A 110,588-nucleotide genomic window follows, 5' to 3' on the forward strand; every position below is an offset into this window, starting at 1 on the left:
CCTGCAGATCCACGGCGGCAACGGCTTCGCGCTCGAGTATCCGATCAGCCGCGTGCTGTGCGACTCGCGCATCCTGAACATCTTCGAGGGTGCGGCCGAGATCCAGGCGCAGGTGATCGCGCGAAGGCTATTGGAGGGAGCTAACTAGGATGCCTGCCTGCGGCGGACCCGAGCCTGCGATCATTCTTTCGACTTGCGGCGCAGCAGAGCCGCGAAGTGCCCGAGTTCTGATCCGTTAAGGTCGGAGATTGCCTGATAGGAGAGGCCGCCAGAGACCCATTGGATTACGTTGTATCCATTGTGGACACTGCGCCTTGTGGCGTTGACCCATGTCTCGTCGGCCGGCGCTTCGAACACGGTGATCTTGTGATTGCGTCGCGTATACTCGAGCGCGGCCTGATAGCGGCCATCCACGTAATCGACTCGGGCGCCGAGCAGTGGAAATCCGTCCTGCTCAAGATTCACGACCTCAGGTGAGAAATCGAGCTTTCCGGCGAACCAAGGGCGGACCGTGTGTTGGTCGCCCGATGTCAGGGCGAGGCGCCGTTCATCCAGCAACGAGCGAACGTGTGCGGCGACGACTTCGCGGGTCGCGGAGCCGTGCCGCAGATAGTCACTCGTCGCTACGTAGACGATTAAGCCGCCTCCGATAATCATGGCGGCGTGGCTCGCCACGAGGGCACTCAGGGTGCGCCAGCGCCAGCCCCGGGCGAAACCTGCGTCTCGATGCCGTAGAGTCCTGATGATGCGGGCGCGCAATTCTGCAGGTGTCACGAAACGCCCGGCTTTTGCGATTACGGGGCGCAAGACCTCCAGGTCCCTCAGGGCGCGGGCGCAGCCGGAGCACCCCTGAACATGCTCGACCACCGCGGCACGGGTTTCCGGCACGAGTTCATTGTCGTGAAGTGCTTCGAGCAGTTCGCGGACTTCTTCACACTTCATTCTTGTGTTCTCCGCGATCCGCCTCGATCAAGAGCGATCGCATTAGCGAGCGGGCACGCGCGAGTCTCGACATGACCGTACCGATCGGGACCCCGACGACGTCGGCGATCTCCTTGTAGGTGAGCTCTTCAAACTCTCGCAGCACCAGAACTTCGCGAAAGCTAGTCGGCAACCGGCCAAGCGCGCGATGCACCTCGTTCCGCTCTGCCCTGGCTATGCTCGCAGTCTCGGGGTCAGCGGCTGCCTTAGCGGAAGAACTCTCCGCGACGGCCTGCTCGACCTGGCCCAAAACATCCTCGATCATCACCACATTGGCGGATTGCCGGCTGCGCCTGAGACGCATGAGGCAGACATTGCGTACGATGGTCAGCAACCAGGCTTTCTCACCCCTACCTTGATAGGTGTCGAAATGCTCGAGGGCGCGGACATAGGCGTCTTGCACGGCGTCCTCGGCCTCGTGGGGGTGGCGAAGCATCCAACGGGCGAGTCCATAGGCTGAATCGAGGTGAGGTAGCATTAGCTCCTCGAATCGAGCGTGCCGGTTCTCCTCCCCAAATGCAGGCAACTCATCCACTCCGTGCGCGAGCAGCCCTTCCAAATCCGACGCAGACGTCGAACCGCGATCTCGTCCTGACAATAGGACTCTGCTCGGACCTATTTTATTCCCGTGTCCTGTTTACCGGGAATAATCCGCGGTTCGCCGGCATCTCTGTTTGCGCAGACCACGTGAATGCGCCGGTCCGCGCAGCCACCTGCCGTCATCGATGGACACGGGAGACAGTCATGCAAGGTACGAGAGCGTTTTTTGCCAGCCTACTCGCCGCCAGCCTGGTCGGATGGCCGTTGATAGCACCCGTTCAGGCTGAAGAGATGCGGGAATTCTACATCAAGACCGTACACGTGGATGGCAAGACATCCACCCACGGCGATGCCGACCACAAGCCAGAGGCCTTCCCCGAGGCCGCTCTGCCCGAAGGCCGAGGTCTTGTGCTGAAGAGGCCCGACGAGGAGGGGAAATGGAGTGTGCGAGCGTTCGCCTTCGAGCCCTCGCAGATCGTTATCAACGCCGGCGAGCCTGTCCGGCTGCACTTTATCGGCATACACGGCATGTCGCATTCAATTCATCTGGAAGGCGGAGGCGTCGACGAGCGGTTCACGTTGACGCGGGGGCGGATGCATACCGTCGAACTCACCCCCAAGACGCCCGGTGTCATCGAAATCGAATGCTATGACCACCAGCCATCCATGCGCGGTGAGATCGTCGTCTTGTCGCGATGATGGGCGAAAATGTGGGTGATGCGACGGCGAAGTCGAGGTCGACGACAGCGTCCATGGCGATGGCCTGCAGGTAAAAATCCCGTCGGCTCTACTTTGGGAGCAGGTGGGGCTCGGCTGAGACGCCGAGCTCCAGTGTTTGCGGGGCTCCTGCGAAGACTTCTTCAGTCAATTTTAAGCGAACTCGCCACTCGTTAGATCGATCAGTGGACTGTTTTAACCCCTGATTGGCTAACTGGTCTTTTCATGTGGCGAGCCGGATGCCCGGAGCGAACAGTCGCGTCGGACGGACCGTTGCTCGCACGAGAGTGCGCGAGTATCCGAATGTCCGTTCATCCGACACCGAACCCGACGACGGAGGACGCCGACGCCGTCCATGCCGAGAGTCAAGCTCCCGAGCATGGCGCGGTTGCGCGCCTGAAGCGGCTCGACGAAGAGCTGCGCGACCGGCTGCGCCATCCCGACGAAAGACCTCACGAGTATCCGCTCAAAGAGCCGCACGCACCGCCGCCGCCGGTCGCCCCGCCGCGCGAGCCCGGGTTCTTCGACAGGTTCAAGGGCCGGCAGGGTGTTAAATCGCTCATCGCTATCGCGGTCGCGCTGGCGCTCGGCTGGTTTCCCCTGCAGCGGTTGCTGGCAACGACCAGCGCCGAGGCGACGGTCAACGCCCGCCTCATCAACCTGCGCGCTCCCATCGACGGCAACGTCTCGCTCGTCGCGCCGACGCTCGCCGTCGGCACCGAGGTCGAGCCCAACGAGGCGCTGCTCTACATCGCCAACACTCGCGCCGACCGCGGCCGCCTCGACGACCTGCGCCGCACGATCAACGGTTTGACTACAGACATGCACGCGGCGGAGAAGCGCGTCGCGCAGCTCAAGGGCATCGAGGCGAACCTGGTGGCGCAGCGCAACGCTTTCCAAGAAGGCCGCATCCTCCAGCTCGAGGCGCGCGCCAACGAGCTCAAGGTGCAGATCACCTCGGCCGAAGCGACGCACGAAGATGCTCATCAGGCCATGGAGCGGTCGAAGAAGCTGCGCGCGACGGGTTCGCAGACGATCGCCACGCTGCTGCACGCCGAACGCGATTTCAAAACTTCCGGGCTGGCCATCCAGGCCGCCAAGATCCGCCTCGAAGGCAACAAGATCGAACTCGATGCGGCGAAGAAGGGCCTGTTCGTCGGCGACAGCTACAACGACCTGCCGCGCTCGGCGCAGCGCCTCGACGAGGTTCGCCAGCAGCTTCTCGACGGCAGCGCCCGCGTCGAGGAGAACAAGGGACGCATCGCCTACCTCGAGAACGAGCTAGCCGCCGAGAAGCAGCAGCTCGCCGTGCACTCGCATGCCGACATCAAGGCCACGGTGCGCGGTCGCATCTGGGAGGTCTTGACGGCCAACGGCGAGGAAGTGCGCGTCGGGCAGAGCCTGCTGCGCGTCCTCGACTGCGCCGGCGCGGTGGTGACGGCCACGGTTAGCGAGAGCGTGTACAACAAGCTGTTCATCGGCCAGCCGACACACTTCCGCCTGCGCGGCGAAAGCACCGAGTATGCCGGCACCGTCGTCGGCCTCACGGGTCTCGCCGCAGCTGGCTCCAACTTGGCCATCGAGCAGACGGCGCTGACGCGCGAACCCTACCATGTGACGATTGCCGTGCCCGGGCTCGCCGAGCGGCGCGAATGCAACGTCGGGCGCACGGGGCAGGTCACTTTCGATACATCGACGGCCGCGTCGCCGGAAACGGTCAAGACCGCCGACGCACTGAACTAGGGCGACCGCAATGTACGTTGCCTCGGGTATCAGCTACTGGGATGCCATCGCACCCGGCCTCGTCATGGGGCTCCTCGCGATCGGCATTCTGCCGTGGCTCGACCGTAACAATACGCTCGCGCGCACCATTGCCATCGGCGTCTGCCTATTTCTCGGCTGGCGCTATATGCTGTGGCGCATCACCGACACGCTGCCGCCGCTCTCCGAACCCGTCGACTTCGCGATAGGCGCGGTCTTCACGTTCGTCGAGATGCTGTCGATGCTGGGTACGACCGTGGCGCTGTTCTTCCTGACGCGCACCAAGGATCGGACACCCGAAGCGGACGCCGACGTCAAATGGCTCAAGGCGCTCCCCGCGCAGCCGCTCGTCGATGTGCTGGTCTGCACCTATAACGAGGAAGAGGCGATCCTGGAGCGCACCATCATCGGCGCGCTCGGCATCAACTATCCGCGCTACCGCCTGTGGGTCTGCGACGACGGCAAGCGCCCGTGGTTGAAGGCGATGTGCGAGCGGCACAGCTGCGGCTACATCACCCGGCCCGACAACCGCCATGCCAAGGCCGGCAACATCAACAACGCGCTGAAGCATCTGGCGGCCCTGACCGAGCAGCCCGAGTTCGTCTCCATCCTCGATGCCGATTTCGTTGCCAAGTCCGAGTTCCTGACGCGAACCGTGGCGCTGATGCGCGAGCCCGACGTCGGCGTCGTGCAGACACCGCAGCACTTCTTCAATCCCGACCCGATCCAGATCAACCTCAACTTGGTGCGCGTCTGGCCGGACGAGCAGCGCTTCTTCTTCGACGTGGTGATGCCGGCGAAGGACGCCTGGGGCGGCGCCTTCTGCTGCGGCACGTCATCCGTGCTGCGCTATGCCCCGCTCATGCGTATCGGCGGCTTCCCGACGGATTCGGTGACGGAAGACTATCTCGCGTCGCTGCGTTTGAAGGAGATCGGCTACCGCACGATCTATCTCAACGAGGCGCTGTCGCTCGGCCTCGCGCCGGAAGGGCTGAAGGAATACGTGTCGCAGCGGGCACGGTGGGCGCTCGGCTTCATGCAGATCTGCCGCGGCCCGAACGGGCCGCTGTCGGACCAGGTGGCGATGTCGCTGCTCGATCGCGTCATGCTCAGCGAGACGTTCCTGCACTGGTCGGCGACGCACATCTTTCGTCTCATGGCGCTCGTCGTGCCGCCGCTCTACCTGCTCTTCAATATTCAGGCGGTGTACGCCGGGGTACCCGACGCGATCTCGCATCTCTTGCCGTTCTTCGTCGTCCAGGTGGCGATGATTACCTGGCTGACGCGCGGCCGCGTGCTGCCCCTCATGGCCGATCTCAGCCAGCTGCTCGGGGCCACCGACATCGCGCGCTCGGTGTTCATCGGCCTCTTCCGGCCGCAGGGCCACAAGTTCGACGTTACGGCGAAGGGCGGCGACCGTACCAAGGGCTTCATACAATGGCGGATGCTGCGCATCTTCATCGCCTACCTGGCATTCAACGTGGCCGGCATCCTCTGGGCGTTCGTGCTCGACGACTCTCGCTCGCTCGCCGACGCCAGCATCATCGCCTACATCTGGACTTGGTATAACATCGTCATCCTGACGATGGCCTGCTTCGTTTGCGTCGAAGCCTCGCAGGCGCGCCGCGGCGACCGGTTCCACGCGAGCGGCATGGCGACCATCACCATCGGCGGCGCGAACCAAAGCAGGCCAATCGACAACATCTCGGTGAGCGGCATGCGTCTGCGCGGGGCGGCGCCGGGTCCGGTCGGCACGGAAGTCCGCGTCCAGTTCGACGCCATCGACGTCATGGCGACGATCATGCGTGCCGATCCAGCCAGCTTCGCCGTGCAGTTCGCGCCGTCACAGGAAATGCACGCGAGCCTGGTGCGCCACGTCTACGGCGGCAACTATGGCGGTACCCTTCCCGACATCAGCGCGGGCAAGGTCGCGGGCGCCATTGTTGAGCGGGTGTTCCGCTAGATCCGGCTGAGCGTTTCGTCCGGCTCGCGCGCGACCTTCAGCGTCGCCAGCACGACTATGAACATCATGGCCAGCAGCGCGACGAGCGCCGACGTCTCATAGACGTCGCCGCTGCGCCAAGTCATGCCCGTGGCGTCGGTCACCTGCTCGCTGCCTTTTACGAGATAGCTCGCGACGAAGTCGAGGGCGACGACGGCGTACATGGCGATCGCCTGCAGATAGTAGCCCTTCGGCTGCGGCGCGGTCTCTTCGGGGCCGTACCTGCGTAGGTAGATCGCGAAGATCAGCATGAAAGCGAAGACCGTGAGGTACCAGCCGAGGAAGTTCTGCAGCGGCACACCGAAGTAACCGCCCCCCTGGTGCCAGATCCACCACTGGGCGAGCGTCGAGGCCATGGGGTCCATGGCAAAGTCCCACATCACCATGATGAAGGCGCCGATGACCGGCGTGGCGAGGACCTGCCAGCCGTCGGAGCGGCGGCTCACGTCGCCGATGAGGACGCCGGCCAGCACCCACGACAGGTATCCTACCCCGAGGTAGGCGGGGCCGATCATCAGCGGCACGTAGCCGAGCTTCGGGCCTAGGGCGTCCGTGTAATGGTAGGGACCGAACGGAAAGCCGGTGGCGACGCCTAGGTTCTCGAGGAGATTGCTGACCACGAGGCAAATGACGGCAAAGGCGATGATGCCGCGGGTCCCGTAGCGCAGGGCGCCGTGCACGAAGGCGAACGACAGGAGTATCGTAAGGTGCAGGACCGTGAGCGGAACGGTACGGTAGAACTCGCCGATCAGGCTCTCGATGGCGAGGAGCAGGACGAGCAGCCAGAGGAGATTGCGTGCCTGCATGTATTGGCTCGCTGAAAGGCGCGTGAAACGGGGCTGAACGCCGAATCAACCAATACCCGTGCGAACATAGCACGCGGCTGGGTCCTGGGCCGATCGGACCCCATGTGTTGTTGTCAGTCACAGCGGATCTGAGGCGAGAAATGGCGAACCAGACGATTATCGAGACGCGCCGGCATCAGATGTTTCCGGTGCTCGCACCCGAGGAGATCGAGCGCGTCCGCCGTTTCGGTGAGATTCGCAAGTTCGCCTCCGGCGAAGCGCTGGCCCGCGTCGGCGACATGTCGCCGGGGCTGATGATCGTCCTGTCCGGGCACGTCGACGTTTTTCAGCAGCAGGCCGGTCACCGATCGTTGATCGTCACGCACGGTCCGGGCGGCTTCATGGGCGAGCTCGCCCAGCTCGGCGGCCGCCCGGCGCTGGTCGACGCGATCGCGAGCGAGCCCGGCGAGGCGATCGTCATTCCAACGGTGCAGTTGCGCGCCCTGCTCGTCGGCGAGGCGGAGCTGGGCGAGAGCATCATGCGGGCGCTCATCCTGCGGCGCATGGGGCTGATCGAGTCGGGCGGCGGCGGGCCGGTGATCGTCGGCGGCGTGGGCGATGGCAATGTGTTGCGCCTGGAGGGCTTCCTGCGCCGCAATGGCCATCCCTATCACCGCCTCGACCCCGAGGCCGATTCTTGCGGCAAGGTGCTAGTCGAGCGGTTCCAGGTCGCGCCGAGCGAACTGCCCATCGTCGTCTGTCCCAACGGGCAGGTTCTGCGCAATCCGACCGAGGCGGATCTCGCCCGCTGCCTCGGCCTCATTTCGACGCTCGACCCCGACCACCTCTACGATGTCGCCATCATCGGCGGCGGTCCCGCCGGCTTGGCGACGGCCGTCTACGCCGCTTCCGAGGGCCTTTCGGTCGCCGTCCTCGACTGCCGTGCGTTCGGCGGCCAGGCGGGCGCCTCGGCGCGCATCGAAAACTACTTGGGCTTCCCGACCGGCATCTCAGGCATGGCCCTGATGGGACGCGCCTACAATCAGGCGCTGAAGTTCGGCGCCGACATCGTCATCCCCTGCGAGGCGAAACATCTCGAATGTCAGGGTTGGGGATACGTCCTGCATCTCGAAGGCGACCAGCGCATCAGGGCGCGCACGGTCGTGCTCGCCTGCGGGGCACGCTACCGGCGCCTCGAGGTCGACAACCTGCACGAGTTCGAGATGACGAGCGTGCACTTCTGGGCGTCGCCGCTCGAAGGCAACTTGTGCGCCAACCAGGAGGTGGCGCTGGTCGGTGCCGGCAATTCCGCCGGGCAGGCGACGGTCTATCTTGCCAGCCGGGCGAAGAAGGTATGGCTGCTCGCCCGCGGCGGCAGCATCGAGGCGACGATGTCGCGCTATCTCGTCGACCGCATCAGCAATCTGCCTAACGTCGAGGTTCTGACCAACGCCGAGGTGACAGGGCTCGAAGGCAAGGACGGCCGGCTCGAGGCGATCCGCTGGCGGCATCAGGGGCGCGAGCAACACTGCGCCATCCAGCACCTGTTCCTGTTCATCGGCGCCGACCCGAACACCGCCTGGCTGCGGGACTCGGGCGTGAAGCTCGATGGTAAAGGCTTCGTGCTCACCGGCAGCGACTTGTCCGGCTCCAACGGCAAGCCTCTGGAAACCAGCCGTCATGGAATCTTCGCCATCGGCGACGTACGCGCGGGCTCGGTGAAGCGCGTCGCCGCCTCGGTGGGTGAAGGTGCGCAGGTCGTCGCCGCGCTGCATACCTTCCTCGCCGATGCGCTCGCCGCGGCGTCCGATGAGCTCCCGGCGGTCGCGGCAGCGCTTGCATCCGGCGGCTCACGGTGAGATCACGGCCCATGGGAAAAGATCAGAAGCACCCGCGCGTCGTCTCGCTCATTGCCAGCTCCACCGAGATCCTGCACGCGCTGGGCGCCGGCGATCTACAGGTCGCCCGCTCGCACGAGTGCGACTGGCCGCCGTCGGTCAAGAGCCTGCCGGCGATCACGCGGCCGAAATTCGACGTGCACGGCTCGAGCGGCGAGATCGACAAGCGCGTCCGATCGCTCGTCGAGAAGGGGCTCTCGGTCTACGAGGTCGACGCCGATGCGCTCGAGGCTTTAAAGCCCGACGTCATCCTGACCCAGGACCAGTGCCAGGTGTGCGCCGTGTCGCTCGCCGACGTCGAGCGCGCCGTGTGCCAGACCGTGCACGGCGACCCGCACATTGTCTCGCTGCACCCGCATTCGCTCACCGACATCTACGCCGACATCGGCAAGGTGGCGGACGCCATCGGCCGGCCGGCCGCCGGCGCCAAGCTCATCGCCTCGATGCAGGATCGCCTCGCGGCGATCCGCGACAAGGTCGCGGCGCTGCCGAAGAAGCGCTTGGTCTTCATCGAATGGGTCGATCCGCCGATGTCGGGTGGCCACTGGATGCCGGAGCTGATCGACATTGCCGGCGGCGTCAGCCCCTTCGGCGTGACGGGTGAGTCCTCGCCGTGGATCACCTGGAAGGAAGTCGCCGCCGCTGATCCCGACGTGGTCGTGGTCTCGCCGTGCGGATATGACATCGAGACGACGGAGCGCGAGGTGCGACCGCTCGCCCGCTACGCGATCTGGCAACAGCTGCGCGCGGTGCGGAACCACCAGGTATTCCTCGCCGACGGCAACGCCTACTTCAACCGGCCGGGCCCGCGCCTCGTCGAAAGCGCCGAGATCCTTGCCGAGATCATGCACCCGGAGGCCTGCGACTTCGGCATGCGCGGCCAGGGCTACGTCGACTACAAGATGATCCCCGCCGGTATCATCACCAAAACCGCCAGCTAAACCGCGGCCACCACTGTCATCCTCGGGCGACAGCGCAGAGCTGCCTTCGGTCCGACGACGCGGTCGCTCTCTCCCCACCAACGTCATTCCCGCGTCATGGCGCAGCCATGCTCCGCATGGACGGCGGGAACCCAGTTCACTTCAAAGCTAGGGGACGTTGGCGATACCGCGCCTCGCCTCGAACCCCACCGCACGTCGCGTCGGCCGAAACGTGTCTAGGTTCCCGCCTTCGCGGGAATGACGGAGAAGGATGGGCGTCGTCGCCGCATTTAGGAGTGGGGGCGCTAAAGGCTTTCGTTCATGCGGCGCAGGCGGCGCGACAGCCGCCGCAGGAGGTCGAGAGCGAAGGCCGGGTTGCGCTCGACCAGGTAGTTAAAAGCGCGCTCGTCGATGACCGCCACCTCGGTCGGCTCCCGGGCGATAGCGGTGGCGCCGCGCGGCGAGCCGTCGATCAGCGTCAGCTCGCCGAATGTCTCGCCTGGCCCCACCGTCTCGAGCACGGCCCCCGCCGACACGATCGAGACGGCACCCGAGCGCACCGCGTACATGGCGTTGCCCTCGTCGCCGTCGACAAAAATACGCTCGCCCTCGGCGAACTGCTGCAGCGGATAGCCCGCCCGCACTAATCCTTCGAAATCAAATCCTTCGCCTGCCATGCTTCACCTCGGAGGGACGCGCTGCAGTGCGAAAAGAGTATGCCCCGCGGAAAGTCCCGACAACTACCTCGTGTTCGCTGCGTTATGCGTGGCGCCGCCGATACGCTCAGCCGCTCGTGGCACGCCGAGCCCCGGCAAACGGCGCGACAAGCCGCCGATTTTCCTATATCGGCCTATACAAGGTGGATGACTTGGACGGGGGACTGACATGGCCGTGACGCAGGATGGGCGCTCGCTCTGGGGCCGCGCGACCGATTATCTGCTGGGCCGTAACACGCTGATCGGCATCGCCTCGATCATGCTGCTGCTCATCGCCGGCTTCGCCACCTGGCACGGCATGCGCGACTTCATCATCGGCGTATCGACCTCGCCGACGGGCAACTCGCAGGAGCTGCCGGGCGGCTTGTCGTTCTCCAACGATTTCCTCGTCATCATCGTCGTCTTCGCGCTCACCTTCTTGATGTGGCTGATGCTGCGCGAGTCCTTCGCGCAGGGGCGCCGGTGGACCGAGCGCCTGGTCACCTTCCCGCTCTATGTATTCCTCGCCATCTGGTCTATCGGCTTCGGCTACGGCTTCTGGTGGAGCCTCATCGCCGGCGAGGAGGCGACCCGCACCGGGCTTTCCGGGCTGCAGCAGGACGCGGGCGACGCGGCGAGTGCCGTCGCGGCCCGGCTCGACGCGGTCAAGGTCGGCCTTGACGGCGTCGTCACCTGGTCGGATACGCAGATGGCGCGCGAGGAAACCAGTGGCGGCTCGTGCGGCACCTCCTCGGGAGCCGGTCGCGGCCCCCTCTATGCCGCCCGCGTCGGTGTGCGCGACCAAGTCACGTCGCTGCGCGATGGCGTGCAGAATTCGTGGATCGCGCCGGTGCAGGCCGACATCGCCTCGCTGCAACAGAGCGTCGCCCAGCTGCAAGGCTCCACCGTCGCCGAGCGGCAGCAGAGCTTCAACGCGATGGCGACCAACATCCGCTCGCGCGCCCGCGACATCGCCGCCCGGTCCAATGAGCTCGGCAAGTCGACGGCGACCGAGATGCGCGCCATCGCCGCCGCCGTGTCCGTGGCGCCGGGACAAAGCGGCTTCTCCTGCTACGACCCGACCCTGGCGCAACGCCTGACGCAGGCGGCGGTGCAGGCGGATCAGCCGGCGACGCTCAACTTGCGCGAGGCGGCGTTCAACGAGGGTCCGGCCGGCGTCGCCAACGCCATCAAGCGCCTGTGGGAGAACATCGGCGCCTACCTGTCGAGCCTCATCGGCTGGCTCGCCGGAGCGACGCCCGACGGCTCAACCAAGACCGGCGAGCCGATCACCGGCCGCGATATGATCGCGCTGCTTGCCACCATCGGCATCGACCTCGGCCTGCTGGCGCTGGCGATCCTCAATCCGCCGCCGCCGGAGAGCAAGCGGCCGTCGTCGGCGGTGGTCCGCCAGATCCGCGCGGCGATCAATACGGCTGTCCAGCGGGCGCCGGGGGCCAACATCGAATGGGTGCGCCGCCACTTCATCTATCACCGCGGCGGGTCCTATCTCGTCATTCCCAATCTCTACAGTTGTGACCCGAAGAACGAGGACGAATGCGCCAAGGGACTGGCCATGAACCAGCTCGCCGGTGTGCTCGACGACATGGATCTGGTGCGCTGGCCGCATCGCCCGCGCTGGTGGAGCTTCCGCAAAGGCGAGCTCGACAAGCTCAAGGCCGAGGAGAGTGCTGCGAGCGATACCGACCTGAGCGACATCCGCAAGAAATGGCTCAAGGACCATCCGAAGCCCGACGACCAGAAGACCCCGCAGGACGAACTATTCGAGAAGGCGCAGCCGATCCGCAACCACGGCCTGTTCTCCAAGGCGGAAAGCGCGCTCACGATTGCCGGCTGGAGCGAGCGGGCGCGGCGCGATATCGAGATCTTCCCGCTGGAAGACATCGAGGGCCTGACGCCGATCCTCATGGTGCTCGCCGACGACGGCAGCCTGGAAAAGGCGGAGGCCCAGGAGGCCGCCGCCAAGAGCAGGAAGGGCTGGTGGCCCTTCGGTCGCGGAGGCGAGGCGAAGACCGCTTAGCTCAGCGGCCCTGCCAGAGGTAGATCGTCAGCGCCGCGCCGCCGACGGCGAGGATGTACGCCAGGAGCTCCGAGCCGATCCCGAGAATGCTGGCGATGTGGTAGCCCATGAACGAGCCGGCGATGCCGACCAGCGCGTAGGTGATCTCGCCGCCGGTCGTGGCGCCGGCCACCTGTCGGCCGATCCAGTTATGGCCGTAGCGGATCATGGCGAACCCAACCGCAGCACCGAACAAGACGAGCAGAAGAAACGTGCCTAGAGCGCCCATTGTCGACCTCGTGGTGTTTGACCCGAATCACTGCCCGCCATTGTAACGGACTTGCCGTCAATGCGGCGAGCCGCTCCGTCAGGCGCGGTGATAGGGGTGGCCGGAGAGGATCGTTGCGGCGCGGTAAAGCTGCTCGATGAGCACGGCGCGCGCCATCCCGTGCGGCAGCGTCATCGGCCCGAGCGACAGTTTGAGCGCGGCGCCGTCGAGGGCCGCGGGACCGTGGCCGTCCGGGCCGCCGATCAAAAAGGCGAGGCCCTTAGCGCCGCCATCCCGCCGCTGCGCGATCCACTTGGCGAAGGCTTCGCTCGACAGCGCCTTGCCGCCCTCGTCGAGCACGACGCGCACGTCGGCAGTGCCAGCCGCCTTCATCAGGCGCGCCGCCTCGTCGGCCTTGCGCGCATCCGCGCCGGCCGCGCGGCTTTCGCTAAGTTCGGTGATTGTTAGGGGACCGAGGCAGAGGCTGCGCCCCGCCGCATCGAAGCGCTTACTATAGCGCTCGCACAGCTCGCGCTCGGCGTCCTTCAGGCGGCCGACGGCGGCAACGACGAGGCGCATGCAGGCTTCTCCCGCGGAAGCGCGGGACCATTACGTCGGCCGCCGTCGCCCTAGATCAGTGGGCGGTCGTCGGCTCGACGGGGCGCTCAGCCGACCACATCTTCTCGAGGTTATAGAACTCACGCACCTCGTCGCGGAAGACGTGGACGATGATGTCGCCGGTGTCGATCAGGACCCAGTCACAGGCTTCCATGCCCTCGATGCGCACGCGACCGAGGCCCTGGTCCTTGAGCTTGCGTCCGACCTGTTCGGCAATTGCGCCAACGTGCCGGTCCGACCGGCCGGTGGCGACGACCATGAAGTCACCGATGGAAGACTTACCTGCCAGATCGATCGTCACGATCTCCTCGGCTTTCGCCTCGTCGAGCCAATGGACGATGTCCTTGAGCAGGGCTGCCGGCTTCTGTCCGTCTGACAAAAGTTCGGCGTGAGGCGCGCCCCTACGGGCACCCTCAAGTGCGGTTCGCATCGTGTGCTGGTTGTCCCTTCCTCATGCACCCCTTGGGGCCTGCGCCACGGCGCTACGCGCAATTCCACGCCGTCGACGCTCGTCAGCGGACGGCACTCGCCGGTCCACCGAACCGAAACATAAGGCCTCTCCGGCCCCATCAGCAATAGTTAATGCGTGACAAACCCGTGAAACGGCCATGAGTCCCTGTCAAAAAACGTCTATATTTTATAGCTTTACCGGTTTGCCGCGCGGCGGAGGGCCGTTGAGGACGCCTCCGACAGCCGGGTGCTGAGCAAGGCCCAAGCCGGTGGGTGCATGACCGGTAGGCGCCCGGCCAGGCTCTCGGCGACGCGGTAGCGGGCGAGGCTCGTGGCCGCCGGCGAGGCAAGCGCCCGCAACCTCCAGCCCGGCCGGTCGACCACGGCGATGGGCACCAGGCGAGCGATGTCGCGCCAATGCTGCCAGCGGTCGAAGCCGGCGAGGTTGTCGGCGCCCATGACCCAGACGAAGTGCACGCCCGGCAGCCGCCGCATGACAAAGCGGAGGGTGTCGTAGGTGTAGCGGCTACCGAGCGCCGCCTCGAACCCCGTCACCTTGATGCGCGGGTCGGCGGCGAACTTGCGGCTCGCCTCGATGCGCTCCGCCAGCGGCGGCAGTCCGTCGCCGCTCTTCAGCGGATTGCCGGGCGTCACCATCCACCAGAGTTGGTCGAGACGCAGCCGGCGGATGGCGGTCGAGGCGCAGGTCGCGTGTCCCGCGTGCGGCGGGTTGAACGTTCCGCCCATCAGGCCGATGCGCTGCCCGGCGAATGCCAGGGGCATCGCGGCGCTGAGTTCGGCGGAGCTCGGGCTGGCGGAAGGGCGGGACATGGCTCTTTGCCGGACGACGTTCGTTTCGATTGTAGGCGATAACAGATTGAATACGCATACCGTCCAAATCCGACATGCAACCTGAGTAACGCGCCGGTCATTATTGGTCTGTCATTGCTGATGCAGCCGGCCGACTTGGCCAGGAGGCAAGATGCGCAGACGGCAATTTCTCGCTTCGGCTGCAGTGCTCGCGGGGGTAGCCGCCGTGCGCGCCCCGGCGTTCGCTGCCGACGACGGCGGCAAGTCGCACGCCATTCCGCATCTCCTCGACGGTTTTTTGAAGTTGCCCGGTCAGAAGGGCGTGCAGGTCGACGTCGACGTGCCGACGAGCCCGTGGCGCGTGACGTCCAATCCGGACGATGCGCTGTTCTGCGGCAGCTGTTTCAAAACCTTCGTGCTCAGCGCGTACCTGCAGGAGGTTGAGGCCGGGCGTCTTGACGAGCTCGAGCAGCTTGTCGTCGACGACGGCGTGCGCTCGTTCAGCAGCCTCGTGCTCGAGAACCTCACCGGCAAGACGCCGGCGAAGTGCGCGCTCGAGGCGATGATCACGCATAGCGACAACACCGCGACCGACATGGCGTTGAAGCGGGTCACGCCGGCGCGCGTGCGCCAGTTCATCGCCGATGCGGGCCTGAAGAAAGCGCGCATCCCGAATTCGACGCGGCAGTTCTTCTCCTACGTCGCCGGCGCCCCACAGGGCACTGATATCGGCTGGAAAGCGATGCGGGCGATCATCGCCGACGATAAGCCCGACACGTCGAAGTACCGCCCCGCGCTCAACGACGTCGAGACGATGGCCGCGCCGGCTTCCGAGTTCGTCGCCTATTACAAGCGCGCGCTGACGGGCGGATACTTCCAGAAGCCCGAGACGCTCACCGAATTCAAGCGCATCCAGGCCATGGCGGACGCCATCGCCATGGTCGTACCGGCCGACACCCCCGCCTACATGAAGGGCGGCTCGATCGACTGGAACGGCTTCCATTGCCTGGCGATCGCCGGACAGATGATCGTGCGCGATACGCCGGTCACCGTCGCGTTCCTGCACAACTGGACCGACGCCGATGGCGATCAGAAGCAGACGACGGCCGCCTTCAAGGACGCCGTCGCCGAGGTGCTCGGCAAAGTCCACAAGCGGGTGCTCGAGGTTCGCGCATAGAGGCCATGCCCAGCGACAACATCCTGCTGTCGACCGTATTGGCGCTGCTAGTCGCTGCCGCGCCCGCGACCTCTGCGGTTGCAGAAAGCGCCGAGGACACGATCCGCGCCACGCTGGTGCAGTGGACCAAGGACTTCAACGCCGGCAACGCCGACAAGGTGTGCGCTCTGTTCTCGCCCGAGTTGCGCTACGATTTCCGCGGGTATCCGGAGCGGGACTACGACGACGTCTGTACGCGCCTCAAGAGGTCATTGAGCGACAAGAGCAAACGCTACGAATACGGCCTCGACATCCGCGAAATCATCCCCGCCGGCGACATCGCTATCGTGCGGCTGACTTGGACTCTCACTGTTGCACTGCCGAACGGACAGACAGTTTCGAGCGTTGAGCCGGGCATGGACATTTTTCGCAAGTCCCCGGACGGACAATGGAAAATCATCCGATACCTAGCTTACGAGGCGCCGCAGCGCCCAATAAGCAGCGGGGAGTAGAACCCGCGGGCCACTGAAAGAGTTGTTGTGGATGTGTGTTCGTAAAGGCCGACCCCAAGGAGGAGTCAAAATGAAAGTCCGTTACAGTCTGATCGCCGCATTTGCGGTGATGTCCGCCCCCGTGTTCGCTCAGGATGCGCCGGCGCCTTCGACGCAGGAGTCTTCGCCGCCCGCGCAGACCGAGCCGATGGCACCCGCAACTCCGCCGGCCGCCACCACCCCGTCGGCGGCCGATCCGGCGCCCGCGCCGGCGCCTGCTCCGGCTGCTCCCGATAAGGAAGCCGCCGCTCCTGCTCCCAGCACGTCCACCACCATGGCCTCCGGCGACCTGAAGGAGTCCGAGGACGACGCCAAGATGGTCCCGTCGCTGAACGCGACCGTCGACAAGGTCGAGGAAATGGACATCTTCGACGGCAACGGCAAGAAGATCGCCGAGGTCGATGCCGTCCTCGAGGACTCGGCCGGTGAAGTGAAGGGCGTCGCCATCGAGTACGGCGGCTTCCTCGGCTTCGGCGAGAGTGGCGCGATCCTGACCTTCGACCAGGTCAAGGCGCAGGACGGCAAGTTGATCACGACCCTCAGCGAGGATGAGCTGAAGACGCTTCCGGCCTGGGACAAGTAAGCCCCGACCTATCAATGCAGCGCGCGACGCTTCGGCACCGCGCGCTGCATTTGCGCGTCTGAAAGAAACGCATCGTTAGGCATAGCCGGAACTGGCTCATCTTTGAGCACGCGCGCCTTCGGCACGGGCAACGGCCTATTGCTGCAGCACGATCGCCCGCTGCAGGGGCCGCGTAGACGGCGTCCCCGCATCAACGCTGCCCAACAACCAAGCGCGACGAGTGCGGATCGAATTTGCCGCAGTAGACCGCAAAATCGTTTGTTAGCCTCTGGCAGGCAGCTTGGGCACGCATTGCCAGGGGCGGAGCCATGTTCGACAAGCCGACAACCAACACGCGCGACACCCGCCTCGGGCGCGCTCGCACCTTCGTTCGTCGCGCCGGCGAGCGCGCTGCCGGTTTCGGCGCTGCGCTGTGGGAAGCGCTCGACGGCAGCGGCAAGGAAGTGAGAAGCGCGCGCGCCGTTGCCGACGCCGCCGTCGCCACCGCCGCCACCGCGCATGCACGCCTGCGCGAAGCTCTCGAGATCCTGCCGCAGGGCATCGTCTTCCTCGACAACGAGGGGCGCTACATCCTGTGGAACCAGAAGTACGCCGACATCTACAAGCGCAGCGCCGACCTGTTCAAAGTCGGGGCACGGCTCGAGGACACTCTGCGGGTCGGCGTCGCCCGCGGCGACTATCCCTCCGCTAACGGCCGCGAAGAAGCGTGGATCAAGGAGCGCCTCAATCTTCTCTACGAGCCCGGTTCCCAGCACGAGCAGGTTCTCGCCGACGGCCGCTGCATCCTCATCGAGGAACGCAAGACCGGCGACGGCGGCATCATCGGCCTGCGCATGGACATCACCGGCTTGAAGCAGCGCGAGGCCTCCTTCCGGCTGCTGTTCGACGAGAATCCTGTGCCGATGTTCGTCTTGCGCCGCGATACGCAGGGCTTCCTCGCCGCCAACGCCGCCGCCGTCTCGCACTACGGGTTCAGCCGCGAGGAGCTTCTCTGCATGCGCCTGCCCGACCTGCAGGTGGCAGACGACGCGCCGGAAGATGATAGCGCCGCGCCGTTCGAGACCAGCGTTACGACCTCCACGCACCGCGCGCGTGACGGCCGTGCCATGGAGGTGGTCTCCTTCTCCCGCCAGCTCGACTACGAGGGTACGCCGGCGCTGCTCATCGCCGTCATCGACGTCACCGAGCGCAAGGAGGCCGAGGCGCGCATCGCCTACATGGCGCACCACGATTCCCTCACCGATCTCCCCAACCGCGTGCTGTTCCGCCAACATCTGTCGGACGCGCTGGCAAAGCGCTCACGCACCGGCGGCTGCGTCGGCGCACTGTGCATCGACCTCGACAACTTCAAGCTGGTGAACGACACGCTCGGTCATCCGGTCGGCGACCGGCTCTTGCAGGATGTGGCCGAGCGCATAAAGCGCGTCACCCGCGACCGCGAGACGGCCGCGCGGCTCGGCGGCGACGAGTTCGCGATGCTGGTGCCCGATGTGAAATCTCCGCAGGATCTGGCGGTGCTGGCGCAGCGGCTCATCGACGTCATCAGCGAGCCCTACATCACCGATGGCCACGTCCTGACTGTTGGCACGACCATCGGCATCGCCGTCGCGCCCACCGACGGCGACGATGCCGACCGCCTGTTGCGCAACGCTGACCTCGCCCTCTACCGCGCCAAGGCCGACGGCAAATCCACCTTCCGCTTCTTCGAGCCGGAGATGGATGCCCAGGCGCAGGCCCGCCGCCAGCTCGAGATCGATCTCCGGTCGGCGCTCGCCGCCGAGGAGCTGGAGGTCCACTACCAGCCGCTCGTCGACCTCGAAACGCACGACGTCGTCGGCTTCGAGGCTCTGCTGCGCTGGCCGCACGCGTCGCGCGGCTACATCCCGCCGTCCGAGTTCATTCCCCTCGCCGAGGAGACCGGTCTCATCACCCCGCTCGGCAACTTCGCGCTGCGCCGGGCTTGCGCCGACGCGACCGAATGGCCGGAGCACGTCAAGCTTGCCGTGAACCTCTCGCCGATGCAGTTCCGCGTCGGCAATATCTTCGTCACCGTCAGCGAGGCGTTGCGCGAAAGCGGGCTGGCTCCGGAGCGGCTCGACCTGGAGATCACCGAGAGCGTGCTTCTGGATCGCACCGACCAGGTCATCGCTCACCTGCACGCGCTGCGCGCCCTCGGCGTGCGCATCTCGATGGACGACTTCGGCACCGGCTACTCGTCACTGAGCTACCTGCGCGCCTTCCCGTTCGACAAGATCAAGATCGACCGCTCGTTCGTGCGCGGCCTGCAGGGCAACCCGCAGACTTTGGCGATCGTGCGCGCGATCCTCGGCCTCGCCGAGGGTCTCGACATGCGCGTGGTCGCCGAAGGCATCGAGACGCAGGCGGATCTCGCCTGCCTTGCGGCGGAAGGCTGCAAGGAGGGGCAGGGCTTCTACTTCAGCGAAGCGCGTCCGCAGGGCGAAGTTCTGAAGCTGCTGCGTGAGGCACCGCGCCGCCAAGTCGCCTGATCAGCGCTTGCGCTTCTCGCGGTCGAGCAGCGCCTGTTTGCGCTCCACGCCCCAGCGATAGCCGGTGAGCTTGCCCGTGCTGCCCACCACGCGATGGCAGGGGATCGCCACGGCAATGCGATTCGCCGCGCAGGCGGTGCCGACGGCGCGCACCGCCTCTGGCTTGCCGATGCGCCGCGCGATGTCGCCGTAGGTGACGGTCTCGCCGGGCGGGATCTCACGCAGCGCCGTCCACACCCGATGCTGGAAGGCCGTGCCCTGCACGTCGAGCGGCAGGTCGAGCGCCTTCTGCGGCTGCTCGACGTAGGCGACGACCTTGGCGACCAGGTCCTTGAACGCGCGGTCGCCCTTGGTCAGCTTGGCGCGCGGCAATCGATCGCGCAGCTCCCGCTCCAGCTCGGCAGGGTCGTCGCCAAAGAACAGGGCGCATATCCCCTTGTCGGTCGCGGCGACGAGCATCTTGCCGAGCGTGCATTTGGCGATGGCGTGACGGATCTCCGTATCGGCGCCGCCGGCGCGATAGGCGCGGGGCTTCATGCCCAGCGACGGCGTCGCATCGGCGTAGAAGCGGCCGGGGGAGTTGAACCCCGCTTCATAGATCGCTTCGGTCACGGACTTGTCTCCTTTCAGCGCGTCACGCACCCGCTTGTTGCGGTGGGCGACGGCGTAGGCTTTCGGCGTCAGACCGGTCGCCGCCTTGAACACGCGATGGAAGTGGTAGGAGCTGAGGCCAGCGGAAGCGGCGAGGGTTTCGAGGTTCGGTGCCGTTTCCGCCGTCTCGATCATCCGGCAGGCGACCGCGATTTTCTCGGCCTGCGCATTGTTGCCGCTCGCCATCTTGGGCTTGCAGCGCTTGCAGGCACGAAAGCCCGCGGCCTCGGCCTCGGCGCAAGTGGCGTAGAAGCTCACGTTCTTGCGCAGCGGTTTGCGCGCCGGACACGACGGCTTGCAGTAGATGCCCGTCGTCTTGACGCCCAAGACGAAGGAGCCGTCGGCCGCCTTGTCGCGCGCCAGCACCGATGCCCAGCGGCGATCGTCGGCCGCGGCGGCTTTGCCGGTGGTCTGGGAGGTAGAGCGGGACATGGGACCTATTCTGGCGTGTTCCATGCGCCATACATAGGGGCGTGCGCTGCGCTCCGCACTCCGATCCTTGCGGTCGAATTCGAAAGCGGCCGATCAGGGGCTCGGAGCAGGTGCGGCGCCGCTCTCGGCGACCGTCTTCAGCTTGGCGAGGCCCTTGTCCATCTCGTCGCCGATCATCTTCTTGCCGTTGAATACGATGCACATCGCCTTCTCGATGAAGTTCTGCTTGCCGCCCATGCTCCAGGTGACGACGGTCTGATTGGCCTCCGGCTTGAACTCGAACGTCGAGCTGCTCGTGTTCTCGAACGGCTTGGTGAAGTCGACCTTGAGATCGACCAGCTCGTTGGGGCGGCTGTCGACGACGGTCATCTTGCCCTCGCCGATCTGATCGTTGCCCGACCAGGTGAACACCGCGTCCTTGCCGGCGGCCGGGCCCTCGAAGCCCACCTTGGCGTTCGGGTCCATCTTCGCCCACGGCGACCAGGCGTCCCACTTCTTCAGATCGTTGACGTTGTCGAAGACGGCGGCGGGCGGGGCGGCGATGGTCGCCTGGCGCTGGATGTGCAGGTCGTCCGGCTGCATGGCGACGTAGCCGGCGAACGCGGCGATGAGCACGACGAGCACGAGAAGGATCTTCTTGAGCATGGCTTCGCTCCCGTTGTTTTGTTTGGGCGCACGCCGCCACGTCAATCGGGCGACTTCGCGGCGCTGCGATCACATTTTCTAGGGAAAGGCCCTTAGCGGCCGAGGCGCCGCGCCTCGGCGCGGTCAAACGCCAGCTGCTCGGCGGGGGTGCACCACGGGTTGCCGTAGTAGCCCCAGCGGCCGTTGAAGCGCGTGCAGTCCTTCACCGGCGGCGGCGCGCTACGCACGCCTTTGCGGCTGCCGGCTTCCGACGACGCCCCATGTGCTGCCGTCAAAGCCATGGTGAGCGCGAAGAGGCTTATGAATCGCAGCATGATCTACCTGACCTCGTCAGTGCTCCCCTCTATCTAAGCTGGGAGGGGTCGATCTCAAAGGGGTTCTTTTGCTCGCGCGACATCGTCGAAGCCTTGATCTTCATTGTTTCCAGTAGCTCGCCATTGGTGCGGTCTAGAGAGAAGAGGTTGCCGGCCGCATCGAGGTAGTCGACCACCTTGCGCTTCCCACCCTTCACGCTCTTCTCCGACAAGGTTAGCTCAGCGCTGCCGGCCTCGTCCCATTCGCTCGACGCGGGGAGCCTGTAGATCCATTTCGCCTCGCCGGTATCGATCGCGCGCGCAAATATTGTCCGCGATGCTAGCGGTGAGCGGGCCTGGGGTTGGAACGGCGCGCTTTCGCTAGCGACATAATACATGAGCTTCAGCGCCGGATCGAAGACGGCCTTGCTCAGCTGCTTGCCGCCACTGATCTTCCACTGATCGCCGGTCCACGTCTTGAGGCTAGAATCCCTTCCGACCGGCTTGCCCTCCGCCATGGTCGTCTCCGGATTGAAGAGGATTTGGTCATCCGGGCCCCTCGAGTACGCGCGCCAATTTTGCTTGCCTGTCTTCACGTCGAGGGAGGTCATATAGTCGCGCGTGCCAAACTCAGCGCCCGACACGCTGACCATAACCTGATCATCGACGACGTAGGGCAGGCGGTCTCCGACCTGACCTTTCTGGGGATCGCCGGTGCGGGTCTTCCACAGCTCCTTGCCGGTCTTGGCGTCGAGCGCGATGAGCGTCGTGTCGGACTCGTACTTGATGACCTTGCCGTCGGCGTAGGCGAGCCGTCCGCTGTTGGGCTCGTCGCAGCACATGACCGGAATGACGGTGGGGTCCTGTTGCGCCACGTGGGTCCAGGCGACCGATGGGCTTTGATCGAGGTTCACCGCGACGACCTTGTTGGTGAGCGGCATGCTGACAATAACCTTATCGTCGACCTGCAACGGCGCGAAGGCATCGCCGCCCGTCATCGGACCCGCCAGTGCCACCAGCGTGTTGCGGCCCTCGTTGAGTTTGCGTGCTTCAATAGACGCTAGCGCGCCGCTCTCGGCAGCATCGATGCGGGTTGCCGGCTCAAGCCCCTTCATGCTGGCCACAAGTTCCACCTTCGCCGCTTTGTCGTCGGCGGGGGGCGCAATAGTAGCTTGAGCGAGCAGGGTCTTTACGTCGACACCCTGCCGCTCCCTGATCTCATCGTTGACTGGGCAGCCAGAAAATTCCGGACCTTTCCCCGATTCGAAAGTCTTCAGCCGGCAGTCGAGGTAGACGTTGGCGCTGGCCAGGGTTTGCAACACTGCGTCCTTTTCCGACGCGTGGCTGTCGAGATATGCCGTCGCGGCGTCTGCCTGGGCGCGCTTGGCGATAGTGATCACGTCACGGATGTAGGTAGCGAAGGCGGTGCAGTTGAGTAGCGAGGAATGGGAGATACGGCACTCGTGACGCTCGGTCGCGTCGCCGTCCTCGAGTTGAGTGAAGCCGCGCGCCAGCGCGTTTCTGCCGACGAACATGGGCACCGTTCCATCACCCTCGGTCCATGGCGGTCGGGCGACGTCCTCGATCACCCAGACCGGCGTGCTCCATGGCAACCACCCCCACCAAGTCGATTTCTTCGTGATCTCGAAGGAAGCATCAGTCTTCTCCGAGTTGCTCGCGAAGTACTTCACCTTCACGTTGGCAGGGAACTTGTACTGCGCCAGCCGGCAGAGAAATGCCCGCGCTTTGGGGAGTGTCTCGGCCAGGAAGCCATAGAACTCTTTTGTCGTGCGGGATGGCGGCTTCGTCGCTGGCCAACCCATCTCCTCCCATGCCTTCGCGTCGAAGATCGAGAACTTGTCGCCGCTTCCCCCGATATCGGCGATGTGCGGCGGCCAGTCGTCGGGCGGCATGGTGTAGTGACTCATGCAATCCGCGGTGTGTTCGTGATAGATCGGAAGCAGTTGATAGACGCTCGGGAACAACGCCCCGTAGTCGTTCAGCGCCTTGGCCACAGTTCCCTTGTCGAGCCTGTCCTTCAGCAGGCCCAGCATCCCGCCGAAGCTCTTGGCCATGAGTGTGAAACCGCTTGCCAGCGATTTGATCGCCTTGGGCGCGCCGAAGTGCGGCGTGCCGAGGAAGATCACTTCCTTGATGTTGAGCGGCTTGGGCTGCGGTGCATTCGCACCCTCGACGCGACAACTGGGCATGCCCCCATAGCGCCGGAACCATTCCTTGACGACGAGACCGCCCATGCTGTGGGCAATGAAGCGGATCTCGCGGTCCTTGAATTGATCGTACTGCTTGGTGTCGCACAGCCAGTCGTTCAGTTTCTCCGCTGTGCGCCCGTTGTCCTGGCGCCAATCATAGGGAAAGTACGCGAGCAGATCGACGCCGAGCTGCGCGTTCTTGATCTCCTGGATTCCGCTGGCATAGGCATCGACCTCGTGCACGTTGCCGAGTTTGAAGTCGTAAAGGATTGTCGCACGCACGGCGCCGTCGTCGCCGTCGAGGATCGATAGGTCCGGTGTCGACGTATCGTAGAGTCCCCACAAGACATTGCTACCGTTCGGTGTGGTTCGCTCGAGCCGCGATCCGATTATGCCCGGTACGAAGATGAAGAGTGGATAGTTCGCACGGACAGCGTTCTTCTGCGCCGCGAGGAACCCGGGCAAAACGGTGCCGAGTTGCTGCTGAACTTCCGGCTTCGCAGTATTGAGAAGCGCAAAGTCGTCCGCCTGGGCCAGCGGCAGGGTGGCAAAGAGCCAAAGCCCGGCGAAGCTCAACCGCCTATGCGATCTGAAATGCATTTTGCGCCTCGTGCGCTGAAACGATCGGTCGGAAAAACTCACCGGCACGAGCACGTGCCAGTACGAACGGAAGAATAGAAGAAAGCGCACGACTTAAGCGTGCATTGTGCCGCGCGCGGGCGCGGAAGGCAATCCGCTCACGTGACAAACTTGATCGATGGGTGGCTTGCTTTGCCTATTTCGGCCGGATTTGTCCGTCGCCGCGGACCACGTACTTGAAGCTCGTCAGCTGCTCGACGCCGACGGGCCCGCGCGCGTGCAGCTTGCCGGTGGCGATGCCGATCTCGCCACCGAAGCCGAACTCGCCGCCGTCGGCGAACTGAGTCGAGGCGTTGTGCAGCACGATGGCGCTGTCGACCTCGCGCATGAAGCGCTCCGCCGTCGCCGTGTTGGCGGTGATGATGGCGTCGGTGTGCTGCGTGCTGTGCCCGGCGATGTGGGCGATGGCGCCGGCGACGCCGTCGACCGTCTTTACCGAGATGATGGCGTCGAGATATTCCGTTGTCCAGTCGGTGTCGGCGGCCGGCTTCACGCGCGCGTCGGCCTTCTGCGTCGCCGCGTCGCCGCGCACCTCGCAGCCGTCGTCGAGCAGCGCCTTGACGAGCGCGGGAAGAACGGCGGCCGGCGCCGCCTTGTCGACGAGTAGCGTTTCGGTGGCGCCGCACACGCCGGTACGCCGCATCTTGGCATTGAGCACGACCTCGACTGCCATGCCCAGGTCGGCATCCTTGTCGACGTAGGTGTGGCACAGCCCTTCGAGGTGGGCGAATACCGGCACGCGCGCTTCCTTCTGCACGCGCTCCACCAGGCTCTTGCCGCCGCGCGGCACAATCACGTCGATCGAGCCGTCGAGACCCGCGAGCATGTGGCCGACCGCGGCGCGATCGGCGATCGGCACGAGCTGGATCGCCGCCTCGGGCAGCCCGGCGCTCTTCAATCCGGAGGCCATCGCCGCGTGGATGGCGAGCGAGGAGTTGAGGCTTTCGGAGCCTGCGCGCAGGATAGCGGCGTTGCCGGCCTTCACAGCGAGCGCGCCGGCATCCGCCGTCACGTTCGGGCGGCTTTCGTAGATGATGCCGATGACGCCGAGCGGCACGCGCACGCGCTGGAACTTCAGCCCGTTGGGTCGCGACCATTCGGCCAGCACGGTGCCGACGGGATCGGGCAGCTCGGCGATCTCCTCGACGCCCGTCGCCATGGCGGCGATGCGCGCCCCGTTGAGCAGCAGGCGGTCGATGAATGCGGCCGGGCGTCCCGCCGTGCGCGCCGCCTCGATGTCCTTGGTGTTGGCGGCGAGGATTTGCGGCGTCGCCTCGCGCAGCGCCTTGGCGGCGGCGCGCAGTGCCTTGGTCTTGGCTTCCGGTGTGGCGAGCGCGAGAGCGTGCGCGGCTTCGCGTGCCCGCCGGCCGATGGCGAGCATCGCTCCCTCGGTCGCGGTGTCGATGCGCTCGGGCTTGTTCATGTCACTTCCGCTGCAGGGCCATGTCGTCGCGATGGATCAGCTCATCGCAGCGCGACACCCCCAATATAGTGGCTATTTCGGCACTTTTCTTGCCGATGATGCGCTCCGCGTCGAAACGGGCGTAGGCGACGAGCCCGCGCCCCAGTTCACGGCCGTCCGGGCCGCGGATGATCACCGCGTCGCCGCGGTCGAAGTTGCCCTCGATGCGCGCCACTCCGGCCGGCAACAGGCTCTTGCCCGCGGCCAGTGCCTTCTCGGCGCCGGCATCGACGTGCACCTGGCCCTTGGGCTCGAGCTGCCCGGCGATCCAGCGCTTGCGCGCCGTCATCGGGTCGGAATGCGCAAGGAACCAGGTGCAAGGCGCGCCCTCACCGATGGAGCGCAGCGGGTGCATGACCTTGCCGCTGGCGATCACCATGTGCGTGCCGCCGCCGAGCGCAACTTTGGCGGCCTCGATCTTGGTCTTCATGCCGCCCTTCGACAGCTCGGTGCCGACATCGCCCGCCATCGCCTCGATCTCCGGCGTGATGGCAGTGACGACGTCGAGCCGCGTCGCATTGACGTTGGCGTTGGGCGGCGCCGTGTAGAGGCCGTCGATGTCGGACAGCAGCACCAGGCAGTCGGCCGTCACCATCGAGGCGACGCGCGCCGACAGCCGGTCGTTGTCGCCGTAGCGGATCTCGGTGGTCGCTACCGTGTCGTTCTCGTTGACGACCGGCACGGCGTTGAGCTCCAAGAGCGTGCTGATCGTGTGGCGGGCGTTGAGGTAGCGGCGGCGCTCCTCGGTGTCGCCGAGCGTCAAAAGAATCTGCGCGGCGACGAGCCCACGGGCGCCGCACATCTCCTGGTAGGCGTGCGCCAGGCTGATCTGGCCGACGGCAGCAGCCGCCTGGCTCTGCTCCAGCTCCAGCGGCCCCTTCGGCAGCTTCAGCGTGTGGCGGCCGAGCGCGATCGCGCCCGACGACACCAGCACAACCTGCTTGCCCGCGCGGATGAGCGCCGCGACGTCATCGAGCAGCGAGGCGAGCCACTCGGCCTTGAGCGTGCCCGTCGCCCGGTCGGTGAGCAGCGCCGAGCCGATCTTGACGACGATGCGCCGGGCGTTGGTCCACTCGGGGCGCACGGCGCTCGCCAGGGCTGTTTTTGCTTCGGTGGTCATGGTTTGCGCTTCGGCGCTTAGCTCAGGGAAAAAGTTCTCGGGCCAGCCTGATAGCCCAGGCGCGGCAAAAGCGGTAGCCTTGGCGGAAAACAAGGGGGCCGCAGGTCCCTCATAGCGCGGCGCACATAAACAGGCGGTTGCCTCCGGTCCGAGGGGCGGCCCCGCGCACGCTTGAGGGAGCCCCATGATCAGCAGCCGGCGCCGACTTGCGCTCGTCACACCGCTTCTCGCGCTCATCGCCTTCATCGCCCCCGGTCTGTCGGCGGGCACGATGGCGCCCGACGCGCCGCAGCCGATCCTTGTCCTCAAGGGCCACACCCGCGACCTCGCCAACGCCGCGTTCAGTCCCGACGGCAAGAGGGTCGTCACCGCGTCGAGCGACGGCACCGCACGGGTATGGGATGCCGCCACCGGCGCGGTTCTCGCCACGCTCAGCGGCCACGAGGAAGCGGTGCGCAGCGCCGCGTTCAGTCCGGACGGGACGCGCGTCGTCACCGCCTCGCGTGACGGGAGCGCACGTATCTGGGACGCGGCGACCGGCGTCGAACAGGTGAAGCTCGCCGGGCACGCGGGCATGCTGGAATACGCGGCGTGGAGCCCCGACGGAACGCGCGTCGTCACCGCCTCACGCGACAAGCGCGGGACGGTCTGGGACGCCGCGACTGGAAAGGTGATCGCCGAATTGGAGGGTCACAAGAGCCCGGTGATGCGCGCCGCGTTCAGCCCCGACGGCAGCCGTATCGTCACCGCCTCGACCGACAAGACGGCGCGCGTCTGGGACGCTGCCACGGGGGCTCCCGTCGCCACTCTCGAAGGCCACCAGCGCATGGTGCTCGGCGCCACGTTCAGCCCCGACGGAACGAGGGTCGCCACCGCCGGCAGCGACGAGACGGCGGCCATCTGGGACGCCAAGACGGGCACGCGGCTGGCGACGCTCACCGGCCACGAGCGCGGCGTTCTTCACATCGTGTTCTCGCCTGATGGCAGCACGATCCTCACCACCTCGAGCGACCGTACCGGCCGCATCTGGGACGCCAAGACGGGCGCTCTGCTGCACACGCTGCCGGGGCACGGGCGGCCGGTGATGAGCGGCGCCTTCAGCCCGGACGGCAAGCTCGCCGTCACCGCGTCGCACGACAAGAACGCGCGCATCTGGAACGTGGCGACGGGGGCGCTGCTGGCGACGCTGCCGACGGACGGCAGCGAGGTGCAGACGGCGGTGTTCAGCCCGGACGGCACGCGGCTCCTCACGGCAACCTTTGACGGGGTCGCGCGCATCTGGGATGTCAGCGCTTATAAACCGCGCTGAACGGGGCCGCATGTCGGAAGTCGTGCACATCTACGAGGCGAATGCCGCCGCCTTCGATCGCGACCGCGGCCGCCAGCTGATGGAGGCTGGTTACCTCGACGCGATCCTGAGCCGCCTGCCGAGTGAAAGCCGGTCCGTACTCGACCTCGGCTGCGGCGCCGGCGAGCCGATCGCCCGCTACCTGATCGACAACGACTGCCGCGTGACCGGCGTCGATGCGGCCCCGGCGATGATCGACCTGTGCAAGGCGCGCTTTCCGGATATGACCTGGATGGTCGGTGACATGCGCAGCCTGGCGCTGGGTCAGCGCTTCGGTGCGGTCATCGCCTGGGACAGCTTCTTCCACCTCGCGGCCGATGCGCAGCGCGGGATGTTCCCGATCTTCCGCGAGCATGTCGCGCCGTGCGGGCTCCTGCTGTTCACCTCCGGCCCTGAGCACGGCGAGGCGATCGGCGAGCTGTACGGGAAGCCACTCTATCACGCGAGCCTCGCCGCCGACGAATACCGGTGCTTGCTGGGACGGAACGGTTTCGAGGTCGTGCAGCACGCCGTCGAGGATCCGGCGTGCGGCGGACACACGGTGTGGCTGGCGCAGTCGATCTGAAGGTTCAGGCGGTCGCGCGCCGCACGTCCAGTGCCAGCAGCGTCAGGCTGACGCCCTGCAGCAGCAGCGCCGCGCCGACGATCGTGCCGAGCGTCCAACCGGCCGAGGACGGCAGGTCGAACAGGATCAGCAGGCCGGCGACGATCGAGATCACTGCCGAAAGGATCAGCCAGCGGCGGCTGCCCGCATCGCCGACGCCGCCGCCGATCATCAGCGAGGTGACGCCCTGGGCGACGAGCGTCGCGGCGATGATCATGGTCAGCGATACGAGGCCGAACGTCGGATAGAGGAAGATCAGGATGCCGCCGACGATGGAGGCGATGCCGCCGAACATCTGCCACGACGCGTGGCTCCAGTCGGAGGCGCGGATGCCGTGCATCAGCTGCAGCACGCCGGCCGCGACCAGCGCGGCGGCGATCCACATCTCGGTGGTCAGCGAGGCGGTGACCACGCCCATCGGCGTGCTCAGAATGAGGAAGCCGAAGAGGATGAGCACCACGCCGAGGGCCAATAGCCAGCCCCAGCTTTGATGCAGCTTGCCGCGCAGTCCCGTCGTCTCGGCCATTGTCCGCTCCCGCGAAGCTGTTCGTGGGGCCGGACTAGCATGCGATCTGCCTATTTTTTGCTAACCGGCATGGCGGCGAGCGCCTGTCGGGCGGCTATGGCCCCGCCGAGGATGGCGCCCGTGTAGCCGCCGCTCCCGGCGTAAGCGGAAGCGAGGAACAGCCGGTCGATGGGCGTGCGCGGCGAACGGCCGGTGCCCTTCCAGATCGGTCCCGCCGGCGGGGTGGGGGCAAACCCGTAGACGGCGCCCGCCGGTGCGTCGAGGTAGCTGTTCATCGAGCTCGCGGTGCTCATCACCGACGTCACCACGTTTTCGGCGAAGCCCGGATAGGCGCCATCGAGCGCCGCGACGAGCGCTTTCATCCAGGCGTCGCGCTTGGCGGCGTAGGCAGCGGCATCCATGCCCTGCCAATTGGCGAGCCGGTCGGCGCCGACGGCGGAGACGGGATACGGCGGTCCACCGAGCCCGCTATCGATCGCCGCATAGTTGACGACGGCGACGGGCGGCATCGCTTCGCCGGGGGCTTCGGCAAGCAGCGCCGCGCCGCGCTTGTAGTCGGCGAGCGTGCGCATCCACTCGGGCAACAGCATCGTCGAATAAGAGCTGAGCCCCAGCTCCTGCGGGCGCCGCGTCAAACCGAAAGTGGCCGAGAACAGCGATATCGACAGCGGCTGACCGATATACGGCTCCGCGAAGGTCTCGCGCCGGTCGGGCGGCAGCATCTCGGCCATCATGCTCGGCGCGGCGTTGCTGACGACCACGCGGGCGCGCACTTCGACGCGCTCGCCGTCCTTCTTGCCGACGTGCGCCACACCCACCGGCAGGCCGTGCGCGTCGAGCAAAATCTCGGTGACGCGGCGATGCAGGACAATCTCCCCGCCGGCGGCGCGGAACGCGCGGGCGATGGCGCTGCTCAGGCGTTGCGATCCACCCTGGACGAAGCAGCCGCCCGAGCCGATGTAGCCGCCTTGTGCCAACGCGAACAGGATCCACCACAACTGATCGGGATCGTCGTGCCAGTAGAGCATGTTGGCGGCGAGCGCAGCTTTGGCGCCCTCGTCGTCGCCAAATGCACGCTGCAGCCGCTGCGCCAGTGAGTGGCGCCAGCCGGTCACCACCGGCGCGAGCTTCAACAGCGCGGAGAGCCCCGCCAGAGGATCATCGAAGGCCGCGCGACCCTGGCTCAGCACTCCGAGCCCGGCGGTAATCCGTTCCATGTCGGCGAGCAATTCACCGATGCCGACACGCAGCGCCGGAAAGCGATCGATGAACGCCGCGCGTGCCTCGCCGAAGCCGTCCGGCAGCACGAATGGTACGGGGCCGAGCGGACCACCGCGCGCCTCGTAGACACTGCCCGCCGGCACCCACGTCACCTTGTCGAGCACGCCGAGGCCGCGAAGGATGTGGTGCTTGGGCTCGAGCGGGTCATGCGGGTTCGCGGTTTCGTGCAGCGAGCCTTCGACGACCATCTCGCCGGATTTGTAGGTCGAGGCGGCGCCACCGACGCTGTAGTTGCGCTCGATGAGCAGCGTCTTGCAGCCCCGCTGCGCGAGCGTGGCAGCGGCCGTCAAGCCACCCAGGCCTGCGCCGATGACGATGGCGTCGTATTGCGTGTCCATGCCGTGGAGTACTGGTGCCCGACTGATTTCGCTGCCGGTGTTTAGGCTAGAGAGCCGGCGAGGAATAGTCGCGCAATTACCTGCTTGCAACCGCGACGAGGTCAGCTGGCCACTGCCGACGCGATCTGGCGGGAGGCGATGAACTCGGTCATCTGCGCAACGGGGAGCGGGCGCGAGAAGAGGTAGCCCTGCAACTGGTCGCAGCCGGCGGCCTGCAGCCACCGCTGCTGCTCGCGCGTCTCCACGCCCTCGGCGACGATGGTCAGATCGAGATCCTGGCCGAGCCTGATGATCGAGGCCAGGATGACCGAACTCTCGGGCGGCTCGCCGGCACCGTCGAGGAAGCTGCGGTCGATCTTCAGCTTGTCGAAGCCAAAGCGGCGCAGGTACTGCAGGCTGGAATAGCCGGTACCGAAGTCGTCGAGCGCCACCTTGACGCCAAGCGCCTGCAGGCCGCGCATCTGCTCGTTGGCGCGCTTTTCGTCGGCGAGCAGCACGCTCTCGGTGATCTCGATTTCGAGACGCTCGGCGGGGAACTGGCTTGCCTCGAGCGCCTGGCGCACGACCTCGACTACGTCGCCGTGATGGATCTGCGAGGCCGAGACGTTGACCGCGACACTGATCCCCGACCACGCCTTGGCGTCCCGGATCGCGCGATCCAGCACGTGCTCGCCGATGCTCTGGATGAGACCGGTTTCCTCGGCGAGCGGAATGAAGATGTCGGGCGAGATCGGTCCCAACGTGGCATCGGTCCACCGCGCCAGCGCCTCGACGCCCAGCACCCGCTTGCCGCTCACGTCCACCAGCGGTTGATAGAAGACATCGATCGCGCCCCCGGCGATGGCATCGCGCAGCGCCATCTCGAGCATATGCCGGTAGGTGATCTCGGCGTCCATCTCCGGTGCAAACGCGACGGCCGTCTCCGTGATCGCGCCTTTCGCCTTGTCCACCGCGAGCTCGGCGCGGCGCAGAAGCTCATCTCCCGTCGCCCCATCGCGCGGGCCGATCGCGTAGCCGACGGATACGGCGACGATTACGCTCGCGCCGCCGACGTCGAACGGCTCGGCGAGCGCCGTCATGATATCGCTTGCCAGCTCGCTGGTGGCGGCCTCGGTGAGGCGCGGCGCCAGCATGACGAAGCTGTCGCCGTCGCTACGGGCGACGATGCCGCCCGGCGGGAGCAGGTTCCGCAGCCGCTTCGCCGTCCCGATGAGCACGGCATCGCCGGTCGCCGCGCCGAAGGCGTCGTTGATTGCCTTGAACTGGTCGATGTCGACCATGATGAGGCTCACCGGCACCGGCCTTTGCCGATCCTCCAAGAGGCCGGCAATCTCCTCGTGCAGTCCGGTGCGGTTGGGCAGGTCGGTGAGCTGGTCGGTGCGAGCGGCGGTCGTCGCGTGCTCCTCGCTCTGCAGAATCTGCCGCGCCTTGCGCTTGCCCCACACGACGAGGAACCAGGTCAGCGCCCCGATCAGCAGCAGGGCGGCGCCGAGGCCGGGCGCGACGTGGCGGATGAATTGCAGCCCCGGCTGATCCTTGCGCCAGACGAGCGTGCCCACCGGCGCGCCGTCGTCGGACTTGACCGCCTCGCTGGAATCCCCGGCAGGGGTCCCGGTCGCTACCCAATGCAGCTCGCGAAAGCCGAAGTTCTCGCCCAGCCGCTTCGTGAAGCCCTTGTCGATGTCCTCCACTGCAACGAGCAGCATCGGCGGATCGGGCGTGGCGATGGGTTTGCCTGCGTCCGGCACGATCGTCGACACGATGACGGTGGCGGGCTTGCCGTCGATCGACCGCGCGTCGGCAACGGCCACGTGATGCTGCACCGTGCCGTCGGGCATCGCGATGTCGGTGACGACGACATCGTAGTGCGGCTTGAGGTGCGGATGGCGAACCGCCTGCAGCAGGTCCGTCAGGCCCGCGCCGATGGCCCCATAGTCCGAATCCGCTCGGGCCGCCGCCGCATAGCCGAACACCGGCGCATCATTGCCGGCAAGCACGTAGATTTGGTCGTAGCCGAGGAGATCGCTGAGATACTTGCCATAGAAGGTTCGCATCCAGCCGGTGTCTTTGTGGCGCGTCTGCTCAAACGCTTCCGACCACACGGTCTGTACGCGCAACTCGCGGGCCAGCGACAACCCATGCTGATCGATGGCGTGCTCGATCGTGTCCCGCTGCCGCTGAAGCGCAGTATCGTCGGCCTCGCGCGCGCCGATCAGCAATGAAATCAAGACAGCGAGGATCGACGCGGCGCCGAGCGCCACGATCGGAAACGTCACAAAAGCGGTGGTCCGCTTGGGCAATCATCCACCCCGCGTGTCGTGCCCTCTAGTCCTCGCTGCCGCCGACCTACGCAGAGGCGGCTGAACAAGCAGTAATTTAGGGCGGTCGACGTCGGGGTGCGGTGAGCGCTTCGTTAACGAGATAGCAAACTCGCGTCCAAACGGGACAACGGTCGCCGCGAAGTCCGCAACTGCAAGCGCTACGGGCGCCAGCGCTCCTTGGGCGCGTGCGCCTGTGCCGCATCCTGGGCTTTGCCGCGGCCGATCTCGCGTGCCAGGGCGAATAGTGCTTCGCGCACGCCTTCGCCCGATACGGCCGACAGCAGCAGAGGCTTCTTCTTCGCGGCCTTCTTGAGCGCTTCGGCGCGCGCTTCGAGCGTTTCCTTGTCGAGCGCGTCGCACTTCGAGAGCGCGACCAGCTCCTTCTTCTTGTCGAGGTCGGCCCCATAGGCCTTGAGCTCGCGGCGCACCGTGCGATAGGCCGTCGCCACGTCCTCCTCGGTGGCATCAACGAGATGCAGCAGCACCTTGGTGCGCTCGACGTGGCCGAGAAAGCGCGTGCCGATGCCGGCGCCTTCGCTGGCACCTTCGATCAGACCGGGGATGTCGGCGAGCACGAAGTCCTTGTCGTCCGCGCGCACGACGCCGAGGTTCGGGTGCAGAGTGGTGAAAGGGTAAGCGGCGATCTTCGGCTTCGCTGCGCTCACCGCGGCGAGAAACGTCGACTTACCGGCGTTGGGCATGCCGACGATGCCGGCATCGGCGATCAGCTTCAGGCGCAGCCAGATCGTCAGCTCCTCGGCGGGTAGGCCGGGATTGACGCGGCGCGGCGCCTGGTTGGTCGACGACTTGAAATGGGCATTGCCGAAGCCGCCGTTGCCTCCCTTGGCGAGTAGCGCGCGGTCGCCCACCTTCGACAGGTCGGCGAGCAGCGTCTCCTGGTCCTCGGCGTAGATCTGCGTGCCGGGCGGCACCTTGATGATGCAGTCGTCGCCGTTGGCGCCCGCGCGGTTCTTACCCGCGCCATTGCCACCCTTCTTCGCCTTGAAGTGCTGCTGGTAGCGGTAGTCGATAAGCGTGTTGAGATTGTCGACGCACTCGGCCCAAACGTCGCCGCCCTTGCCGCCGTCGCCGCCGTCGGGGCCACCGAACTCGATGAACTTCTCGCGCCGGAACGACAGGGAGCCGTCGCCGCCGGCGCCCGAGGCAATGTAGATCTTCGCAGAATCGAGAAATTTCATCGCGTACCACTCCGCCAGGCGCCGAGCAGCGGACGCCGTCGCGCATACTTTACCGTCCGCACCTCACTGCGCCGCGCCTCGCACCATTGCGCCCCGGCGCCGATGCGGCGAAAGCCGAGCTTGGCGATGACGCGGGCCGAGGCGGGGTTGTCCACGAAGTGACCACAGGTGAGGCGCTTGAAGTTCATTTCGCCGAAGCAATGGTTCATGAGGGTGCCGGCCGCTTCCGTCGCATAGCCGTTTCCCCACCAGGGCTTGCCGATCCAGTAGCCGATCTCGGCCTGCCCCGGGTCGCCGTTGATGTAGCCGACCGCGCCGATCAACTCGCCGTCGCGCTCGACGCCGCGCACGAACTCGTCATCGCCGATGGAGGCGATCCACAAGTCGGCATCGACGAGCGAGTAGGGATGGGGAATGCGCGACGTCATGCGCGCGATGTCCCAGTCGCCGGCAAGCGCGGCGATGCGGCCCGCGTCGCGGGCGTCGATGGGCCGATAGCTCAAACGTGGCGAGCGCATATGCACCGCGCTCCGATCTCGTGCCGGCAAACGAAGGCGGCCGGCTATGAAAAAGGGGGACGCCGCGCATCCCCCTTGCAATCGCTAAAGGTGGATGGCGCCGATTATTCGGCGGTCTTGTCTTCGCGCACCGACACGTAAACGCGGCCGTTGCGCTTGGTGTTGAATTCGACGGCGCCCTCGACCACCGCGAAGATGGTGTGGTCGGAGCCCATGCCGACGCCGTTGCCCGGGTGCCACTGGGTACCGCGCTGGCGGACCAGGATGTTGCCGGGGATGACCTGCTCGCCGCCGAAGCGCTTAACGCCGAGGCGCTTTGAGTGCGAGTCGCGGCCGTTACGCGTTGAGCCGCCAGCTTTCTTTTGTGCCATGGATCAGTTCCTTCGAAACTCGGGCTGCCGCTTAGGCGCCGACGATGCTCTTGATACGGACCGTGACGAGGTCCTGGCGATGGCCGCGCTTGCGGCGCGAATTCTTGCGGCGGCGCTTCTTGAAGGAGATGACCTTCGGGCCGCGGGTGGCCTCGACGAACTCGCCGACGACCTTGGCGCCGGAGACGAGCGGGCTGCCGAATTTGGGCTTGTCGCCGCCGATCATGAGGACTTCGGCGAACTCGACCTTGGAGCCGGCTTCGCCGGCGATCTTTTCGATGGTGATGACGTCGTCAGCAGCAACACGGTACTGCTTGCCGCCCGTCTTGATGACAGCGTACATAGCTATTCCTTCAACGTTATCCGCGCCCTATGGCGCCGCAGGCGAGCTGCGGACTTTATGAGATCGCCTCTTCGGGAAGGGCGACCAGGCCTCGGGCAGCGCATTGCGCGCCCCGATTTCCGGGGCGCGGGAAGGCGGGTTTATCCTCGAAGCCCCGGAAATTGTCAATCCGGCCCAGTATTTCCGGGGTTTCCGGGCGGGACGCCTATCGGCCAGCCGCCGGCAGCGCCAAGAGAATGTCGCTGCCGCTGCGCCAGCGCTCCCTATAACCGGCCTCAAGCAGTCCGGCGAGGCAGTCCTCCTGCCATCGGGGCGCGTGGTCGACCTCCATGAAGATGCGGGCTGGCCAGAGCTGCCGCGGGGCGGAGCGAATGAACGGCATGAGCGCCCGGTCCTCGAATCCTTCGATGTCGATCTTCAAGGCGTCGATCCGCTGGAGTCCGGTGCTTTCGATGATCGCGTGCAGCGGTGTCACCGGCACCATCAGCTCCTCGCCCTCCGTTCCGACCAGGCTCGCGTGCCCGTACTGTTTCATGCTGACATGGATGGTCGCCTCGCCCGGTTGCGCGCCGACGGCCGTCGGGCACACGGTCACGTTGGAGAAGCCGTTGGCGGCAACGTTGAAGCGGAGGCGCGCCAGCATGGCCGGCAGCGGCTCGATGGCGATCACGCGTCCTGCTGGTCCGACCTTGCGTGCGGCAAAGACTGCGAACAGACCGCAGTTGGCGCCGACGTCGACGAACACGTCGCCGGGCTTCAGGTCGGTGGTGATGACGTCGATGGCGATGCGGTTGGTGTGCCCGTTGCGCTCCAATGCCATCTGCTCGGTGTAGTTGTCGTTGACCCGGCAGCGCAGCTTCAGGCCGTCGACCTCGACGTCGTACTCGGTGCCGATGCGCGCAAGCAGTCTGCGCACCGGTCCCTTGACCGCTCCGCGCGCGATGCGCTGGCGCAATGCCGCGATGCAGAGTGCCGCGGGGAAAGTGGGCCGGTAGTAGCCCCATTGGTCAATCGCGAGCGGCGAGGAAAAAGTGGGCAAAGTATTCATCATGGAAAAGATCTCGAAGCTGGAATCAGTGGGCTGACAAGCAGTGCACCGCCGATCTTCGGCAGCAAAGCGGGGGCACGTAATTGGACGTTGGAAACTTGCCGCCTGTGGCGGCGACAACGCGAAAGTGTCGGACTACTGTTCAATTCCTTGGCGCGGGCCCACATTGTGCTGACGGAGTTGTCCACTCGCTGAAACGGAAACGATGCAATCCCTCGAGCCCATACCCGTCCACGATGTGGGCGCCGCCTACCCGCTGGAAACTTTGGAGCTGGAGGAGGCACGCGCGCATGCGCTGATCGACGGCGCGACCGCGCACGTGCCGCGCGCCGCGCTTCGCACTCTCGACGCCGTCTCCCGCCGCTGGCTCGCCAAGCAGGACAGCGTGCATCTCGACGAGATCGACGCCATCGCCGCGCGTCTCGGCCGCCCCGGCGCCTACTTCCTGTCCGTCAACTACGAGTGGGGATGCACCTGCCGCGTCGCGCCGTCGCCGGAAGGCAAAACCGCGCGGCTGGTGCGCGTCCTCGACTGGGTGACGGAAGGTCTCGGCCGCTACGTCATCGCCGCGCGCGTCGCCAGCGACGCCGGTCCGTTCGTGACGCTGACCTGGCCAGGCTACACGGGCGTGCTGCAGGGCATGGCGCCCGGCCGCTTCTCGGCGGCCTTGAACCAGGCGCCGATGCGCCCGGTCTGGGGCCAGTTCCACCTCGACTGGGCGGTCAACCGTGGCCGCATCTGGCGCATGAAGCATCTGACGCCGGCGCATTTGTTGCGTGAGGTTTTCGAGACGGCCGCGTCATTCGGCGAAGCGAAGCGCATGCTCACCGAACGTCCGATCTCCACGCCGGCCATCTTCACGCTCGCCGGACTGAAGCCGTCCGAGACGGCGGTCATCGAGCGCACCGAAACGGAAGCCCGCGTACACGAGGGCTGCAACGCCGCCGCCAATCACTGGCAGGCGCCCGGCTGGTCGGGATATTCGCGGGGTTTAGATAGCGCCGGGCGTGCTTGCCTCATGCACCAGGTATCGACGGCGCTCGATCCGAGCTTTGCGTGGCTCAAGCCGCCGATCCGCAATTGGAACACGCGGCTCGTCATGGTCGCCGATGCATCGGAAGGCCGTCTCGTCGCGCAGGGCTACGAGGTGGACGGCCGCACCACCGCGCCGGCGACGGCACCGCTCGAGCTGACGGCCTGAGCGGCACCGCCGCGCTTACGCGCCCAGCACCTCCTTGGTCACGTCGAGCGCATGCTTGATCTCCTCGGGCGTGAACTCGCAGGTGAGGAAGAAGCGCAGGCGCGCGGCGTTCACCGGAACACCCGGCGACATGATGAGCGAGGTATTGATGCCGCGCTCCAGAACTTTCGACACGGCCTTGGCGGCGCGCGTGGTGGCGCCCACCATCACCGGCAGCATGCCGATGCCGATGGAGCGGCCGGTGTTCAAGCCGCGTGCCTTGGCTTCGCGCAGGAACAACTGACCGTTGGCGTGCAGGCGGGCGACGCGATGCGGCTCGCGCTTGACGACGCGGAGCGCGGCGAGGGCGGCGGCCGTCATGCTCGGCGGCAGGCCGACCGAGAACACGAAGCCCGGCGCCGAGTAGCGCAGCGCATCGATCAGCTCGCGGTTGCCGGCGATGTAGCCGCCGCACGAGGCGTAAGCCTTGCTCAGCGTGCCCATCCAAATGTCGACCTTGTTGCCGGGAACGCCGGTGTGCTCGGCGAGGCCGGCGCCGGTGTTGCCGAGGACGCCGCAACCGTGCGCGTCGTCGACCATCAGCCAGGCGCCGTAGCGCTCCTTCAGCTCGACCACGCGGGCGAGATCGGGGATGTCGCCCTCGGTCGAGTAGAGGCCTTCGATGACGACGAGGCAGTTCTTGTACTTGGCGCGCTCCTCGCGCAGCACCTGCTCCAAGAGGTCGAGCTTGTTGTGCCTGAAGGTCATGGTCTTGGCGCCCGACAGGCGCATGCCGACCACGGCGCTGTTGTGCACGAACTCGTCGTGGATGATGAGGTCGTCGGCGGTCATGATCGTGCCGATCGTCGACACGTTGGCGGCATGTCCGGAGACGAACACCAGCGCGCCTTCGACGCCGATCGTGTCGGCGATTTCCTGCTCCAGCTCGCGGTGGAGAGGCGTGTCGCCCGACACCATGCGGCTCGCCGAAACGGACGTGCCGTAGGCGTCGATGGCGGCCTTCGAGGCATTGATCAGGTCAGGATGCTTGCTGAGGCCGAGGTAGTCGCACCAGGCAAAGTTCAGAACCGGCTTGCCGTCGATCAGCGTATGCCGGCCCTGCGGGCCCTCGGTCGAGCGGAAGAACGGGTTCGCGATGCCAAGCATCTTGCCGAGCCCCTGGTGGTAGGTAATCGACTTGTATTCAGGGAGCGACGAGAAGGGGGCCGCGACGAGGTCGCGGTCCAGCTTCGCGCGCAGCTTGTTCAGCGTCTGGGGCATGATGCTCATGGTAGGTGCTCCTGGCTACGCACGACGTCACCGCCGCGCTTTACGGTTCAAAATCGCGAGTAAACTCCGAGGTGGAAGTCGAAGCCGCCGGCGTCGTCGAAGGCCGGGGCGAAGGCGCTGGCCTTGCTCGGGCTCTTGGGTCGAGCGGCAGGAAATGGCTCATCGAAGATGGCGCTGTCGTCGCGCACGAGGCCACCGAAGGGATGGCCGGGGAAGGGAGCCTGCTCCTCGAAGGCGTTGGGCTCGTAGGACGGACTCATGAAACCTCTCCTTGCGTTCGCGCGCCCGTGGAACTGGAGCGCCGCGTGGAGAGGTTTTAGGAAAATGATCGGCCAATGCGCTGTTCCGGCCGGAACACGCGTGTGCTGAAAAAAATTTGCGTCGGGCTATCAGCGAGCGGCGGCGATCCGAGAGGTTGTCGGGCTGCTGCCGCGACGCTCGCCTCCTCTCACGTCATCCCCACGAAGGTGGGGACCCAGCCACGTTTCAACCAGCGCGGCGATCGTCGTTAGGCATGGTGCCCTGGGTTCCCGCCGTCCATGCGGAGCATGGCTTCGCCATGACGCGGGAATGACGGGGTGATTTGGGGGCGCGTGACGGTCCGCTCAGCTAGCGGGGCGCTTTTGCCCCGACCAATCGACGTTGAGCGTCGCGAACATCACGACCGCCAGCATCACGAACCCGGCGATGGCACCGGCGAGCAAGGCGTAGTCCTCCAGCTGCAGGATCAGGTACAAGAGCCCGTACAGCAGGAACAGCACGCCCGCCATGATGAGCCCCTTGTTGAGGCTCTGCTGCACCCGCGCGACGTAGAGCGACAGGAGCCCGCCCGTGGCGACCGCGGCGATGAGGTAGGCGCTAAGACAACCGATCTGCTCGGCGAACGACAACAGCAGCACGTAGAAGAAGATCATCGACAAGCCGACGAACAGGTACTGCACCGGGTGCACCTGCCGGGCCGAGCGGGTCTCCAGCACGAACACGGCCATGAACGCAGTGGCAAGGAACATCATCGCGTATTTCGCGGCGCGACTGACGATCTGATAGAAATCCACCGGCACGATGAAGCGCACGCCGAAGGCATAGGGGGACATGCGCTCCAGGTCTTGATCGGCGAGCGACCAGGATTGCGGCACGCTGCGTGCCAGGTGCGGGATCTGCCACTTCGCGGAGAACGATGTCGGCTCGACCGTGCGGTCGTTCGGCAGGAAGGCGCCGGTGAAGCTCGGGTCGCTCCAATCGGACGAGAGCGCGACGGTCGTCTCCTGCGCAACCGGCGCGAAGGTCAGCTCGGACGAGCCGTTGAGCGCCAGCGCGAACTTGAAATCGAAGCCGTTGATGCCGGTCGGCGCCGCGTCGGTGACGCCTTGCGTGGCGAACAGCGTCGCAGCGGGCGCGAGGCGCACGTGAATGCCGCCGCCGCGCATGGCCGGCACGCCGATGCTCGGCTCGAACGCCAATGCCTGGCCGCCGTCGATTGTCACCGATGCGGCTTCCTTCAGGCCCGACACGTCGCTGATTGCCACCGCCAGCACGGCATCGCGCCAGCGCACCGACTGTGCGTCGGCGACCACCTCGGCGATGTCGGGAGCGGCGAAGCTGCCGGAAAAATCGAGTAGCCCGGTGTAGACGGCGACGTCGTAGATGGAGCGGTGCAGGACCTTGGTCGTCGCCTTGCCGCTCACCTTGAGCGACTTCGGGAGAAATACGGCACGCCGCTCGACCACCTCCTCGACGCGCTTGTCACCCTCGCCGGTCACGCGCTTCACGGTGTAAGGCACGATCAGCAGCGGACCATCGATGTACTGGCTGGCGCCCCACTCCTGCGCCACCGTCTGGCGCACGCCTTCGGCGCGCTGCTCGCGCTCGCTGATCAAACCCCACACGAGCAAGAGCGGAATGGTCAGGATCAGTATCAGGCCGCAGATGAGGAGGAATTTGAACCCGGGGCTGTTCAGCAGCCGCGCAATGGCGGCGGTCAGGCTTTCCACTCAATTTCTCCACGGCAAGCAATATCGCCGTGGAGGGAACAGCAGCGGGGTGGCGCGAACAAGTCAGCAAATTGGCGGGATTTCCGGCAACTTCGGAATTTCCGCGGCGGGATCAGGCGCTCGCCTTGCGCACGTCGGGGACCACCTCGTCAGCCCATACTTTGAAGGTCTTCAAGGTGTGCGGGCCGAACGTGTTGATCAGCGGCACGTCGGTGGCATCGCGGCCGCGCGCCACGACGATCCGGCCGACGCGCCGCTTGTTATGGCGCGCGTCGAACGTGTACCAGCGGTTATCGAGGTACACCTCCGTCCAGGCGCTGAAGTCCATCGGTGCCGGATCGGCTGGAACCCCGATGTCGCCGAGGTAGCCGTTGACGTAGCGCGCCGGGATGTTGAGGCAGCGGCAGAAGGTGATCATCAGGTGGGCGAAGTCGCGGCAGACACCCTTCTTCTCCGCAAAGGCGTCTAGCGCGGTGCGCGTAGCGCTAGCGTGCGGATAGCCGAACGTCAGATGATCGTGCACGTAGTCGCAGATTGCCTGCACCCGCGTCCAGCCAGGCTTGACGCCGCCGAACATATCCCACGCCACTTGGCTCAACCGGTCGGTCTCGCAGTAGCGGCTGCCGAGCAGGAAGGTGAGCAGGTAGTGCGGCAGGAGGTCGACCTGCACCTCGCGCGCATCGGGCGCGATATCGTCCGGCCTGCCGCTGTCGATGATCGTGCCGTCGAGGCGCAGCGTGATGTCGCCGGCCGGCGCCATCAGCCGGCGGCACTGATTGCCGAAGCTGTCGAAGTACATCATCGCCTGCGTTGGAGGCGCGGTGGCGAACGGGGCTTCGGTGTTGATGTCCTTGCGGCGCTCGGGGTGCACGTCGAGCAAAGAGATCAGCGGAGTGGCCCGGGGGACCGTGATGCCGATCTCGCAACCGTAGTTGATGAGCATGGGGAAAATTCCTGACTGGCGCGGCACTAACGTGCGCCGCTGAGCGCGGTTCCCGGAATTTCGTGCGTGACTAAAGTTTAGGCCGTTGGTCTGGCGCGCAAATCTGCGACGCCGATGGATTGAGCCGCGCGTGCAATGCCGCGCTCGCGCTTGCAATCTTATGCCCATCGGCTTGCCGGCGCCTGCCCAATAAGGCGGCAGCGCGCGACGCAAATACCGCCAGTTGCGCTTGACGGCGGGGCGTTTGTGTCGCTAATTTCGGTCATGACAGAAATTAGCGTACATACCGACCTGTTGCCCGGCGCCGTCGAGCGCTTCGTCGTCCATTGGGGCGAGATGGGCACCACCTGGGGCGTGAACCGCTCGGTGGCGCAGATCCATGCGCTTCTCTATCTGAGCGAGGTTCCGCTGACGGCCGAGGACATCGCCGAGCGCCTCGGTATGGCACGCTCCAACGTGTCGACCAGCCTGCGCGAGCTCCTGGGCTGGAGCCTCATCCGCCGCGTGCACGTCATGAGCGACCGGCGCGACTACTACGAAGCCGAAGCCGACATGTTCGAGATGGTTCGGCGCATCGCCCTGGTTCGCAAGGCGCGGGAGATCGATCCGGCGCTCGCCGTGCTGCGCAGCTGTGCCACCGAGGCCAAGGGCGACGCGGGCGTTTCGCCGGCCGTGCGCAAGCGGCTCTCCGCAATGCTCGAGTTTACCGAGACGGTCGACCGCAGCTTCGGCGAGATCATGCGGCTGCCGGCGCCGACGCTGATGGCGCTCATCCGCATGGGCGGCACGATCGCTCGCTTCGTCGGCCGCAAGAGTAGCAAGAAGCCGCCACGCTGAAGTGGGCGGAGAACGGGGAGGTGTGATGTGTCGGTCCTCGACAAACGCAATGTCGCCCTGCAACCGCAGCCGCTGCACCACGCAGCGCCGGCCGCCGTTCCCATCGCCGCTCCCACCGTGCTGGCGCCGATCGAGGACCTCCGGTTTCGCGCTCTCGTCGGCGAGCGGGCCTGGGGGGAGCTGCCTGACGCCGTCCGCCGGCGCTTCTCCAAATGCCTCGGGCCGAGCGAAGCGCTCGTCTACCAGGGCCTGGTGACGGCGACGCGCTTGTCGCCAGCCGGGCGCGTGCTTTCGTTCCTCGCTAGGGCCATCGGCTCGCCGCTGCCGCTGACGGACGGCGCGACCGGGCCGGCGGTGGTGATCGTCACCGAGGACGCGGGTCTCGGCGGCCAGAGCTGGCTCAGAATCTATGCCCGCCCAGGTCGCTTTCCACAGGCGATCCACTCGGCCAAGCGCTTCAGCGGGCCGACGGGCCTCGAGGAGTACGTCGGCTGCGGCATCGGCATGGCGTTGCGGGTCAGCGTCGAGGAGGGGGCGCTCGCCTTTCGGTCGGTCGGGTTTTTCGTGCAGATCGCCCGCTGGCGCCTTTCCATCCCGCGGCTGCTCCATCCCGGCCAAATGCAGATCGTGCACCGCGACCTCGGCGCCGGCAGTTTCGAGTTCGCGCTCAGTCTGACGCATCGGGTGTTCGGCCGGCTCGTGCACCAAGCTGCGGTGTTCCACGATGCGTGAGCACGCTCGCGCTCCGCGGCGACGCGAGCTATGATCGGCACATGACACGCCGCGCCGTACGAACGATCTGGGTCCTGACCGGGCTGTGCCTCGTGGCCGGCGTGGTGGTCAGCGCGTCCCTGTGGGTGGGTGCGCCGGACCGTCCCTGGCAGCACGCGATGAAGGAGCTCTCCACCCTGCTCGACGTGGTGGCGCTGCTCCTGTGGATGGGCATTTTCGCCATCTACTGGGCGCGGCGACGGCCCCGCCCCTGACGCCACCTCAAAACTGTCGCCCCTAAAAACGCAGCGCGCCGGGACACCCCGCGGGCCCCGGCGCGCTTCTCAAGTCGCAATCCCGAGTGACGGGAGGATTGCGATTAATTCTTGTGTTCACTGCAATGGCAGCGAGACCGCGTAATTCTGCAACGGGGACTCGGGCTCCGTCTGCGAGCGGACCTTCTGCGAATAGTCGACCTCGCACATCTCGACCATGCCCTCATCGTCGGCAGATTTGGCGGCGTCGGTGGCGCCCCAGATCCACGGCATGGAAGCGTTGGTGAGCGGCTCTTGTTCCGGCTCGATCGCTTCGACGATACAACGCAGGCGCAGGTCGTAGCGGATACGCTGGACCTTGGCGCCCTTGCTGTTGGCATCGGCCACGAGGCGTCGGGTCTCGGCGCGCATTTGCGCCAGCGCGGCTCGCGCTGGAGCGTCCTTCTTGGGGCGGGCCACGGCGTCGACCGCGCGGCCCCCGGTGGTGGTGTGCAGCGGAGCGCCGTTGTCATCAACGACGGTCCATTGGTAGCTGCCTGGTTGTGCCAACTCGGACGCGTTACTTACCTGCGGCAATTCTTGGGCAGTGGCCGGGAGCGTTCCCAGCAGAAGTGCAAAAGCAAGACAAAACGCTTTCAATTTACCACCTCTTTTACATGCGAGCGGCGATGTCCATTTAGTATCACGCCAGGGGTGGTTGACCAACGCACTACAACCCGTTTTGCACGCAATGCACATGCTCCGCAAAACTGTGCATTCTCGCGCCATTTGTCATCTAGCGGCGCATCTGCATCTCGAGAAGCGCGTTTGCGACCCCAGACAAATCATGTATTTGCAGTATCTTAACCGTGTTCGGCTGAGACTTTGATGCGCAAGGTCTCTAGGGGATGAGAAAATGACCGAAGCACTCAAGCTGGTCGCTTCCGAATATGCGTCGGTGTGCATCGACAAGGTAGAAAGCGTTGCGCGCTCGCATGATCGCCATTGGTGGGCGGGCGTCGGACTTTATCTTTGGACCGCTTTCCTATTCGGAAATGTCGTAGGCGAGATGTGGAGGCTTTTCGGCACGCCAATGGCGTGAGCCGGATTGCCCCGTTTCAAAAATGAAAAGCGCGGCGTCCCCGGGGGGAAGGCCGCGCAACTGCCTGTTGTCTCTAAAGAGAGGCGCAAAGCCGGGGCGCTAGTTGGCGCGCCCGCGCAGCCGCGTGTTTATGGCGTCGATCTCGCCGGCGAGCTCCTGCAGCCGCGCCCGGTTGTCGAGGTAGGCCCCGCGGCGATTGTCGCGCTCTGCCGCCGTGGGCTCGCGCTGGAGATGCTCGAAGCTGCCGAGAATGCTCTCGCACTGCTTCTCGACCACCATCACCTCGTCCTTGAGACGCTCGCAGGCCATGAGCCATTCGAGCGATTGCCTATCCAGCATGAGAATGCCCTCCACTCTTACTGACTGAGGCATTCTGTGGGCGGGTACGGCTGGGCGGCCAGTTGCGGGTATGTCTTATCCCCGTAATCCCCTGGGTTGCCGCAATTGCGCTCCGCGGGTCGTGTTCCGCGCGGAACATCGCGGCGGCGCAGGGGCGCCTATGGTCCGGGGCATCGAAACCCCTGGAGGCAAGCCAATGTTCACCGAAATCGTTCAGCTGCTCAGCAACCCCGACAACCTGCTCGTCAAGGTGCAAGACGGGGAAATCTACCTCATGCCGGCCGAGTAGGCACCGCCGCGCCTCGCCGCCATGCCACCCACGCAACGTGGGCCGAACTGCCGCCCTTGAGGCTTGTCAGGCCCGCGCGTTTCTCTTAAGAGCACCGTTCCTAACGTCCCGGCCTGTCAGCCCTGCGCATATGCTCGGCGCGTTGACAGCCCGTGTGGTGGGTTTGGAGAGGTGGCTGAGTGGCTGAAAGCACCGCACTCGAAATGCGGCATACTCGCAAGGGTATCGTGGGTTCAAATCCCACCCTCTCCGCCACAACCGCGAGCTAAAACCACCCGACCAAATCAGCGAAGCACCTTGGCGATCCTCTCGCGCGACGGAAGCGCCGGGCTGTAGTCGCGGTTGCGATGCGCATTGTCGGCAACTTCGTCGCCGCCATGCTCGTCGTGCTGGTTCGGCTGTTGCTCCGGGCCCGACGCGCCTTTGCCGTCGCCGGCGCTGCCGCCGTATCCGTGGCTCAGGCCTTCGCCGCCCTGGCCCTTCCGTCCAGGCACCCAACTCTTATTTTTGATCTTGCCTTCGCCGCGGGTCTTGCCGACCTTCGGCCGCAGACGTTTGCGCGCAAGCATGGCGTCACTCCTTGCGGGTGGTGACGGGTATCGTCCAGAAGCTCGAGGCGCTGGCCATCACGAGCTGCGAATACAGATAGGGCAGAAGAAAAAGGGGCATTTCGTCTCTCCTTTTCTCGTGTTGGCTAGATAACCGCCGGCGGGTTCGGCGCGTTCCCTGCTGCTGCCGTGGGGTGCCGATGCGCGCCAATTCGCGCGCGGAACCCTCGTCAGCCCCACCCGTTAGCCCTGCATGGAACGGATAATTCTAGCCCCCGTATGCCGATCCGCCGGCGGCCACGCGGCGGCGTCTTTCCCGATTGCGCGGACGCCTGGCAGCGTTGCGCCGGCGGCGGCAAAATCTGAAGGTTCCAAGCGGCGCCCTAGAGACCCGTCACCCAAGCCCAAGCGGCAGGTGGCCGCGGCGACGTCGCGCTAACGATTGGAGGGAGCCATGGCGCTTCCCGTCGACTATGCGAACGACCCAGAGCTGCAATACCACTACCGGACGTATCGGAGCTTCGTCCGCTGGGCGTTTGTGGCTGCCGCCCATGTGCTGCTGATCCTTGCCTTGCTGGAATGGTATCTTGGTTGACGCTCAGATCGTCGCGTAAAGCGAGTGAGTTGCCGTCGTCGGCATAGTGCGATAGCGAGTACTTCGCACGTCCATGCCGCCTTCTCACACCCATCCATCTGCGAGCGACCCATCCATGAAGCTTGTGCGTTTTGGCCAGCCCGGCGCGGAAAAGCCGGGGCTTGTCGATAAGCAAGGCGCTATCCGCGACCTCTCCGTTCACATTTCCGATTTCACCGGCGCCAACCTGTCGCCTGCCTCGCTCGACCGCCTGCGTGCCATCGAGCCGGAGTCGCTGCCGCTCGCGCCCGCGGGCGTGCGCCTGGGTGCGCCCGTCGCCGGCACGCGCAACTTCGTCGCCATCGGCCTCAACTACGCCGACCACGCCAAGGAGACGGGGCAGGAGATTCCGGCGGAGCCGATCCTCTTCAACAAGGCGCCGACCTGCATCTGCGGGCCCAACGACGACATCATGTACCCGAAGAACTCGGACCGCATGGATTGGGAGGTCGAGATCGCCTTCGTCGTCGGCACGCGCTCCCGCTATGTCGAGGAAAAGGATGCGCTGGCGCACATCGCCGGCTACTGCCTGTGCAACGACGTCTCCGAGCGCCGCTTCCAGGTGAAGCGCGCCGGCCAGTGGGTGAAGGGCAAGTCGGCCGAGACGTTCGGTCCGCTGGGGCCGTTCCTGGTGACGCCGGACGAGATCCCCGACGTGCAGAACCTCGCCATGGCGCTCGACGTCAACGGCGATCGCAAGCAGACGGGCTCGACGTCGACGATGATCTTCTCGATCCCGTTCCTGCTCGCCTACGTCACCCAGTTCATGGTGCTGGAGCCGGGCGACGTGGTGACGACCGGTACGCCGCCGGGCGTCGGCTCGGCGAAGACGCCGCCTGAGTACCTGAAGGCCGGTGACGAGCTCGTCCTGCGCGTCGAGGGTCTCGGGGAGCAGCGCGCCAAGGTCGTCCCCTTCAAGCTTTAGGTTCAGCTGTGCCCGCAGAAGGCCGCGACGGCGCGGCGCGTTTCCCCGTGCCGTCGATCAGAACCTGTAGGAGCTGGCACACCCCCGGCAGGCGCATGAACCAGCCGAGGAAGGCGCACGCCAGGTTCACGTGGTCGAGGCACGACGCGATCGCGTAGACGCCGTGCACCTCGCTGCCGTCGGGATAGCGATAGGTCACGCGCGCGAGCGCTTCCGGATGCTCGGACGCATCCTTGATGTCGAGCCCGACGGGGCGAAGCCGCTCGATCCAGTGCTGCGTATCGCGGCATATCTCGCAATAGCCCGCGAAGTACACTGTCGACGGCTTGCCGATCCAGGGCCGCCAGCGCGGCAACCAGTTGCGCACATGGCTGCGGTAGGTGCGCCACGCCGCGCCGAAGCGCGGCTGCAGGTCGATCGCATGATGCCAACGCACGATACCGAGCGCGTAGACCACCGCGACGCCGGCAGCCGCTGCCAATAGCCAGCTTTGAAAAGCCATCCCCAGCATCAGCAGACTCCCCACGACCGAGATCTGCATCGGGTTGGCGACGTAGGCATACGGCCCGGTGACGACGAGGCGCTTGGGCGGATCGAAGGGGATAGGCGTGCCGCGCCCGCGCTCGGCGAATTCCTGGCTGCCCGCGAGGCCGAGAACCACGGGGATCAGCAGCGCGTTGAAGACGAGTGACAGCTGCCACGCCGGCCACAGCATCGCCTCCCACACGCTGCGGCCGGAATGTTCGAGGATCACCGCCGGCAGCATGACGAACATCAAGATGCCGGTGATGACTGCCTGCGCCGTGGCCCGGCAGCCGACGTGCACATCGCGCGCCGTAAAGCTCGCGATCAGCCATCCCGGCAGGAAGCACGCCGCGAGCACCAGCGCTTCGCCCCACAGCCAATCGTTGCCGAGTTGAACCAGCGGCGTCAGGCGCGGCATGGCGACGACGTCGATCCATAGCGCGGTGAGCAGTGCCAGCAGCACGTACCGGCCGCCGAAGAGCAGGAACAGTGCCGCGCCCCACCACACCGCCCAGCCGAGCAGCACGTCGAACGGCACCCCCAGCAGCAGGCCGCCGGTGGCGTTGAACGTCCACCAGCCCATGTGTAGCGCCACGAGGTTCGCCAGCACGAGCGTGGTCAAGTTCCAGAGGCTGGCAATGAATACGCCCGCGAGCGCGCGCTTGCCGGGCTGCGCCACGAGGATGGCGGCACCGGCGATCAGGAACGGCACGAGCAGCACCGCTGCCCGCTGCTCGCCGACGCTAAGTTCGAGGAGTGGCGGCATGGTCGATCAGCTCCTCGGCGACGAGGCCAACCGCGTACTTCTGCAGTGTGCCGAAGTACCAGTAGGGATCGTACTTGCGGTGAAACGACAGGCGCCAGGTGACGAGCGTGTCGCCATTGGTCGTCGGCGTCAGCTCCACCTCCGAGCGCTTCCAGCCGAGGTAATGCGCGACGTAAGACGTGTCGCTCGCAAGCTCGAACGCGATCTTGCGTTCGTTCGCCTCGACGACCTTGAAGACGGCCGTGCCTTCGATGCGATTCCAGAAGATGTGCTTGTAGGCGACGAACGTCGCGCTCCGCGTATCGCCCACGCCAAGGCCGTCACCCTGCAAGTCGACGGGATAGGGGAAGATGCGCAGGAAGAACGGCTTGTCCTCACCCAGGACCGGCGGCTGGGCCAGCGCCGCCCGCACGGCCTCCACGGGCGCCGAAACGATTTTGCTGACGACGACCTCGTGCTCGCGCGGGAAAGACGTCTCGGGCGTGACGCCCTCCATGGCCATCAGCGCGATGGCAGTCGCTATGATGGCACTTTGCAGATTGCCCTTCTTGGCGCGGCGCTTGCGCCCCCAATCAATTGCCGCGGCGATGATCAGGCCGACGGCAAAGAACAGCGGCGAGGCGAACAGGATGCAGATATAGCCTTCCTGGAAGACGGGCGCGGCGAGGAGCAGCGCAATCGCCATGCCCTTCATGGTCGCGCCGGTCGCCGATTTGTCTGGCGGCGTCAGCGACAGGCCGAGGGCCAGCAGCAGCGGCAGCCCCAGGTAGAGCGCTGCCGACTCGTCCAACCCCTTGCGCCGCAGATATCCGTAGATGAGACCGGCGCAGCCGATCACCAGCACCGCGGAGAACAGCTTCCACTGCCCGGGGCCGATCTTGTAGCCGGTGTCCTTGGGTTTGATTTCGTCTTGTGTCGGGTCTGGCTGCATTGATGGTCGCCCCGCGTCCGCTGCCTAGGCTTGGCGGGAGCGGCGGCGGCGCGCAACAGCAAAGATTCCGACGCCGGGTTCGTGCGCGACTGGAGATACAAAAAGGCGGCGCCGGGATGCAGCCCCAACGCCGCCGTACCGTGCCCTCGTCGTTCCTCAGTAAGCCTGCTGGACCTTGGCCCTATGCTGGTCCTGGCGCATCAGCTTGCGGGTGCGGTCCCAGGCATCGCCGTCGAGGCTGCTCGCCGCCTCGCGGCTCTTGTTCTCGAGATCGGTGAGCGCGCCGACGGAAGCGCTGGGGGCCGGGGCGGCGCCGGCCGTGTAGAGGTCGCGCGAGCGCTTGATGTAGTCGGCGTTCTTCTCGAGCACCTTGCGCGCGCCGGCGATGTCGCCCTTGTCGCGCAACTCCACCGCCTGCTCGCTGTTCTCGGTGGCGATCTGCCGGGTCACCTGGCTCATCACCGGCTTGTTGAGGCCGTCCTCGATGTCCTTGGCGTTGGCGGAGAAGCGCACGCTCGGCTTGGCCTCGGCGCGGGCAGCCTTGCCGCCGTCGTCGAGGTCGACATAGGTGACGGAGATGTCGGCCACGTCGGCGGCACCTTCGCTGCGCCCTTCCGGCGCCTGCAGCTCGACGACGACATAGCGCTCGTTCTGGGCCTGCAACTGGTTGAGCTTCAGCGTGACCTTGCCGCCGTCGATGCTGCCGTCGCGGCCGAGGATGCGCTTCGGCGTAAAGCCGGCCCTGCACTCGATGATGATGGTGATGTCGCGCGCCGAGACGGACAGCGCGTCGCCGAACTCGCGGTCGAAGATCTCGGCGAGATCGCTGGGCCGCTCGACGAACACGTGGTTGCCGTCGGAGGCGGCGGCCAGGCGCTGCATCAGGTCCTCGTTGTATTCCAGCCCGAGGCCGATGGTCGACACGGAGATGCCCTTCGATGCGAGCTTGCGGCCGAGCTCGGCCAGCTCGCCCGGCGTCGACGGGCCGACGTTGGCGAGGCCGTCCGACAGGAGGATGACGCGGTTGACGTTGTTGCCGGAGACGAACTCCTCGATCTGCTTGCCGCCCTCCTTGACGCCGGCATAGAGGCCGGTGGTGCCGTTGGCTTCCAGCTTGTCGATCGCCTCGATGAGTTTCTCGCGCGAGGCGCGCAGCGGCGCGGCTGGGCTGAGCACCTCGACATCGTGATTGTAGGAGATGAGCGCGACCGTATCGTCCGACGACAGGCGCTTCAGCGCGACGCGGGCGCCTTCCTTGGCGGCTTCGATGCGGTCACCCTGCATGGAGCCGGAGCGGTCGATGACGATCGCCGCGTTGATAGGCGGGCGGCGCTCGCGGTTGGAGGCGGCGAGGCTCTTCAGGTTGAGGCGCAGGTAGACGTTCCCCGGCTTGGCCGTCGACAGCACGCTCTGGCCGAGATCGGCTTCGAGCTTCAGCCCGGCGGCGTGGGCAGGGACGTGCAGCGAGAACGGTGCGGCAAGGGCAATAGCGAACGCCGCGTAGCGGATCATCGACATCGCAATATCTCCTCGAACGAAATGTGCGAGGACGCTAGTGCGCGGCCGCGGTGGCGCGATGGCGGAACGGCGTCGGCGCAATGGCTTAAAAAAGAGAACGTCCCGCGTTGCTGGCGAGCAACGCGGGACGTTGGCAACGTGAACTGAACGTAAGCTAGTTGAGCGTCGGGCGGCCGTTGTCGGAGGCGACACGCGTCTCGCTGTGCTGCGCCTGATCGAAGCTTGCCTCCAGACGGCGCCATGCGGTCTCGTTCGAGCGCGCATTGGCCTTGAAGGCGTCGAGCAGCTTGCGCGCCAGGTTATAGAGCGCCTGTTGGTCGTTGGAGAGGCGCCCGTCGCCGGCATCCGGCTCGAGCCGCTCGACGACCTCGTGCACGACCGCCTCGAACGGTCCGTTGGGGAGCAGCATCAGCACGTGCCAGTGCTGGTCGAGCTCCAGATAGGCCTCGTCGAGCAGCTGCCGGTCCCAGGAGGCCTGCGGCTTCAGCCGGTGCTTCAGCAGGGTGTACATCTCGTCGAACGCCAGGCGGGCATCGTCCTCGTGCTTGCGCAGGAAGCCGTCGAGCAGCGCGTTGAGCCGCCGCGTGCGGGTGAAAGCCTCGTTGGCGGCGATCGCAGCCGCATGCGCGCCGCCCGACACCCGCTCCCAGCTCGGCGCGTCGATGTTGAGCGCCGATAAAAGCTGCGTGACGAACCCGGTGCGAATCTCGCTCGTCGTCTCTTCCTCGATCGCCGGCTTGTGCTCGATCGCCTTGGTGCGCTCGGTGAGCGAGCCGCCAAAGTTCTGCCGTTGCGCCGGCGACTGGCCGATGCGCGGACGGCCATAGTCGGCCATCAGCGTGCGCGCACGGATGCGGGCCAGCGTCTTATACAAGTCGCGGTGGATCCAGAATTCGTTGGCGGTCTTGCCGCGCCGCTGGACGCGGCCGAGCGTGGCGCCGGCATTCAGCGTCGAGCGCACGACTCGTTTGTGATCGGGCTCCACCTCGGCGAGGTTGATCTCGGCGGTGAAGCCGCGGTCCTCGTCGATCGGGTGCATATAGTGCAGCACCGTCTCGGCGTTCTGGTTGATGTCGGGCAGCAGAGCCACGCCGACGATCTTCTCCAGCTCGGCGAGGTCGATGTTCGCCTTGTCGGCCTCGAACGAGCGCTTGGCGACGATCGACAGGAACTCGTAGAGCTCGGCCCGCACGAGATAGCGGTTCTGCTGCTCGTCGTAGTCGACCGCGCTGATGGTCGAGCCGGCGTTGAGGACGCCGATCACCTGCCGCTCGGTGTGCGGGTCGAGCATCTCCGGGCGCACCTCGGCCATGAAACCCGACGCATTGGTGATCGGCCGCATGGTGTTGAGCGTGGCGCGGGCGTTGTCGAGCGTGTCCGGCAGCAGCGCGTTCTCGATGATCGCCTCGAGCTGCTGCGAGTTGCGGCCCTTGGACGACGGCACGTCGGCCAGCGGCGAGCGCACGGCGTTAGCGCCGAACAGGCCGGTCATGAAGATCAGCGAGTCGATGCCGATGGCGATGGCGAGTGCCAGGTAGGCCAAGCGGTTGCCGTCCTGGAAGGCGTTCCACGAGACGACGAAGCGGTGCGCCTTGTCGTCACGATTCATCTCGGCGAAGGCGACTTTGCCGCGCAACTCGTCGGTCTGCTGGCTGGGGAGCTGGCTGTCGGACAGGCACTTCACGGCAAAGCCGAACAGCGCGTCGGTGGAGCGCTGGGCGGCAAGCTTGTCGCCGCCGACGCAGTTGGCGTTGAACGCCTTGGTGCCGGCCTGCAGCGTGAACAGCGTCGATGCCGCCTCGCTCGCCTGCTTGGGATCGCAGTCGATGCCCGAAACTTTCGGCTTGGTCACGTCAGCGGCGAACATGGCGCTGTAGAGCTGCGAGCAGCGCTGCTGCACCTCGGCGAGGCGGTCGGCGCTGGGATGCTGGCGGAACTCGGCGCGCGCCGTCTCGAAGGCGGGCAGCACCCGGCCCGGATCGACACGCTGCTCGGCGTCCTGCCCGGCGATGTTCTCCTGCGCCATGCGAATGCGCTCGCCGGCGGTGGCTTCCTCGCCCTTGTACTTGGCGAGCTCGCCGTCGATCGACGCCAGCTCGCGCTTGATCTGCGCGATGCGGGTTTCGGCCGTGTCGAGACGCTTCTTGGCGTCCTTCACGCGGTCGTCCTGGATCTTGACGGCGGCCTGCATCTTGCCGAGGTCGCCCATGATCTGGCGATACACCGGCCCGCGGCCCTCTTTGAGCGTGCCTTCGACGCCCTTGCTCTCGGCCATGGCCTCGACGCGCTTGGCGTCGATCGCCTTGGAGCGCGAGTCGAGCTCCGTCTTGGTTGCCGCGTAGTCGGCGGCGAGCGTCGCGCGGTCGCCCTCGAGGCGTGCCAGCTCGTCGGTGAGCGTTGTCTTCTTGCCGGCGATGCCGGCCTGGCCGCTCTGCGCGGTGGTGATGCGCTCCTGCTGCTCCTTGATGCCGCGATTGCGCGCTTCGATCTGGTCGTTGAAGTACTTCTCGATCTCTCCCGTCGAGCCTTGCGCGGCGGAGGCGAGGCGGTCGAGCTGATCCTCGTAGGTGTGCCAGCCCTCGCTCTGGAACAAGGACGACGTCTGGGTCAGTTGTTGGTCGGCGATGGTCTTGCCGATGTCGGCGATGATGGCCGAGACCTGATTGGTGGCGCGCAGCTCCGACACGCGCTGGCGCTGCTCCTGCGGGAAGACGACGTTGAAGCGGCTGTCGAACGAGAAGAAGACCGACGTTGACATGCAGGCGAGGAACATCACCCACAGCATCGAGTTCTTGGCCATGATGCGCAGGGCCTGGGCATAGGGCGATATCACGTCGGTGCGCGCGAATATCGTGAGCAGGCCGAGGAGGCCGAACAACAGGCCGGCGGCCACGAGGCCCTGGATCACGTAATCGGTATTGATGCCGTAATGGTACTGGTAGACGGCGAAGCCGGCGGCGAGCAGCGCGCCGCCGACGAGCAGCACGACGATGAGCGGGGCGGTGACGCGGGTGATGCCGGCGCGCGGCACGGTACTCATGCCGGTAGCGAAGCTCTCGCCGATCAGCCAGGCGACGATCAGCATCACGCCGTGGATGCCGAAGGTGAACATGAGCGACAGCACCGGCTCGCCGGTGAAGTTCGTCATGCCGTCCCAGGTGGTCCAGCCGCCGGCGAGGGAGAGGACGATGGCAGCGGTGCCGAGCATGGCGAGCTGCCAGTTGCTGAAGAAGACTTCCTCGACCACCCGCCACAACCGCGGGCCGACCTTGAACAGTGCGATGAGGGCGGCAATCACTAGGACGGTGAGGAGAATGCTGCGTGCGTACGCAGCCGGGTTCGCCATCACCGCATCAAAGGCCTGCTTCACGTCCATCTGCATTTCCCGCTAAACCGGCCGGGGCCGGATAATCCGTCGCCGCGTCCAATGCGGCGCAATAGCAACGCACGATGCAAGATGACCACAGCTCCTGTCCACTTCGGGGCAGGATTGCGGCGATCCCATGCACTAGGAGTTGGAATATGGATTCCGAGTGGGCCGGGAAAATCCAGCGCGCGCGCCCCGGCAGAATTGGGGATCAGGCAGTTGGAATGCAAGCACAACCAAATTGCGCGCGTTTGCGCGCGCATTGCACCAACGCTGCAACAGAGTGCATTAGACGGCTTCGAACAACGCCGCGAGACCCATGCCACCGGCGACGCCCATCGTGGCGAGACCGAGTGAGCGGCCTTTGCTCTCGCCGCGCGCCATGCGGGTGAAAAGACGCGTGACGAGCACCGAGCCCGCCGCGCCGAACGGATGGCCGCGGGCGAGCGCGCCACCGTCGGGGTTCACCAGCTCCTCGTCGAGTTCGAGCGCGCGGATGACGGCGATCGCCTGTGCCGCCGAGCTTTCGCTCATCTCGATGTGCCCGATGTCGGAATCCTTGTAACCCTTGAAGCGGGCTTTCAAATTCCGCATCGCCTCGATCGGCGCCGACGCTTCCTCGTCGGGCGCGACGCCGCGCGCCGCATGCGCCACGAGACGCAGACCGCGCGGTTTGCCGAGCGAGCTCCACACGTCGTGGGAGACCACCACCGACACGGCGGCGCCGTCGTGCAGGCTCGAGGTGTTGCCCGGCGTGAGCGTCCCGTCCGGCGCCATATAGGGGGCGAGTTGCGCCAGATCCTTGAAGTCGGGGGCAACGCTGCTCTGGTCGCGCGCTTCCTCGGGGTTGGCGCGCAGGGGAGCGATCTCGCCGACGAAGCGCTTGTGCTCGCGCGCCTGCTCGGCCTTGAGGAGGGACCGCAGGGCGTAGGCGTCCTGCTCGGCCCGGCCGATCCCGAGGCGCGCCGCCAACACCTCGGCGGATTCCACATGTGCGGGGACGTCGCGCTCCTCGCCCGCACCCGGCTCATAGCCGAGGAAGCGCGGAAGCTGCTGCAGGCTGCGAGGCTTGGCGACGCGCCAAGGCGCCATCGAGATCGCCTCGGCACCGCCCGCGACAACAGCGTGCGCATCGCCCAGCTTGATGGCGCGCGCGGCGGCGAGAATGGCATCGAGGCCCGAGCCGCACTGCCGGTCGATACTGGCCGCTGGCGTCGTTTCGGGCAGCCCCGCAGCAAGTGCGATGAGGCGCGCCGGGTTGCCGCCTTGCGTGGCGTTGCCGACGATCAGTTCGTCGATCCGAGCGGGCTCGAGGCCGCTGTCCTGCAACGCAACAGTGACGAGCGGAGCGCACAGCTCCTCGATGCGCCGACTTTTATGCAGGCCGCCGACACGACCGATAGCGGTCCGCCGTGCCGCGACGATGTACGCGGATTGAGAAGGCATAATTGCTGCTTGGGCTCTCGAAAATTGATACGCGAGAGAGCTTGAACCTGGCGCCGACGGGCGGCGCCCGCTCCCGACTTCCATTGTCCGGTGGCCCGTAGCAACCATATGATGGTGGCGGAAAAGGGATGAATTGCAGGTAGGTTTACGATCCCTTTCCGGCAGCGCCTATGCCGCGATCCTGCGGTGGTATACAGTCACGGAAACAGAAACGCCTGGGATGAGACGATGACCGAGGCCACCGCCAAGCAGCAGAACGCGCCGTCGTTGACCCAGTCGGAGCGCAAACTGGCGAAAGCCGTCGATAGAGCCAGCCAGGCGTTTACCGAAAAGAACCTCCGGTTCACCAAACTTCGCCAGGACGTATTCGAAGAGATCGCCGCCACCCACGCTTCGATCGGTGCCTACGACATCCTCGCCAAGCTGGCCGAGAAGGGAACGCGGCTGGCGCCCATCTCGGTCTACCGCGCCATCGACGCCCTGCTCGAAGCCGGCGTCATCCACCGGCTGGAAAGCAAGAACGCCTTCTTCGCCTGCCGGCGCATGGATCATCGCACCGGCCGCCGTCCGATCTTCCTCTCCTGCGAGCGGTGCAACGCCGTGCAGGAGGTGGATTCGGAAGGTATTTTCGACACCATCGATCGCTTGGCGCGCGGGGCGTCGTTCCAGCCGCGGGTGAAGTTCGTCGAGGTGTCCGGACTGTGCCGCGCCTGCCAGTCTAAGAAGGACTGAAGCACTCATGGCGGAGAGCGATGGAGTGGTCCAGGCGGCTCCTAAGCCGTGCGGCCACGGTCCCGGTCATGCCTGTACTCACGCGCACGTGCACGACGGGGAAATCCCGGCGTTCGACCCGGCGGCGCTGATCTCGGCACGCGGCGTCAGCGTGATCCGCAACGGCCGCGACCAGCTCGTCAACGTCAATCTCGACATCCACGAGCGCGAGATCGTTACGCTCATCGGCCCCAACGGCGCCGGCAAGACGACGCTGGTGCGCGTGCTGCTCGGGCTCGAGAAGCCGGATCGCGGCTCGGTGCACCGGCGCCGCGACCTGCGCATCGGCTACGTTCCGCAGCGCTTCGACAGCGACGCCGTCATACCCATGACGGTCGAGCGCTTCCTGACGCTCGGCAGCAATGAAAGCATCGACCGAATTGGAAGCATGCTGAAAAGCGTCGACGCCACGTCGGTGCGCCATCAGCAACTCGGCGAGCTCTCGGGCGGCGAGCTGCAACGCGTGGTCCTCGCCCGCGCCCTCCTGCGCCGTCCCAATCTGCTCGTGCTCGACGAGCCGGTGCAGGGCGTCGACTACAGCGGCGAGGCCGACCTCTATAACCTGATCGCCAAGCTGCGCGACGAGGCGGGCTTCGGCGTCCTGCTCGTGTCGCACGACCTGCATTTCGTCATGGGGCGCTCAGACCGGGTGATCTGCCTCAACCGTCACGTCTGCTGCTCAGGCGTGCCGGAAGCGGTGGCGCAGCATCCGGCGTACGGACGCCTCTTCGGCGCAGAGGCGGCGCGCGCCTTTGCCGTCTATCGGCATCATCACGACCACAGCCACGACCTCGCCGGCCATCCGCATCCGGCGCCGGCGAGCGACGAGCCACCGCGCGGAGACCGCTAGTGTGATGATCGAAAAATTCGCCAGCACAAGCGGCACGGGATCGAGCGAATTTCTCGATCTGAATCACACTAGCAAACCTATGATTCTAGTGTCCCTCTTAATTCCGAAGTTCGCTCGGGACACTAGCCTTGAGTTCTGGCGAACTTCGGAATTGGGACACTAGTGCTCGAGCCGTTCCTCATCCGTGCCCTCGTCGCCAGCCTCGGGCTCGCCGCCGTCGCTGCCCCGCTCGGCTGCTTCGTTGTCTGGCAACGGCTCGCTTACTTCGGCGAGACGGTCGCCCAGGCGGGGCTGATCGGCGTGGCGCTCGGTCTGGCGCTGCAGATGGACGTGACGTGGGGCGTGCTCGTCGTCGCGCTCGCAGTGGCGGCTCTCCTGCTCTGGTTTAGCCGTCAGAAGCTCGTGGCGCTCGATTCCATCCTCGGGCTCCTGCATCACGCCGCACTTGCTGCGGGCGTCATTGCCACCTCGATGATCAAAGGTGCACCGGTCGATCTCACCGGCTTCCTGTTCGGCGACGTGTTCGCCGTGACCAGCACCGACGTCGCCATCATCTTTGTCGGTGGCGCGGCCGTGCTCGCCACGGTTGCGTGGCTGTGGCAGCCGCTGCTGCGGCTGGCCGTGCACGAGGAGCTTGCCGCCGCCGAGGGCGTCGACCGCGAGACGGTGCGTACCGTGTTCATCGTCCTGCTCGCCGTGACCATCGCCGTTGCCATGAAGATCGTCGGCATCCTCCTGGTCATGGCCTTCCTGGTCGTACCGGCGGTGGCCGCCCGCCCCTTGAGCCGGACGCCCGAGCGGATGGTGCTGCTGACCGGGCTGATCGCCATGGGCAGTGTCATCGCCGGACTGTGGCTGTCGGCCGCGGTCGATAGCCCGGGAGGGCCGTCGATCGTCATCGTCATGTCGGTTTTGGCCGGGCTGTCCCTCAGTTGGGCCACCTACGGGCGCCCTGGCGCCTCCGCCAGGTAGGGGATCGAGCGCCGCCCTCTGGCCAAGTTGTGGGCGCTGGATTAGTTAGACGCTTGGTGCCAATGGCGGAAATGGGAGCCATGCAGGCTTCGGCAACCGAACTGATAGCTCCGCGGCGGCAAACGCATTCCGTCCGCGTTGCCGGCGTTGTCGTCGGCGGCGGTGCGCCCGTCGTCGTCCAGTCGATGACCAATACAGACACCGCCGACATCGACTCGACGGTTGCCCAGGTCGCGGCCCTCGCCCGCTCCGGTTCCGAGCTCGTGCGCATCACCGTCGACCGCGACGAGGCGGCAAAAGCCGTCCCCCACATCCGCGATCGGCTCTTGGCGCGCGGCGTCTCCGTGCCGCTGGTCGGCGACTTCCACTACAACGGCCACACGCTGCTGGCGGACAACCCGGGCGCCGCCGAGGCGCTCGACAAGTACCGTATCAATCCCGGCAACGTCGGCTTCAAGGACAAGAAGGACCGGCAGTTCGCCGCCATCGTCGACACCGCGCTGCGCTGGAAGAAGCCGGTGCGCATCGGCGTCAACTGGGGCTCGCTCGACCAGGAGCTGCTGACGCGGCTGATGGACGAGAACGCTCGCGCACCCGAGCCGAAGGACGCGCGCGCCGTGATGCACGAGGCGATCGTGCAATCGGCGCTCATCTCTGCGCAGCGCGCCGAAGAACTCGGCATGACGGCGAACGACATCATCCTCTCGGCCAAAGTCTCCGCCGTGCAGGATCTGGTCAGCGTCTACACAATGCTGGCAGGGCGCAGTGAATATGCGCTGCACGTCGGGCTGACCGAAGCCGGCATGGGCTCGAAAGGCATCGTGGCGTCGACTGCCGGCATCGGTCTGCTGCTGCAATCCGGCATCGGCGACACCATCCGCGTGTCGCTCACGCCGGAGCCGGGTGGCGACCGCGCGCTCGAGGTGATGGTGGCGCAGCAGATCCTGCAGTCGATGGGCCTGCGCTCCTTCATGCCCGTCGTCACCGCCTGCCCCGGCTGCGGGCGGACGACGTCGACCGTGTTCCAGGAGCTCGCCAAGCGCGTGCAGGACATGATCAGCGAGCGCATGCCGGAGTGGCGCCGCCGCTATCCCGGCGTCGAGACGCTGAACTTCGCGGTCATGGGCTGCATCGTGAACGGCCCTGGCGAATCGAAGCAGGCCGACATCGGCATTTCGCTGCCTGGGACCGGCGAGGCACCGGCGGCACCGGTGTTCATCGACGGAAAGAAGATGACAACTCTGCGCGGCCCGAACATTGCCGCTGAATTCCAGAAGATCGTGGAGGACTATATCGAGCGTCGATTCGGCGGGGCGGCGCCGGTCGACAGCCCGCAAGCGAGACAGACGGCCTGAGGCGCGGCCCAGCCCTTTGGGGGAACGACAATGACAATAAGATCAAAAAGCTTCTCCGTTCACGAGGTCGGCAGGATTGCGGCGCTCGGAGTCCTCCTCGCCGTCGCCGGCTGCTCCGGCTCTTCGATCCCCGATACGGATCGCGTGTTCCTGTCCGCGGCCGGAGGCTGGGATCGCAACCGCGACGGCGTCGTCACCTGCGATGAGTGGAAGGCCTACGCGGCGGAGCTGTTCGACGCCGCCGACGCCGACCGCGATGGGACCATCGATCGCACCGAATATTCGAAGATCATCGTGACCGATCGCATGTTCGAAACGGTCGACTTCAAATACTACGACGCCAACGGCGACGGCAAAGTCGCGCGCACCGAGTTCGTCGACAAGCCGAACCGCGCCTTCGCACTGCTCGACAAGTCGAACGAGTGCAAGCTGACGTCGAGCCAGGTTGCCGGCGCGCGCGCCAACACCGAGCAGATCTTCGACACCAAGAAAGCGGAGTCGGGCGATCCGCGCGAGAAGCAGAAGGGCGGCCCCGGCGTCGGCGGCATGTAGCGTCTCTATTTGGCCCGATATGGGGCCAAGGCGCCTATCAATCGCCCCGCTCAGGCCATTGGCGATTCGTATCTTTTTGGCGACACCCCGGACTCGGTCCGGGGAACTCCGGCGCTGTGCCCGACGTTTGGGGCTCAGTCATTCGACGAACGGGGACAATCGCCATGAAGAAGATTTTGCTGGCCGGCATCGCTGCCGGCGCTTGCGCGAGCAACGCGCTGGCGGCCGACCTCGGACCTTACCGTCCGCCGCCGCCCGTCGAGCCGATCTACGAGCCTGTCCGCAGCGGACCCTACAACTGGCAGGGCCTCTATCTCGGCGTGAACGCCGGCTACGGCTGGGGCAACGACAACGGTGCTTCCTACAACGGATTTGGCGGCGGCTCCGGTGCGCTGAATGCCGACGGTTGGTTCGGCGGCGGCCAGATCGGCTACAACGCGCAGTTCAACGCGCTGGTGCTCGGTCTGGAAGCCGACTTGCAGGGCGCCGACATCAGCGACACCACGGCGCTGAGCGGCGGCCTTAGCCAGGTGACTACCGACATCGAGTATTTCTCGACCTTGCGCGGCCGCGTCGGCTTCGCGGCTGGACCGGCGCTTCTCTATGTGACGGGCGGTTGGGCATTCGCCGATCTCAGCCAGAGCCTCACTGCGCCGGGCGCTTCGTTTAGCAGCAGCGACTGGGAGAGCGGCTACACCGTCGGCGGCGGTATCGAGTGGGCGTTCGCGCCGAACTGGTCGTTGAAGTCGGAATACCTCTACGTCGACCTGGGTGAGCAGACGTATTCCAGCCCGGCCGGCACCTACACGACGCAGACGGATTTCCACACGGCGCGCGTCGGCCTCAACTACCGCTTCTAAGCGTCTTTACAGATTTTCGATGGGCGTCGCAGGCAAAGCCTGGCGGCGCCCATTTCGTTTGCGCGGCTGCGTCAGTGGGCGCGGCTGGCGGCAAAGGCCGCGGCCTCGACCAGCGTGCGGGCTTTGTCGCCGAAGCGCTGCAACTCGCCCTCGGCGCGGCGCACGGTTTCGGCAAGTTGAGCGCGCGCTTCCGCAACGCCAATGAGGGAGACGAGCGTCGCCTTGCCCGCGGCGCTGTCCTTGCCGGCGGCCTTGCCCATCGCCGCGGGGTCGCCTTCCGCATCGAGCAGGTCGTCGGCGATCTGGAAGGCGAGGCCGAGCAGATCGCCATAGCACCGCAGCGCCGCGCGTTCATCCGCGGTCGCCTTTGCCAGCACCGCGCCCGCTTCGCACGATGCGGCGATCAACGCGCCGGTCTTCAAGGCTTGCAGCCGGCGGACATGGGCGACCGTCCATTGCTGCGGCTCGCCGCGCTTCTCCGCTTCGAGATCGAGCATCTGGCCGAGCACCATGCCGCGTGCGCCAGCGGCGTGCGCGAGCACCTGAGCAAGCGTGGCGCGCACGTCCGGGTCGGCATGCGTCTCAGGCCGCGCGACGATTTCGAAGGCGAGCGTGAGCAGCGCATCGCCGGCAAGGATCGCCGTCCACTCGTCGAAGGCCTTGTGCACGGTCGGTAGTCCGCGCCGCACATCGTCGTTGTCCATGCACGGCAGGTCGTCGTGGGCCAGCGAATAGCAGTGCACGCACTCGAAGGCGGCAGCCGCGTCGCGCGCCGCGGATGCCTCGACGCCGAAAAGCGCCGCGCTCTCGATGACCAGAAACGGCCGGAAGCGCTTGCCGCCGCCCAAGAGTGCGTGGCGCATGGCGGCGGCGAGCCGGCTGCCTTTATCCGGCCCGCATTCTGCGAGCAATTCGGCGAGGCGCCCCTCGATTGAACCCGCGGCCGCGCCGAGCCTTTGCACGAACGTCATTTCGGACTACCTACTAGCGTCGGGCCAGCCCTACGCCGTCAGGCCGCGGGCAATAAGCGCTGCGGATATAGCACCGGGGCGATGCAAGAACAGTATGGAAAGGTCCGATTCACCTCGGCCGCCCGCCGCCGATCCGGCTGCGGAAAAAGCAGAGCAGCCTAAACGGGCGGCTACGGGCGAACCTGCGTCCGGCGACGAGCCTCTGGCCGTCGACACCGCCGCGCCGCGCGCGGCCGATCCCTTCGTCGAAGCCGAGCCCGAGGCAACCGAGCGCGGGCACTTCGAGACGATCGAGCGCGAGACCACGCAGCCCGTACGCCGCTACTTCGAGCCGCGCAACAGTGCGCCCCCGGTGAAGCGCGCCGGCATCGCCGAGGCGGTGAGCTACACGCCGCCCCACGCCGACGACGAGCGGCCCGCGTACCTCGATGCGCTGTCGGAAGCGATGCGCGCGCACGAAATGCCCGAGCCGATGGAGGACGAGCAGCTCGCGGAGCCGGCGTTCGAGCCGTGGCCCGATCCCTTGTCGACGACGCAGCCGGGAGCGCGTGCGCAACAGCGGGCCGAACCAGTTGCTGCGCCGGAGCCCGAGGCCGCGACCGAGCCGCCGCGCGCGGCCGATCCCGATCCCGCCGCCGAGCCCCCGCAAGATCCGCCGGCGCCTCCTGCTCCGTCGTTCGAGCCGTCGCCGTTTCAAGTGATGCGGCCGCTTCCCGCCCGGGGACCATTGTCGGCGCTGGCGGACGCAGCGCGCGCCAGGCAGGCAGCCGCCCCCGAGGCAAAACAGGAAGCGCCGGCAGAGACGGCCGCTTGCGAGCCGGATGTCGTTGAACCCGTGCCGCCCCAGCGGGAGGTGGCGCCCGAGCCGCCCGTGCAAGAGGCGGCCGCACCACCCGCGCCGCCCTCATCGCCCGAGATCGCTCGCGATGCGCCGCCCGCGCCAGCGGAGCCGCCGCCGATGGCGCCGCCACCACCTGCGCCGCCGAAGTCAATCGCTGCCGCGCCGCCGCCGGTACGGCAGGACTACTCGTCACCGCGTCCGTCGCCGCCGTCGCAGTTCGCGCCACCCTTCACGCGCGCCGAACCGGCAATGCGTCCCACCGAGCCGGCGATGCGTCCCAAAGATCCGGCGCCACGACGGCCGGTACCGCCGCCGCCATCACCAGCGCCGCGTGCACCGACGCTGCAGCACGACGTCGCCGCCGCCTGGGCGCCACCGCAGCGGCGCGAGCCTTCCTTCTATCGCGACGCTCCGCAGCAACCAGCGGCGGAAGCGACGGCGGTGGCCGCACCGGAAAGCCGCGATTGGCGCGACCTCATTCGCCGCGCCGCCAACGTCGCCTTCCTCGTCTTCGTCGGATGGTTCGTCGCCGTCCTTCTGCTCATCGGCGTCTACCGCTTCGTCAATCCGCCGTTCTCGATGCTCATGATGCAGCAGGCGCTCACCGGTACGCCGATCGACAAGCAGTGGGTGCCGATCGAGCGCATCTCGCCCAACCTGTCGCGCGCCGTGATCGTCGCCGAGGACGGCCGCTTCTGCGAGCACTGGGGCATCGACTTCATCGAAATGGCGCATGCGGTCCGCCGCGCCTCCGACGGCTATCCGCGCGGCGCCAGCACCATCACCATGCAGGTGGCGAAGAACCTCTTCCTCGTCCCCACCAAGAGCTACCTGCGCAAGATCGTCGAGGTGCCGCTCACCTTCGCCATCGAGCTCGCCTGGCCGAAGTGGCGCATCCTCGAGATCTACCTGAACATCGTGGAATGGGGTCCGGGGGTCTTCGGCGCCGAGGCGGCCTCCCGCGCCCATTTCGGACGCCCCGCCTCGAGCTTGAGCGCCCGCCAGGCCGCCCAGCTGGCCGTGGTTCTGCCCAACCCGATCGTGCGCGACGCCGGCTCCCCCGGCCCCCGCACCTCCCGCCGGGCCTCCACCATTCAGGCGCGGGCGGCCGGCAACCGGACGGCGTCCTCCTGCGTCGACGGGCGCCGCTAAGGGCCCGCCAAGGGTCTGGCACTCCCCGTGGAATATGCGTATAAGGCGCCCCACCAGCGCCCGGGTGCGGGATTACCCTCCAGGGCGCTTACAGGAAAAGAGCTTCCCACAGCCGGGGTTTTGACGGGCTTGCAAAGGCCCGAGCGCGGTGCATTTAGCCCGCAAGAGCCCTGTCTCAGCACGGAGTTAGGACTATGGCAGTTCCGCGGAAGAAAGTTTCTCGCATGAAGCGAGGCATGCGCCGCTCGCATGACGCGCTCGGCAATCCAACCTACATCGAGGACAAGGACTCCGGCGAGCGCCGCCGTCCGCACCACATCGACCTGAAGACCGGCAAATACCGCGGCCGGCAGATCCTCGAGCCCAAGGCCGACGCCTAAAGCCGATACGGCGGCGCCTCGGCGCCGCCCCGGCTTCACGCCGGTGCCCCTTTGGCCGTTGCAGCGGCAAGGTCCGCATGGCAGAAACGGGGCTGCCAGGGCAGGGCTTGCCCGGCCCAACAGGGGGAATGCGCTATGTCGCTCAGGTCAATTCCGTCCATTGTCCTCGCGTTCATTCTCTACAACGCGATCGTCTTCGTCTCCGGCACCACGGAAGTCCTGAACAACGCGCTGTTCGAGCTGCCGATGCTCAGCGGCGGCACCTGGCGCTTTGAAGTCGGCGACCTGATCATCCTGGTCACGCTATTCCTGCTCTTCGCCGAGCTCATCAAGGCGACGTACACGTCGACCTCGTCGCTCGTCGATCACGGGCTGTCGATGGTCGTATTCGTCGCCTGCCTCGTGGAGTTCCTGCTTGCCCCGCTGGCGGCGACGTCCACGTTCTTCCTCGTCATGGTGGCAACCGCCATCGACGTCGTGGCCGGCTTCACGATCGGCATCCGCGTGGCGCGCCGCGATCTCGCGATCGGCGGCGGCATCGACTGAGCGGACTGCAGCAACCGAAATCAAAAAAGGCGATCGCCCGGAAGCGATCGCCTTTTTTGTTTCTTCGCAGCGAAGCGTAAAGCTTAGTCGCGGTCTTGCGTCAGCTTGTCGATCTTCTGCTGCATATTGGCGAGCTGCGTCTTGAGCTCGCTGATCTCGTTGGTATCGCCGGCCTTGGCTTCAAGCGCCGGGCCCTTGTCGGCGCCGGGCTTCCCATCGGGGCGCTTACCACCCGGCACGCCGGTGAAGGGGCTCCACATCGACAGCGCCTGCTCGAACATCTGCATGTTCTTGCGCGCCTGGTCTTGGTAGACCTCGAAGGCGGCGGCGGGGTTGGAGAACGCGGTCGCGAACTGGGCGCGGATCTTCTCCTGCTCCTTGACGAGGTTCTCCAGGCTGAACTGGAGGTAGCCCGGCACCATGCGGCCGATGCTGTCGTCGTAGAAGCGGATGAGCTGGCGCAGGAACGGCACGGGGAGCAGCGTCTGCCCGCCGACGCGGTTTTCCTGCTCGACAATGATCTGCGTGAGGACCGAATGCGTGAGATCGTCGCCGGTCTTGGCGTCGTAGACGACGAAGTCCCTATCGCCCCGCACCATCGTCGCCAGATCTTCTAGCGTCACGTAGGTGCTGGTCTCGGTGTTATAGAGCCGGCGGTTGGCATACTTCTTTATGACAACCGCTTCTTTTTTGTCGGCAGAAGCGTCGGGTTTGTTCAACATCGCAGGGCCGCCAGGGGAGTTTTTTGCACTGCGGCAGCGTAACACACCCCTCCCCATGGGTGCCAGCCGTTTGTGTTGACCGCTGCAGCCAGATAGCGCATTAGCTGGCAGCAAGCCTAAGCTTCGGTAACACGTGGTTTACAAGCGGCCGGCCGGGCCCCCAGGTCGGGGCGCGCTGCCGTGTGGCCACCCAACAAAACCAATGCGCTCGAGGAGGCGCCACCGCGGATGAGCGACGACAATACCATCGTGATTGCCAGCGCAGCGCGCACGCCGGTCGGCTCGTTCAACGGGTCGTTGTCGAGCCTGCCTGGTCACGAGCTCGGCAAGATCGCCATCAAGGCGGCCATCGAGCGCGCCGGCGTCCAGCCGGGCGAGGTATCCGAGGTTATCCTCGGTCAGGTGCTCACTGGCGGCCAGGGCCAGAATCCGGCCCGCCAGGCATCCATCGCCGCCGGCATCCCCGTCGACAGCCCCGCCTGGGGCATCAATCAGGTGTGCGGCTCGGGCCTCCGCGCCGTGGCGCTCGCCGCCCAGCAGATCCAGTCGGGCGCAGCCAGCATCGTCGTCGCCGGCGGTCAGGAGAGCATGAGCCAGTCGGTGCACGCCGCGCACCTGCGCAACGGCACCAAGATGGGCAGCCTCGACTTCGTCGACACCATGATCAAGGACGGCCTGTGGGACGCCTTCAACGGCTACCACATGGGCACCACGGCGGAGAACGTCGCGCGCCAGTGGCAGATCACGCGCGAGGATCAGGACAAGTTCGCCGTGGCCTCGCAGAACAAGGCCGAGGCCGCCAAGAAGGCCGGCAAGTTCAAGGACGAGATCGTCGCCGTCACCATCAAGGGCAAGAAGGGCGACACCGTCGTCTCCGAGGATGAGTACATCCGCGACGGGGCGACGCTCGATAGCCTCACCAAGCTGCGCCCCGCCTTCGACAAGGCCGGCACCGTCACCGCCGGCAACGCCTCGGGCATCAACGACGGCGCTGCGGCGCTGGTGCTGATGACTGCCGCCGAAGCCAAGAAGCGTGGCATCGAGCCGCTCGCCCGCATCGTCTCGTGGGCGCAGGCGGGCGTCGATCCCTCGATCATGGGCACCGGTCCGATCCCCGCCTCGAAGAAGGCGCTGGAGAAGGCCGGCTGGCAGGCGAAGGACCTCGATCTCGTCGAGGCCAACGAGGCCTTTGCCGCACAGGCCTGCGCCGTGAACAAGGGCGTGGGCTGGGATACCGACAAGGTCAACGTCAACGGCGGCGCCATCGCCATCGGCCATCCGATCGGCGCGTCCGGCGCGCGCGTGCTGACGACGCTGGTCCACGAGATGAAGCGCCGCGGCGCCAAGAAGGGCCTCGCCACGCTATGCATCGGCGGCGGCATGGGCATCGCCATGTGCGTCGAGCGCGACTGAACGAAAAGTAACCACAGGTTCGCCCCGGCCTTGCGAAAGGGCCGGGGGTACCCGCCACACAACCGCATTCAATCAACAAAAGACAATCCGAGGGAGGCTACTTCATGGCTCGTGTCGCGCTGGTGACGGGAGGGACGCGTGGCATCGGTCACGCAATCTCGACTGCGCTCAAGAATGCGGGCTACCGCGTCGCCGCTAACTACGCGGGTAACGACGCCGCTGCGCAGCAGTTCCAGGTCGAGACGGGCATCCCGGTCTTCAAGTGGAACGTCGGCGACTACGCCGCCTGCGAAGCCGGCTGCGCCCAGGTGGCGAAGGAGGTCGGCCCGGTCGACGTCCTCGTCAACAACGCCGGCATCACGCGTGACGCCATGCTCCACCGCATGACCCTCGAGCAGTGGAAAGAGGTGATCTCCACCGACCTCGATTCCGTCTTCAACATGACGCGTCAGGTGATCGACGGCATGCGTGCCCGCAACTTCGGCCGCGTCATCAACGTCTCGTCGATCAACGGCCGCAAGGGCCAGATGGGGCAGACGAACTACTCCGCCGCCAAGGCCGGCATGCACGGCTTCACCAAGGCGCTGGCCTTCGAGGGCGCGGCCAAGGGCATCACCGCCAACACCATCGCGCCCGGCTACATCGCCACCGAGATGGTGCGCGCCGTGCCGAAGGAAGTGCTCGACACCAAGATCATCCCGCAGATCCCGGTCGGCCGCCTCGGCGAGTCGGAGGAGATCGCGCGTGCCGTGGTGTTCCTCGCTGCCGATAGCGCCGGCTTCATCAACGGCGCGTGCTTCGACATCAACGGCGGCCACTACATGGCCACCTGAGCGATCGACGCCAAGCCCGACGACGGGGCACTACCAAATGCAAAGGCCGGGCTCGCGCCCGGCCTTTTTGTTGTCTGCGCCTGATCGGTGCGGGCTTAGCCGCGCAGCCGCGTGCGGATGATGCGGGGGAATTCGTCGCCGGTGCCGGTGGACTGCTGCTCGGCGCCCGGCTGGCGGCCGTCGTCGAAGCTCCACCACCGATCGCCGCCCGCGGCCTGGCCGGGCTCGCCCCCCATGCCCTGCTGCGGCTGCCGGGCCGGGGCGTAGCCGCCCTGCGCCGCGGCACCGCCATTGCGCTGGGCGATCGGCGCCGCGAACCACGCTTCGATCAGATCGAGCTCGTCGGCCGACAGATTGAGGCCCTGGCTACGGCAGCGCGCGACCACGAAGTTGCGGAAGCGCGAAGCGAACAGGTTCGGCGAGGCGCCCTGGTCGAACCACGGATCGGGCTCGCTGACGACGTCGAGCACAAAGCGCACGTCGTCGCGGCGGATCTCGATGCCCATGCTCTCGGCACGCTTCACGATGTTGCTGAGCGTCTGCTGGCCGGAGAGGCCGTTGGCGGCGATCTCCTGCGCCATCACGTCGAACAGCGTGCGGTAGTCCTGCGGCGACAGCGTCGGAGCCTGGCTCGCCTCGTGGATGCGGGCGATCGACTGCTGTATGGCCGCGGCGCCCTGGGCCGTGCGCTGCGCGCCCGGAGCCTGCTGGCGGGATTGCCCCGGCTGGCCCGAGAGGGTGTCGGACTGTGCCGGGGCCAGCGGACCGCGCTGCATCGGAGCGGGGGCCCCGATCGGCGCAGCGTCGGCTCGCTGAGCGGGTTGACCACCGAACAGCGGCGCGAGCGCGCGCTGCATGATGGGCTGCTCGGAGCGGATTGGCTCGGAGCGGACGATCTCGTTGCGGATGGGCTCGGCGCGCGTCTCGATGCGCGGCGCGTCGGTCTGCACGGCACGCTTGGCGTCGTAGACGAAGTAGGGCGCATTGCCGGTGAGGCGGATGTCCTCCGGCAAGCCGCGGGCGAGAAGGTCGCGGAAGCTGCCTGTGCCGCCCCAGGCGGAGCCGGCGGTCTTGTCGTGACCGAGAATGCGCACGCAGCGGTCGGCCAGCGCCTCGAGCGGCATCGGCTGATCGGCGGCGCGCACGGCGTTGGCGACCTCGGCGAGGATCTCTCGGCGCACCGACTCGATCGACGCGGCGCTCGGCAGCGCCTGCTGCTCCGCGCGGCCTTCGCTCTGGTTGGTCAGCTGGCCGTCGACCAGCAGCGACAGGAAGCTCGCCTCGCGGATCTCCGCGTCGCAGATCGCCGTATAGGGGGCGGCGGTGTGATCGTTCGAGTAGATCACCGTGCGGCGCGCGTGCGAGCGGAGGCGGTGCAGCACCGGCGTGAAGTCGGCGTCGGCCGAAAGGATGACGAACTCGTCGAAGTAGGTGTCGTGCGTGAGCAGGTCGCGCACGTCCATCACCATGCGGATGTCGGCGGAGTTCTTCATCTGCGCGGTGAGCGGCGGGCAGTCGACGACCTCGAAGCCGGCGCGCAGGAAGTGGTGGCGCACGAACGGGAACGAGCTCATGTCGGTGGAATTATCGCCCTGGTTACGGCGGGGGACAGGATTACCGTAGCAGCGGTTGATGACGATGCGGCGGTCGGCTTGCAGTGCCGGCGAGTTGGTCGCCGTCATCAGCGCTCCCGACGCGATCTCCTTGAGCCAGGTGCCAGCGTCCTTGGAGAAACGCTTGGCCGCCTCCTCGTTCTTGCGCTTCAGCGACAAGTAGACGTTGTCGTAGTCGACGAACACCGCCGTTAGAATTTGCCCAGACGACTCGCGCTTCATAAGCGGCATCCCCCCGCGTGGCCGTAAAATGTCGATTGCGAGGACTTTTTGGTGAGTCGGCCTTCAGCGGCAACCAGAGTCGACTCGCGATACGGGGAAAACTGTTCAATGCTCGGCGCTTAGTTGACGTGGCACGCACCAACAAACAGTGGAAAACCCGATTGTGAGGTTTGCGGGCAACAAAGTGGTCGCTGCTCGTGGCAACACTTCACGCACGCGGCGGGGAAAATCCGTTCTCCGCCAACTCGAAATGCTCGAACAGAAAACCCGGGGCCACGGTGCAGCCGACGAGCGTCCAATCGCCGAGGCTCTGCGCACTCTGCCAGTGGCCCGGCGGCACGACGCCCTGCGGGCGCTCGCCGGCCACGAGGTCGGCGCCGAGACGCAGTTCGGTCTGCGGCCCATCCGGCGGCGCGATCGACAGAAGCAGCGGCGCGCCCGCGTGCCAGTGCCACACTTCGGCAGCGTCGACGCGGTGCCAGCGGGAGATTTCGCCGGCGGCGAGCAGGAAATATATGGCGGTAGACGCGGCGCGCTTCCCGTCGCCGCGGTCGTCGCGGAACGTCTCGCGGTAGTGGCCGCCTTCCGGATGCGGCTGCAAATCGAGGAGTTGGATGATCTCGGCCGCGGTGCGCTCGGACATGCTTCAGCTCTTGTTCTTGCGCTCGCGGATAGCGGCGAACACGTGCCAGTCGGGCGCGTACAGCATGCCGAGCTTGGCGCGGATGGCGGTGACGTGCGGGCGCAGGAAGGGGTTGGTCTCGAGCTCGCGGTCGAGGCGCGTCGGCAGCGTCGGCTTGTTGTCCTTGCGCAGCTGGTCGACCTCCTTGGCGCGATTGACCAGCGCCTGGTTGTCGGGCTCCAGCGTCAGCGCGAAGGCTGCGTTCGACTGCGTGTACTCGTGGCCGCAGTAGATTTCCGTGTCGCGCGGCAACCGGCTGAGCTTCTGCAGCGACTTCCACATCATCTCGGCATTGCCTTCGAAGATGCGGCCGGCGCCCATCGCGAACATCGTGTCGCCGACGAACGCGACCTTGGCGGCCGGTATGAAGTAGGCCACGTGACCCAGCGTGTGCCCGGGCGTCTCGATGACCTTAATCTCGAAGGTGCCGAACTTGATCGTGTCGCCTTCCGCCACGTCCACGTCGATGCCGGGTATGCGCTCGGCCTCGCCCTTGGGGCCGATGATGGTGCAACCCGTCGCCTCCTTGAGTTGCAGGTTGCCGCCGGTGTGATCGCTGTGATGGTGGGTGACGAGGAGGTGCGTCAGCTTCCAGCCCTTCGCCTCCAGCCGCGCGAGGATCGCCTTGGCGTCGGGCGCATCGATGGACGCCGTGACGCCCGCCTCGGGGTCGTGGATCAGCACACCGTAGTTGTCGGAAAGGCAAGCAAACTGCTCGATTTCGAGCTTCGGCATCAGAACCGGCTCACTTTCTTGGCAAGCGTCGACGAAGCGCGAGCGTAGCGGCGCGCCGATCCGATGACAACGCGGGCTTGAAATGCCGCGCGAAGCGGTCAGATTGGCGGGCGACGCAAAAGGACTGCGACCATCATGCAGCTCGACGTCGAGGAACTAAGGGAGTTCTACGCCGCGCCGCTCGGGCAGACGGTGCGCCGGCTGCTGACGCACCGCATCCGCGCGCGCTGGCGCGGCCTGCACCGCTCGACGCTCATCGGCCTCGGCTACTCCGCGCCCTATCTCGGCGCGTTCCGCGGCGAGGCGCAGCACCTCGGCGCGCTCATGCCCGACAGCCAGGGCGCGGTACGCTGGCCGCGCGATGGCGCGTCGCAGAGCGTTCTCGTCGACGACGACCGCCTGCCGCTCGCCGACGGGTCGGTCGATCGCCTGCTTGCCGTGCACTGCCTCGAGGTCGCCGAGCACACGCGGCACCTGCTGCGCGAGATGTGGCGCATCCTGGCGCCCGAAGGTCGCATCATCCTCGTCGTGCCCAACCGCCGCGGCGTGTGGGCGCGATTGGACAATACGCCGTTCGGCTTCGGGCGCCCCTACAGCCGCCGGCAGCTCGAGCAGCTTCTGGTCGGCGCGATGTTTACTCCGGTCGATTGGGGTGGCGCTCTCTATTTCCCGCCGCTCGGCCGGGCGGTGCTGCTGCGCTCGTCGACTGCGTGGGAGCGCGTCGGCGAGTCGGTATCGCCGGCGTTTTGTGGGGTGATGATCGTCGAGGCGCGCAAGGAGCTGGTGGCGCCGATCGGCAAGCCGGCCAAGGCGCGGCGCCTGCCGCAGCTGGTGCCGTCGGCCACGTCCGCCCGCCGCGACCGCAGCTGACGAGTTGACTCAGCCGGCTTCGCGGAAGCTCTGCGCGGTTTGCAGGTCGACCGAAACGAGCTGCGAGATGCCCTTCTCCGCCATGGTGACGCCGAACAGGCGGCTCATGCGCGACATGGTCATTGGGTGGTGGGTGATGACCAGGAAGCGCGTCGCGGTCTCCGCCGCCATCGACTCGAGCAGGCGGCAGAAGCGATCGACGTTGGCATCGTCGAGCGGTGCGTCCACCTCGTCGAGCACGCAGATCGGCGAGGGGTTGGTGAGGAACACGGCGAAGATCAGCGACAGGGCGGTGAGCGACTGTTCGCCGCCCGACAACAGCGACAGCGTCACCGGCTTCTTGCCCGGAGGCTTGGCGATGATCTCCAGCCCGCCTTCCAGCGGATCCTCGCCCTCGATCATTTCGAGCCGCGCCTCGCCGCCGCCGAACAGCGTCATGAACAGCTTGCCGAAGTGGGCGTTGACCGCCTCGAACGCCTCCTGCAGCCGCTTGTGCGCCTCGCGGTTGAGCTGGCCGATGGCGGCGCGCAGCTTGGCGATGGCGCTCTCCACGTCGGTCTTCTCGGTGTCGAGGTTGGCCGCCTGGATGCTGAGCTGCTGCAGCTCGTCGTCGGCGGCGAGATTGACGCCGCCCAAACGCTCGCGGTCGGCCTTGAGGCCGGTCAGCTTGCGCTCGACGTCGGCGAGTGGCGGCATGTAGGCGCCGGGCTGAAGCTCGGAGACCGCCAAGCAGCCTTCCGGCGCGATGCCGAGTTGCTCGCGGATCTGCCGCGAAACGTCTTGCCGGCGGGTGCGGGCGCCCTCGAGCCGTGCCTCGGTGCGGGCGCGGCCCTCGCGCGCTTCCGTCACGGTGCCCTGCGCCGCGCGCAGCGCCTGCACGCCGGCGCGCAACGCCGTGTCGGCCGTGGCCAGCGCGTCGGCGGCTACCTGTCGCTCGCGCTCCGCCGCGGCGAGCGCGCTCATCAGCTTGTCGCGCTTCTCCTCGATCATCGCCGGGACATCGGCGAGCCCGTCCAACTCGCGCTCGGTGTCGACGAGGCGTGTCTTCAGAGTTTCAATCTGCTGCTCGGCGCCGCCCGAACGCGTCGTCCAGCGCTCGCGCTCAACTTCGATAGCTGTGCCGCGATCGGCGCGGGCACGCCGCTCGCGCTCGATATCGCTCACGGCGGCGCGCGCTTCGGCCACGGCCATGCGGCGCGCTTCCGCCTCGGTCTTCGCCGCGGCGAGCACCGGCTCCAAGTCCTCGGCGGCGGCAAAGGCTGCGGCTGCCTCCTCCGCCTCGCCCAGCAAGTCCTTGGCGACGACAAGCTCTTCTTCGGCGCGCGCCCGCGCGCCCGAGACGGCGGCGAGCTTGCTTTCCGTGTCGCGCGCCGCGCGCTCGATGGTCGTGAGGCTGTCCCGCGTCTTCGCCAGCATGCCCTGCGCCTCGCGGCCGAGCTGGCGCAGGCGCTGCTCCTCGGCGCGTGCGGCGGTGAGTGCCTCGACGGCCTGGCGCTCTTCGTCCGCGGCCGACGCGGCGGCGGTGTGGGCTTCGGCTTCCTCGATTTCAAGCGACGACAGCCGGTTCCGCTCGGCGAGGCGCTGGGCGGCGGGCGTCGCGCCTTCAGCGGCGGCCGTGAAGCCGTCCCACCGCCACAGATCGCCGGCGCGGCTGACGAGGCGCTGGCCCGGCTTCAACGCCGGCTGCAGCTTATGGCCCTGGGTGCGATCGGCGACGATGCCCGTCTGGCGCAGGCGGCGGTCGAGCTCCGGCGGCGCCTGCACGTGGGTGGAAAGCGGGTCGACGCCGGCGGGCAGCACCGGATCGTGCCGCGGCACCTCGACGTGGCGCCAGTGGACGGCGGCTTCTAGCTCGGCGGGCGCCTCGAGATCGTCGCCGAGTGCCGCGCCGAGCGCTGCCTCGTAGCCGTGCGCCACGCGGAGACGTTCGAGGATGGGCGGGAAATCCGTGTGCCGCGCGCCAATCAGCAATTTTACGAGGGTCTCGCGCTCGGCGCGCATCGCCGCGAGGCCTAGGCGCGCCTTGTTGCTCACCTCGCGCGCCGCGTCGGCGATGGCGGCGATGGTGCGGGCGTTTTCCTCGGCGGCGAGCGCCTGCGTCTCGCACTTGACGATCTGGTCGGAGAGCGTCTGTCCCGCCTCGGTGATCTGCTGCAGCTTTTCCGCGTCGGGCGCGCGCCCGGCAATCTCGCGCGTCTGCGCCTGCAACTCGGCGAGCTGGCGGCTGAGCTTGGCGATCACCGCCTGGCGCTCGGCGAGATTGGCTTCGACGCTGTGCTTGCGGGCGCGATGCTCGGCGACCTTGGTGGTCAACTCGGCGAGCTGGCCTTCGGCGTCGCGCAAAGCTTCCTGCGCCGCCTCGAGCCGTGTGCGGGCGCCGCGCTCGCTGTCGCCTGCCTCGGCCTCCGCCGCGGCGAGCTTTTCGGTCTCGGTTCCGAGGTCGGCGAGGATCTGGCGGGCCTCGCCGATCAGCGCTTCCTCACGTGCGGTGTCGTTGCTGAGCTGCTCGGCCCGAGCGCGCAATTCGCGCTCGCGCTCCGCGGCGCGCGCCGCCTCCCGCTCGAAATTCTCCTGCTCGACGCGCAGCCGCCCGAGGACGCCGGCGCGCTTGCCTTCCTCCTCGCGCAGCGGGTCCATCTGCTCGGCGAGACGCACCTCCTCGGTGAGCGCCTGCGATTCCGTTTCCGTCGCCGTGGCGAGCACTGACAGCGCGTCGCGCAGCCTGCCCTCCTCGCCGTCGACTTGCGCCTGCGCGTCGGTCCACGCGAGATGCATGACGAGCGCTTCCTGGCGGCGGATCTCGTCGGAGATTTCCTTGTAGCGCCGCGCCGCGCGCGCCTGCCGCTTTAGGCTCTCGACCTGGCTGTTGAGCTGGCCGAGCACGTCGCTCAGCCGCGCCAGGTTCGACTCCGCTGCCTTGAGGCGCAACTCCGCCTCGTGGCGGCGGCTGTGCAATCCGGCGATGCCGGCCGCGTCCTCGAGTATGCGGCGGCGCTGCTCGGGCTTGGCGTTGACGATCTCGCCGATCTGCCCCTGGCGCACCAGCGCCGGCGAGCGGGCGCCGGTCGCGGCGTCCTCGAACAGGATCTTGATGTCGCGGGCACGCGCCTCGCGGCTGTTGATGCGATAGGCGCTGCCCGCCTCGCGCTCGATGCGCCGGGTGATCTCGACCTGGTCGCTGTCGTTGAACTCGGCCGGCGCCTTGCGTTCGTGGTTGTCGAGGAAGATCGTCACTTCCGCCGAGTTGCGGGCCGGACGCGAGTTGGTGCCGGAGAAGATCACGTCGTCCATGGCGGCGGCGCGCATGCTCTTGTGCGAGGTCTCGCCCATGACCCAGCGAAGCGCTTCCAGGAGATTGGATTTGCCGCAGCCGTTCGGCCCCACGACGCCGGTGAGTCCCGGCTCGATGACCAGCTCGGTCGGCTCGACGAACGACTTGAATCCCAAAAGCCTTAGGCGAGTGATCTTCATCGCGGTCCCTGCGCGCAGCAAATAGCGCCGCTCAGCATAGCGGATGCAGCCGGATCAGTTCGGCGCCCCAGCCGACGCGGTAGCCGGGCCCGCCAGCAGCGGATCGACCATCGCGCGGATGTCCTCCAACGTGAGCTCCTTCTTTACGAGCTTGCCCGCAACGAAGAAGTTGGGAGTGCCCATGACACCGAGCTTGCGCCCGCGGTCTTTCACCCACTTGAGCCCATCGATCATGGCTTGATTCTCGCGACAGGCGTCGAACTGCTGGCGCGTCATCCCCACCTGCGCGGCGACCTTGAATACGGGGTCGAGGCGCACCTCCTGGGAGACCCAGGCCGATTGCTGCTCCATGAATTTCCCATAGAGCGTCAGATACTTGTCAGGATTCGCGCAACGCAGCGCGACGGTCGCGGCACCCGACGTCTTGCCGATCGGGAACTCGCGCATGATGAAGCGCACCTTGCCCGTGTCGATGTACTGCTTCTTGAGCTGCGGGAAGGTGGTGAGGTGGAAGTTGCGGCAGTGCGGGCAGGAGAGCGACGCGTATTCGACGATGGTGACGGGGGCGTCGGGGCGGCCCAACGCGAATTCCGGCAGCGTGCCGGTCACCATGATGTCGGCGGGCGTCGGGTTCTCGATCACCTCGCGGCCGCCCGCGGGCTTCTCGCTCGGATCGGCGAAGGGATTGAATCGCTCCGGGCCTGTCGACGCTGTGTCCTCGGCGCTCGGATAGGCGCCGCCGGTGTCCGGCGCCTTGTCGGGCGTCAACTCAGTGGTCGGCGGCAACAGGGTATTGCCGCCGCACCCCGCCAGCAGGGCCGGGAGCATGAGCAGCGCAGCAAGGACGCTTATCCGGCTCACGATCCTATGGCTCAGCTCTTGGCCAGCAGCGGCTCGATCATGGCGTCGAACTTGTCCAGCGTCGGACCGCCGTCGAGCTTCTTGCCGTTGATGTAGAAGGTCGGCGTCGACTGCACGCCGAACACGTCGGAGGCGCGCGTGCGGCCGGCGGTGATGTCGTCGAGCAGCTTCTGATCGGTCAGGCACTTGTCGAACGACTCCTGCGTGAAGCCGGCCTGCTTGGCGATCTCGAACAGCCGCGGCACGGGGTTGCCTTCGCCGAACGCCCACTCCTGCTGCTTCTCGAACATCACCTCGATCAGCGGGAAGGCTTTGTCGCCCCCGGCGCAGCGCGCCAGCATCGAGGCGGCGGCGGCGAGGTTGTCGAGCGGGAACTCGCGGAAAATGTAGCGCACCTTGCCGGTGTCGACGTACTTCTTCTTGAACTCGGGCCACACATCCTTGGTGAAGTGAGCGCAGTGGCCGCAGGTCATCGACGCGTACTCGACGACCGTCACCTTGGCGTCCGTGGGGCCGACCGCCAGGTCCGGCAAGCCGACCGGCTTCATCAGCTCCTCGACCGGCACCTCGCTCGGCCCCTTCTGCTGTTGCTGGGCGGCAACGGGGAGGGCGAGGACGGTGACGATGGCACCGGCGCAGAGGGCGGCAACGGCGGCGCGGCGCGCAAGCTCAAAACGGCCGGAGTAGAACTTCGATGCGGACACGTGTGTGCTCCTTGGACGAACTACGTTATTGCGGCCCGGGCGCTCCCGCCCGACTAGCACGCTATCGGGCGTTGGAATAAGGCAAAACGGGCCGCGCTCCAAGTGAATGAAGCTTAATGCTCGCCCTGATGTAGGGGTTTTTCAGCGGCTTTGGGCGCGGTGCGTCAGACCGGATTTCAGGTTCGCCAGCGCCGTCCGTAGCCGCTCGTCGGCAATTCCGGCAAGCTCGGGCGCGGTGTCGGGTGTGACAGGCGCGCGCGGGGCCTCGGATGGGGCTCGGGCGCGCTCGGGTAGCGGCGCCTGCATGATGCGCAGCTCGCCGACGGCGCGGTAACCGAAATGGCCGTTGATGCGCTCGATGATCTGTTGCGCCTTGTATTGCGCGTCGAGCGCGCGGGCCGGGTCCACCCGGACGATCAGCGTGGCGCCGGGCCGTCCTTGCGCGCCGTCTTCCACGTCGCCGCCGATGTCGACGCCGCGCGGCCATTTCAGCCGTTCCGGCGCCGTGTACTGCGCCACCTCGGCGCCGACGATGACCGCCCAATCGGTGAGCAGTGCCGCGGCGGCGAAGCCGTACTTCTCGAAGGCCTTGTGCGTCAGCTTCGGAACGTAGGTGCCGACGGCGCGTGCCGAGATGTAGCCACGCGAGTGTGGCGTCGGCGCCGTTCGGGCGCGCAGTGCTGCGGTGTTGCTGGCCATGCTAGGCTTAGTCCGCCTTGGAGAGTTTGCAGCGCGGTATTCGACGCTTAGCATCGCCGGATCGATTCGCGGGCGCCGGGAGACGATCCCTTGACTGCTGTTGCGCGAAAGCAACTGCCGCTCCGGCCGGCCGGCCCCGACACGGTCGACGCGCTGCTCGCGTGGTACGACGAGGAGCGCCGCGATCTGCCCTGGCGCGTGGCACCCGGCAAGCGTGCCGATCCCTACCGCGTCTGGCTGAGCGAGATCATGCTGCAGCAGACGACGGTCAAAGCCGTCATCCCATTCTACGCACGCTTCCTGGCGCGCTGGCCGACCATCAAGGCGCTCGCCGCGGCGCCGCTTGACGATGTGCTCGCCGCCTGGGCGGGGCTCGGCTACTACAGCCGCGCGCGCAACCTGCACAAGTGCGCCATCGCCGTGGTCGAGGATTTCGGCGGCAAGTTTCCCTCGACCATCGCCGAGCTGCAGAAGCTGCCCGGCATCGGCCCGTACACGGCGAACGCGATTGCCGCGATCGCCTTCGGCGAATCCGCGACGCCTGTCGACGGCAATGTCGAGCGCGTCGTCGCGCGGCTGTTCGCGGTGCGCCAATCGTTGCCGGCGGCGAAGACCGAATTGAAGCGGCTCGCCGCCACACTTACACCCGAGCGCCGTGCCGGCGACTTCGCGCAAGCGATGATGGATCTCGGCGCCGGCATCTGCACGCCGCGCCGCCCGTCGTGCCTCGTCTGTCCGGTGCAGCAGGACTGCGCCGCCGCGGCGCATGGCATTGCCGAGCAGCTGCCGATGCGGCTCGAGCGCGCCGAGCGCCCGCAGCGCGTCGGCTTCGCCTTCGTTGCCTTGCGCGAGGACGGCTGCGTGCTCGTGCGCAAGCGCGCGGAGGCGGGGCTGCTCGGCGGCATGCTGGAGGTGCCGAGCACCGCGTGGGGCGACCTGCTGCCGCCGGCCAAGGAAGCGCTGAGGTCGGCGCCGTTACGTGCCGACTGGTGGGCCGTGCCCGGCACCGTCGTGCACGTGTTCACGCATTTCCGTTTGGAGCTCATCGTCTATCGCGCGCTGGTGCCGGCCGACGCCACGCTCACCTTCTGGGCCGAGCCGGAGCGCTGCCAGTGGGTGGCGCGCCGCGACCTGCACGCCGCGGCGCTGCCGAGCGTCATGCGCAAGGTCATCGGCCACGCGCTGAAAGAGAACTAGCGACGTAGAGTACGCCCTGACGGCGGAACGGGGTTTGAAGCTGCGCAGTTTGGGACACATCTACAGGTATGGCCCAATCCACCGTCGCCACCTATCTCCTCGAGCGCCTGAAGCAGGCGGGGCTCAGGCATGCCTTCGGTGTGCCGGGCGACTATGTGCTGACGTTCATGGACCGGCTGATCGAGTCCGGCATCGAGTTCGTCGGCACCTGCAATGAGCTCAACGCCGGCTATGCCGCCGACGCCTACGCGCGGATCAACGGCATCGGTTGCATCTGTGTCACCTGGGGCGTGGGCGGCTTCAGCGCCATGAACGCCATCGCCGGCGCCTACGCCGAGCAGGTTCCCGTCGTCGTCCTCGTCGGCGGCCCGCGTACCACGCAGCGGCGCTCCTCCATGCTGCTGCATCACAGCGTCGGCGACTTCTCGACCATGCAGCAGGCGTATTCGCACATCACCGCGGCCTCGGTCCTGCTCGACGATCCCGCCGAGGCGCCGCAGCGCATCGATCGCGCGCTCGCCCGCTGCATGGCCGAGAAGCGCCCGATCATGATCGAGATCCCCGCCGACATGGTGGACCGGCCGTGTCCCCCGCCGGGTCCCTTCGCGGCTCCCGCACGCCCGCCGTCCGATCCGGACGCGCTGGCCGAGGCGCTCGAGGAGGCCATGTCGCTGCTCTTGACGGCGAAGCGCCCGGTGATCCTGGGCGGCGTCGAGCTGCACCGTTACGGGCTGATGGATGAATTCCATCGTCTGGTGGAAGCGAGCGGCGTGCCCGTCGCCACCACGCTACTCGGCAAGACGGTGATCTCCGAGCACCACCCGCAAGCCATCGGCGTCTACGAGGGCGGCATGTCGCGGCGCGAGGTACGCGACGTCGTGGAGAAGGCGGACGTCCTGCTCTGCCTCGGCGCCTGGATCAGCGACATTTGCCTTGGCGTCAATACGGGCCGGCTCGAGGGCCGGCACATGATCCTTGCCAATTCCGGGCGTCTCAAAATCAGCCAGCACGTCTACGAGCAAGTGTGGATCGGCGATGTCGTATCGGGGCTGGCGGATCGCATGCCGGTTGCCGGCCTCACGCACCCGCCATTCACCAGCGTGTCGCGGCTGCTCGATACCGGCTTTGTCGCCGAGCCCGGCCGCAAGCTGACCGTCAGCCGTGTCATGAAGCGCATCAACGGCTTCATCGGCAACGACACGACGGTCATCGCCGAGACGGGCGACTCGATCGTTGCCGCCGCCGACCTCGTCATGCACCACGACGTCGGCTTCATCGGCCAGGCTTTCTATCTGTCGATCGGCTACGCGCTGCCGGCGACGCTCGGCGCCTCGCTGGCCGACCCCGCGCGGCGTCCCTTGGCGCTGATCGGCGACGGCGCTTTCCAGATGAGCGCCCAAGAGCTGTCCTCGCTGTGCCGCCGCGAGAGCAATGTCATCCTGCTGCTCATGAACAACGACGGCTACACGACCGAGCGGGTGATCCACGAGGGCTCTTACAACGACATCCAGCCGTGGGCCTACCATCGGCTGCCGGAGATATTTGGCGGCGGCTGGGGTGAGCGCGTCACGACGGAAGACGAGCTCGACGCCGCTCTCGAGCGCGCCCGCGCCAGCAATCGAGGTCCCGCATTGGTCGAGATCATGCTCGATCGCCTCGACACCTCCGAGGCGCTGAAGCGGCTCGGTGCCGAGCTATCGCCGGATAAGGGCAGGCAAGCGGCGCAACCCGTGCTGTCAGCGGTCGAGCCGGACGCCGCGCGCTAGACCACGCTGGTGTTGGGACAATTCAGATAACACGTGCAACTCACCGCTTGTTCGGCCGAATGAGGCCGCTAGAGTGGGCGTTCGTTTTTCACAATTCATTTCTGCATCGATATTTGGAGAGGATTGCCATGCTTCGCGCCGTCCGCGGTTTGTTGATGTTGGTTGCCTTGCTTTTGACGCCCGCCGCGCAGAGCGCCGATCAATCATCCAGACAGGTCCTGAGAGCCGCACTGTTCGAGTACATTCCGGGCTACGAGGACGACCAGCTGGGGACCCTGCGCCAGGAGATCGAAACCAGATTTGAGCGCATGTATCCGCAGGTTGACCTGCTGCTCACCAGCCCGAGCAATCGCGATGGACTTTACAGTTCCGAGGCACTGAAGAAGTGGCTTGGCGAAGAGGGCGACGAGCATTTCCATGTGATGGAAATCGACACGCAGCTGCTCGGCGATCTGGTGCTGGCAGGTGTCATTACGCCATTCTCGCCGGCTCGCACCGACAATCTGTTCGACGTTGGCATGCGCGCCGTCACGTTCGAGGGACAGGTCTATGGCGTACCGCATCTCTTGTGCGGTCATTTCCTGTTCGCAAGGGATCCGAGCCTCCTGGAAGGCCAGGGTCAAAGTGGGCTGTTGCAGAAGTTGGCGAGCGACGGTGATGACGGAGTCGATCTAGTCGGTGACTTCGAGGGAAGCTGGACCTTGCCGTCGCTTTATCTCGATGCGTGGATGGATCGGAACCCTGGCGGCGATCCAGCGAAAGCATTCAAAGATGCGCTAACCCAGCTTGACCCTTCGGTGGTCGCCGATCTTGCCAGCATGATAAAGCTCTGCGGACCGCTGGACCGGAATGTCTGCTTCTCCGGAAAATTCAATTCGCTACCGAGCAAGATGGACGGTGCAGAGGTGCTCATAGCGCCGTTTGCCATTTCCCACGCGAACACCTACGTCGGGTACTCGGAAAGCCTGCACTATATCCGCCGGTTTCCGCGCAATGAGAACGTAGCGGTTCGCTCGGCGCCGCTCGGCGACGGCGACAATCCGATACTCTTCACGGACGCGTTTGTGGTGGGCAAGAACTGTGGAGCTGATTGTCAGAGCGCGGCGGCAAAGTTTGTGGCCTTCATGAACAGCGATGAGACGATGGCCTACCTGCTCCTAGGCAAGGACATCAAGAACAACACGGTGCCGCGCTACCTTTTGCCAGCGACCAAGTCCGCGTTTTCCATCCCAGAGATAGCCCAGGACCAAACCTACGCCAGGTTCAAGGCCGATATTGTCAGGGCTGTCGCGTACCCCAACTCCGGAATCGAGGCGAACCGGAAGGCGGTCCGCAAAAAGATCACCTGCGCGATATCACCGACGGCGTGCTAGGCCGCCGTGAATGACGGCCCGCGCGGTACGGCGCCCCGACCAAAGTCATCTACCGCTCACTCCTCGTCGTGCAGGACGGCGAGTTGGAATTTCAGCGGCTCGTCGCAGAGCGAGCAACGCACCGGGAGGGTCGCCGGCACGCGCCAGTCAGCGCCGAAGCGGCTGATCAAGGCGTCGAGATCGAAGCGTGCGAACTCGTTGCAGTTGGACGTCGTGCAGGCGCCTTCGAGAACCATGCCGGCCGACTTGATGCCGCCGAGCGTCCAGGTCGTCAGCTCTTCCTCGTCGCCGGTCATCGCCGCCTCACGCTGCCTGTATCCCGATAGCCGCATGATCGCTGATAAGGGGTCCCGTGTCGCTTGTGTCGCAGGCGCCGCCCTCATCGGAACTCGAATCGCGCCGTATCCGTTTTTGCGATGCAGCAACACGGAGCCGCCGAAGCTATATGTTCCCCCCGCTGGTAAGCCCCGACAATCTCGCCATTCTGCAGAAAGCCATCGACACGGCGCTCGGTCTCGCGGCCCGGCGCAATGTCGTGTTGACGGTGAACGAGCTGGCCGCCCAGTTGTCGTCCGCCTTCGAGGCGGGCGAGCGCGATCCCGTCAAACTCGCCGAGGCGGTGTTTGCACCGCCGCCCGGGATGGCGCTGCACTAGCGCCGCCGGACTATGCGGCAGCCGGACGAATGGACCACGCCGCATTGCCGCGCGCGAGCAGCGCCGTCAGCTCGTTGATGTCGAGAGGGCGCGAGATCACGTAGCCCTGCACGTAGTCGACCAACCCTGTCGCGCGCAGAACGTTGAGCCGCGCCAGCGTCTCGACCCCCTCGACGATGATCAGCCTGCCAGTCGTCTTGATGATCTCGATCACCTGCACCAGCATGCGGCCCATCACGCTGTCGGGCGGCGACATGGCGAACGAGCGGTCGAGCTTCACGCCGTGCACCGCGAGCCTGGCGACGCGCTCGATGCTCGAATAGCCCGTCCCGAAATCGTCGATGAAGGTCCGCACGCCGGCCGCCGCCAGCGCTTCGATCGTGCACTGCGCGCTCTCGAAGTCGATGTCGTGGTTCTCGACGAGTTCCACGGCGGCGCGGAAGCGCTGCGGCTCGCCGAGGAACTTGACGAAGATCTTCAGCAGGTCCGTGCTGTCGAAATCCGGGGCGAAGACGTTGAAGCTCACCTCCAGCGGCGTGTCGCGCCCGATGTGTTCGCTCAACTCGGCGTAGGCGCGGTCCACGACCAACTGCGTGAACTCCCCCGTGCGGCCGGAGCGGGCGACGATGTCGATGAAGCGGTTCGGCGCCACGAGGGTCCCGTCGACGTCTCGCCACCGCGCCAACACCTCCACGCCCACGATGTCGTCGGTCTTGAGATCGACCAGCGGCTGGTAAGCGACGACGATCGATTGGGCATTGAGGCCCCGCGTGAAGCGCGCTTCGAACGACCAATAGCGAGCGAGCCAGTCGGCGATGTTGTTGGCGCACACCCACGCGAAAAGCGCCGCCAGGAGGATGGTCGACGAGAGGATCGGCAGCCAGTCCTTCGCCCAGTCGAAGAGATTTGCGCGGGAGGCCACGCAATAGGGGCCCGCCGGATCGCAGATAGAGGATGTCAGCGTCGTGAGCCCCGCGCCGAGCGAAGGATGTTTCTCCGCTTCGAGGCTCTCGAACAACCCGCGATCGCCGGCGACGCTCCAAACCTTTCCGTCGGCGCCGCGGGAGACGAGCTCCTTGTGCAACCACGGTGATTCATTCTCGTAACGGGTGTAGGGCGGGATCGCGACGGCGAAGTTGCCGAGTTGGGCGATGGTGCCGATCACGCCGGCCAGGCCGATCGAAGCAAGGTCACGATCCACGCGCCAGCTCGGATCGTTCGACGTGGTCGTGGCGATGTCGGGTGCCGCAAGCAGCACCGGTGGCTCGAAGCTCGGCTGACTGGTCGAGCACTCGATGCGACCGCCCGGCGCGTAGAGAAACTCGTTGAGCCCATCCGGCAGGAACGCCACGCGCCGCATCTGGGCGAGGAAGTCGCGCGAGCAGGGAACTGCGGTGGCATCCCGTTGCAGCATGCGCAGGGCATCCACGACGCCGGTGCGAATGGAGTTGATGCGCGCCAGCTCGGCGCGCTGATCGTGACGGATGAAGCTACGCACTTGCCAATGCACGAAGCCGTAGCCGAGGCCCAAAAGGGCGGCGAGGATTGCGCCCCACAGCACGCCGCGTAGCAGCCGCCGGTGCCGCCCGGCGATCAATGCATTAACGATTGCCGACATGCGCCTCAGCCGCTGGCCCCGTGGCTCAATGCTGCCGAAAAGCGCTGAAATTTGCGTGTGGGCGCCCGTTCAATTGCCAAATAACGCGGCGCTATCAAGGGCAGGCGCCTCTAAACGACAACGCCTCCGAGCATTGGCTCGGAGGCGCCGCACGCAGGAGTAGGTACTACTTGTCGTTCTGGGCCGTCTTCTTTTCGGAGCCGCCCTTGCCGAGCACGGCCAGGTGTACTCTGTGCAGGCCCGAGAAGCCGAGCGCGCTGGCGGCACCCTTCGACAGGTCGATGATGCGGCCTTTGATGAAGGGCCCACGGTCGACGATCGTCACCACGACCGAGCGTCCGGTGCTCGCGCTCTTGACCCGCACCTTGGTACCGAACGGCAGGCTCCGGTGGGCGGCGACCATGGCGCTCGACTTGTAAGCGCGTCCGCTCGCCGTGACCGACAGGTCCGAGTAGTGAGAAGCGACGCCACTCTGAGCGCGGGCCGAGGCCCAGGGGGCCAGGATGGCAGCGGCAACAGCGATCGTTCCGACTATCAGGGCTTGCATCAGATATTCCCTCAATTGTTTGCGACGAGGGCCTCTTTGCATGCTCAAGTCGATCGCGAAACCGCGTGTTCCTTCAAAGACTTGCAACGCTCTGCAATATACTTTTTCTTAACCACTTTGCGGCCCCGCCACACCGCGATCGCCGGCCGCGAGCCGGTAACGTGCACGCAGCAATTTGACGCTGGTCGTTAACCTCGAACGGCCCGCTGGCGGGACGCTCGGCACGTGCATCGTTGAGCGAAGCGTCGTCTAGCGCGTCTTGGTTCGGCGCGTGCGCGCGCCGTTCTGGTCGTTGGCGGGAATGCCACGCGTCGACTGGCGCAGCGCTTCCTTCAGACCGGTCGGGCGCCCGTGCTTCTTCAGAAGATCGCGGAAAGCCTCGTCGGCCAGCTCCTGGAAGTCTTTCATCGAGTCGCGCGCGAGCAGCTGCAGCGCCTGCAGCGTCGCCGGGTCGAACTCGATGAGCTTGCGGGGCGCGTTCTCCTCCAGCTCGGCCGAGCCGGTGAGGCGGGACGGTTTCTTGCTGGGCGGCTTTTTCGCCATCGCCGGCGTCCCGTCTTAGTGTTGGCGCGCCGCTCTAAGCGCGTTTCTTGGTGCCGCCGCGGCGTGGTGCCGGCGTGCGCCGCGAGGTGGAGCGCGTCGCCTTCGCCTTGCCGCCGCTGCCTTCGCCTATCGACTTGCGAAGCGCTGCCATCAAGTCGATGACCTTGGCGCCGCCGGGAGCCGCTTCCTCGTGCGGGGCCTTGATCTTCTGGCCCTTCATCTTCTTCTGCACCAGCTCGCGCAGCGCGGTGGCGTAGTGGTCCTCGAACTGCTCGGGCGTGAACTTGCCGGCCTTGCGCTCGATCAGCTCGACGGCGAGATCGACCATCTCCTTGTCCGGCTTGCCGGTCGGCACCTCGTCGAAGAACTGGTCGGCTTCCTTCAGCTCGTCGGCGTAGCGCAGCATCTCCATCAACAAGCCGTCGCCAAGGGCGGTGATGGCAACGAGCCACTCGCGCCCGCCGATGGTGAGCTGGGCGAGGCCCGCCTTGCCGGTCTTTTTCAAGGCTTCGCGGATGACGACGTAGCCTTCGCCCGAATGCTTGTCGGCGGGGGCGATGAAATAAGGGCGCTCGAAGTAGCGCGGGTCGATCTCTTCGGCGTCGACGAATTTGACGAGGTCGATGGTCTTCTTGCTCTCGAGCTTGACCGCATCGATCTCGTCCGGGTCGAGGGTCACGTACGTGTCGCTGTCGATCTCGTAGCCCTTGACGATGTCGGCGCTCTTCACCTCGCCGATGCCCTGCACCGTCTTGGTGTAGTTGATGCGGCGGCCGGAGGGCTTGTGGATCTGCCGGAAGGAAATCTCGGATTTCGACTCGACGGCGTTATAGATCTCGACGGCGATCGACACGAGGGAAAGGCGCAGAAAGCCCTTCCAATACGCACGGGCGGCCATTGTATGCTCCGCAACTCGAGGGGACGCAGCCTCCACCTTATGACGCCAATGATAACAAAAAAGTTCCTAGAGTTCGAAGGTCGATCCGTGAACCCGCAATTACTGATCCGGACCGCGATCTTGGCGGATCGGGTTGCCATCTGGGGCATCCTCGAGCCTGTCATTCGGGCCGGCGAGACCTATGCGCTGCCGGCTGACATGAGCGAGGCGGACGCCATCGCCTATTGGATGGGACCCGGGCGCGAGGTCTTTCTTGCCGAGCAGGACGGCCTGGTCGTCGGCACCTACTTTCTGTGTGCCAACCAGAAAGGCGGCGGCGACCATGTTGCCAACGCCGCTTACGCCACGCTTCCCGCCATGCGCGGTCGCGGCATCGCGAGGGGGATGGCCGAACACTCGCTCGCCGAGGCGCGCCGGCGCGGCTTCCTGGCCATGCAATACAACTTCGTCGTCAGCTCGAACGCGGACGCCGTGCACCTTTGGCAGAGTCTCGGCTTTGAGATCGTTGGGCGGCTGCCCGGCGCTTTCCGGCATCCGCAACTCGGCCCGGTCGACGCCCTCGTCATGTTCCGGCGGCTCTGAGCGGCCGATGTGACGGCCCATACGGCGTGCATTGGCGCCCCGGCGTGGCATTGCGGTCACCCTTAGTTAAGCGACGGTTGTTACTTTCTCGAAATGAGGCGCGGGGGGAAACGACGTTGTTCCGTAGTCCTCATTGCATCAACGAGGAAGAATATGCGGGACACCCTTGCTCTCGGCTCGGCGGCCTTTGCGGCGCTCGCCCTGCTCGCCGTTGCTAACACTGACGCCAGCGCCGAGTTCTATCGGACGCCCGCCGGCGAGGTGAAGTACCGCCGGCCCGACCCCAACGCCAACACCCCGGTCCTGTTCTATTACCGCGGCTACGCCTACCCCTACGTCTCGGGCCTCGCCTATCGCGAGCGCGCCGGTGAGGTGCGTCCGTCGGATGCCCCGTACCGCGAGCGGGTGCAGCGCTAAGCCAAAGCTGAATTGAGGTTCGGCGCCGTCACTCGTTGACGGCGACGGCCTTGTCGCGCCCGTCGAATTCATAAAGGGACGGGTCGAAGGGCGGACGGCCCTGGGTCTCGGCGATGATGCGCGCCCGCCGCTTCAGGAGCGGCAGCACCTTGTGGGCCAGCCAGATCACCCGGCGCGTCGCCCCCGGATCGATCAGGTGCGAGGTCGGCACCTTGAGCCCCCGCCACTTGAGCACGTAGCCGATCGGCAGGTCGATCTCGTCCTGTATCGCGATCATCTCGGCGTAGAGCTTCGCGGCCGGCGAGATGATGGCGCCGAAGCCGTTGCGCGGCTGCGCCCAGCCGACGATGTAGAGGTTCTTTACCGCCTCGGGGAAGGCGCCGCCGTACACCTGGACGATGTCGTTCTCGATCGGCACGAGGTTCGCGGGCAGGAACGGGATGGCGTTGTTGAAGCCTGTGGCGGCGACGATGAGATCGTATTCGCCGACGCTGCCGTCGACGAAATGCACCTTCGTGCCGGAGAAGCGGGCGATGTCCGGTCGCGGTTTGATGCGGCCCTGGCGCAGGTAGTTCAGCACGTCCGTGCCGAACGCCGGATGCCTCTCGAAGAGCTTGTGCGACGGCCGCTGCAATCCGTACTGGCGATAGTCGCCGATGAAGATGCGGACGAGCGACTTCAGCACGAGGCGCTGCACCCACACCGGCAGGCCCCAGATCGGCAGGTCGGTCAGCGGGCGGCCGAACGCGGTCTTGGGCAGGAACCAATAGCCCGAGCGCAGGCTCCAGTCGCACGCGGCGCCGACGCGCGCCGCCTCGCAGGTGATGTCGCAGCCGGAGTTGCCGCCGCCGATGACGAGCACCCGCTTGTCGCGCAGCTGCTTCGGTTCCCTGTAGTCCGAGGAATGGATGAGCGATCCGGTGAAGCGTCCGCGATAGTGCGGCAAGCGCTTGTCCCAATGATGCCCGTTGCAGACGACGACGCCCTTGTAGGTGCGCTCTTCGCCGTCCTCGAACGTCACCTGCCAGGTCTCGTCGGCGAGCGGCGCCGCGCGGACGACTTTGCGGTTGAGCTCGATCGAGGCGTTGAGGTCGCGATCGTGCGCGAAGCTCTCCAGATAGCGCAGCATCTGCGTGCTGCTCGGGAAATCCGGATAGTGCGCCGGCATCGGATAATCGGTGTAGCCGGTCGACTTCTTCGAGGAGACGATGTGCACGCCCTGGTACACGCCGTGGCGCCACAACCCGCCGATGCCGTCCGAGGCGTCGACGTGATCGAAAGCGACGTCGCGCTGCTTCAACGCGTCAGCCATAGCCAAACCGACAGGACCCGCGCCGATAACGAGTAGGCGGTCGGTTCTCAGCGCGGTGCGACGCATACGCGTGTCCGGAAATGTGGCTATGAATGGGCTTGAATTAGACCCAGATGCGGCAGTCGTCTACTGCGGCGTCGCGCCCTCCGGCATTGCGAACGACAACAGCACCAACCTCGGCGTGCGGGTGCTGGTTGTGCGAAAATGTCGCAAGTGATGCTCAGTGTTTTGATTATTCAGCGGCAATTACCGCCGGCGCGCCACTCAACCCGAGCTGCCGCTTCGCTTCTTCACGCAAGATGTCGATCGGTTTCAGCTTCCCGTCGGCCTCGAAGTGCCAATAGGTCCAGCCGTTGCACGCGCTCTTGCCCTGCACGATCGCGCCGAGGCGGTGGATCGAGCCCTGGTTCCCGCCGTAGCTGAGTGTGCCGTCGGCCTTCACCTCCGCGCGAATCCGCTTGCGGGAGTCGAGCAGCTCCGTGCCCGGATGGAGGAGGCGCATCTCGATGATGGTGCCGAAGGGCACGCGCGGCTCGGAGCGCTTTGAACGTACCGTCTCGAGCGCCGACAGCGACAGCGGCTGCACCCTGGCGATCCGCTCCTCGGCGGCACGGGCATAGTCGGGATCGCGCTCGATGCCGATGAAGCGGCGGCCAAGCTGCTTCGCCACGGCGCCGGTCGTGCCGGTGCCGAAGAACGGGTCGAGCACGATGTCGCCCGGCTTCGACGAGGCGAGCAGCACGCGCTGCAAGAGCGCCTCGGGCTTCTGCGTCGGATGCGCTTTGCGACCGCCTTCGTCCTTCAGCCGCTCCGGCCCCGAGCAGATCGGGAACAGCCAGTCGGAGCGCATCTGCAGGTCGTCGTTGAGCGCCTTGAGGCTCTCGTAGTTGAACGTGGCGCGAGCGCGCTGGTCGCGGGCCGCCCAGATCAGTGTCTCGTGCGCATTGGTGAAGCGCTTGCCGCGGAAGTTCGGCATCGGGTTCACCTTGCGCCAGATGACGTCGTTCTGGATCCAGAAGCCGAGATCCTGCAGCGTCACGCCGAGGCGGAAGATGTTGTGATAGGAGCCGATGACCCAGATGGCGCCGTCCGGCTTCAGGATGCGGCGGCACTCGGTGAGCCAGCTGCGCGAGAACTTGTCGTAGTCGGCGAAGCTCGCGAACTTGTCCCAATCGTCGTCGACGCCGTCGACGCGCGTATTGTTGGGGCGCATCAGGTCGGAGGCGAGCTGCAGATTGTAGGGTGGGTCGGCGAAGACGAGATCGACCGAGGCGTCGGGCAGCTTTTTCAGCGCTGCAAGGCAATCACCGACGATGATGCGATTGGCCGATTGGGCCGCGGACGAACGACGCAAAACCATGTGAACGCAACTTTCGCAACAGGGGAAACACGCGCCTCGGCAGCGCCGAAGCCCGTGGATTCTAGCTGTGCGAGGAGTCCGTTGGGAAGCGATTTATCGGTTGCCGATGCAGATGCGAGTCGCATCAAGGGCTTGCGGCTATTAGTGGATTCTACACCACTTCCTCGTCCTCGGTGATGAGGCCGAGGGCGAGCTGCACGGCGCGGAACGAGCGCCGGTGATGCACGGTGACGCCAAGGCGCTTGATCGCGCCGTGATGCTCGGCGGTGCCGTAGCCCTTGTGGCGCTCGAAGCCATAGCCCGGGTGGCTGGCGGCGAGCTGCACCATCAGCCGGTCGCGCGTCACCTTGGCGATGATCGACGCGGCGGCGATCGACAGGCAGCGCGCGTCGCCCTTCACCAGCGTGCGCGATGGGCAATCGAGCTGCGGCGCGCGATTCCCGTCGATGGCGACGAGTTTCGGCGTCTGCGGAAGCTGCGCCACCGCCTGCGCCATCGCCCACATCGTGGCGTGCAGGATGTTGAGCTCGTCGATGCGCTTCACGTCGGCGATGCCGACGCCGATGATCGCCGTCGCGCGAATGCGGACATAGAGGAACTCGCGCGCTTCCTCGTCGAGCACCTTGCTGTCGTTGATGCCGTCGGGGATGCGCTCGGGGTCGAGGATGACGGCTGCTGCCACGACGGGTCCGGCCAGCGGTCCTCGGCCCGCTTCGTCGACACCGGCGACCGGACCGCCGTGCAGCTGCAGCTCCGCCGCTTCCAACTCGAAGGTCGGGCGCGGTCGAAGCTCGGCGGCAGCATTCCCCATAGTGGGGAAGGTTCAACCCGGTCCGGCGCCAAGTCAAAGCGCGGCATGAAGATGACTGAGGAAAACCCTCAAAAAAGCGGCATTTGTTGCCCGGCGAGCACTGGGCGCTTGAAGAGGTCGGTCCGGAGCTCGCTGCGGTCCTGATTGAGGCCCAGCCGCTTGACCGCCAGGCGGAAGCGCATGCCGATCTGGTCGGCGTAGGGGCCGGTGCCACGCTGGCGCACGCCCCAATCGGAGGTGTAGTCGCGCCCGCCGTGCATCGACTGCATCAGATGCATCACGCGCTCGGCACGGTCGGGGAACTCCGACGCCAGCCACTCGCGGAACAGCCCGCTGATCTCCAGCGGCAAGCGCAGCATGACGTAGCCGGCCGAGCGTGCGCCCGCCTCCCGCGCCGCGGCGAGGATGCGCTCAATCTCCGGATCGGTGAGTGCGGGAATGATCGGCGCCACCATGACCGTCGTCGGGATGCCGGCCTCGGCGAGCTGGCGCACGGCGTCGAGGCGCTTCGTCGGCGTGGGTGCGCGCGGCTCCATGGCGCGGGCGATCTTCGCATCGAGCGTCGTGATCGAGATACATACGCGCGCCAACTGGCGTTCCGCCATGCGCGCGAGGATGTCGATATCGCGCGTGATCAGCGCCGACTTGGTGACGATGCCGACGGGATGCGACGTGCGCTCCAGCACCTCCAAGATCGAGCGCATGATGCGCCGCTCGCGCTCGATCGGCTGGTAGGGATCGGTGTTGGTGCCGATCGCCATGCACGCCGGCTGGTAGCGCGGATTCGACAGCTCCTTCTCGAGCAACTCCGCCGCGTTGGTGCGTGCGTAAAGCTTCGTCTCGAAGTCGAGCCCGGCGGAATGGCCGAGGAAGCAGTGCGTCGGCCGCGCGAAGCAATAGACGCACCCGTGCTCGCAGCCGCGATAGGGATTGATCGAGCGATCGAATGAGATGTCGGGGCTATCGTTGCGCGTGATGATGGTGCGCGCCGGGTCGTCGAAGACCGTCGTCTTGAAGGCGTCGAGGTCGCCCAGACCCTCCCAGCCGTCGTCGAACGTCTCCCGCCGCTCGCCCTCGAAGCGGCCGGTGTGGTTGGAGCGTGCGCCGCGCCCGCGGCGGCGCTCGTCATCGACCAGGCCGCCGGGGCTCGCCTCAACCGTCGCTTTCTCGCGCTGCCTCGCCATCTGGTCTCCGGAATTGCCGGGATGACCCTTACCGCGACTTAAAGAACAAAGCAAGAACGATAGCCATGCGTTTGGACATGGCCGGAATTGCGGTTGTTGAAGCGGCAAAGGGCGTGGCAGAGAACCTTATGGTTTCCGTGGTCATTCCCGCTCTCAACGCCGAGGCGACGCTGCCTCAGACGCTCACCGCGCTGGTGCCCGCAGCGCTGGAGGGATTTGTCCGCGAGGTGGTCGTCGTTGACGGCGGATCGGAAGACAAGACGTGCGAGATCGCCGACCATGCCGGCGCGGAAGTTATCACCGCTCCGCCCAATCGCGGCGCTCAGCTGCGCGCCGGTGCTAACGCTGCCCGGCATCCGTGGCTGCTGTTCTTGAACGCGGACACCGTGCTCGATGCCGGCTGGGAACGCGAGGCGGCACACTTCATGGAGCGCTTCGACCGCGGCACGTCCCGCCATGCCGCCGCTGCCTTCCGCTTCGCGCTCGACGACGATGGCTTTGCGCCGCGCTTGATCGAAGGCGCCGTGCGCCTGCGCGGCGCGCTGCTGCGATCTCCCTATGGGGAGCAGGGGCTGCTCATCGCCCGCCGCCAGTACGACAAGGTCGGCGGACATCGGCCGCTGCCGTTGCTGGAGGATGCCGATCTCGTCCGTCGCCTCGGGATGCGGCGGGTGAAGCTCTTGAGCACGCGCGCCGTGAGCAGCGCTGCGCGCTATCGGCGTGACGGTTATTTTCGTCACGCACTCGACAACCAACGCCAGCGGCTTCTTTATGCGCTACGGCTGGCGCCGCGACAGGCTGCGGCACTGCGCGGCGAGCGATAAGCCACGCCGTCACCCTCGCGCCGTCGTAATTTTGCCGTTAGATTTAGATGACTTAGTCCTGGATCAGCGCTTTTACGGGGGTAAAAAAGCTGTGACCGTCACCACCCTTCGCCTTGTCTCGCTGCCATTGCCGCCACGCGCGACGCCCGTACGCCGGCACAAAGCCGTTCCGCGGCCCCTCTCCGGCCGTTCGCTGCGCATCGACAAGAGCACCGCCGGAAAACTCTCGAGCGATACCAGTCATCTGCCGCGCATCAGCGACATGCCGTTCGACTGTCCGGTGCTGATCGTTGGCGACGGCGTGCCGTCGTTCAAGGTGGAGCACGTCGGAGCGGCGCTCATGGCACGCGGCGCGCGCGGATTCTGGTTGGTCGAGATTGAGCCGCGGCCACGTTCGACGGGCAGCGGGTTGCTGGCGGAGACACTCGTCGGCTTTCCTGGCCTGCACATCGAGCGCGTCACATCGCTCGCGGATCTCTAAATGCAGAAGGGCGCGGCAAATTGTCGGACCCTGCTGTTAGTAAAGTTACGCGTTTTGAATATTTCTGCCCGGCCTGGGGCGGACATTCGTAATTGACAGTGGTAGCGTTGCATCGCTCGCGTTGAGCGTAAGGGGGTTGCGTCATGGTGCAGACGTCGATGCAGTTCACGCCGGTGCAGGTGCTACAAGCGGCGCGGCGGGCCGAGGCCGAGGGCAAGATGGATTATGCCCTCCAATTCTACCGCCACCTTGTCGAACAGCATGGGACGACCGCCGAGGCGCAAGAAGCGCGCGAGGGCCTGTTCCGCATTGCCGAGTGGCGCTGGGGCGAAGCCCGCGTCGCCCGCTCGCGCGAGTCTGGCGGCCAAGCGGCGCAGCCAGCGGCACAAGCGCCGCCATCTCCGTCGCCCGGCGGTCAGCGCGTCTATAACGTCGGCAATCAATCTGCGGCGAGCGGCTACGCCGACCCGCAACAGGTCCCCATGCCGCGCGTCGCGCGCCCCGCAGAGAGCGATCTTCCGGCCTTCCAGCCACGCTTCCGCCTATCGAAAGTCGTCGCCCACGCGCTGAGTGCGATCGGATGGGTGATGCTGCTCGGTGGCGTCTTCGCGGCTGTGGCCGGCGGTGGCGGTTTCGTCGGCGAACTCTCCGCCGTTGCGTTCTTCGGCTTGCCGCTCGGTGTCCTCACGGGCGCTCCAGCGCTGGTCCTCGGGCTCGTCTTCATCGTCGCTGGGCAGATCGCCGCGGCGGTGTTCGATACCACCAACGCGACGCTCGAACTCGTCGCCATCGAGCGCGGCCGCAGCAGCTTCTGAGCGGCGGCCGGCTCAGCGCGTCTCTTTCAGACGCGGCATGATATCGACCAGATTGCAGGGCCGGTGGCGGGCGTCGAGCTGCCACTTCAAGATGCCGTTCCACGCGTCCTTGCAGGCGCCGGGCGAGCCCGGCAGGCAGAAGATGTAAGTGCCGTTGGCAGTGCCGCCGCAGGCACGCGACTGGATGGTCGACGTCTCCACGCTCTTGAACGAGAGCATGTGGAAGATCACCGAGAACCCCTCGATCTCCTTCTCGAACAGCGGCTTCACCGCGTCCGGTGTTACGTCGCGGCCCGTAAAGCCCGTGCCGCCGGTGGTGATGACCACGTCGACGCCCGCGTCGGCGATCCAGCTCTCTACCTTGGCGCGGATCTGCGTCAGGTCGTCGGTAACGATCTCGCGCTTCACCAGCGCGTGGCCCGCCTCGCGGATCATATCCTCCAGCACGTCGCCCGATTTGTCGTTCGCCTTGTCGCGCGTGTCGGAGACCGTGAGCGTCGCGATGCGCAGCGGCTTGAAGGTGAAGCTCTCGTCGATCCTGGCCATGAGTTTCTCTTCGCTATTTCAGCGCCGCCTTGACGGCGAGCAGATCGCGCCAAGCCATGCCCTTGGCGGCCGGCGTCCGCAAGAGATAGGCCGGATGGAGCGTCGCCATCGCCTGCGCCGTGTGGCCGCCGGCTTCCAGATCGCGCCACTTGCCGCGGATGCGCATGATGCCGTCGGCGACGTCGAACAACTGCTTCGCGGCGGCGCCGCCGAGCGCCAGGACGACCTTGGGTCCGACGAGCGCGATCTGCCGCTCGAGGAACGGTCGGCAGGCGAGCGCCTCCTGCGGCGTCGGCGTGCGGTTCCCCGGCGGCCGCCAGTAGACGATGTTGGTGATGTGGACGTTGGCCTCGCCCATGCCGATGGACGCGAGCATCTTGTCGAGCAGCTGTCCGGCGCGGCCGACGAACGGCTTGCCTTCCAGGTCCTCCTCGCGCCCCGGCGCCTCGCCGACGATCATCAGGGGCGCGCGCTCGGCGCCGCGATAGAAGCATAGGTTCTTGGCCGTCGCCTTGAGTCCGCAGCCATCGAAAGCACTGAGCATTGATCCGAGGGCCGCAAGGTCCCCCGCGCGGGCTAGATCGACATTCGCCTCCGCGCCTGGTGCGGCGGCTGGGCGCGCCGGGAACTGCCGTGCCGGCTTGGCGATTGGGGCCTGAGGCGCGTGGGCGCGCGGCGGTGCCGTTGGCACTCCAGGTCCCGGGCGCTGCTGCGGTGCCGGCGTCGCGGCGGCGGAGGAAACTTCCGATTGCAACGAGAATTGCGCGCCGGGCGGCACGTTGGCGCGCGCCATCCAATCGATCGGCACATCGGCGAGTGCGGCGTCGACGCCCATCGCCTCGTACCAGGCGAGGATGCGACCGGCCGCTGCGCGTGCTGTCTCGTCGGCGTTCATGCGCGGCACCATATAGGGGGAGAGAGCCGGCTCATAGCGCGAGCGCCTCGCCGCTCCCTCTCCTCCCCGACCGATGCTTGCGGCCCCGCGGCGCTTGACGCTGCCGCCCCGGGAGACCTACGACCACTTTAGAAGAGTTTGAAGCTCGCGCGCGAGACATGAGGTGAAAGAAGTCATGGCCGAGACCGCAGCCGAGCTGCCGCCCCGCGAGGCGATGGAGTTCGACGTCGTCATCGTCGGCGCCGGCCCGGCCGGTCTTGCCGCGGCGATCCGGCTGAAGCAGCTCGCCGCCGAGGCCGGGAGCGAGCTGTCGGTCGTGGTGGTCGAGAAGGGCTCCGCCGTCGGCGCGCACATTCTCTCGGGCGCCGTCATCGACCCCAAGGGCCTCAACAAGCTCATTCCCGATTGGAAGGAGAAGGGCGCCCCCGTCGAGACGGAAGTGCGCGACGACCGCTTCTACTTCCTCACCGCCAGCAGGGCGCTGCGCCTACCCAACTTCCTGATGCCGCCGCTGATGAGCAATCACGGCAACTACATCATCAGCCTCGGCGCGCTGTGCATCTGGCTCTCCGAGCAGGCGGCCGAGCTCGGCGTCGAGGTGTATCCGGGCTTCGCGGCGAGCGAGGTTCTCTACGACGAGAACGGCGCCGTGGTCGGCGTCGCCACCGGCGACATGGGCGTCGGCCGCGACGGCCAGCCGACCGAGAGCTTCGTGCGCGGCATGGAACTGCGCGGCAAGTACACGTTTCTCGCCGAGGGCGCGCGCGGCTCGCTGACGAAGCAACTCGTCGAGGAGTTCAAGCTCACCGAGAACAGCGACCCGCAGAAGTACGGCATCGGCCTCAAGGAGCTGTGGCGCGTCGCGCCCGAGAAGCATCAGCCGGGCCTGGTGCAGCACTCGTTCGGCTGGCCGCTCGACGACCGTACCGGCGGCGGCTCGTTCCTCTACCACTACGGCGACAATCTCGTTTCCGTCGGCTTCGTGCTGCACTTGAACTACGAGAACCCGTACATCTCGCCCTACGAGGAATTCCAGCGGTTCAAGACGCATCCCGCGGTCCGCACCACGTTCGAGGGCGGTAAGCGCATCGGTTATGGGGCGCGCGCCATCACCGAAGGCGGATGGCAATCGATCCCGCAGCTCACCTTTCCGGGTGGCGCGCTGCTCGGCTGCGCCGCGGGCTTCATCAACCTGCCGCGCATCAAGGGCAGCCACAACGCGATCCTGTCGGGCATCGCCGCGGCGGATGCCGCCTTCGTCGCGATCGGCGAGGGGCGCGCGCACGACCGTCTCGAAGCCTACGAGGAGGCCGTGCGCTCCGGTGACATTGCCCGCGATCTGCAACCGGTGCGCAACGTGAAGCCGCTGTGGTCGCGCTTCGGGACGTTCATCGGCTTCGCGCTGGGCGGCATCGACATGTGGCTCAACACGTTCATCCGCGGCGGCCTGGGCTTCACGCTCAAGCACAGCAAGCCCGACTACGCGACGCTCAAGCGCGCGCAAAACACCGCGCCCATCGCCTATCCGAAGCCCGACGGCGTCCTCACCTTCGACCGGCTGACCAGCGTGTCGTTCTCGGGCACCAACCACGAGGAGAACCAGCCGGTTCACCTAAAGCTAACCGACCCCGCTGTACCGGTTGCCATCAACCTGCCGGAATTCGCCGAACCCGCGCAGCGCTATTGCCCAGCAGCGGTCTATGAGATCGTCGTGGAGCCGGGCGGCGACCCGCGCTTCCAGATCAACGCCCAGAACTGCGTCCACTGCAAAACTTGCGATATCAAGGACCCCAGCCAGAACATTACCTGGGTCTGCCCCGAGGGCGGCGGCGGGCCGAATTACGCCGGAATGTGAGGCGTCTAGGGGCTCGTCCGGGGTGCGAATATGACGCCCTAGGTTTTTGCGATTCAACGTTACCCACCCCGACCTTGTCGCCAAATCGCCGCGATATGCGCTACGGTACGACCAGGTGGGAATCGGCCCCGTGCCTCCAAGAAGGATGAGTTTGAATGCGGTCCAGCCTTCGCAAGGTATTGCGCATTACTGCAATCGCTTCCGGCATGTTTGCCGCCATCAGCGCGCCCCAGGCCGCCAACGATTTCATGACCGAGACGGACGCGCACTCGCTGCTCGGCAGCTACCTCGCAGCCAACCTCGCCAAGGGCATTAACGACAACAACAGCGCCGCGGAGTTCTACCGTAGCGCGCTCGCCCTCGACCCGACGAACGCCGTCCTTCTCGAGCAGGCTTTCCAGACCGAGGCCACCGAGGGCCACTGGGAGCGCGCTGTCCCGCTCGCCCGCCAGCTCATCGCCAAGGATGCGGACAACCGCATGGCGCATCTGCTCCTTGGTCTCGACGGGTTCAAGAACGGCAAGTACGACGTCGCCGACGAGGAGTTCCGCAAGGCCTCCGACGGCCCGATCGGCGAATTGACGAGCGCACTCGCCCGAGCCTGGTCCGCCGCCGCTGCCGGCAACGCGCAGCGCGCTCTGAAGCTGCTCGAGATGCCCAAGCAGGCCGAGTGGGCGCAGTTCTATCTCAACTATCACAAGGCGCTGATCGCCGACGTCATGGGGCAGCCGAAGGAGGCGGAGGCGGCCTACGAGCATTCGATGCGCCAGGACGCGACGACGCTGCGCATCGCGCTCGCCGCCGCTCGCCACGCCGCGCACGAAGGAAATTTCAAACGCGCCGGAGAGCTGCTCGACGCGCAGACCGAGCGCGCCCAGGGCGAGCCGCACGTGCTCGTGCGCGAGCTGCGTGAGCAGATCGGACCGGGCAAGAAGACCCCGCTGTTGATCAACACGCCGGCCGAGGGCATGGCCGAGGTGTTCTACGGTCTCGGCGAGGCGCTGACGAGCGAGGGTGGCCTCAGCATGGGCATCCTCTACCTGCAGCTGGCCCTCTATGCGCAGCCCGATCACGCCTTTGCGCTCGCGGCGCTCGCCAGCGCCTACGAGACGGGCCAGCGCTATCAGGACGCCATCGAGGTCTACAATCGCATTCCGGCCGGCACGGCGCTGCAGGCGGCGATCGATATCCGCAAGGCGTTCGCCCTCAACTCGCTGGAGAAGGTCGACGAGGCGAAGTTGATCCTCGAGCGTCTGGCGAAGGAAAGCCCCGACGACCTGAAGCCCCTCGATGCGCTGGGCAACATCCTGCGCTCGCGCAAGCGCTATGGCGAGGCGGCCGACGTCTACACGCAGGCGACGAAGCTGATCCCCAAGCCCGACAAGCGGCACTGGAGCATCTATTATTCGCGCGGCACCTGCTATGAGCGCCTGAAGAACTGGCCGGGAGCCGAGGCCGATCTGAAGAAGGCACTCGAGCTCTATCCGGACCAGCCGCTGGCGCTCAACTATCTCGGCTACAGCTGGGTCGACCAGAATCGCAACCTCAAGGAGGGCATGTCGCTGATCGAGAAGGCCGTCGCGCTGAAGCCGGACGACGGCTACATCGTCGACAGCCTCGGCTGGGCGCACTTCAAGCTCGGCAACTTCGCCGAGTCCGTGCGCTTCCTCGAGCGCGCCGTCGAGCTCAAGCCGCAGGACCCGGTCCTCAACGACCACCTCGGTGATGCGCTATGGCGCGTCGGCCGCGAGCGCGAGGCAAAGTTCCAGTGGGACCAGGCGCTCACCCTCGATCCCGAGCCGGAAGAGCTGGAGAAGATCAAGAAGAAGCTCGTCGACGGCCTGCCGCCGAGCGTGGAGGCCCGGGCAGGTCCGCGCGAGACGATGCGCAAGGTCCAGCAGAAGCGGCGCAAGGAAACCAAGCTCAATCCGGCGCTGGTCGAGTGACGCTGCGGCGGGCACCGGTGCCCGCCCACCCCCGGTTTGACGGCCGATAGTTTCACCGCGGGTGGAACAAGCGCCCGAGATTCGAATTCCACTGACAGCAACGCGGCGGATCGCGGAGCTGTCTGGAGTTCGCAATGGTTCGAGTAAAACGCATCGCGGTTGCCGCTGCCGCGTTCTCCGTGGCGGCTCTTTCCACCGGTCCCACCCTTGCCAAGCCGCTTCCGATCGCCTCGCCGGACGAGATCGAGACCATGGCCGGCACGCCCGCCTATCGCCAGTGCTTCTGGGCGGACGGCTATCGCATGTGCCGGACCTACTATGAGGCCGACATCAAGGTCGACGCCGCGCCCAGCTACGGCGCGTACGGCGCGCCGGGGATCTATCTCGACAACACCGGCTTCGGCCGCAACCTCATCGACGGCGCCGCCGACCGCTGACGCGCCGCGCTTCGCACGGCCCAGCCTGCGGCCTCGGACGATCGTCCGGGGCCTTCGTCTTACCGGTGAGCGGCAATGACGACGCTTACCGAGCACGCCCGCGCCAAGATCAACCTGACGCTGCGGGTGCTTGGCCGCCGCGCCGACGGGTATCACCTGCTCGAAAGTCTCATCGCCTTCGCCGATGTCGCCGACGACGTCACCGTCACGCCGGGCTCTGCGCGCGAGGTGCGCATGACGGGACAGTATGCGGCGGCGATCGCCGGCAACAACCTCGTCGATACGGCGCTCGACCGCATCGCCGCGGCAGATCCGCAGGCGACGCTCGGGCGTGTGGACGTGGAGAAGCGCCTGCCGATCGCCGCCGGGATCGGCGGCGGCTCGGCCGACGCGGCGGCCGTACTGCGCGCCGTGCGCCGCGCCAACCCCGCTGCATCGATCGACTGGCGGTCGATCGCCGCCTCGCTCGGAGCCGACGTGCCGGTCTGCCTCGCCGACAGGACGTCGCTCGTATGGGGTGTCGGCGAGCACATCGAGCCGGCCGGCAAGCTGCCGCGGCTCGATGCGGTGCTCGTGTGCCCCCTGATCGCCTCGCCGTTCGGCAAGACCAAGTCCGTATTCGGGCAGCTTTCGGTGCCGCGTGCCGCGGAGGCTGCGGCGCCGGCGCCATTGCCAAGCTTTGCTGATGCTCCGGCGCTCGTCGACTATATGCGCGCCATCGGCAACGACCTGAGGGCACCGGCCCATACCGTGCTGCCAGATAGCGCCGCGGCCGAAGCGGCGCTCGCCGCGCTGCCCGACTGCCTCTACGTCAGCCTCTCCGGCGCCGGGCCGACGAGCTATGGAATTCTCGCCGATCCGCAACGCGCCGCGGCGGCAGCCGAGCAGCTGCGCGCCCGCCATCCCGATTGGTGGGTCGTCGCCACCACGCTCGGCGACTGACGCTAGCTCGTCTCTAGCAGAAGAAGCAGTTGCGGCACGCCGTGGCCGCCTCGTTGATCTGCCCGCTCATGATCTTCGAGTATTCGGAGAGCTTGGTCTTGAAGCGCTCGCACACGGCCTTCTTGGCGTCGGGCTGTCCGTGCAGCGTTTCCCACTGCTTCAGGTAGCCGTCCTTCTTCGTCTTGAAGGTGCCGATCACCTTCCGCAATGACGTCGGCTCGACGCAGGTGCCCACGGCGCGCCAGGCGCGCCGCTGCAGGTTGAGCTTGGTGCCGCAGAACTCCTGCAGCGCGTCGACGGTGGCGTACTCGTCGACCAGCTTCCACAGGTCCGCCTGCTGCGTCTTGGTCATGTCGGTGATGCCGACCTTGGCCAGAACGATGCCCGGCTTGAGCCCCTCGATCGGCTGGGCCGCAAATGCGGCCCCCGCGAGCGCGAGGCAGGCTGAGGCAACGAGCCAGCCGCGGCGGGCGGCAATGCGTCCGGCGATATGCTGATGCGGCGGCACTTGATATCCCCGATGTGACCAGCGAAGCGCCGAATCCTAGGATGCCGGGGTTCGCCCGGCAATACGGCCCGTATGGGCCAGGTGATTTTCAGTGCGTGCGGTGCACGCAGAACGCGATCACGTCCTGCATCGCCGACTTTTCCGGCCGATTGGGGAAGATGGCGAGGGCGTCGTGGGCGATCGCCCCATACGAGCGGGCCCGCTCCATCGTCGCTTCAAGCGCCTTGTGCTGTTTCATAAGCGCCACGGCGTGCTCCAGATCCCCGTCCTTCAGGTCGCCGTCGGCGATGGTGCGCTTCCAGAATTGGCGCTCCTCCTCCGACCCGCGGCGGAACGACAGGATCACCGGCAGGGTGATCTTGCCTTCGCGGAAATCATCGCCGATCGCCTTGCCGAGGCTGGCGCTGTCGCCGGAATAGTCGAGGGCATCGTCGACGAGCTGGAAGGCGAGGCCGAGGTTGCGCCCGTACGATTTGAGTGCCGCCTGCTCCGCCGCCGGTCGATTGGAGATGGCAGCGCCGACCTCGGCCGCGGCCGAGAACAGCGCCGCGGTCTTGGCGTTGATGATGGCGAGGTAGTCGTCCTCGGTGGTCGTCGTGTTGTTGGCGGCGGCCAGCTGCATCACCTCGCCCTCGGCGATCACCGCCGCGGCGTTGGACAGGATGCGCAGCACCGGCAACGAGCCGACGTCGACCAGCGTGCGGAAAGCCTGCCCGAGCAGGAAGTCGCCGACCAGCACGCTCGCCTGGTTGCCCCACAGCATGCGCGCGGTCTGCTTGCCGCGCCTGAGGCCGCTCTCGTCGACCACGTCGTCGTGCAGCAGCGTGGCGGTGTGCATGAACTCGATGGCGCTGGCGACGCGGATGTGGCCGGTGCCGGAATACCCGCACAGCTTGCACGCCGCCAAGGCCAGCATCGGGCGCAGACGCTTGCCGCCCGAGTCGATGAGGTGGTGCGCGAGCTCCGGGATCAGCTCGACGTCGGAGACGTGCTTGTCGAGAATGATGCGGTTGATCGCCTCCATATCGGTGGCGACGAGGTCGAGCAGCGGCTTGAGGCTTTCCGGCGAGCCGCGGCCGGCGTCGAATGCTATGACTTGACCCAAGGTCATCTTCCCGAGCTCATGCTTGTGAAGCTTGGTATAACGTGCTGCCGGGGGCAAATTCCAAGCAAACTTTGCCGCAACCGGCCCGGACCAGGGTTACCTTGGCACAATGCGCGATTTGGTGACGACCAACGACCCGGTGCTCCTGAGCTACCTGAAGGTGCTCCTGGAGGATGCCGGCATCGAAACGGCAGTGTTCGACGGCAATATGAGCGCCGTGCAGGGCACGCTGGGCGCCGTGGCCCAGCGGCTCGCGGTGCCCGAGGATCGCTGGGAGGCCGCCCGTAGGCTACTGATCGAGGCCGACCTCGGCCAGTGGATGGTTGCCCCGTGACGATGGACCCGCGGCGCCCGGGCGGTTGCGGGCGCTCTTGACGCGCCGGGCGTCAGCCGTTGTTGCTAGGGGATGGAGCAAACGTCCGCAGCCCAAGATCGTCCCCTTGTCACAAATGACGCCTTTCTCGACGGCGCGCTGAGCATTCGGCAATTGCGCTCCGGCTATCGGGCCGGGCTCGACGCAGTGATGCTAGCCGCCGCCGTGCCGGCTGACGCCGGCCGGCCGCTGCGCGTGCTCGATGTCGGCGCTGGCGTCGGCACCGCCGGCCTGTGCGTTGCGCGGCGCCTGCCGTTCGCCGAGGTGGTGCTGCTCGAAAAGCAGCGCGAGCTGGCCGAACTCGCCGCCGAGAACGTGCAGCACAATGATCTCGCCGCACGCGTGCGGGTCGTCAGCGCCGACATCGGCGCATCGGCGGCCGAGCTGCGCGCGCACGCGCTTGTCGATGAAAGCTTCGGTCACATCATCGCCAATCCGCCGTATCACGACGCCGATGCCAGCACGCTCGCTCCGGACGCATTGAAGGCCGGCGCCCACGCGATGGATGAGGGTGGTCTCGAGGCGTGGGGACGCTTCATGGCGCGCATGGCGGCGCCGGGCGGCGTGGCGACCATTGTCCACAAGGCCGAGGCTCTGGGCCGCGTGCTTGCCGCGTTCGACCAGCGCTTCGGCGCCATTCGCATCCTGCCGCTCCATCCTCGCGTGGGCACGCTCGCCCACCGCGTCATCGTGCAGGGCACGAAGGGGAGCCGCGCGCCCCTGCAGGTTCTGCCTGGCTTCGTGCTGCACGAGGCCGGCAACGGCTTCACCCCGGCGGCGCAGGACATTCTGCGCCGTGGCGGCGCGCTGGCGATGCAGGCTCCGGCGTAAAGGCAGCCTGCCGCTCTAGCCGGGGGTGCTTCGATGGCCTAAAAGGTCGGCTCCACCCGATCTGCAGGCTTTCAGCGAGGCCCCCATGTGGTTCTTTGGCCAAGGTCCCGTCGTTCCCGTGCTGCGCTTCGCGGGCCCCATCGGCGCTGCGGTGCCCTTGCGCCCGGGCCTGTCGATCGCGCACGCCGCCGGTGCCATCGAGAAGGCCTTCGAGATGTCGAAGTGCCCGGCCGTGGCCATCATCATAAATTCGCCCGGCGGCTCGGCCGTGCAGTCGAACCTCATCTTCCGCCGCATCCGTCAGCTGGCCGAGGAGAAGAAGAAAACCGTCTACACCTTCTGCGAGGATGTTGCCGCTTCCGGCGGCTACTATCTCGCCGTCGCCGGCGACGAGATCTATGCCGACGCGTCGTCGATCGTCGGCTCGATCGGCGTGATCTTCTCGGGCTTCGGCTTCGTCAAGGCGATCGAGAAGCTTGGCATCGAGCGTCGCGTCTACACGGCGGGCATCTCCAAGGACTCACTCGACCCGTTCCGTCCCGAGCGCCCCGAGGAGGTCGAGCAGATCAAGAGCGTGCAGCGCGACGTGCACGACGTGTTTATCGGTATCGTCAAAGAGCGCCGCGCCGGTCGCCTGCGGGGCGCCGACTCCGATATGTTCTCCGGCGCATTCTGGTCGGCGCCGAAGGCGCTGGAGCTGGGGCTCGTCGACGGCATATCGGACGTGCGCACCAAGATGCGCGAGCTTTACGGCGACAAGGTTCGTCTCAAGGTCGTTCCGCTCGAAAAAGGCGGCCTGTTGAGCCGCCTGCGGCGTTCGCCCGCGAGCACGGGTTACGAGGAATTAACCAGCGGCCGTCTTGCCTTTGCCGAGGATCTGATATCCGCTGTCGAGGCCCGGGCGCTTTGGTCGCGGTACGGGCTATAATTGGCGCGTTCGGCGCGCGCCTCTGGAGGGAGTGTCGTCGATGCCTCACGTCGTCGCCGCGGTGCTCATCGGAGCCGGAGTGGCGGCCGGCATGAAATGGCTGGCCAAGGAAATGTCGCGTGCTTCGGAGGCCGCGCGGGAAGCGGCCGAGCGTATGACCCGCAATACGCCGCTGAAGTCGATGCCCAAGGATCTCGGCTATCTCGAATGGGATGCCGACGCCGGCGTCTACCGGCCGAGCAAGCGCCATAACTGATACCGCCGCCACCGCCTGCGAAGAGGACCCCATGCCCGCGCCCGATCCAGCTGAGCTCGCCGAGCTCGACACCCGCATAGCTATATTGCGCGCCAACCTGCGCGAGCTTGTTGAGCAGGCCGCGGCCTATTCGGGTGCGGCCGACGAAAGTCGCACCTCCGATCGTATCGCCGACCAGCAGGCGAAGCTCGATGCGCTCATTGCCGAGCGCGACAAGCTATCCAAGTAGGCCGCCCACCTGGTGCGCCGCTAGGCGCGCGGGTCGTCGGCCTTGTTCGGCTCGCTGAAGCGCAGCTTGTTGCCGAACGGGTCGCCCACCTCCATCACCCGCGCGTCCCAGGGCGCGTCTTCCAGGCCCGGACGGTAGTAGCGGTAGTTCTTGGCCGTAAGCTCGCGGTGATACTCGGCGATGCCGCGCATCCACACGAACACCGTGGAGCCGGGGATGGCGTCGCCGTGATGCTCGGATAGGTGCAGCTTAAGGCCGGCGCGCGACACCTGCGCATAGAGCGGGAAGTTGTCGCCGAAGCGGTGCTCCCAGTCGATCGTGAAGCCGAGAAAGTCGACGTAGAATTCCTTCGCCTTGGCGACGTCGAAGATGCGCAGGATGGGTATCGCTTCGATGAGCCGGATGCCGTCGCTCGTCGCTTCGGCCGGTTTGCCGCCATCTGCCGCGTCGATCTTGGCGGCGAGCACATTCCAGTTATCGAGGCCGAATTGCCGGGCGACGATGTCGAGGCACTCGCCGTGCGACAGCTCGAGCTTCTTGTCGCCGAGCGCGCTGCGCAGCGAGCGTGCCATGGCCTTTGCGTCGGTGAATGAACGCATGGGTAGATCCTTTGCTCTACGGGCGAACGGTACCGATCAGCGCTTGCATTGCCGACCCGTTCGCCGCGAAGCAGAAGGATCAACGTCTCAGTTGATGCATTCACCATACCCATAGGGCGCAAGCGGCTGGCTGCATCGGCCGGATCGCAGCCTAGTTGCAGCCAACGCGCCTCGTCAATCGTCGGATCCCTGCCTCACGCGGCCTCGCTCTGCCGCTGCGCGTCGAGCAGGGCCATGAACTCGGGAATTCCGAAGGTCACGACGACGTTGAGGTTCTCATCGAGGATCTCGTAGACGACCCCGTTGTCGGCAATGCCGCGGTTGCTGAACAGAGCGATCACGTCGATGTCGCCGCCGCCCTCGGTATGCGGCTCGCCGTCGGACGCGGCGCTGACATAGCTGCCCAGCGGGCGGACTTCCTTCAGCTCGCCGTTCGCCCGATAGATGCGCAATTCGCCCTGCAGCACGAAGGTGCGGTACGCCGCCTTGTGCCGATGCAGCGCGATCTTCTCGTTGGCGGCGAACTTGAAGAGGATGTCGACGCTGCGCAGGCGCTCGTCCACGTCGCAGACGTGATAGGCGAGGTTGTCGAAGCCTCCGAGCGTGTACCAGCGGATGTTACGGTCGTCGAAATAGCCGTTTTTCACTTTGCTCTCCCTCGGCGATGCTGCCCCGTTCCCGGAATGGTCACTGCAATGTGAGTCGCTTTCGGGTGGTCTCGCTTGCCATTTTGCGCCATCGCCAATTTGCCGGACCGATTGCCGAAATGTCCCGCCGTCAGTCAGGCTTCACCCGCGCCAGCGCCCTGGGGCCCATCGCCAGCGTCGTCGAAGGGCTGGGCGGTTCCATCGGCCGCATCCTGCAGGACGTCGACTTGCCGCTTGCGCTATTGGAGCGGCGCGAGCTGGTCGTCCCGCTGCGGGAGCAGTTTCGCCTTCTGGAGCGTGCCGCCCGTGCCACCGGCGATGAGCATTTCGGCGCCCGGCTCGGCAGCCGCGTGAAGGCGCGCGAGCTCAATGCGTTCGGCCGCTGGGTCTGCGCGGCGCCGACGCTCGCCGCCGCGATCGACCGGTCCTCGACAGGGATCGCCGCGATGCTGCAGACATCGACGGTGCTGGCGATCGAGGTTCGCGGCGGGTGCGCGCGCTGGTCGATCGAGTTTCTCGAACCCGAGTGCGAGGGCCGCTATCAGAACGAGTTGCTCGGCGCGGGATATCTGATCGATCTCGTGCGCACGTATGCCGGCCGGCGCTGGACGCCCGACTACGTCCTGACCACCGCGGCGCGCGGCTCGCCCACGGGCGAGGTCGAGCAGATTCTGCGCACCAATGTCTCGCATGGCCACGCCGTCACGACCATCGGCTTCGACGCGGCGCTGCTCGCGGCCGCCAATCCCGACACAGTGCCCGACGGCGGGCACGACCTTCCGGCGGCCGATGAGCCGGCGCTCCCCACGGGGCACGATTCCGTTGGCGCCATCACCGCCGTCATGGCGCTGGCCCTGCAAGAGGGGGCTCCGCGCCTGGAATGGGTTTCGGCCAAGCTCGGAACGACCCCGCGGACGCTGCAACGCAAGCTCGCGCAAGCGGGCACCGCCTACCACGCGGTTCTGGATGATTTGTTGTGCGCGCGCTCGACCTCGCTCGTCGCACACACACGCGCCCCCATCACCGACATTGCGCTCGAACTGGGTTACTCGGACCCGGCGCATTTCACGCGCGCCTTCCGGCGGTGGACCGGCACCTCGCCGCTGGCGTTCCGCAAGGCCGCCGCTAGCCAGCCTTAGGCGCGGTGAGCTGAAAGCTGTGCGGCACCCAGCGGTAGCCACGGTCGGCGCGGCGCTCGACGTAGCCGATCGACGGGAACGGCATGTGATAGCCGCTGACCGGAAGGCGCTCGGTCGCCGCCATGTCGTAGATGCGCTTGCGCGTCGCGGCGCCCTGCTCCTTGTCGGCATCGAAGACGCAATGCCAGTCCGGCCGCGCCAGAGATGCAACGTGGTGATGCGCGCAGTCGCCCCAGAACAGCATGCGCGCGCCGTCACTCTCCAGCGTGAAGGCGAGGTGCCCGGGCGTGTGGCCGTACGCTGCGAGCGAGCGGATGCCCGGGACGACATCGTCGCCCGCCTTGATGAAGGTGATGCGCTCGGTCACCGGGACGACGTTGGCGCGAAACACGGCAGCGAGCTTTTCCATCTCGCCCGAATGTTTGCCCTCGGGAGCCCAGAAATCGTACTCGATGCCGGCGATGATGTAGCGGGCATTCGGGAACAGCGGCTTGCCGCCTTCCATCACGCCGGCGACATGGTCGAGGTGGCCGTGCGACAGCACCACCACATCGATGTCCTCCGGCTTGAAGCCGGCGGAGCCGAGCTGCGCCGCGAGCCAGCCGCCGTCCGGCCGTTTGATGAAGCCGGCGGCGCCGTTGCCCGTGTCGAAAAGAACGAGCTCCTTGCCGGTGTTGACCAGCATCGGCGTGAAGCCCGGCTGATAGGTCCTGGGCGGCAGCATGTTTTCGCGCATAAGCTGCTCGACCTCGGCCGCCGTGGCGTTGCCGCCGACGATCGGGTAGGGGCCGTCGATGAAGGCGTCGGAATCGGCGAGCATGGTCAACTGGAAGCTGCCGAGCTTGAAGCGCTCCCACGCCGGCTTGCTCGGGGGCAGGATCGGTCCGGTCGCCCGCGCCGGCGTGATCGGCAAGGCCGTTGCGAGGGGAGCTGCTGCCAAGGCGGCGGCCGACGCCAGCATGCGGCGCCGCGTCAGACCCGCGCCGCCTTTCTCTTCCATTGTCACGTCGTCATTCCTCTGCAAGCTTGGTCGATCGGGTCGCAAGGTAGCGCATGTCCATGTCCGGCCTCTTGAACGAACGTGCTGCGAAGCAGCGTCCGCGCCGCGAGGCGCTGTGGCACGTCGATAACGGCTGGGCGGTGTTCGCCGGGCCGCTCGACCACAACGCGCCGCACGCCCACAGCACGGCCGTGTACCTTGCCGGGCTTTACGGCGGCTTCCGCCTGCGCATCGCGGGCAGCGGGTGGCAGACGTGCCGCAGCGCCGTCGTGCGCGCCGGCGTGCCCTACGAGTTCGACGTCGGCGGCGATCCGCTCGGCGTCATCTATCTCGAGCCCGACATGGCCGGCGCCGACGCGCTGGCCTCACTGGTGAGCGGTGGCGAAGCGGTCGATGGCGTGCTCATCGGCGGCAGCGATCCTTCCCCGCTACGCGACTACTTCGAGCGGCGTCCCGACGCGATCGACATGCGCGGCGATATGCAGGACGTCGTCGCCTTCGGAGGCAGGCGCGCGCGCCGCACGATGGACGCGCGCATCGCCCGCGCCGTCTCCGCGCTGCAAGACGACGCTGACTCGGACCTCTCGGTCGCCGCTGCTGCCACCGCTGCCGGGCTCTCGCCCTCGCGCTTCCAGCACCTGTTCACGCTGGAGGTTGGCGTCCCCTTCCGGCGCTATCGCGGATGGCATCGCCTGCGCGCCGCCATTCGCGAAGCCGCGCAAGGGGCGAGCCTCACTACGGCGGCGCATGCCGCAGGCTTCGCCGACCAGGCGCACTTCTCCCGCGCCTTCCGCCGCACCTTCGGGGCGCCGCCCTCGCAGGGCCTCTAGAGCCCTCCGATGGATGTGCTCGCTAAAGGGCGAGGCTGTGGAGATCCTGCGGATATTGAACAGTTGCATTAGAGCAACGCTGGGTTGTGTTCATCTTGAGGACCGCTGTTCGCGTGGCGCGAATCAATAGACTAACGAATCATCAAGAACGCCGTTCGCCAGTGGCGCGTGCTGGCCGCGAAGGGCTCGGGCCTTGTGGAAAACAATCCACAAGCGGGACTCTTTGGGGGATGCCGTGCCGGCACCTTCTTGTCGTTCGACCGTCAGCCGATCTCTTGTCTCAGCCGCCGCGCTCTGCTTGGCAATGAGCGGCGAGGCTCGCGCATCCGCCGGCTGCGACGCGGTCAATGCCGGCGCCTACAACGTGACCAACCTCAACGCCAACGTCATAGGGACAGTGCAAGACTTTAGCGTCGGCGATCAGATCACGTTCGTCGTCAATGACGACGGATCAACCGCTCAGTTCCAGCTTTTTGGTACCAGCCAGCTACTTGCTGTGCCGGTTACGGCGACTCCGCAAACGGTGCCTTACACTGTGACTGGCGCCAATGGCGATACCGCCTCGATCCTGGCCTACTTCAGCCCGGACAACGGGAGTGCGACGGTCACCGTTACCGCGACGTGCGCAAGCGCGCCGCCGCCCGGTTCCTCCGGCGCGGACGCCTCGCAGGCGGTGACCAAGGGTTTCCTGCTGTCGCGCATCAACGGGCTGCTCCTGAACTCGCCGGGCGCCATGAGCCTGGTCAACCGCAACAACTCGACGGTGCAGCCGAAGATGGCGAGCGCCGCCAACGGTACGACCAACGTCGCCGGCAACGTCGCCGCCTTCGGCAGCGCCATGGGCCTCGGCGCCGGCC

112 protein-coding genes and 1 tRNA gene (2 of these 113 running past the window's edge) are annotated in these 110,588 nt (G+C 66.5%); 54 read left to right on the top strand and 59 right to left on the bottom strand.

Translation table 11 applies throughout. From position 1 onward, the window contains the following. Positions 1-148: the end of an acyl-CoA dehydrogenase family protein gene (locus GIW81_RS12905; protein WP_195930555.1), read on the top strand. It extends 1,538 nt beyond the left edge of the window; only the last 148 of its 1,686 coding nucleotides appear in the window; its start codon lies beyond the left edge, outside the window; it ends in the stop codon at positions 146-148. A gap of 32 nt (positions 149-180) precedes the next feature. On the opposite strand, the gene GIW81_RS12910 is transcribed toward GIW81_RS12905, so the two are convergent. Both GIW81_RS12910 and GIW81_RS12915 read right to left on the bottom strand, forming a co-directional pair. After that, positions 181-942, bottom strand: a complete 762-nt coding sequence (locus GIW81_RS12910) for an anti-sigma factor family protein (protein WP_154739796.1) — start codon at positions 940-942, stop codon at positions 181-183. Beyond that, the gene (locus GIW81_RS12915; protein ID WP_154739797.1) at positions 932-1,459 is read right to left on the bottom strand and encodes a sigma-70 family RNA polymerase sigma factor; all 528 of its coding nucleotides are present in this window, start codon (positions 1,457-1,459) and stop codon (positions 932-934) included. Before GIW81_RS12915 ends, GIW81_RS12910 begins: the two co-directional genes overlap by 11 nt. A gap of 266 nt (positions 1,460-1,725) precedes the next feature. Here GIW81_RS12915 and GIW81_RS12920 point away from each other — a divergent pair, with 266 nt between their 5' ends. From GIW81_RS12920 to GIW81_RS12930, 3 genes are all read left to right on the top strand, one after another. After that, entirely contained in the window at positions 1,726-2,220 is a 495-nt protein-coding gene (locus GIW81_RS12920) for a cupredoxin domain-containing protein (RefSeq protein ID WP_195930557.1), read from the top strand. A 321-nt stretch (positions 2,221-2,541) separates the two neighbouring features. Continuing rightward, a complete protein-coding gene (locus GIW81_RS12925) occupies positions 2,542-3,981 on the top strand; it encodes an HlyD family secretion protein (protein ID WP_195930558.1) in 1,440 nt (479 codons plus the stop codon). Positions 3,982-3,991: 10 nt separating this feature from the next. Then, on the top strand, positions 3,992-5,962 hold the full coding sequence (locus GIW81_RS12930) for a glycosyltransferase (RefSeq protein WP_154739800.1): 1,971 nt from the start codon (positions 3,992-3,994) through the stop codon (positions 5,960-5,962). Here the strand turns inward: GIW81_RS12930 and GIW81_RS12935 are convergent. Then, positions 5,959-6,807 (bottom strand): carotenoid biosynthesis protein, encoded by an 849-nt coding sequence (locus GIW81_RS12935; RefSeq protein WP_154739801.1) that lies wholly within the window; start codon positions 6,805-6,807, stop codon positions 5,959-5,961. The two genes, GIW81_RS12930 and GIW81_RS12935, sit on opposite strands and share 4 nt — an antisense overlap. Positions 6,808-6,947: 140 nt before the next feature. Here GIW81_RS12935 and GIW81_RS12940 point away from each other — a divergent pair, with 140 nt between their 5' ends. Both GIW81_RS12940 and GIW81_RS12945 read left to right on the top strand, forming a co-directional pair. After that, the gene (locus GIW81_RS12940) at positions 6,948-8,645 is read left to right on the top strand and encodes an FAD-dependent oxidoreductase (protein WP_154739802.1); all 1,698 of its coding nucleotides are present in this window, start codon (positions 6,948-6,950) and stop codon (positions 8,643-8,645) included. An 11-nt stretch (positions 8,646-8,656) separates the two neighbouring features. Beyond that, the gene (locus tag GIW81_RS12945; RefSeq protein ID WP_154739803.1) at positions 8,657-9,625 is read left to right on the top strand and encodes a cobalamin-binding protein; all 969 of its coding nucleotides are present in this window, start codon (positions 8,657-8,659) and stop codon (positions 9,623-9,625) included. A gap of 284 nt (positions 9,626-9,909) precedes the next feature. Here GIW81_RS12945 and GIW81_RS12950 read toward each other — a convergent pair whose 3' ends face one another. After that, a complete protein-coding gene (locus GIW81_RS12950) occupies positions 9,910-10,281 on the bottom strand; it encodes a cyclic nucleotide-binding domain-containing protein (protein WP_154739804.1) in 372 nt (123 codons plus the stop codon). 208 nt (positions 10,282-10,489) lie between these two features. Here GIW81_RS12950 and GIW81_RS12955 point away from each other — a divergent pair, with 208 nt between their 5' ends. Then, complete coding sequence (locus GIW81_RS12955; RefSeq protein ID WP_195930559.1) at positions 10,490-12,340, top strand: hypothetical protein; 1,851 nt, start codon at positions 10,490-10,492, stop codon at positions 12,338-12,340. 1 nt (position 12,341) lies between these two features. Here the strand turns inward: GIW81_RS12955 and GIW81_RS12960 are convergent, their stop codons facing one another. The 4 genes from GIW81_RS12960 to GIW81_RS12975 all read right to left on the bottom strand — a co-directional run bounded on the left by GIW81_RS12960 (position 12,342) and on the right by GIW81_RS12975 (position 14,486). Continuing rightward, complete coding sequence (locus GIW81_RS12960) at positions 12,342-12,608, bottom strand: transglycosylase (protein WP_154739805.1); 267 nt, start codon at positions 12,606-12,608, stop codon at positions 12,342-12,344. A gap of 78 nt (positions 12,609-12,686) precedes the next feature. Continuing rightward, the gene (rlmH, locus tag GIW81_RS12965) at positions 12,687-13,166 is read right to left on the bottom strand and encodes a 23S rRNA (pseudouridine(1915)-N(3))-methyltransferase RlmH (RefSeq protein ID WP_154739806.1); all 480 of its coding nucleotides are present in this window, start codon (positions 13,164-13,166) and stop codon (positions 12,687-12,689) included. A gap of 55 nt (positions 13,167-13,221) precedes the next feature. Beyond that, positions 13,222-13,635, bottom strand: coding sequence for a ribosome silencing factor (rsfS, locus tag GIW81_RS12970; protein ID WP_154739807.1), 414 nt, complete (start codon positions 13,633-13,635; stop codon positions 13,222-13,224). A 215-nt stretch (positions 13,636-13,850) separates the two neighbouring features. Further along, positions 13,851-14,486, bottom strand: a complete 636-nt coding sequence (locus GIW81_RS12975) for a nicotinate-nucleotide adenylyltransferase (protein ID WP_154739808.1) — start codon at positions 14,484-14,486, stop codon at positions 13,851-13,853. 151 nt (positions 14,487-14,637) lie between these two features. On the opposite strand from GIW81_RS12975, the gene GIW81_RS12980 reads away from it, so the two are divergent. The 4 genes from GIW81_RS12980 to GIW81_RS12995 all read left to right on the top strand — a co-directional run bounded on the left by GIW81_RS12980 (position 14,638) and on the right by GIW81_RS12995 (position 19,262). Further along, positions 14,638-15,642 (top strand): serine hydrolase, encoded by a 1,005-nt coding sequence (locus GIW81_RS12980; RefSeq protein ID WP_154739809.1) that lies wholly within the window; start codon positions 14,638-14,640, stop codon positions 15,640-15,642. A 5-nt stretch (positions 15,643-15,647) separates the two neighbouring features. Then, positions 15,648-16,133, top strand: coding sequence for a YybH family protein (locus GIW81_RS12985; RefSeq protein ID WP_154739810.1), 486 nt, complete (start codon positions 15,648-15,650; stop codon positions 16,131-16,133). Between the two features lie 70 nt (positions 16,134-16,203). Beyond that, positions 16,204-16,755: a PRC-barrel domain-containing protein gene (locus GIW81_RS12990; protein WP_154739811.1), complete on the top strand. Its 552-nt coding sequence runs from the start codon at positions 16,204-16,206 to the stop codon at positions 16,753-16,755. Positions 16,756-17,063: 308 nt separating this feature from the next. Continuing rightward, on the top strand, positions 17,064-19,262 hold the full coding sequence (locus GIW81_RS12995) for a putative bifunctional diguanylate cyclase/phosphodiesterase (RefSeq protein ID WP_154739812.1): 2,199 nt from the start codon (positions 17,064-17,066) through the stop codon (positions 19,260-19,262). Here GIW81_RS12995 and ada read toward each other — a convergent pair whose 3' ends face one another. From ada to proB, 6 genes are all read right to left on the bottom strand, one after another. Beyond that, positions 19,263-20,345 carry a bifunctional DNA-binding transcriptional regulator/O6-methylguanine-DNA methyltransferase Ada gene (ada, locus tag GIW81_RS13000; RefSeq protein WP_154739813.1) on the bottom strand — a complete coding sequence of 361 codons (1,083 nt, stop codon included), beginning with the start codon at positions 20,343-20,345 and terminating at the stop codon, positions 19,263-19,265. Positions 20,346-20,438: 93 nt separating this feature from the next. Then, positions 20,439-20,990 carry an SRPBCC family protein gene (locus tag GIW81_RS13005; protein WP_154739814.1) on the bottom strand — a complete coding sequence of 184 codons (552 nt, stop codon included), beginning with the start codon at positions 20,988-20,990 and terminating at the stop codon, positions 20,439-20,441. A 92-nt stretch (positions 20,991-21,082) separates the two neighbouring features. Then, the gene (locus GIW81_RS13010; protein WP_154739815.1) at positions 21,083-21,304 is read right to left on the bottom strand and encodes a hypothetical protein; all 222 of its coding nucleotides are present in this window, start codon (positions 21,302-21,304) and stop codon (positions 21,083-21,085) included. Positions 21,305-21,333: 29 nt separating this feature from the next. Beyond that, the gene (locus GIW81_RS13015) at positions 21,334-24,093 is read right to left on the bottom strand and encodes an outer membrane protein assembly factor BamB family protein (RefSeq protein WP_154739816.1); all 2,760 of its coding nucleotides are present in this window, start codon (positions 24,091-24,093) and stop codon (positions 21,334-21,336) included. Between the two features lie 175 nt (positions 24,094-24,268). Continuing rightward, the gene (locus GIW81_RS13020) at positions 24,269-25,555 is read right to left on the bottom strand and encodes a glutamate-5-semialdehyde dehydrogenase (RefSeq protein ID WP_154739817.1); all 1,287 of its coding nucleotides are present in this window, start codon (positions 25,553-25,555) and stop codon (positions 24,269-24,271) included. 1 nt (position 25,556) lies between these two features. Then, complete coding sequence (gene proB / locus GIW81_RS13025) at positions 25,557-26,714, bottom strand: glutamate 5-kinase (RefSeq protein WP_154739818.1); 1,158 nt, start codon at positions 26,712-26,714, stop codon at positions 25,557-25,559. 184 nt (positions 26,715-26,898) lie between these two features. Here proB and GIW81_RS13030 point away from each other — a divergent pair, with 184 nt between their 5' ends. Both GIW81_RS13030 and GIW81_RS13035 read left to right on the top strand, forming a co-directional pair. Beyond that, positions 26,899-28,023, top strand: a complete 1,125-nt coding sequence (locus GIW81_RS13030) for a WD40 repeat domain-containing protein (protein WP_154739819.1) — start codon at positions 26,899-26,901, stop codon at positions 28,021-28,023. Between the two features lie 10 nt (positions 28,024-28,033). Beyond that, positions 28,034-28,627 carry a class I SAM-dependent methyltransferase gene (locus GIW81_RS13035; RefSeq protein ID WP_154739820.1) on the top strand — a complete coding sequence of 198 codons (594 nt, stop codon included), beginning with the start codon at positions 28,034-28,036 and terminating at the stop codon, positions 28,625-28,627. A gap of 4 nt (positions 28,628-28,631) precedes the next feature. Here GIW81_RS13035 and GIW81_RS13040 read toward each other — a convergent pair whose 3' ends face one another. The 8 genes from GIW81_RS13040 to GIW81_RS13075 all read right to left on the bottom strand — a co-directional run bounded on the left by GIW81_RS13040 (position 28,632) and on the right by GIW81_RS13075 (position 36,614). Further along, positions 28,632-29,192 carry an HdeD family acid-resistance protein gene (locus GIW81_RS13040; protein ID WP_154739821.1) on the bottom strand — a complete coding sequence of 187 codons (561 nt, stop codon included), beginning with the start codon at positions 29,190-29,192 and terminating at the stop codon, positions 28,632-28,634. Positions 29,193-29,242: 50 nt separating this feature from the next. Continuing rightward, entirely contained in the window at positions 29,243-30,811 is a 1,569-nt protein-coding gene (locus tag GIW81_RS13045) for a phytoene desaturase family protein (protein WP_154739822.1), read from the bottom strand. A gap of 101 nt (positions 30,812-30,912) precedes the next feature. Then, positions 30,913-33,111, bottom strand: a complete 2,199-nt coding sequence (locus GIW81_RS13050) for a putative bifunctional diguanylate cyclase/phosphodiesterase (protein WP_154739823.1) — start codon at positions 33,109-33,111, stop codon at positions 30,913-30,915. A 179-nt stretch (positions 33,112-33,290) separates the two neighbouring features. Further along, a complete protein-coding gene (gene obgE, locus GIW81_RS13055; RefSeq protein WP_154739824.1) occupies positions 33,291-34,331 on the bottom strand; it encodes a GTPase ObgE in 1,041 nt (346 codons plus the stop codon). Further along, positions 34,328-34,849 (bottom strand): GNAT family N-acetyltransferase, encoded by a 522-nt coding sequence (locus GIW81_RS13060; protein ID WP_154739825.1) that lies wholly within the window; start codon positions 34,847-34,849, stop codon positions 34,328-34,330. The genes obgE and GIW81_RS13060 overlap by 4 nt, the downstream gene beginning before the upstream one ends. 104 nt (positions 34,850-34,953) lie before the next feature. Beyond that, positions 34,954-35,220 carry a 50S ribosomal protein L27 gene (gene rpmA, locus GIW81_RS13065; RefSeq protein ID WP_154739826.1) on the bottom strand — a complete coding sequence of 89 codons (267 nt, stop codon included), beginning with the start codon at positions 35,218-35,220 and terminating at the stop codon, positions 34,954-34,956. 31 nt (positions 35,221-35,251) lie between these two features. Beyond that, positions 35,252-35,563: a 50S ribosomal protein L21 gene (gene rplU, locus GIW81_RS13070; protein WP_154739827.1), complete on the bottom strand. Its 312-nt coding sequence runs from the start codon at positions 35,561-35,563 to the stop codon at positions 35,252-35,254. A gap of 205 nt (positions 35,564-35,768) precedes the next feature. Beyond that, on the bottom strand, positions 35,769-36,614 hold the full coding sequence (locus tag GIW81_RS13075; RefSeq protein ID WP_154739828.1) for an FkbM family methyltransferase: 846 nt from the start codon (positions 36,612-36,614) through the stop codon (positions 35,769-35,771). Between the two features lie 202 nt (positions 36,615-36,816). Here GIW81_RS13075 and GIW81_RS13080 point away from each other — a divergent pair, with 202 nt between their 5' ends. Further along, entirely contained in the window at positions 36,817-37,812 is a 996-nt protein-coding gene (locus tag GIW81_RS13080; RefSeq protein WP_154739829.1) for a hypothetical protein, read from the top strand. Between the two features lie 15 nt (positions 37,813-37,827). Here GIW81_RS13080 and GIW81_RS13085 read toward each other — a convergent pair whose 3' ends face one another. The 4 genes from GIW81_RS13085 to GIW81_RS13100 all read right to left on the bottom strand — a co-directional run bounded on the left by GIW81_RS13085 (position 37,828) and on the right by GIW81_RS13100 (position 42,015). Next, a complete protein-coding gene (locus GIW81_RS13085) occupies positions 37,828-39,081 on the bottom strand; it encodes an aminotransferase class I/II-fold pyridoxal phosphate-dependent enzyme (RefSeq protein ID WP_154739830.1) in 1,254 nt (417 codons plus the stop codon). Positions 39,082-39,128: 47 nt separating this feature from the next. Beyond that, positions 39,129-39,341 (bottom strand): hypothetical protein, encoded by a 213-nt coding sequence (locus GIW81_RS13090; RefSeq protein WP_154739831.1) that lies wholly within the window; start codon positions 39,339-39,341, stop codon positions 39,129-39,131. Positions 39,342-39,686: 345 nt separating this feature from the next. Continuing rightward, positions 39,687-41,072 carry a cell envelope integrity protein CreD gene (creD, locus tag GIW81_RS13095; protein ID WP_154739832.1) on the bottom strand — a complete coding sequence of 462 codons (1,386 nt, stop codon included), beginning with the start codon at positions 41,070-41,072 and terminating at the stop codon, positions 39,687-39,689. A gap of 112 nt (positions 41,073-41,184) precedes the next feature. Continuing rightward, on the bottom strand, positions 41,185-42,015 hold the full coding sequence (locus tag GIW81_RS13100; protein ID WP_154739833.1) for a transglutaminase-like domain-containing protein: 831 nt from the start codon (positions 42,013-42,015) through the stop codon (positions 41,185-41,187). A 264-nt stretch (positions 42,016-42,279) separates the two neighbouring features. Between GIW81_RS13100 and GIW81_RS13105 the strand changes: the two genes are divergently transcribed. The 3 genes from GIW81_RS13105 to GIW81_RS13115 all read left to right on the top strand — a co-directional run bounded on the left by GIW81_RS13105 (position 42,280) and on the right by GIW81_RS13115 (position 43,838). After that, positions 42,280-42,852, top strand: coding sequence for a GbsR/MarR family transcriptional regulator (locus tag GIW81_RS13105; RefSeq protein ID WP_154739834.1), 573 nt, complete (start codon positions 42,280-42,282; stop codon positions 42,850-42,852). A gap of 72 nt (positions 42,853-42,924) precedes the next feature. After that, positions 42,925-43,584: a DUF4166 domain-containing protein gene (locus GIW81_RS13110; RefSeq protein WP_154740752.1), complete on the top strand. Its 660-nt coding sequence runs from the start codon at positions 42,925-42,927 to the stop codon at positions 43,582-43,584. Then, entirely contained in the window at positions 43,581-43,838 is a 258-nt protein-coding gene (locus tag GIW81_RS13115; RefSeq protein WP_154739835.1) for a hypothetical protein, read from the top strand. Before GIW81_RS13110 ends, GIW81_RS13115 begins: the two co-directional genes overlap by 4 nt. 117 nt (positions 43,839-43,955) lie before the next feature. Here the strand turns inward: GIW81_RS13115 and GIW81_RS13120 are convergent, their stop codons facing one another. Then, positions 43,956-44,387: a hypothetical protein gene (locus GIW81_RS13120; RefSeq protein ID WP_154739836.1), complete on the bottom strand. Its 432-nt coding sequence runs from the start codon at positions 44,385-44,387 to the stop codon at positions 43,956-43,958. Between the two features lie 346 nt (positions 44,388-44,733). Here GIW81_RS13120 and GIW81_RS13125 point away from each other — a divergent pair, with 346 nt between their 5' ends. Next, on the top strand, positions 44,734-44,919 hold the full coding sequence (locus GIW81_RS13125) for a hypothetical protein (RefSeq protein ID WP_154739837.1): 186 nt from the start codon (positions 44,734-44,736) through the stop codon (positions 44,917-44,919). Positions 44,920-45,018: 99 nt separating this feature from the next. On the opposite strand, the gene GIW81_RS13130 is transcribed toward GIW81_RS13125, so the two are convergent. Then, entirely contained in the window at positions 45,019-45,258 is a 240-nt protein-coding gene (locus tag GIW81_RS13130) for a hypothetical protein (protein ID WP_154739838.1), read from the bottom strand. Between the two features lie 454 nt (positions 45,259-45,712). On the opposite strand from GIW81_RS13130, the gene GIW81_RS13135 reads away from it, so the two are divergent. Next, positions 45,713-45,802, top strand: a tRNA-Ser gene (locus tag GIW81_RS13135). A gap of 29 nt (positions 45,803-45,831) precedes the next feature. On the opposite strand, the gene GIW81_RS13140 is transcribed toward GIW81_RS13135, so the two are convergent. Then, positions 45,832-46,116 (bottom strand): hypothetical protein, encoded by a 285-nt coding sequence (locus GIW81_RS13140; RefSeq protein ID WP_154739839.1) that lies wholly within the window; start codon positions 46,114-46,116, stop codon positions 45,832-45,834. Between the two features lie 433 nt (positions 46,117-46,549). Here GIW81_RS13140 and GIW81_RS13145 point away from each other — a divergent pair, with 433 nt between their 5' ends. Beyond that, the gene (locus GIW81_RS13145) at positions 46,550-46,690 is read left to right on the top strand and encodes a hypothetical protein (RefSeq protein ID WP_154739840.1); all 141 of its coding nucleotides are present in this window, start codon (positions 46,550-46,552) and stop codon (positions 46,688-46,690) included. A gap of 115 nt (positions 46,691-46,805) precedes the next feature. After that, entirely contained in the window at positions 46,806-47,654 is an 849-nt protein-coding gene (locus tag GIW81_RS13150) for a fumarylacetoacetate hydrolase family protein (RefSeq protein WP_154739841.1), read from the top strand. Here the strand turns inward: GIW81_RS13150 and GIW81_RS13155 are convergent. From GIW81_RS13155 to GIW81_RS13170, 5 genes are all read right to left on the bottom strand, one after another. Continuing rightward, positions 47,644-48,945, bottom strand: coding sequence for a methyltransferase family protein (locus GIW81_RS13155; RefSeq protein WP_154739842.1), 1,302 nt, complete (start codon positions 48,943-48,945; stop codon positions 47,644-47,646). The genes GIW81_RS13150 and GIW81_RS13155 overlap by 11 nt on opposite strands. Next, a complete protein-coding gene (locus GIW81_RS13160; protein ID WP_154739843.1) occupies positions 48,923-49,876 on the bottom strand; it encodes an SRPBCC family protein in 954 nt (317 codons plus the stop codon). The genes GIW81_RS13155 and GIW81_RS13160 overlap by 23 nt, the downstream gene beginning before the upstream one ends. Before the next feature lie 156 nt (positions 49,877-50,032). Then, positions 50,033-51,394 (bottom strand): vWA domain-containing protein, encoded by a 1,362-nt coding sequence (locus GIW81_RS13165; RefSeq protein ID WP_195930560.1) that lies wholly within the window; start codon positions 51,392-51,394, stop codon positions 50,033-50,035. 154 nt (positions 51,395-51,548) lie between these two features. Then, the gene (locus GIW81_RS18865) at positions 51,549-54,770 is read right to left on the bottom strand and encodes a hypothetical protein (RefSeq protein WP_195930561.1); all 3,222 of its coding nucleotides are present in this window, start codon (positions 54,768-54,770) and stop codon (positions 51,549-51,551) included. A 279-nt stretch (positions 54,771-55,049) separates the two neighbouring features. Next, entirely contained in the window at positions 55,050-56,207 is a 1,158-nt protein-coding gene (locus GIW81_RS13170; RefSeq protein ID WP_195930562.1) for a thiolase family protein, read from the bottom strand. A gap of 228 nt (positions 56,208-56,435) precedes the next feature. Here GIW81_RS13170 and GIW81_RS13175 point away from each other — a divergent pair, with 228 nt between their 5' ends. From GIW81_RS13175 to GIW81_RS13200, 6 genes are all read left to right on the top strand, one after another. Then, a complete protein-coding gene (locus GIW81_RS13175; RefSeq protein ID WP_154739846.1) occupies positions 56,436-56,939 on the top strand; it encodes a transcriptional repressor in 504 nt (167 codons plus the stop codon). 7 nt (positions 56,940-56,946) lie between these two features. Then, entirely contained in the window at positions 56,947-57,828 is an 882-nt protein-coding gene (locus tag GIW81_RS13180) for an ATP-binding cassette domain-containing protein (protein ID WP_154739847.1), read from the top strand. A gap of 162 nt (positions 57,829-57,990) precedes the next feature. Beyond that, positions 57,991-58,800: a metal ABC transporter permease gene (locus GIW81_RS13185; protein ID WP_324615030.1), complete on the top strand. Its 810-nt coding sequence runs from the start codon at positions 57,991-57,993 to the stop codon at positions 58,798-58,800. 80 nt (positions 58,801-58,880) lie between these two features. Further along, a complete protein-coding gene (ispG, locus tag GIW81_RS13190) occupies positions 58,881-60,155 on the top strand; it encodes a flavodoxin-dependent (E)-4-hydroxy-3-methylbut-2-enyl-diphosphate synthase (RefSeq protein ID WP_154739849.1) in 1,275 nt (424 codons plus the stop codon). A 30-nt stretch (positions 60,156-60,185) separates the two neighbouring features. After that, a complete protein-coding gene (locus GIW81_RS13195) occupies positions 60,186-60,707 on the top strand; it encodes an EF-hand domain-containing protein (protein WP_154739850.1) in 522 nt (173 codons plus the stop codon). 164 nt (positions 60,708-60,871) lie between these two features. Beyond that, positions 60,872-61,567: an outer membrane protein gene (locus GIW81_RS13200; RefSeq protein ID WP_154739851.1), complete on the top strand. Its 696-nt coding sequence runs from the start codon at positions 60,872-60,874 to the stop codon at positions 61,565-61,567. A 71-nt stretch (positions 61,568-61,638) separates the two neighbouring features. On the opposite strand, the gene GIW81_RS13205 is transcribed toward GIW81_RS13200, so the two are convergent. Further along, complete coding sequence (locus GIW81_RS13205; RefSeq protein WP_154739852.1) at positions 61,639-62,538, bottom strand: polyprenyl synthetase family protein; 900 nt, start codon at positions 62,536-62,538, stop codon at positions 61,639-61,641. Positions 62,539-62,632: 94 nt separating this feature from the next. Here GIW81_RS13205 and mtgA point away from each other — a divergent pair, with 94 nt between their 5' ends. From mtgA to GIW81_RS13220, 3 genes are all read left to right on the top strand, one after another. After that, positions 62,633-64,531: a monofunctional biosynthetic peptidoglycan transglycosylase gene (gene mtgA, locus GIW81_RS19110; RefSeq protein ID WP_229309290.1), complete on the top strand. Its 1,899-nt coding sequence runs from the start codon at positions 62,633-62,635 to the stop codon at positions 64,529-64,531. A 194-nt stretch (positions 64,532-64,725) separates the two neighbouring features. After that, the gene (gene rpmF / locus GIW81_RS13215; RefSeq protein WP_154739853.1) at positions 64,726-64,911 is read left to right on the top strand and encodes a 50S ribosomal protein L32; all 186 of its coding nucleotides are present in this window, start codon (positions 64,726-64,728) and stop codon (positions 64,909-64,911) included. Between the two features lie 135 nt (positions 64,912-65,046). Continuing rightward, complete coding sequence (locus GIW81_RS13220) at positions 65,047-65,457, top strand: hypothetical protein (protein ID WP_154739854.1); 411 nt, start codon at positions 65,047-65,049, stop codon at positions 65,455-65,457. 83 nt (positions 65,458-65,540) lie between these two features. Here the strand turns inward: GIW81_RS13220 and phaR are convergent, their stop codons facing one another. After that, positions 65,541-66,179: a polyhydroxyalkanoate synthesis repressor PhaR gene (gene phaR, locus GIW81_RS13225; protein WP_154739855.1), complete on the bottom strand. Its 639-nt coding sequence runs from the start codon at positions 66,177-66,179 to the stop codon at positions 65,541-65,543. A gap of 228 nt (positions 66,180-66,407) precedes the next feature. On the opposite strand from phaR, the gene GIW81_RS13230 reads away from it, so the two are divergent. Together GIW81_RS13230 and phbB are read left to right on the top strand one after the other, a co-directional pair. Continuing rightward, positions 66,408-67,592: an acetyl-CoA C-acetyltransferase gene (locus tag GIW81_RS13230; RefSeq protein ID WP_154739856.1), complete on the top strand. Its 1,185-nt coding sequence runs from the start codon at positions 66,408-66,410 to the stop codon at positions 67,590-67,592. Between the two features lie 104 nt (positions 67,593-67,696). Continuing rightward, positions 67,697-68,425 carry an acetoacetyl-CoA reductase gene (gene phbB / locus GIW81_RS13235; protein WP_154739857.1) on the top strand — a complete coding sequence of 243 codons (729 nt, stop codon included), beginning with the start codon at positions 67,697-67,699 and terminating at the stop codon, positions 68,423-68,425. Positions 68,426-68,520: 95 nt separating this feature from the next. Here the strand turns inward: phbB and GIW81_RS13240 are convergent, their stop codons facing one another. The 3 genes from GIW81_RS13240 to gloB form a co-directional block, all read right to left on the bottom strand. Continuing rightward, a complete protein-coding gene (locus GIW81_RS13240; protein ID WP_154739858.1) occupies positions 68,521-70,260 on the bottom strand; it encodes an NYN domain-containing protein in 1,740 nt (579 codons plus the stop codon). Positions 70,261-70,468: 208 nt separating this feature from the next. Next, positions 70,469-70,903 carry a cupin domain-containing protein gene (locus tag GIW81_RS13245; RefSeq protein ID WP_154739859.1) on the bottom strand — a complete coding sequence of 145 codons (435 nt, stop codon included), beginning with the start codon at positions 70,901-70,903 and terminating at the stop codon, positions 70,469-70,471. 3 nt (positions 70,904-70,906) lie between these two features. After that, the gene (gene gloB / locus GIW81_RS13250) at positions 70,907-71,677 is read right to left on the bottom strand and encodes a hydroxyacylglutathione hydrolase (protein ID WP_154739860.1); all 771 of its coding nucleotides are present in this window, start codon (positions 71,675-71,677) and stop codon (positions 70,907-70,909) included. Positions 71,678-71,812: 135 nt separating this feature from the next. On the opposite strand from gloB, the gene GIW81_RS13255 reads away from it, so the two are divergent. After that, on the top strand, positions 71,813-72,547 hold the full coding sequence (locus GIW81_RS13255; protein WP_154739861.1) for a methyltransferase domain-containing protein: 735 nt from the start codon (positions 71,813-71,815) through the stop codon (positions 72,545-72,547). A 9-nt stretch (positions 72,548-72,556) separates the two neighbouring features. Here GIW81_RS13255 and smc read toward each other — a convergent pair whose 3' ends face one another. The 4 genes from smc to GIW81_RS13275 form a co-directional block, all read right to left on the bottom strand. Next, positions 72,557-76,018, bottom strand: a complete 3,462-nt coding sequence (gene smc, locus GIW81_RS13260; RefSeq protein WP_154739862.1) for a chromosome segregation protein SMC — start codon at positions 76,016-76,018, stop codon at positions 72,557-72,559. Between the two features lie 54 nt (positions 76,019-76,072). After that, on the bottom strand, positions 76,073-76,879 hold the full coding sequence (locus tag GIW81_RS13265) for a DsbA family protein (RefSeq protein ID WP_324615031.1): 807 nt from the start codon (positions 76,877-76,879) through the stop codon (positions 76,073-76,075). Positions 76,880-76,890: 11 nt separating this feature from the next. Next, on the bottom strand, positions 76,891-77,583 hold the full coding sequence (locus GIW81_RS19115; protein ID WP_324615032.1) for a DsbA family protein: 693 nt from the start codon (positions 77,581-77,583) through the stop codon (positions 76,891-76,893). A gap of 141 nt (positions 77,584-77,724) precedes the next feature. Next, positions 77,725-78,282 carry a DUF721 domain-containing protein gene (locus GIW81_RS13275; RefSeq protein WP_195930565.1) on the bottom strand — a complete coding sequence of 186 codons (558 nt, stop codon included), beginning with the start codon at positions 78,280-78,282 and terminating at the stop codon, positions 77,725-77,727. Positions 78,283-78,372: 90 nt separating this feature from the next. On the opposite strand from GIW81_RS13275, the gene mutY reads away from it, so the two are divergent. The 3 genes from mutY (at position 78,373) to GIW81_RS13290 (ending at position 82,618) form a co-directional block, all read left to right on the top strand. Then, the gene (gene mutY / locus GIW81_RS13280; protein ID WP_229309291.1) at positions 78,373-79,479 is read left to right on the top strand and encodes an A/G-specific adenine glycosylase; all 1,107 of its coding nucleotides are present in this window, start codon (positions 78,373-78,375) and stop codon (positions 79,477-79,479) included. A gap of 68 nt (positions 79,480-79,547) precedes the next feature. Beyond that, positions 79,548-81,245: an alpha-keto acid decarboxylase family protein gene (locus tag GIW81_RS13285; RefSeq protein WP_154739865.1), complete on the top strand. Its 1,698-nt coding sequence runs from the start codon at positions 79,548-79,550 to the stop codon at positions 81,243-81,245. A 128-nt stretch (positions 81,246-81,373) separates the two neighbouring features. Further along, the gene (locus tag GIW81_RS13290) at positions 81,374-82,618 is read left to right on the top strand and encodes a type 2 periplasmic-binding domain-containing protein (RefSeq protein WP_154739866.1); all 1,245 of its coding nucleotides are present in this window, start codon (positions 81,374-81,376) and stop codon (positions 82,616-82,618) included. Between the two features lie 56 nt (positions 82,619-82,674). On the opposite strand, the gene GIW81_RS13295 is transcribed toward GIW81_RS13290, so the two are convergent. Then, positions 82,675-82,914, bottom strand: coding sequence for a hypothetical protein (locus tag GIW81_RS13295; protein WP_154739867.1), 240 nt, complete (start codon positions 82,912-82,914; stop codon positions 82,675-82,677). A gap of 149 nt (positions 82,915-83,063) precedes the next feature. Here GIW81_RS13295 and GIW81_RS13300 point away from each other — a divergent pair, with 149 nt between their 5' ends. Further along, on the top strand, positions 83,064-83,273 hold the full coding sequence (locus tag GIW81_RS13300; RefSeq protein WP_154739868.1) for a hypothetical protein: 210 nt from the start codon (positions 83,064-83,066) through the stop codon (positions 83,271-83,273). Between the two features lie 10 nt (positions 83,274-83,283). Here GIW81_RS13300 and GIW81_RS13305 read toward each other — a convergent pair whose 3' ends face one another. The 4 genes from GIW81_RS13305 to ku all read right to left on the bottom strand — a co-directional run bounded on the left by GIW81_RS13305 (position 83,284) and on the right by ku (position 86,879). After that, positions 83,284-84,891 carry an EAL domain-containing protein gene (locus tag GIW81_RS13305; protein ID WP_154739869.1) on the bottom strand — a complete coding sequence of 536 codons (1,608 nt, stop codon included), beginning with the start codon at positions 84,889-84,891 and terminating at the stop codon, positions 83,284-83,286. A 166-nt stretch (positions 84,892-85,057) separates the two neighbouring features. Further along, positions 85,058-85,438: a septal ring lytic transglycosylase RlpA family protein gene (locus GIW81_RS13310; RefSeq protein WP_154739870.1), complete on the bottom strand. Its 381-nt coding sequence runs from the start codon at positions 85,436-85,438 to the stop codon at positions 85,058-85,060. A 249-nt stretch (positions 85,439-85,687) separates the two neighbouring features. Beyond that, positions 85,688-85,981 carry a hypothetical protein gene (locus GIW81_RS13315; RefSeq protein ID WP_324615033.1) on the bottom strand — a complete coding sequence of 98 codons (294 nt, stop codon included), beginning with the start codon at positions 85,979-85,981 and terminating at the stop codon, positions 85,688-85,690. A 34-nt stretch (positions 85,982-86,015) separates the two neighbouring features. After that, positions 86,016-86,879: a non-homologous end joining protein Ku gene (gene ku / locus GIW81_RS13320; protein ID WP_154739871.1), complete on the bottom strand. Its 864-nt coding sequence runs from the start codon at positions 86,877-86,879 to the stop codon at positions 86,016-86,018. Between the two features lie 48 nt (positions 86,880-86,927). Between ku and GIW81_RS13325 the strand changes: the two genes are divergently transcribed. Together GIW81_RS13325 and GIW81_RS13330 are read left to right on the top strand one after the other, a co-directional pair. Then, complete coding sequence (locus GIW81_RS13325) at positions 86,928-87,461, top strand: GNAT family N-acetyltransferase (protein WP_154740757.1); 534 nt, start codon at positions 86,928-86,930, stop codon at positions 87,459-87,461. A 153-nt stretch (positions 87,462-87,614) separates the two neighbouring features. After that, positions 87,615-87,878 carry a hypothetical protein gene (locus GIW81_RS13330; RefSeq protein ID WP_154739872.1) on the top strand — a complete coding sequence of 88 codons (264 nt, stop codon included), beginning with the start codon at positions 87,615-87,617 and terminating at the stop codon, positions 87,876-87,878. A 28-nt stretch (positions 87,879-87,906) separates the two neighbouring features. On the opposite strand, the gene GIW81_RS13335 is transcribed toward GIW81_RS13330, so the two are convergent. From GIW81_RS13335 to GIW81_RS13350, 4 genes are all read right to left on the bottom strand, one after another. Then, entirely contained in the window at positions 87,907-89,256 is a 1,350-nt protein-coding gene (locus GIW81_RS13335) for a flavin-containing monooxygenase (protein ID WP_154739873.1), read from the bottom strand. A 166-nt stretch (positions 89,257-89,422) separates the two neighbouring features. Continuing rightward, on the bottom strand, positions 89,423-90,550 hold the full coding sequence (locus GIW81_RS13340) for a site-specific DNA-methyltransferase (protein WP_154739874.1): 1,128 nt from the start codon (positions 90,548-90,550) through the stop codon (positions 89,423-89,425). 151 nt (positions 90,551-90,701) lie between these two features. Further along, entirely contained in the window at positions 90,702-91,361 is a 660-nt protein-coding gene (locus GIW81_RS13345) for a ribonuclease HII (protein ID WP_154739875.1), read from the bottom strand. 68 nt (positions 91,362-91,429) lie between these two features. Beyond that, positions 91,430-92,545, bottom strand: a complete 1,116-nt coding sequence (locus GIW81_RS13350) for a PA0069 family radical SAM protein (protein WP_154739876.1) — start codon at positions 92,543-92,545, stop codon at positions 91,430-91,432. A gap of 65 nt (positions 92,546-92,610) precedes the next feature. On the opposite strand from GIW81_RS13350, the gene GIW81_RS13355 reads away from it, so the two are divergent. The 3 genes from GIW81_RS13355 to GIW81_RS13365 all read left to right on the top strand — a co-directional run bounded on the left by GIW81_RS13355 (position 92,611) and on the right by GIW81_RS13365 (position 94,665). Continuing rightward, positions 92,611-93,369, top strand: a complete 759-nt coding sequence (locus GIW81_RS13355) for a glycosyltransferase (RefSeq protein ID WP_229309295.1) — start codon at positions 92,611-92,613, stop codon at positions 93,367-93,369. A 91-nt stretch (positions 93,370-93,460) separates the two neighbouring features. Next, positions 93,461-93,850, top strand: a complete 390-nt coding sequence (locus tag GIW81_RS13360; protein ID WP_154739877.1) for a hypothetical protein — start codon at positions 93,461-93,463, stop codon at positions 93,848-93,850. A 143-nt stretch (positions 93,851-93,993) separates the two neighbouring features. Further along, positions 93,994-94,665: a hypothetical protein gene (locus tag GIW81_RS13365; protein WP_154739878.1), complete on the top strand. Its 672-nt coding sequence runs from the start codon at positions 93,994-93,996 to the stop codon at positions 94,663-94,665. A gap of 12 nt (positions 94,666-94,677) precedes the next feature. Here the strand turns inward: GIW81_RS13365 and moaB are convergent, their stop codons facing one another. Together moaB and GIW81_RS13375 are read right to left on the bottom strand one after the other, a co-directional pair. Then, complete coding sequence (moaB, locus tag GIW81_RS13370; RefSeq protein WP_154739879.1) at positions 94,678-95,211, bottom strand: molybdenum cofactor biosynthesis protein B; 534 nt, start codon at positions 95,209-95,211, stop codon at positions 94,678-94,680. 13 nt (positions 95,212-95,224) lie between these two features. Beyond that, a complete protein-coding gene (locus GIW81_RS13375; RefSeq protein ID WP_154739880.1) occupies positions 95,225-96,106 on the bottom strand; it encodes a uracil-DNA glycosylase in 882 nt (293 codons plus the stop codon). A 175-nt stretch (positions 96,107-96,281) separates the two neighbouring features. Here GIW81_RS13375 and GIW81_RS13380 point away from each other — a divergent pair, with 175 nt between their 5' ends. The 4 genes from GIW81_RS13380 to GIW81_RS13395 all read left to right on the top strand — a co-directional run bounded on the left by GIW81_RS13380 (position 96,282) and on the right by GIW81_RS13395 (position 101,286). After that, positions 96,282-97,961 carry an electron transfer flavoprotein-ubiquinone oxidoreductase gene (locus GIW81_RS13380; RefSeq protein WP_154739881.1) on the top strand — a complete coding sequence of 560 codons (1,680 nt, stop codon included), beginning with the start codon at positions 96,282-96,284 and terminating at the stop codon, positions 97,959-97,961. A 155-nt stretch (positions 97,962-98,116) separates the two neighbouring features. Then, positions 98,117-99,907, top strand: coding sequence for a tetratricopeptide repeat protein (locus GIW81_RS13385; protein WP_154739882.1), 1,791 nt, complete (start codon positions 98,117-98,119; stop codon positions 99,905-99,907). Positions 99,908-100,041: 134 nt separating this feature from the next. Next, on the top strand, positions 100,042-100,344 hold the full coding sequence (locus GIW81_RS13390) for a hypothetical protein (RefSeq protein WP_154739883.1): 303 nt from the start codon (positions 100,042-100,044) through the stop codon (positions 100,342-100,344). A 75-nt stretch (positions 100,345-100,419) separates the two neighbouring features. After that, positions 100,420-101,286: a 4-(cytidine 5'-diphospho)-2-C-methyl-D-erythritol kinase gene (locus GIW81_RS13395; protein WP_154739884.1), complete on the top strand. Its 867-nt coding sequence runs from the start codon at positions 100,420-100,422 to the stop codon at positions 101,284-101,286. A gap of 13 nt (positions 101,287-101,299) precedes the next feature. On the opposite strand, the gene GIW81_RS13400 is transcribed toward GIW81_RS13395, so the two are convergent. Together GIW81_RS13400 and GIW81_RS13405 are read right to left on the bottom strand one after the other, a co-directional pair. Then, complete coding sequence (locus GIW81_RS13400; protein WP_154739885.1) at positions 101,300-101,794, bottom strand: hypothetical protein; 495 nt, start codon at positions 101,792-101,794, stop codon at positions 101,300-101,302. Between the two features lie 88 nt (positions 101,795-101,882). Beyond that, positions 101,883-102,818 carry a polyprenyl synthetase family protein gene (locus tag GIW81_RS13405; protein ID WP_407658206.1) on the bottom strand — a complete coding sequence of 312 codons (936 nt, stop codon included), beginning with the start codon at positions 102,816-102,818 and terminating at the stop codon, positions 101,883-101,885. Positions 102,819-103,008: 190 nt separating this feature from the next. Between GIW81_RS13405 and GIW81_RS13410 the strand changes: the two genes are divergently transcribed. The 5 genes from GIW81_RS13410 (at position 103,009) to GIW81_RS13430 (ending at position 105,516) form a co-directional block, all read left to right on the top strand. Beyond that, positions 103,009-103,233: a putative signal transducing protein gene (locus GIW81_RS13410; protein ID WP_154739887.1), complete on the top strand. Its 225-nt coding sequence runs from the start codon at positions 103,009-103,011 to the stop codon at positions 103,231-103,233. Positions 103,234-103,422: 189 nt separating this feature from the next. Next, positions 103,423-104,103: a tRNA1(Val) (adenine(37)-N6)-methyltransferase gene (locus tag GIW81_RS13415; protein WP_195930566.1), complete on the top strand. Its 681-nt coding sequence runs from the start codon at positions 103,423-103,425 to the stop codon at positions 104,101-104,103. A gap of 85 nt (positions 104,104-104,188) precedes the next feature. Further along, positions 104,189-105,031, top strand: a complete 843-nt coding sequence (locus GIW81_RS13420) for a S49 family peptidase (RefSeq protein ID WP_154739889.1) — start codon at positions 104,189-104,191, stop codon at positions 105,029-105,031. Positions 105,032-105,071: 40 nt separating this feature from the next. Beyond that, the gene (locus tag GIW81_RS13425) at positions 105,072-105,287 is read left to right on the top strand and encodes a hypothetical protein (protein ID WP_154739890.1); all 216 of its coding nucleotides are present in this window, start codon (positions 105,072-105,074) and stop codon (positions 105,285-105,287) included. A 31-nt stretch (positions 105,288-105,318) separates the two neighbouring features. Next, a complete protein-coding gene (locus tag GIW81_RS13430; RefSeq protein ID WP_154739891.1) occupies positions 105,319-105,516 on the top strand; it encodes a hypothetical protein in 198 nt (65 codons plus the stop codon). A 20-nt stretch (positions 105,517-105,536) separates the two neighbouring features. Here the strand turns inward: GIW81_RS13430 and GIW81_RS13435 are convergent, their stop codons facing one another. Together GIW81_RS13435 and GIW81_RS13440 are read right to left on the bottom strand one after the other, a co-directional pair. Next, the gene (locus GIW81_RS13435; protein WP_154739892.1) at positions 105,537-106,115 is read right to left on the bottom strand and encodes a glyoxalase superfamily protein; all 579 of its coding nucleotides are present in this window, start codon (positions 106,113-106,115) and stop codon (positions 105,537-105,539) included. A gap of 194 nt (positions 106,116-106,309) precedes the next feature. Next, complete coding sequence (locus GIW81_RS13440; RefSeq protein ID WP_324615034.1) at positions 106,310-106,762, bottom strand: regulator; 453 nt, start codon at positions 106,760-106,762, stop codon at positions 106,310-106,312. Positions 106,763-106,881: 119 nt separating this feature from the next. On the opposite strand from GIW81_RS13440, the gene GIW81_RS13445 reads away from it, so the two are divergent. Next, on the top strand, positions 106,882-107,901 hold the full coding sequence (locus GIW81_RS13445; RefSeq protein WP_195930568.1) for an AraC family transcriptional regulator: 1,020 nt from the start codon (positions 106,882-106,884) through the stop codon (positions 107,899-107,901). On the opposite strand, the gene GIW81_RS13450 is transcribed toward GIW81_RS13445, so the two are convergent. Continuing rightward, positions 107,888-108,901, bottom strand: a complete 1,014-nt coding sequence (locus tag GIW81_RS13450; RefSeq protein WP_154739894.1) for an MBL fold metallo-hydrolase — start codon at positions 108,899-108,901, stop codon at positions 107,888-107,890. The two genes, GIW81_RS13445 and GIW81_RS13450, sit on opposite strands and share 14 nt — an antisense overlap. 53 nt (positions 108,902-108,954) lie before the next feature. On the opposite strand from GIW81_RS13450, the gene GIW81_RS13455 reads away from it, so the two are divergent. After that, positions 108,955-109,731, top strand: a complete 777-nt coding sequence (locus tag GIW81_RS13455; RefSeq protein WP_154739895.1) for an AraC family transcriptional regulator — start codon at positions 108,955-108,957, stop codon at positions 109,729-109,731. Positions 109,732-110,035: 304 nt separating this feature from the next. Continuing rightward, positions 110,036-110,588, top strand: partial view of an autotransporter outer membrane beta-barrel domain-containing protein gene (locus tag GIW81_RS13460; RefSeq protein ID WP_154739896.1) — the 5' end (the start) only. It continues 983 nt past the right edge of the window; 553 of the gene's 1,536 nt are visible here — the first part of the coding sequence; the start codon lies at positions 110,036-110,038; its stop codon lies off the right edge, out of view.

This window comes from Hyphomicrobium album (assembly GCF_009708035.1).
Lineage (GTDB): Bacteria > Pseudomonadota > Alphaproteobacteria > Rhizobiales > Hyphomicrobiaceae > Hyphomicrobium_A > Hyphomicrobium_A album.

Coding starts and splice junctions, on each gene's coding strand:
- GIW81_RS12960 (WP_154739805.1), bottom strand. CDS start 12,608: ATGGGCGCTCTAGGCACGTTTCTTCTGCTCGTCTTGTTCGGTGCTGCG.
- rsfS (WP_154739807.1), bottom strand. CDS start 13,635: ATGCGAACCGCACTTGAGGGTGCCCGTAGGGGCGCGCCTCACGCCGAA.
- rpmA (WP_154739826.1), bottom strand. CDS start 35,220: ATGGCACAAAAGAAAGCTGGCGGCTCAACGCGTAACGGCCGCGACTCG.
- ku (WP_154739871.1), bottom strand. CDS start 86,879: ATGGCCGCCCGTGCGTATTGGAAGGGCTTTCTGCGCCTTTCCCTCGTG.
- GIW81_RS13030 (WP_154739819.1), top strand. CDS start 26,899: ATGATCAGCAGCCGGCGCCGACTTGCGCTCGTCACACCGCTTCTCGCG.
- GIW81_RS13405 (WP_407658206.1), bottom strand. CDS start 102,818: ATGGAGGCGATCAACCGCATCATTCTCGACAAGCACGTCTCCGACGTC.
- GIW81_RS13160 (WP_154739843.1), bottom strand. CDS start 49,876: ATGCAGCCAGACCCGACACAAGACGAAATCAAACCCAAGGACACCGGC.
- GIW81_RS13380 (WP_154739881.1), top strand. CDS start 96,282: ATGGCCGAGACCGCAGCCGAGCTGCCGCCCCGCGAGGCGATGGAGTTC.
- GIW81_RS13310 (WP_154739870.1), bottom strand. CDS start 85,438: ATGCAAGCCCTGATAGTCGGAACGATCGCTGTTGCCGCTGCCATCCTG.
- GIW81_RS13455 (WP_154739895.1), top strand. CDS start 108,955: ATGTCCATGTCCGGCCTCTTGAACGAACGTGCTGCGAAGCAGCGTCCG.
- GIW81_RS13165 (WP_195930560.1), bottom strand. CDS start 51,394: ATGTCGATGATCCGCTACGCGGCGTTCGCTATTGCCCTTGCCGCACCG.
- GIW81_RS13290 (WP_154739866.1), top strand. CDS start 81,374: ATGCTTCGCGCCGTCCGCGGTTTGTTGATGTTGGTTGCCTTGCTTTTG.
- ada (WP_154739813.1), bottom strand. CDS start 20,345: ATGTCCCGCTCTACCTCCCAGACCACCGGCAAAGCCGCCGCGGCCGAC.
- GIW81_RS12955 (WP_195930559.1), top strand. CDS start 10,490: ATGGCCGTGACGCAGGATGGGCGCTCGCTCTGGGGCCGCGCGACCGAT.
- GIW81_RS13150 (WP_154739841.1), top strand. CDS start 46,806: ATGAAGCTTGTGCGTTTTGGCCAGCCCGGCGCGGAAAAGCCGGGGCTT.
- GIW81_RS12995 (WP_154739812.1), top strand. CDS start 17,064: ATGTTCGACAAGCCGACAACCAACACGCGCGACACCCGCCTCGGGCGC.
- obgE (WP_154739824.1), bottom strand. CDS start 34,331: ATGAAATTTCTCGATTCTGCGAAGATCTACATTGCCTCGGGCGCCGGC.
- GIW81_RS13100 (WP_154739833.1), bottom strand. CDS start 42,015: ATGCTCATCAACTACGGTTGCGAGATCGGCATCACGGTCCCCCGGGCC.
- GIW81_RS13240 (WP_154739858.1), bottom strand. CDS start 70,260: ATGAAGCGCGAGTCGTCTGGGCAAATTCTAACGGCGGTGTTCGTCGAC.
- ispG (WP_154739849.1), top strand. CDS start 58,881: ATGCAGGCTTCGGCAACCGAACTGATAGCTCCGCGGCGGCAAACGCAT.
- phbB (WP_154739857.1), top strand. CDS start 67,697: ATGGCTCGTGTCGCGCTGGTGACGGGAGGGACGCGTGGCATCGGTCAC.
- GIW81_RS12980 (WP_154739809.1), top strand. CDS start 14,638: ATGCGCAGACGGCAATTTCTCGCTTCGGCTGCAGTGCTCGCGGGGGTA.
- GIW81_RS13365 (WP_154739878.1), top strand. CDS start 93,994: ATGGTGCAGACGTCGATGCAGTTCACGCCGGTGCAGGTGCTACAAGCG.
- GIW81_RS12985 (WP_154739810.1), top strand. CDS start 15,648: ATGCCCAGCGACAACATCCTGCTGTCGACCGTATTGGCGCTGCTAGTC.
- GIW81_RS12910 (WP_154739796.1), bottom strand. CDS start 942: ATGAAGTGTGAAGAAGTCCGCGAACTGCTCGAAGCACTTCACGACAAT.
- GIW81_RS13315 (WP_324615033.1), bottom strand. CDS start 85,981: ATGGCGAAAAAGCCGCCCAGCAAGAAACCGTCCCGCCTCACCGGCTCG.
- GIW81_RS13205 (WP_154739852.1), bottom strand. CDS start 62,538: ATGACGTTCGTGCAAAGGCTCGGCGCGGCCGCGGGTTCAATCGAGGGG.
- GIW81_RS13420 (WP_154739889.1), top strand. CDS start 104,189: ATGTGGTTCTTTGGCCAAGGTCCCGTCGTTCCCGTGCTGCGCTTCGCG.
- GIW81_RS12975 (WP_154739808.1), bottom strand. CDS start 14,486: ATGTCCCGCCCTTCCGCCAGCCCGAGCTCCGCCGAACTCAGCGCCGCG.
- GIW81_RS13355 (WP_229309295.1), top strand. CDS start 92,611: ATGCGTTTGGACATGGCCGGAATTGCGGTTGTTGAAGCGGCAAAGGGC.
- GIW81_RS13105 (WP_154739834.1), top strand. CDS start 42,280: ATGACAGAAATTAGCGTACATACCGACCTGTTGCCCGGCGCCGTCGAG.
- GIW81_RS13350 (WP_154739876.1), bottom strand. CDS start 92,545: ATGGCGAGGCAGCGCGAGAAAGCGACGGTTGAGGCGAGCCCCGGCGGC.
- GIW81_RS13345 (WP_154739875.1), bottom strand. CDS start 91,361: ATGGGGAATGCTGCCGCCGAGCTTCGACCGCGCCCGACCTTCGAGTTG.
- GIW81_RS13435 (WP_154739892.1), bottom strand. CDS start 106,115: ATGCGTTCATTCACCGACGCAAAGGCCATGGCACGCTCGCTGCGCAGC.
- GIW81_RS13450 (WP_154739894.1), bottom strand. CDS start 108,901: ATGGAAGAGAAAGGCGGCGCGGGTCTGACGCGGCGCCGCATGCTGGCG.
- GIW81_RS13130 (WP_154739838.1), bottom strand. CDS start 45,258: ATGCTGGATAGGCAATCGCTCGAATGGCTCATGGCCTGCGAGCGTCTC.
- GIW81_RS13275 (WP_195930565.1), bottom strand. CDS start 78,282: ATGGCCAGCAACACCGCAGCACTGCGCGCCCGAACGGCGCCGACGCCA.
- GIW81_RS13285 (WP_154739865.1), top strand. CDS start 79,548: ATGGCCCAATCCACCGTCGCCACCTATCTCCTCGAGCGCCTGAAGCAG.
- GIW81_RS13080 (WP_154739829.1), top strand. CDS start 36,817: ATGCAATCCCTCGAGCCCATACCCGTCCACGATGTGGGCGCCGCCTAC.
- rplU (WP_154739827.1), bottom strand. CDS start 35,563: ATGTACGCTGTCATCAAGACGGGCGGCAAGCAGTACCGTGTTGCTGCT.
- GIW81_RS13425 (WP_154739890.1), top strand. CDS start 105,072: ATGCCTCACGTCGTCGCCGCGGTGCTCATCGGAGCCGGAGTGGCGGCC.
- GIW81_RS18865 (WP_195930561.1), bottom strand. CDS start 54,770: ATGGACGTGAAGCAGGCCTTTGATGCGGTGATGGCGAACCCGGCTGCG.
- phaR (WP_154739855.1), bottom strand. CDS start 66,179: ATGTTGAACAAACCCGACGCTTCTGCCGACAAAAAAGAAGCGGTTGTC.
- GIW81_RS13075 (WP_154739828.1), bottom strand. CDS start 36,614: ATGATGAATACTTTGCCCACTTTTTCCTCGCCGCTCGCGATTGACCAA.
- GIW81_RS13180 (WP_154739847.1), top strand. CDS start 56,947: ATGGCGGAGAGCGATGGAGTGGTCCAGGCGGCTCCTAAGCCGTGCGGC.
- GIW81_RS13035 (WP_154739820.1), top strand. CDS start 28,034: ATGTCGGAAGTCGTGCACATCTACGAGGCGAATGCCGCCGCCTTCGAT.
- GIW81_RS13005 (WP_154739814.1), bottom strand. CDS start 20,990: ATGCTCAAGAAGATCCTTCTCGTGCTCGTCGTGCTCATCGCCGCGTTC.
- GIW81_RS13295 (WP_154739867.1), bottom strand. CDS start 82,914: ATGACCGGCGACGAGGAAGAGCTGACGACCTGGACGCTCGGCGGCATC.
- GIW81_RS12915 (WP_154739797.1), bottom strand. CDS start 1,459: ATGCTACCTCACCTCGATTCAGCCTATGGACTCGCCCGTTGGATGCTT.
- GIW81_RS13085 (WP_154739830.1), bottom strand. CDS start 39,081: ATGAGCATCATGCCCCAGACGCTGAACAAGCTGCGCGCGAAGCTGGAC.
- GIW81_RS12925 (WP_195930558.1), top strand. CDS start 2,542: ATGTCCGTTCATCCGACACCGAACCCGACGACGGAGGACGCCGACGCC.
- GIW81_RS13330 (WP_154739872.1), top strand. CDS start 87,615: ATGCGGGACACCCTTGCTCTCGGCTCGGCGGCCTTTGCGGCGCTCGCC.
- moaB (WP_154739879.1), bottom strand. CDS start 95,211: ATGGCCAGGATCGACGAGAGCTTCACCTTCAAGCCGCTGCGCATCGCG.
- GIW81_RS13410 (WP_154739887.1), top strand. CDS start 103,009: ATGCGCGATTTGGTGACGACCAACGACCCGGTGCTCCTGAGCTACCTG.
- GIW81_RS13445 (WP_195930568.1), top strand. CDS start 106,882: ATGTCCCGCCGTCAGTCAGGCTTCACCCGCGCCAGCGCCCTGGGGCCC.
- GIW81_RS12940 (WP_154739802.1), top strand. CDS start 6,948: ATGGCGAACCAGACGATTATCGAGACGCGCCGGCATCAGATGTTTCCG.
- GIW81_RS12990 (WP_154739811.1), top strand. CDS start 16,204: ATGAAAGTCCGTTACAGTCTGATCGCCGCATTTGCGGTGATGTCCGCC.
- GIW81_RS13430 (WP_154739891.1), top strand. CDS start 105,319: ATGCCCGCGCCCGATCCAGCTGAGCTCGCCGAGCTCGACACCCGCATA.
- GIW81_RS13305 (WP_154739869.1), bottom strand. CDS start 84,891: ATGTCGGCAATCGTTAATGCATTGATCGCCGGGCGGCACCGGCGGCTG.
- GIW81_RS13045 (WP_154739822.1), bottom strand. CDS start 30,811: ATGGACACGCAATACGACGCCATCGTCATCGGCGCAGGCCTGGGTGGC.
- GIW81_RS12950 (WP_154739804.1), bottom strand. CDS start 10,281: ATGGCAGGCGAAGGATTTGATTTCGAAGGATTAGTGCGGGCGGGCTAT.
- GIW81_RS13245 (WP_154739859.1), bottom strand. CDS start 70,903: ATGTCCGAGCGCACCGCGGCCGAGATCATCCAACTCCTCGATTTGCAG.
- GIW81_RS13155 (WP_154739842.1), bottom strand. CDS start 48,945: ATGCCGCCACTCCTCGAACTTAGCGTCGGCGAGCAGCGGGCAGCGGTG.
- GIW81_RS12935 (WP_154739801.1), bottom strand. CDS start 6,807: ATGCAGGCACGCAATCTCCTCTGGCTGCTCGTCCTGCTCCTCGCCATC.
- GIW81_RS13335 (WP_154739873.1), bottom strand. CDS start 89,256: ATGCGTCGCACCGCGCTGAGAACCGACCGCCTACTCGTTATCGGCGCG.
- GIW81_RS13170 (WP_195930562.1), bottom strand. CDS start 56,207: ATGCCTTCTCAATCCGCGTACATCGTCGCGGCACGGCGGACCGCTATC.
- GIW81_RS13140 (WP_154739839.1), bottom strand. CDS start 46,116: ATGCTTGCGCGCAAACGTCTGCGGCCGAAGGTCGGCAAGACCCGCGGC.
- GIW81_RS13020 (WP_154739817.1), bottom strand. CDS start 25,555: ATGAACAAGCCCGAGCGCATCGACACCGCGACCGAGGGAGCGATGCTC.
- GIW81_RS13395 (WP_154739884.1), top strand. CDS start 100,420: ATGACGACGCTTACCGAGCACGCCCGCGCCAAGATCAACCTGACGCTG.
- GIW81_RS13145 (WP_154739840.1), top strand. CDS start 46,550: ATGGCGCTTCCCGTCGACTATGCGAACGACCCAGAGCTGCAATACCAC.
- GIW81_RS13175 (WP_154739846.1), top strand. CDS start 56,436: ATGACCGAGGCCACCGCCAAGCAGCAGAACGCGCCGTCGTTGACCCAG.
- GIW81_RS13255 (WP_154739861.1), top strand. CDS start 71,813: ATGCAGCTCGACGTCGAGGAACTAAGGGAGTTCTACGCCGCGCCGCTC.
- GIW81_RS13385 (WP_154739882.1), top strand. CDS start 98,117: ATGCGGTCCAGCCTTCGCAAGGTATTGCGCATTACTGCAATCGCTTCC.
- smc (WP_154739862.1), bottom strand. CDS start 76,018: ATGAAGATCACTCGCCTAAGGCTTTTGGGATTCAAGTCGTTCGTCGAG.
- GIW81_RS13195 (WP_154739850.1), top strand. CDS start 60,186: ATGACAATAAGATCAAAAAGCTTCTCCGTTCACGAGGTCGGCAGGATT.
- GIW81_RS12930 (WP_154739800.1), top strand. CDS start 3,992: ATGTACGTTGCCTCGGGTATCAGCTACTGGGATGCCATCGCACCCGGC.
- mtgA (WP_229309290.1), top strand. CDS start 62,633: ATGGAAAGGTCCGATTCACCTCGGCCGCCCGCCGCCGATCCGGCTGCG.
- GIW81_RS13230 (WP_154739856.1), top strand. CDS start 66,408: ATGAGCGACGACAATACCATCGTGATTGCCAGCGCAGCGCGCACGCCG.
- GIW81_RS13090 (WP_154739831.1), bottom strand. CDS start 39,341: ATGAGTCCGTCCTACGAGCCCAACGCCTTCGAGGAGCAGGCTCCCTTC.
- rlmH (WP_154739806.1), bottom strand. CDS start 13,166: ATGCGCCTCGTCGTTGCCGCCGTCGGCCGCCTGAAGGACGCCGAGCGC.
- GIW81_RS13015 (WP_154739816.1), bottom strand. CDS start 24,093: ATGCATTTCAGATCGCATAGGCGGTTGAGCTTCGCCGGGCTTTGGCTC.
- GIW81_RS13060 (WP_154739825.1), bottom strand. CDS start 34,849: ATGCGCTCGCCACGTTTGAGCTATCGGCCCATCGACGCCCGCGACGCG.
- GIW81_RS13325 (WP_154740757.1), top strand. CDS start 86,928: ATGATAACAAAAAAGTTCCTAGAGTTCGAAGGTCGATCCGTGAACCCG.
- GIW81_RS13300 (WP_154739868.1), top strand. CDS start 83,064: ATGTTCCCCCCGCTGGTAAGCCCCGACAATCTCGCCATTCTGCAGAAA.
- GIW81_RS12920 (WP_195930557.1), top strand. CDS start 1,726: ATGCAAGGTACGAGAGCGTTTTTTGCCAGCCTACTCGCCGCCAGCCTG.
- rpmF (WP_154739853.1), top strand. CDS start 64,726: ATGGCAGTTCCGCGGAAGAAAGTTTCTCGCATGAAGCGAGGCATGCGC.
- GIW81_RS13390 (WP_154739883.1), top strand. CDS start 100,042: ATGGTTCGAGTAAAACGCATCGCGGTTGCCGCTGCCGCGTTCTCCGTG.
- GIW81_RS13200 (WP_154739851.1), top strand. CDS start 60,872: ATGAAGAAGATTTTGCTGGCCGGCATCGCTGCCGGCGCTTGCGCGAGC.
- GIW81_RS13415 (WP_195930566.1), top strand. CDS start 103,423: ATGCTAGCCGCCGCCGTGCCGGCTGACGCCGGCCGGCCGCTGCGCGTG.
- GIW81_RS13220 (WP_154739854.1), top strand. CDS start 65,047: ATGTCGCTCAGGTCAATTCCGTCCATTGTCCTCGCGTTCATTCTCTAC.
- GIW81_RS13125 (WP_154739837.1), top strand. CDS start 44,734: ATGACCGAAGCACTCAAGCTGGTCGCTTCCGAATATGCGTCGGTGTGC.
- GIW81_RS13040 (WP_154739821.1), bottom strand. CDS start 29,192: ATGGCCGAGACGACGGGACTGCGCGGCAAGCTGCATCAAAGCTGGGGC.
- GIW81_RS13010 (WP_154739815.1), bottom strand. CDS start 21,304: ATGCTGCGATTCATAAGCCTCTTCGCGCTCACCATGGCTTTGACGGCA.
- proB (WP_154739818.1), bottom strand. CDS start 26,714: ATGACCACCGAAGCAAAAACAGCCCTGGCGAGCGCCGTGCGCCCCGAG.
- gloB (WP_154739860.1), bottom strand. CDS start 71,677: ATGCCGAAGCTCGAAATCGAGCAGTTTGCTTGCCTTTCCGACAACTAC.
- GIW81_RS12945 (WP_154739803.1), top strand. CDS start 8,657: ATGGGAAAAGATCAGAAGCACCCGCGCGTCGTCTCGCTCATTGCCAGC.
- GIW81_RS13375 (WP_154739880.1), bottom strand. CDS start 96,106: ATGAACGCCGACGAGACAGCACGCGCAGCGGCCGGTCGCATCCTCGCC.
- GIW81_RS13340 (WP_154739874.1), bottom strand. CDS start 90,550: ATGGTTTTGCGTCGTTCGTCCGCGGCCCAATCGGCCAATCGCATCATC.